Origin of the sequence: Bifidobacterium aemilianum, assembly GCF_003315635.1 — a bacterium.
Lineage (GTDB): Bacteria > Actinomycetota > Actinomycetes > Actinomycetales > Bifidobacteriaceae > Bifidobacterium > Bifidobacterium aemilianum.
Window position 1 is genome coordinate 400,875 of the sequence record NZ_PDCG01000001.1, and the last position, 89,269, is coordinate 490,143.

59 protein-coding genes, 1 tRNA gene and 4 pseudogenes (1 of these 64 running past the window's edge) are annotated in these 89,269 nt (G+C 60.7%); 30 read left to right on the plus strand and 34 right to left on the minus strand.

Translation table 11 applies throughout. The features are described 5' to 3' along the window. A protein-coding gene (locus CRD60_RS01730) for an ATP-dependent helicase (protein ID WP_113859566.1) crosses the window boundary here: on the minus strand, positions 1-1,179 show its 5' portion. The gene continues 327 nt to the left of window position 1, outside the view; the window shows 1,179 of its 1,506 coding nt (coding positions 1-1,179); the start codon lies at positions 1,177-1,179; its stop codon lies off the left edge, out of view. Positions 1,180-1,367: 188 nt separating this feature from the next. Between CRD60_RS01730 and CRD60_RS09485 the strand changes: the two are divergent. Continuing rightward, positions 1,368-2,367: pseudogene (locus CRD60_RS09485) on the plus strand (phosphotransferase); the annotation flags it as partial. 953 nt (positions 2,368-3,320) lie between these two features. Next, positions 3,321-3,545 (plus strand): DUF3107 domain-containing protein, encoded by a 225-nt coding sequence (locus CRD60_RS01740; protein ID WP_113859567.1) that lies wholly within the window; start codon positions 3,321-3,323, stop codon positions 3,543-3,545. Positions 3,546-3,712: 167 nt separating this feature from the next. Here the strand turns inward: CRD60_RS01740 and CRD60_RS01745 are convergent, their stop codons facing one another. Beyond that, on the minus strand, positions 3,713-4,705 hold the full coding sequence (locus CRD60_RS01745) for a PHP domain-containing protein (protein WP_113859568.1): 993 nt from the start codon (positions 4,703-4,705) through the stop codon (positions 3,713-3,715). Positions 4,706-4,805: 100 nt separating this feature from the next. On the opposite strand from CRD60_RS01745, the gene CRD60_RS01750 reads away from it, so the two are divergent. The 3 genes from CRD60_RS01750 to CRD60_RS01760 all read left to right on the plus strand — a co-directional run bounded on the left by CRD60_RS01750 (position 4,806) and on the right by CRD60_RS01760 (position 7,462). Then, positions 4,806-5,531, plus strand: coding sequence for a vitamin K epoxide reductase family protein (locus CRD60_RS01750; RefSeq protein ID WP_113859569.1), 726 nt, complete (start codon positions 4,806-4,808; stop codon positions 5,529-5,531). 112 nt (positions 5,532-5,643) lie between these two features. Then, positions 5,644-6,420, plus strand: coding sequence for a glutamate racemase (gene murI / locus CRD60_RS01755; RefSeq protein ID WP_113859570.1), 777 nt, complete (start codon positions 5,644-5,646; stop codon positions 6,418-6,420). 196 nt (positions 6,421-6,616) lie between these two features. Further along, positions 6,617-7,462 carry a patatin-like phospholipase family protein gene (locus CRD60_RS01760; protein WP_236630763.1) on the plus strand — a complete coding sequence of 282 codons (846 nt, stop codon included), beginning with the start codon at positions 6,617-6,619 and terminating at the stop codon, positions 7,460-7,462. Between the two features lie 148 nt (positions 7,463-7,610). Here CRD60_RS01760 and CRD60_RS01765 read toward each other — a convergent pair whose 3' ends face one another. The 5 genes from CRD60_RS01765 to CRD60_RS01785 form a co-directional block, all read right to left on the minus strand. Further along, positions 7,611-8,504: an SPFH domain-containing protein gene (locus CRD60_RS01765; protein WP_113859572.1), complete on the minus strand. Its 894-nt coding sequence runs from the start codon at positions 8,502-8,504 to the stop codon at positions 7,611-7,613. Positions 8,505-8,595: 91 nt separating this feature from the next. Further along, entirely contained in the window at positions 8,596-11,439 is a 2,844-nt protein-coding gene (locus CRD60_RS01770) for an ABC transporter ATP-binding protein/permease (RefSeq protein ID WP_113859573.1), read from the minus strand. 156 nt (positions 11,440-11,595) lie between these two features. Then, positions 11,596-12,126 carry a PadR family transcriptional regulator gene (locus tag CRD60_RS01775; RefSeq protein WP_113859574.1) on the minus strand — a complete coding sequence of 177 codons (531 nt, stop codon included), beginning with the start codon at positions 12,124-12,126 and terminating at the stop codon, positions 11,596-11,598. 378 nt (positions 12,127-12,504) lie between these two features. Next, positions 12,505-14,595 carry an elongation factor G gene (locus tag CRD60_RS01780; protein ID WP_113859575.1) on the minus strand — a complete coding sequence of 697 codons (2,091 nt, stop codon included), beginning with the start codon at positions 14,593-14,595 and terminating at the stop codon, positions 12,505-12,507. Between the two features lie 36 nt (positions 14,596-14,631). Then, positions 14,632-14,820 (minus strand): hypothetical protein, encoded by a 189-nt coding sequence (locus tag CRD60_RS01785; protein WP_113859576.1) that lies wholly within the window; start codon positions 14,818-14,820, stop codon positions 14,632-14,634. A 395-nt stretch (positions 14,821-15,215) separates the two neighbouring features. Here CRD60_RS01785 and CRD60_RS01790 point away from each other — a divergent pair, with 395 nt between their 5' ends. Beyond that, positions 15,216-15,461: a hypothetical protein gene (locus CRD60_RS01790; protein WP_127975612.1), complete on the plus strand. Its 246-nt coding sequence runs from the start codon at positions 15,216-15,218 to the stop codon at positions 15,459-15,461. A gap of 184 nt (positions 15,462-15,645) precedes the next feature. After that, positions 15,646-16,209 carry a hypothetical protein gene (locus tag CRD60_RS08940; protein WP_201737185.1) on the plus strand — a complete coding sequence of 188 codons (564 nt, stop codon included), beginning with the start codon at positions 15,646-15,648 and terminating at the stop codon, positions 16,207-16,209. Between the two features lie 293 nt (positions 16,210-16,502). Here CRD60_RS08940 and CRD60_RS01800 read toward each other — a convergent pair whose 3' ends face one another. The 8 genes and pseudogenes from CRD60_RS01800 to nrdD all read right to left on the minus strand — a co-directional run bounded on the left by CRD60_RS01800 (position 16,503) and on the right by nrdD (position 35,561). Continuing rightward, on the minus strand, positions 16,503-17,396 hold the full coding sequence (locus tag CRD60_RS01800; RefSeq protein WP_113859578.1) for a YihY/virulence factor BrkB family protein: 894 nt from the start codon (positions 17,394-17,396) through the stop codon (positions 16,503-16,505). A 127-nt stretch (positions 17,397-17,523) separates the two neighbouring features. After that, the gene (gene ileS, locus CRD60_RS01805) at positions 17,524-20,856 is read right to left on the minus strand and encodes a mupirocin-resistant isoleucine--tRNA ligase (protein WP_113859579.1); all 3,333 of its coding nucleotides are present in this window, start codon (positions 20,854-20,856) and stop codon (positions 17,524-17,526) included. Between the two features lie 458 nt (positions 20,857-21,314). After that, a complete protein-coding gene (locus CRD60_RS01810; RefSeq protein ID WP_113859580.1) occupies positions 21,315-23,327 on the minus strand; it encodes an ABC transporter ATP-binding protein in 2,013 nt (670 codons plus the stop codon). Then, the gene (locus CRD60_RS01815) at positions 23,324-25,123 is read right to left on the minus strand and encodes an ABC transporter ATP-binding protein (protein WP_236630781.1); all 1,800 of its coding nucleotides are present in this window, start codon (positions 25,121-25,123) and stop codon (positions 23,324-23,326) included. The genes CRD60_RS01810 and CRD60_RS01815 overlap by 4 nt, the downstream gene beginning before the upstream one ends. A 484-nt stretch (positions 25,124-25,607) precedes the next feature. Continuing rightward, positions 25,608-26,879 (minus strand): glutamate-cysteine ligase family protein, encoded by a 1,272-nt coding sequence (locus tag CRD60_RS01820; RefSeq protein WP_113859582.1) that lies wholly within the window; start codon positions 26,877-26,879, stop codon positions 25,608-25,610. A gap of 1,566 nt (positions 26,880-28,445) precedes the next feature. After that, positions 28,446-31,985, minus strand: a pseudogene (locus CRD60_RS01825) (acyl-CoA dehydratase activase-related protein); the annotation flags it as partial. A gap of 246 nt (positions 31,986-32,231) precedes the next feature. Further along, positions 32,232-32,939: an anaerobic ribonucleoside-triphosphate reductase activating protein gene (gene nrdG / locus CRD60_RS01830; protein ID WP_113859584.1), complete on the minus strand. Its 708-nt coding sequence runs from the start codon at positions 32,937-32,939 to the stop codon at positions 32,232-32,234. A 231-nt stretch (positions 32,940-33,170) separates the two neighbouring features. After that, positions 33,171-35,561: an anaerobic ribonucleoside-triphosphate reductase gene (gene nrdD, locus CRD60_RS01835; RefSeq protein ID WP_113859585.1), complete on the minus strand. Its 2,391-nt coding sequence runs from the start codon at positions 35,559-35,561 to the stop codon at positions 33,171-33,173. A gap of 452 nt (positions 35,562-36,013) precedes the next feature. On the opposite strand from nrdD, the gene xseA reads away from it, so the two are divergent. Both xseA and CRD60_RS01845 read left to right on the plus strand, forming a co-directional pair. Then, the gene (gene xseA / locus CRD60_RS01840) at positions 36,014-37,279 is read left to right on the plus strand and encodes an exodeoxyribonuclease VII large subunit (RefSeq protein WP_236630782.1); all 1,266 of its coding nucleotides are present in this window, start codon (positions 36,014-36,016) and stop codon (positions 37,277-37,279) included. A gap of 82 nt (positions 37,280-37,361) precedes the next feature. After that, a complete protein-coding gene (locus CRD60_RS01845) occupies positions 37,362-37,700 on the plus strand; it encodes an exodeoxyribonuclease VII small subunit (protein WP_113859665.1) in 339 nt (112 codons plus the stop codon). Positions 37,701-37,788: 88 nt separating this feature from the next. Here the strand turns inward: CRD60_RS01845 and CRD60_RS01850 are convergent, their stop codons facing one another. After that, positions 37,789-38,928, minus strand: a complete 1,140-nt coding sequence (locus CRD60_RS01850; protein WP_113859587.1) for an endonuclease/exonuclease/phosphatase family protein — start codon at positions 38,926-38,928, stop codon at positions 37,789-37,791. A 585-nt stretch (positions 38,929-39,513) separates the two neighbouring features. On the opposite strand from CRD60_RS01850, the pseudogene CRD60_RS09255 reads away from it, so the two are divergent. The 5 genes and pseudogenes from CRD60_RS09255 to CRD60_RS01870 form a co-directional block, all read left to right on the plus strand. Further along, positions 39,514-39,624 (plus strand): annotated as a pseudogene (locus tag CRD60_RS09255) (DNA-3-methyladenine glycosylase I); the annotation flags it as partial. 109 nt (positions 39,625-39,733) lie between these two features. Beyond that, positions 39,734-39,850, plus strand: coding sequence for a DNA-3-methyladenine glycosylase I (locus tag CRD60_RS09260; protein WP_269088587.1), 117 nt, complete (start codon positions 39,734-39,736; stop codon positions 39,848-39,850). A gap of 133 nt (positions 39,851-39,983) precedes the next feature. Next, the gene (locus CRD60_RS01860) at positions 39,984-40,451 is read left to right on the plus strand and encodes a MerR family transcriptional regulator (RefSeq protein WP_161522164.1); all 468 of its coding nucleotides are present in this window, start codon (positions 39,984-39,986) and stop codon (positions 40,449-40,451) included. A 72-nt stretch (positions 40,452-40,523) separates the two neighbouring features. Then, entirely contained in the window at positions 40,524-41,342 is an 819-nt protein-coding gene (locus CRD60_RS01865) for an aldo/keto reductase (RefSeq protein ID WP_113859589.1), read from the plus strand. Positions 41,343-41,366: 24 nt separating this feature from the next. Further along, the gene (locus CRD60_RS01870) at positions 41,367-42,059 is read left to right on the plus strand and encodes a dihydrofolate reductase family protein (protein WP_113859590.1); all 693 of its coding nucleotides are present in this window, start codon (positions 41,367-41,369) and stop codon (positions 42,057-42,059) included. A 128-nt stretch (positions 42,060-42,187) separates the two neighbouring features. Here CRD60_RS01870 and CRD60_RS01875 read toward each other — a convergent pair whose 3' ends face one another. The 3 genes from CRD60_RS01875 to CRD60_RS01880 form a co-directional block, all read right to left on the minus strand. Further along, a complete protein-coding gene (locus tag CRD60_RS01875) occupies positions 42,188-43,051 on the minus strand; it encodes an ABC transporter permease (protein ID WP_161522165.1) in 864 nt (287 codons plus the stop codon). Then, positions 43,048-43,230 carry a hypothetical protein gene (locus CRD60_RS08760; protein ID WP_161522166.1) on the minus strand — a complete coding sequence of 61 codons (183 nt, stop codon included), beginning with the start codon at positions 43,228-43,230 and terminating at the stop codon, positions 43,048-43,050. The genes CRD60_RS01875 and CRD60_RS08760 overlap by 4 nt, the downstream gene beginning before the upstream one ends. A 269-nt stretch (positions 43,231-43,499) precedes the next feature. Beyond that, a complete protein-coding gene (locus CRD60_RS01880; RefSeq protein WP_113859592.1) occupies positions 43,500-44,309 on the minus strand; it encodes a DNA cytosine methyltransferase in 810 nt (269 codons plus the stop codon). 484 nt (positions 44,310-44,793) lie between these two features. Between CRD60_RS01880 and CRD60_RS01885 the strand changes: the two genes are divergently transcribed. The 10 genes from CRD60_RS01885 (at position 44,794) to CRD60_RS01935 (ending at position 54,325) form a co-directional block, all read left to right on the plus strand. After that, complete coding sequence (locus CRD60_RS01885; RefSeq protein WP_269088588.1) at positions 44,794-45,924, plus strand: ATP-binding protein; 1,131 nt, start codon at positions 44,794-44,796, stop codon at positions 45,922-45,924. A 172-nt stretch (positions 45,925-46,096) separates the two neighbouring features. Next, positions 46,097-46,169 (plus strand) — tRNA-Arg (locus CRD60_RS01890). Between the two features lie 152 nt (positions 46,170-46,321). Continuing rightward, on the plus strand, positions 46,322-47,020 hold the full coding sequence (locus CRD60_RS01895) for a lantibiotic protection ABC transporter ATP-binding protein (RefSeq protein ID WP_113859594.1): 699 nt from the start codon (positions 46,322-46,324) through the stop codon (positions 47,018-47,020). Further along, positions 47,017-47,868, plus strand: a complete 852-nt coding sequence (locus tag CRD60_RS01900; protein ID WP_161522167.1) for an ABC transporter permease — start codon at positions 47,017-47,019, stop codon at positions 47,866-47,868. The genes CRD60_RS01895 and CRD60_RS01900 overlap by 4 nt, the downstream gene beginning before the upstream one ends. Positions 47,869-47,908: 40 nt before the next feature. After that, positions 47,909-48,721 carry an ABC-2 family transporter permease gene (locus tag CRD60_RS01905; protein WP_113859596.1) on the plus strand — a complete coding sequence of 271 codons (813 nt, stop codon included), beginning with the start codon at positions 47,909-47,911 and terminating at the stop codon, positions 48,719-48,721. Positions 48,722-48,870: 149 nt separating this feature from the next. Next, the gene (locus tag CRD60_RS01910; RefSeq protein ID WP_113859597.1) at positions 48,871-49,611 is read left to right on the plus strand and encodes a response regulator transcription factor; all 741 of its coding nucleotides are present in this window, start codon (positions 48,871-48,873) and stop codon (positions 49,609-49,611) included. A gap of 86 nt (positions 49,612-49,697) precedes the next feature. Continuing rightward, on the plus strand, positions 49,698-51,533 hold the full coding sequence (locus tag CRD60_RS01915) for a HAMP domain-containing sensor histidine kinase (protein ID WP_161522168.1): 1,836 nt from the start codon (positions 49,698-49,700) through the stop codon (positions 51,531-51,533). Positions 51,534-51,584: 51 nt separating this feature from the next. After that, the gene (locus CRD60_RS01920; protein ID WP_236630766.1) at positions 51,585-52,307 is read left to right on the plus strand and encodes an MgtC/SapB family protein; all 723 of its coding nucleotides are present in this window, start codon (positions 51,585-51,587) and stop codon (positions 52,305-52,307) included. Between the two features lie 510 nt (positions 52,308-52,817). Then, on the plus strand, positions 52,818-53,327 hold the full coding sequence (locus tag CRD60_RS01930) for an AraC family transcriptional regulator (RefSeq protein ID WP_113859600.1): 510 nt from the start codon (positions 52,818-52,820) through the stop codon (positions 53,325-53,327). 278 nt (positions 53,328-53,605) lie between these two features. After that, positions 53,606-54,325 carry a DUF4391 domain-containing protein gene (locus tag CRD60_RS01935; protein WP_113859601.1) on the plus strand — a complete coding sequence of 240 codons (720 nt, stop codon included), beginning with the start codon at positions 53,606-53,608 and terminating at the stop codon, positions 54,323-54,325. A gap of 68 nt (positions 54,326-54,393) precedes the next feature. Here CRD60_RS01935 and CRD60_RS01940 read toward each other — a convergent pair whose 3' ends face one another. Beyond that, positions 54,394-54,825 carry a very short patch repair endonuclease gene (locus tag CRD60_RS01940; protein WP_113859602.1) on the minus strand — a complete coding sequence of 144 codons (432 nt, stop codon included), beginning with the start codon at positions 54,823-54,825 and terminating at the stop codon, positions 54,394-54,396. A 284-nt stretch (positions 54,826-55,109) separates the two neighbouring features. Here CRD60_RS01940 and CRD60_RS01945 point away from each other — a divergent pair, with 284 nt between their 5' ends. Then, on the plus strand, positions 55,110-56,153 hold the full coding sequence (locus CRD60_RS01945) for a Gfo/Idh/MocA family protein (protein ID WP_113859603.1): 1,044 nt from the start codon (positions 55,110-55,112) through the stop codon (positions 56,151-56,153). Between the two features lie 216 nt (positions 56,154-56,369). Here CRD60_RS01945 and CRD60_RS01950 read toward each other — a convergent pair whose 3' ends face one another. After that, positions 56,370-57,485: a zinc-binding dehydrogenase gene (locus tag CRD60_RS01950; protein WP_113859604.1), complete on the minus strand. Its 1,116-nt coding sequence runs from the start codon at positions 57,483-57,485 to the stop codon at positions 56,370-56,372. Positions 57,486-57,761: 276 nt separating this feature from the next. Here CRD60_RS01950 and CRD60_RS01955 point away from each other — a divergent pair, with 276 nt between their 5' ends. From CRD60_RS01955 to CRD60_RS01970, 5 genes are all read left to right on the plus strand, one after another. Beyond that, positions 57,762-58,187 (plus strand): (deoxy)nucleoside triphosphate pyrophosphohydrolase, encoded by a 426-nt coding sequence (locus CRD60_RS01955; RefSeq protein ID WP_113859605.1) that lies wholly within the window; start codon positions 57,762-57,764, stop codon positions 58,185-58,187. A 12-nt stretch (positions 58,188-58,199) separates the two neighbouring features. Then, positions 58,200-61,463 (plus strand): DUF3427 domain-containing protein, encoded by a 3,264-nt coding sequence (locus CRD60_RS01960; RefSeq protein WP_113859606.1) that lies wholly within the window; start codon positions 58,200-58,202, stop codon positions 61,461-61,463. Positions 61,464-61,680: 217 nt separating this feature from the next. After that, entirely contained in the window at positions 61,681-61,809 is a 129-nt protein-coding gene (locus tag CRD60_RS09010) for a LacI family DNA-binding transcriptional regulator (protein ID WP_236630767.1), read from the plus strand. After that, positions 61,802-62,116, plus strand: a complete 315-nt coding sequence (locus CRD60_RS01965; RefSeq protein WP_236630768.1) for a glycerate kinase — start codon at positions 61,802-61,804, stop codon at positions 62,114-62,116. Before CRD60_RS09010 ends, CRD60_RS01965 begins: the two co-directional genes overlap by 8 nt. Before the next feature lie 339 nt (positions 62,117-62,455). Next, a complete protein-coding gene (locus tag CRD60_RS01970) occupies positions 62,456-64,474 on the plus strand; it encodes a hypothetical protein (protein ID WP_127975614.1) in 2,019 nt (672 codons plus the stop codon). 25 nt (positions 64,475-64,499) lie between these two features. Here CRD60_RS01970 and CRD60_RS01975 read toward each other — a convergent pair whose 3' ends face one another. From CRD60_RS01975 to CRD60_RS02030, 13 genes and pseudogenes are all read right to left on the minus strand, one after another. Beyond that, a complete protein-coding gene (locus tag CRD60_RS01975) occupies positions 64,500-65,153 on the minus strand; it encodes a peptide deformylase (RefSeq protein WP_113859668.1) in 654 nt (217 codons plus the stop codon). Further along, a complete protein-coding gene (gene glmM / locus CRD60_RS01980) occupies positions 65,153-66,538 on the minus strand; it encodes a phosphoglucosamine mutase (protein WP_113859608.1) in 1,386 nt (461 codons plus the stop codon). The genes CRD60_RS01975 and glmM overlap by 1 nt, the downstream gene beginning before the upstream one ends. Positions 66,539-66,867: 329 nt before the next feature. After that, complete coding sequence (gene pepN / locus CRD60_RS01985) at positions 66,868-69,483, minus strand: aminopeptidase N (protein WP_113859609.1); 2,616 nt, start codon at positions 69,481-69,483, stop codon at positions 66,868-66,870. Positions 69,484-69,934: 451 nt separating this feature from the next. Continuing rightward, positions 69,935-71,995 carry a ribonuclease J gene (locus CRD60_RS01990; protein ID WP_236630769.1) on the minus strand — a complete coding sequence of 687 codons (2,061 nt, stop codon included), beginning with the start codon at positions 71,993-71,995 and terminating at the stop codon, positions 69,935-69,937. 348 nt (positions 71,996-72,343) lie between these two features. Next, entirely contained in the window at positions 72,344-73,249 is a 906-nt protein-coding gene (gene dapA, locus CRD60_RS01995) for a 4-hydroxy-tetrahydrodipicolinate synthase (RefSeq protein WP_113859610.1), read from the minus strand. 141 nt (positions 73,250-73,390) lie between these two features. Further along, complete coding sequence (dapB, locus tag CRD60_RS02000) at positions 73,391-74,143, minus strand: 4-hydroxy-tetrahydrodipicolinate reductase (RefSeq protein ID WP_113859611.1); 753 nt, start codon at positions 74,141-74,143, stop codon at positions 73,391-73,393. 334 nt (positions 74,144-74,477) lie between these two features. Further along, positions 74,478-75,248 (minus strand): MBG domain-containing protein, encoded by a 771-nt coding sequence (locus CRD60_RS02005; RefSeq protein WP_113859612.1) that lies wholly within the window; start codon positions 75,246-75,248, stop codon positions 74,478-74,480. A gap of 372 nt (positions 75,249-75,620) precedes the next feature. Then, on the minus strand, positions 75,621-76,370 hold the full coding sequence (locus CRD60_RS02010) for a leucine-rich repeat domain-containing protein (RefSeq protein WP_127975615.1): 750 nt from the start codon (positions 76,368-76,370) through the stop codon (positions 75,621-75,623). A 60-nt stretch (positions 76,371-76,430) separates the two neighbouring features. Continuing rightward, a pseudogene (locus CRD60_RS09385) lies at positions 76,431-76,664 on the minus strand (leucine-rich repeat domain-containing protein); the annotation flags it as partial. An 869-nt stretch (positions 76,665-77,533) separates the two neighbouring features. Next, complete coding sequence (locus tag CRD60_RS02015; RefSeq protein WP_113859614.1) at positions 77,534-78,883, minus strand: MFS transporter; 1,350 nt, start codon at positions 78,881-78,883, stop codon at positions 77,534-77,536. Next, entirely contained in the window at positions 78,864-79,655 is a 792-nt protein-coding gene (locus CRD60_RS02020; RefSeq protein ID WP_113859615.1) for a GNAT family N-acetyltransferase, read from the minus strand. Before CRD60_RS02020 ends, CRD60_RS02015 begins: the two co-directional genes overlap by 20 nt. Positions 79,656-79,786: 131 nt before the next feature. Then, complete coding sequence (locus CRD60_RS02025) at positions 79,787-84,301, minus strand: ATP-dependent helicase (RefSeq protein WP_113859616.1); 4,515 nt, start codon at positions 84,299-84,301, stop codon at positions 79,787-79,789. Next, positions 84,298-88,656, minus strand: a complete 4,359-nt coding sequence (locus tag CRD60_RS02030) for a PD-(D/E)XK nuclease family protein (protein WP_113859617.1) — start codon at positions 88,654-88,656, stop codon at positions 84,298-84,300. The genes CRD60_RS02025 and CRD60_RS02030 overlap by 4 nt, the downstream gene beginning before the upstream one ends. Between the last annotated feature and the right edge of the window lie 613 nt (positions 88,657-89,269).

Genomic DNA, 89,269 nt, shown 5'->3' on the forward strand with positions numbered 1-89,269 from the left:
CCAGATGGCGTCCTTGCGCATCCTGCAGCTCAGGCCGGCAGCCTTCAAGGCCTGGCGGATGGGCTGGAGCTGGGCGTTGATACGGACCAGAACCGCGCAGTCGGCCGGGCTCTGCCCCCGGGCCTTCCAGTAAAGGATCCTGCTGGCCACCCCCCTGGCCTCCTCCATGTCGTCGGCGTAGACGGTACGACTGACCCGGGGACCCTGCTCCCTGGCCGACAGCAGCTTAAGATAGTCCTGGCGCACTGGGGAGGCCGCCAGCACCCGGTTGGCGTAGTGGACCACCTGCTGGCTGGACCTGTAGTCGGTCTTCAGACTGATGTCGGCGGTTAGGGGCCTGAACTCCTTGTCGAAGTTGAGCAGGTCATAGGCGCTGGCTCCCGCGAATGAGTAGATGGTCTGGGCCGGGTCCCCCACCACGCAGATGTTGGGGTTGTCCTTCATCCACAAGGTCATGAGCCGGTGTTGCAGGGGGGAGACATCCTGGTACTCGTCCACGGTCAGGGCCGATATGGATGAGCGGATGAGCCTGGCCGCGTCCTCGAAGTCATCCAGGACATGGCAGGTCATGAGCAGTATGTCGTTAAAGTCAATCCGCCCCCGGTAGGACTTCTCCTGTTCATAGACCTTGTAGCAGGCGGTGAACTGGTCCACGTCCAGGCCTGCTGGTGGCTGCCGGCCCGAAGCGGCGCAGACACGCCCGTAGTCATCGGGTGCCAGCAGGGAGACCTTGGCCCAGTTGATCTCCTCCTCCAAGTCTCTGACCTGCACGTCACTGTATTGGTCGCTGTTGGTGACCATCTGCAGGGAGCGGGCTACCAGTTCGCGCGTGTTCTCTGACACACGGGGAAAGCGGCCACCGCTGATGTCTGGCCAGACCCGACGCAGCTGGTGGAGGGCAGCGGAATGGAAGGTCGATGCCCTGACCCCCTCCTTGACTCCCAGGCTCTGCAGGCGCAAGCGCATCTCGGTGGCCGCCTTTACCGAGAAGGTGACCGCCAACACCTGCGAGGGTTCCCACAGGCCAGTGGCACAGCCGTAAGCGATCCGTCGGGTGACCGTCCTGGTCTTGCCGGCTCCGGCTCCGGCGATGATGCGCACCGGCCCCTCCAAAGCGGTTGCGGCCGCCAACTGGTCGGGGTCCAAGCCCTCGAGTATCGCTTCTGGGGATGTGTCCATGCCTCCATTGTGGCAGTGGCTCTGCCCAGGTGGGCCGGGCCAAGGCTCACCGTCGATGTGGGCCCTATGGCCACCGAAAGGCTCCAGAAGGTCGGGCAGCCTGTAGGAACTGTCGGTCTTGCGCTGGGAATGCCCCTTTTGCGGCGGGTCTGTATTACTGTAGAAGGGTGACTCAACGAAGCAAACTTATGATGGCGGCACTGGCTTCGGCGGCCTTGCCCTCCCTGGCCGTCTCCGGCGTGCGCGCAAGCGACCAGGAGAACACGACGAATCAGGCCCTGGGCATAGACCAGGCCATGCTTCAGGATGCGGCCGGTCGCCTCTACGATGTCTACGCCTCATCCACGGCGGCAGGTCGGCTACGCCTGGATGGGCGGACCAGGGCGGCGCGGGCCCTCAGCCAGGCCAGGGAGCCGGCGGCCCTGGGCTTTGCCCTGGATACGGTTCTGGCCTACCAAGATGGTCTTAATGACCGCGCATACCCCCTGCACGCCGGCCAGGGTGACCAGGATAGGGCCCAGCTTGAGGCCACCCGCCGCAAGGCCGCCCTGGCTTTGGGCCAGGATGCGGAACCGGCGGTCATGCTGGCCTCCCATGTCAACGGCCAATCACGCCCGCTTGACCTCTTGACCCTGGACGATTGCGCCAGTGTGGGCACAGCCATCGGCGCCATCCACCGGATGAACCCACGTTTCCTGCAAGCGGCCGGATACCCCGGCTTTTCCGCCGGGCAGATTCGCAGCCAGCTAACCGGCTGGATCAAGCGCCTACGCCAGGCCGGCCATGTGCCTCAGTCGATCATCAACTCCTGGGCATCCATCATTGACACGGAGGGCCTCTGGTCCTTCTCCACCTCTCTGGTCCATGGGGGCTTCGCCGACGGTGACATGCTCTTCTCCGAGGCAACTGTCACAGCCGTGACCAACTGGCAGGACATGCAGGTCAACGATCCGGCCCGTGACCTGGCCTGGCTCTTCGCCAAGCTCGACACCGACCACCGGAACGCTGTCCTGTCCGCCTACGGGCGAATGCTGGGGTCCCGCCTGGACGACCTCATCATGCTCCGGGCCAACCTCTGGCTGCAGATGGAGCAGGTGGGCGAGTTCATCCAGGCCCTCAACCATGCCGACAACTCCAAGATCATGCAGTTCAAGGCCCAGGTCGAGCGCCTGGCCCACCAGCTGGAACTGGCCACCAGGCGCAGCTCCGGTAGAGGACAGCAGGGCGAGGGATCGGTCCACCAGTCCATCGGCAAGCCACCCTCCACCATTACCGTGGGAACCCTGCTCAATCAGGAAGACAACTTGGCCCAGCAGAGCGGCGAACCCTCCGCCCAGGCCACCAAGCAACAGAACGGCGGGAGCCAAGCCAGCATCCAGGACCATGCCGAGGCCCTGGATGCCACCGGTGAAAGCGACAGGACCGGTTCCGCCCAGATCAAATCCCTGGGCACCCTGGACTCGGATTCCACCGCCGACCGGCCCATCCAATCAGGAGCAGGCAGCCCGGCAGCCTCCATTCCTGTCACCGCCATCCCGATTCTGAAGCGAACCCCCGAACAGCATGAGGGCTCCAAGACCCAGAAGGCCGAGGACTCGGTGGAACCCTTGATTCAGCCCCAGGAGCAGGAAACCATCATCCTCTCCGAGCTCAAGGATCGCTCATCCTCCACCGACATCCTCACTGATGAACCCGCCGGCGGCACCGGTTCATTCTTCAGCGACAGCATGGTCAGTGGCATCACCGAGTCCGGTCCCATCGCCATGCCCAAGGAATCCAGGTCCACCCCGGCTCGAGGAGATGACGGGCGGCCAGCCGTCGACCCACAGGCCTCCACGATTCTCATCCCCAGGCTCGAGCAGGAGGAACAGGCCCTGCGAGACGCCCAGGCTGGTCTCGAGGAATATGAGGGATACCAGCGACAGAAGGCTGAAGGCAACCCAGACGACCAGGACCAGCAGCCGGATTCCGACGACACCGCCGAGCGCGGACTACGACAGCGGTCCAGCCACAGGCAGCAGGAAACGCCAGAAGCGTAACTTCCCCAATGCGGGCACAATAATCAAAGACGGCCGGGTGGTCGGCAGGATTCCCCAGGAACCCACGGCCGCCGGCACACCTCTAGGACACAAGGAGTTGGAATGGAAATCGAACTGGGCATTCAGAACGTGGCCCGACCGGTCAATGTCAGCAGCGACCAGAGCAGGGAGGACGTCAGCAAGGTCATCACCGAAGCCCTGGAGGCCGACAAGACCATCGACCTAACCGATGACAAGGGTCGCAGAATCCTCATTCCAGCCAAAGCCCTCGGCTATGCCATTGTCGGCTCCGAGACCCGTCATGCCGTGGGATTCGGTGCCCTCTAGGGGCAACTGTTCAGCATAGGCCATATGCGGCGCGTGGTTGCTTGCCAATCCCTGCGCGGCATAGGGCCTAGTGCTTGTGTAGCCCTGCACTGGCCCCTTCTCCCGTTCGCCTATGCCTTGACGCTGCCGCCTGTGTTTGCCTTGCGGCCACCAGTCTGACCGGGTGCTCAAGCCAGAGGAATGGTTCCCCTACCCACCATCTCGGTGACGGTGCCGTCATCGGTCAAATGTTCGCCAATTCGATTGGGTTTGCCGGCCCCATGCCAATCCGAGCCGCCGGTCACCAGAAGACCCAGGCTGTCAGCAAGGACCAGCAGCCGGCGACGCTGGTCAGGAAGGTTGCCCCTGTGCCAGACCTCCAGGCCATCAAGCCCGTCCTCCCCGGCTAAGGCCATGATGCGCTGGTCGCTCAGGAGCCGGCGGTTGCGGCTGCGGTCCCCTGGATGGGCGATGACGGCGACCCCTCCCGCCTCCTTGACTGCCCTGATGGCCTGGCTGGCGCTGGGGGACTTGGTGGGGACATAGTACTTGCTCCGACTACTGATGGCCCCGGAGAAGGCCGCCGACCGGTTGGGATAGGCTCCGGCGGCGACCAGGGCATCCGCCATGTGGGGACGGCCTATGGTGGTCCGCTCCCCCTCCCTGACCTGATCAAGCACAGCCTGCCAGTCAATGGGGAAATCCTCGGCCAGGCGCCCGACCATGGCCTTGGCCCGGTCCAAACGCCAACGGCGGGTCCGGAAGAACAGCTCATTGATGGCCGAATTGCGCGGATCATACTGGTAGGCCAGCAGGTGGACGGATACACCCTGGTCATCAGCGGTGATCTCGGTGCCTCGTAAGAGGGGAAGCCCCAGTTCCCTGGCCCTGACCGTGGCCAGGTCCCAGCCGCTGTTGGTGTCATGGTCGGTGATTGCCACTCCATGCAGGCCCAGAGCCTTGGCCTCCTCAACCAGATCGGAGGGACTCCTGGTGCCATCCGAAAAGGCGGTATGACAGTGCAGGTCCCAACCTGAAGCCGGGGTGCGCTCGTCAGCAAGCTGGCGGGAGGCCACTTGACCCTGGGACCCGGGAGCTTCGGGCAAGACCTGGTCCTTGCCGCAAGCGCCTGGCTTTTCTTCGTCACCCTGCCCGCCGATGCCATAGTCAGGCTTCGACATTGCTAAGTACCTATCTGCAGGAGTCATGGAACTATCGTAAGCTGGTCACATTGATTTTCATACCAGCAGCTGGGGGATTGCGAGAGGGCAGGATTGCATCATGAGCCATAATGAGAAGATTACGAGGTTCACGGACCCGTCGGTGCCGGCAGCATCGCCTAAGTTGGAGGCGGGGCCGGGAACCGCGAGCGCCAGCGCCGAACAAGACCGCCCAGCCGGCCTCGGCGCACTGCTCCACAACGCGTCCTGGACCTATGGGGTCATGCTGGTCTTCTCCGCCATCGCCCTGATGGTCTCCTTCATCCTCTCCGCCGAAACCCTCCAACTGGCCCGGCACCCCAAGCAGCTCCTGGGCTGCGATGTCAACGCCGTCTTGTCCTGCTCAACGGTCTCCCAATCCTGGCAGGCTGAGTTCATCAAGTTCAACGGGCTCAGCTTCCCCAACGCCTTCTTCGGCATCGCCGCCGAAAGCGTCTTCGTGACCATAGCCGTCATCGGCCTGCTCAAGGTCCACTTCCCCCACTGGTTCGCCGGCCTGACCTGGTTGGGCGGCCTGGCTGCCTTGCTTTACGCCTACTGGCTCTTCACCCAGTCCTTGTTCGTCATCAAGGCCTTATGCCCCTGGTGCCTGCTGCTCATGTTCTCGACCACCATCCAGTTCATGGCACTGTCCCATGCCAGCGTGACCGTCCAGGGCATTCCTGCCAAGGCCAGGGGGCTGAGGACCTACTACCGGCTCCACTATGACCTGATGGTGGACCTGGCCTGGATCCTGGCCTTGCTTGCCGTGATCATGGTCAAGTACGGAGCGACCATCTTCGCCTGAGGGCACCGACCCGGCAGGGGCCTTCACCCCAGGCGTGAAAGGCCCGCAGGAGCCGGCAGCCGCGTATGCTGGTGGACCGGAAGCACGAGACATGAATGCGGGGAGGAATGCTATGTCGTCACAGGCACCCATTGGTGTGTTCGATTCAGGCTTGGGGGGCTTGTCGGTGGTGGCCCAGATCAGGAGGGACCTTCCGGCTGAGAGCATCCTCTACTGTGGTGATTCCCTCAACGCCCCCTATGGGGTCAAACACCCGGAGGAGGTAAGGGAACTGTCCTTCGCCATCGTCGACCGCCTGGTCAAGGAGGGGGCCAAGGCGGTGGTCATCGCATGCAACACCGCCACCTCGGCTGCCGCGGACCAGCTGCGTGAGAGCTATGACATACCCATCATCGGTATGGAACCAGCCCTCAAGGTTGCCTGCGATCGAGGCCAGGGCAAGCCCCAACGGGTCATCGTGGCAGCCACCCCCCTTACCCTGCGCGAGCGCAAATTCGCCTCCCTCATGGACCGGTTCAAGGCCAGCAATCAGATTTTCCCCCAACCCTGCCCCGAGCTGGTGCGCATCCTTGAGGATGGACACTTGGAGGACCGGGACCTGGTCCTGCGGACCCTGTCCGGCTACCTGGAAGCCTACGACCTGGACAGCATTGATTCACTGGTCCTGGGCTGCACCCATTTCGTCTTCTACCGGGACTTCTTCCGCCAACTCCTTCCAAACCGGGTGGCCCTGATCGACGGCAACGAAGGCACGGTTCACCACCTGCAGGTGGTTATGGAATCCTTGGGGCAGCTTGCACCCGAAGGTGACCGGGGGTCCCTGGTCCTCTCCAACTCAGACCAGAGCCAGCGGGTGACCGACCTCTCCTGGCATCTTCTTGACCTCTGAGGCAGGCCCCACCCCCATTCCTGTTAGCATATTGAACGGGATTCCGCCCCGCAGACGCACGCTTATGTCTTGAGGGGCAGTCGACTATCATGGGCCAGTATTAATATCCCTCCGACCCCCGTACCCACACCGGAGGGGAATGGCCGACGGTTGAGCCGTAGGGAGAAGGGCACAGACACACATAGGAGGCAATGACATGGCGAGAACGGCGATGATTGATGTCGGTGGTGGCTATCGGGCCATCTTCGGCGCCGGGGTCATGGACCGCTGCATGGAAGAGGGAATCCGGGTCGACCACTGCTATGGGGTCTCCGCCGGATCAGCCAACATGGTCTCCTACATCTCGGGCCAGCAGGGCCGGACCCATACTTTTTATACGGAGTACGCATTCCGCAAGGAGTACGCCTCGGCCGGGAATTTCGTCAGGGACCGCAACTACGCCAATCTCGACTACATCTACGGAACCCTGTCAAACCATGATGGCGAGTACCCGGTTGACTACCATGCCTTCTCCCAAGACCCGACCGCCTTCACGGTCGTGGCAGCCAATGCGCAGGACGGTTCCACCAAGTATTTCGACAAGACCGATGTGGCCTATGACAACTACGACATCATGAAGGCATCCTCTGCGGTTCCTGTGGCCTGTGAGCCCTACATCATCGACGGGGTCCCATACTTCGATGGGGGCATTGCCGACCCCGTTCCCGTGCAGAAGGCCATCGACGACGGCTGCGAGCGCATAGTCCTTATTCTGACCCGTTTGAAGGATGTCCTGCGCCAGCAGAAGAAGGATGTCATACCGGCCAGGATACTGGAGCGTTCCTACCCGGCCGCTGCCGAACGCCTGCTGAACCGCTACCAGACTTACAACGACGAGGTCGCCCTGGCCAAGCGCTACGAGCAGGAGGGCAAGGTCCTGATTCTGGCCCCGGAGAGCCTATACGGCCTGGACACCCTGACCAAGAACTTCGAGGGACTTGAACGTATGTACCGTGCCGGATACGCCCAGGCTGACCGCATAGGCGACTTCCTCAATTCCTGACACGGTTCAGGTACCACACATCTGCACATTGCCGCAGATAACAGTGGACCGCACTGTTCACGGACGCTTTGCTCAAGCTATCCGGGAAGAGTGCGGTCAACTATTACCAGCTAGAGCAGATGGGCTGGCGAAGGCCGGATTCTAGGGCTTATTCGCCTTTGGCCTCGTCGGCGGTCAGCATGGCCTGGGTCAGCTGGCTGAAGAGGTCCTTGTAACCGGCGGGCGTGGAGGCGGGCAGGACCACGGTCTTGGCGTTGCCGGACTGACTGAGGTCTCTCATGACATCCAGGTACTGGTTGAAGAGGACCACATTGTTGACCTCGGAGACGTTCATGCCGACAGCCTGCAGACTCTTGATCTGGTCGACGATGCCGTTGGCGATCTCCCGACGGTAGTTGGCCTGGCCCTCGCCCTGGAGGCGGGTCTTCTCCGCGTCGGCCGAGGCCTGGGTCTCAATCTGGATCTTCTGAGCCTCGGCCCGCTGGCGGGTGGCCTCCTTCTCCCGCTGGGCGGCGTTGATGGAGTCCATGGCGGCCTTGACCTGGTTGCTGGGGTCGATGGCGGTGATCAGGGTCTTGACCACGGTGAAGCCAAAGCGGGCCATCTCATTGCCCACGGTCTTCTGCACATCGGCCGCGATGTCGTCCTTGCGGGCGAAGGCGTCGTCCAGGCTCAGGGCGGGGATGGCGGAACGCAGGGCGTCCTCCATGTAGGAACGGAGCTGGCCGGCGGGGTCACGGAGCTCATAGTAGGCGGTGGCCACGTTCTCGGGGTTGACACGGAACTGGGTGGAGGCCACGGTGGTCACAAAGACGTTGTCCAGGGTCTTGGTCTCCAGTTTGACGTTGAGCTGGTTGACCCGCATGTTGGTCTTGGTGGCGATGCGGTCGATGACCGGAATCTTGATGTGGAATCCTGCGTAGGAGACCGACTTGAACTTGCCCAGACGTTCGATGATATAAGCCTGCTGCTGGGGCACGATATACATGCCTGAAAACAGCAGCACAAGCACTACCACCAGAATTACAATCAACACCACCATGAGATTCCTTCCTTGTATTGGTTTCCTTCAGTATCTCATGGATTGGCATGAAATTGGGTACTGCCAAGGCAAAAGCGGCCGCCCAACCCGGCTATTCGGTGCGTAGGGCCGTGGCCGGATCCTGCTTGGCCGCCTTCTTGGAGGGAATCAGACCACCAATGAGGGTCAGGATCATACTGAGGATGATCAGGACGACCGCCCCGCCAACCGGTAGCACAGCGGTGACCTGGTCGGTACCCATCAGATGGTGGATCAGGGTGTTGCCCGGTATCAGCAGCAGCAAGGTGATGCCCACACCCAGGAAGCCCGACAGGAGACCGATGATGCCGGTCTCCGCGTCGAAGACCTGGGAAATGTTGTGTTTGGAGGCACCCATGGCCCGCAGGATGCCGATCTCCTTGGTCCTCTCCAGGACCGATATGTAGGTGATGATGCCGATCATGATGGATGATACGACCAGGGAGACTGAGACGAAGGCGATCAGCACCCCGGAGATGACGTTGATGATGGTGGTCACCGAGTTCATGATCAGGCCCGCATAGTCCGTATAGACAATCTTGTCGGCCTTCTTGGCCTTCTGGTTGTAATGGTCGATGGCCTCGGAGATCGAGTTCTTGTTCTCGAAGCTGTCGGCATAGATCTTGATGGTGCTGGGGGTGTCACGGTTGATCAGGCCGAAGGCGGTCATGTTGTCCTTGTAGGACCCGACCTGGGGGCGGACATACTGCTCATAGATGGAGACCAGCTGGTCCTGGCTGGCTGTGGCCATATAGGAGTCCATGCTGGCGGCAGCCTGCTGGTCGCCCATGGCCAGGATGCCTCCCTGGCCTCTGTACTGGGCCTGCCCTGGCAACTGGGAGGCATTGGCGCCGGCCCCTGCCGCCCCGTCCTGCTGGTCAGCCTGCTGCGCCGCGGCCAGGGCCTTGGACATGGCAGCCTTCTGGGGAACCGGCAGGCTGGCCACATAGTCCTTGGCCTGGGCTGCCTTGGCCCCATCGTCATCGGCGGTGAAGGCCAGGCCATTGAGGACGTTCCTCTGCCGGTCGGCCTGCTGGTCCTTGACCACCTGGCTGGACTGTGCCTGGTCGATCAGATGGTTGGTCAGCTGGCGGGTGTAACCCACGCCCGCTGGCAGCGGTGTCGCCGAGGCCTTCTCGGTCGGTCTGACGATGCCCACGATGTTCAGGTGTATGGCGTCCTGGGCCAGCTTGGCGACCTGCCCGGCATCCCCACCCACGTAGTTGTAGTGGCCGTCAGCCCCCTTGACGTACTGGTCGGAGGCCGGAACCAGGTCCAGGGTCTGCTTGAGGGCCTTGTCGTAGTCCATCTTGGAGGTGTCCGGCTTGACCCGCTGCCCATTGTTGATCTTGGACATCATGTCGTTGTAGTCGCTAGCCGGCAGGAGTCCCAGTTCATAGAGAGTGGTCAGGGGTATCTGGTTGTTGGAGTCCAGGACCAGCACAACCTGGTCCTTGTCCTTGGGCCAGTGCCCGTCGACGACTTGGTAGTTATCGGTGATGACCTTGGAGATGGGTGTCGCGTCCTCATCCTTGCCCGGCATGATCTCCGAGAAGGATTTGGGGCTGGTGTTGGTCTCAGTCTTGCCGGTCAGGCGGGACATCTGCATGGACTGCATGGCAGAGGGGTCGCCGGAGGGGTTCATGGAGGCCATCTGGCTGGCCACGGATCCCTGCTGGCCACCGATGGTCACCCCGTCGGCTGAGACCAGGGTCCCCTTGGGGTCGTGGTCGTAGATGGAGAACTTGGCATCGTAGGAATACTGGACCCCCACCCGGCCGACATACTGGTTGAGTTCGCTTTTGGGATTGTCCAGGTAGCGTTTGAAGGCCGTGAGGTTGTTGGAGCTGATGGAGGAGGTCAGGGTTGAGGCGTTGGTGATGGAGGAGTCATCGGGGTAGATGGCCTTGCGCCCGGTCTTGCCCTCCTTGCTCTGGTTGCTCTCCTGGGCCGAGCCCATGATCTTGTTCAGGTCGAAGGACTGCTCCTGGATGGATATGGGGTAGGAGGTCATGGTGTCCCGCTGGACATCGGCGATATAGGTGTTGACCCCGGTGGATACGGACAGGATCAAGGCTATGCCGATGATGCCGATGGACCCGGCGAAGGCGGTCAGGAAGGTCCGCCCCTTCTTGGTCCTCAGGTTGTTGAAGCTCAGGGAGATTGAGGTGAGCATGGACATGGAGGCCTTGCCCAGACGGCGGTGCCTGGCCCGGCGCAGACCTTCGCCCTCAGCCAGAATCAAGGGATCGGAGTCGGAGACGATCCTGCCATCGTGGAGCTCCACGATGCGGGTGGCATACTCGTGGGCCAGTTCGGGATTATGGGTCACCATGACCACCAGACGGTCCTTGGCCACTTCCTTAAGTAGGTTCATGATCTGGACCGAGGTCTCTGAATCCAGAGCGCCGGTCGGCTCATCGGCCAGGACTATGGAGGGGTTGTTGACCAAGGCGCGGGCGATGGCGACCCGCTGCATCTGGCCACCGGAAAGCTGGTTGGGCCGCTTGTTGATATGGTCACCCAGCCCGACCTCTTCCAAGGCCTTGCGGGCCCGGTCCTTCCTCTCGGCCTTGGAGGCACCTGAGATGGTCAGGGCCAGTTCCACATTGGAGAGGATGGTCTGGTGGGGAATGAGGTTATAGCTTTGAAAGACGAAACCGATCGTATGGTTGCGGTAGGCGTCCCAGTCCCTGTCCTTGTAAAGCTTGGTTGATGTGCCATTGATGTCGATATCGCCCTGGTCGTAACGGTCCAGCCCCCCGATGATGTTCAGGAGTGTGGTCTTGCCCGATCCGGAGGGGCCCAGAATGGCCACGAACTCACTGTCGCGCAGATTGACGCTGACATCATCCAGGACCTTCTGCACAAAATCGCCGGTCTGGTACTGCTTGGAGATGTGGTTGATCTGCAACATGGGCTCCGCCTTCCAGAGAACAACTGACCACTAGGAGTGACCGCTTAGGACTCCCCTTGGCCAGGGCAACCTAGCCCCATCTTGCACTAATCCTCAGACTGACAAATTCACAGACAGCGTAAACATCTTACAGTGTGAGAGGAATCCTAGCACACCCTACCGTTCAATATGCAATTGTTCCCGCAGCCAGGCCAGTTCAGCCTCCACCTGGCTCTCATGAACCTGCATCAGCCCCCGACGGTAGGGGTCGTCCAGTTCGTCCCCATCAAGCCCGTGACCGGCATCGCAGAAGAAAAGATGGAGATCGGCCCGGCTCAGGTAGTCGTAACGCCTACGCAGAACCGTTTCCTGGTCAGCCTGGTCCGGCACCAGCGACAGGAAGCTCAGCACCACCATCCAACGGTTCATGTCCGAAATGAGGAAGCCATCGGCATCGGTCAACGTCGCGATAAGGTGCTGGCGCCCAGCCGGCATGAGGGTGAAGAGTCGGCGCTGACGGCCATCATGAACATCCTTGTTCTCCTCCACCAATCCGGCGCTCACCAGACGTTGGGCAGCCGGGTAGATGGCGCCGTCGCTGAAGGTGCGGGTGTAGCCCTGCAGCTGCTCCATCTTCTTGCGCAGCTCGTAGCCGCACAGGCTCTTCTCCGACAGGAAGCCCAGCATCATCATTTCAATCAGACTCATACAGTCAATCTACCGTCTTTGTCTATAGCGCGTTCAGCTCAGCTCACAGAATATCGCTTTTCGAGATATACCAACCCTCCCACCAAAACAAGGCGCATGAGGCCCACAGGACCATGTGCAGCCACTGTCGACTTGATCCCCATAACCCCCGAACCAGGCACCAACCACAGGAGGCCAAGGCCTCCACCGCACCATCAGGCAATAGCAAGAGCAAGCACAGGCAATCCCAAGGGAACCGCAACCGTACTCCCATCTTGGGGGAGTTATATGAGTGGTGTCGGTAGAACCGATGAGGCCCCCAACAGGCCCCATAACTGAAACTCCCTTTTTCCTTCTCTCTTGACACAAGCCCGGCCAAACCGCTGGGCTTCTGTCATATCAGGCCTCTGGACGGTGAGACTCCGGCCGTATGTATGGCCCGCCTTCCATGTGCATGAAGTCCTCGACCTTGGTCCATGCGACCGGGTAGCCGGCACCGTGGGCGCAGAAGACCGAGTCGGGGGTGTTCTCCAGGTCGGCTTCAGGGTCGTAGGCGGCCTCCTCAATGACCTGGGCCGCGTTGTGGCAGGGGGCGTAGCCGTCGAAGAGACAGACCAGGTTACCTTGGCCGTGGGTGTATTGGCTGACCTCCATGGCATAGTCCCGCATCTGTTCGACCGGCGCGCGGCCCTGCAGGATGGCATAGCCGTCATCAGGCCCCCCCGGATCGGGGAGACCGCATGCCCCGGACGCTGCGCCGGCAGAGCCTCCTCCGATGGCTTGCGGGGACTCGAAAGTCCCGCTCATACGTTGGACATCGGCCATGGCATGGCCCAACATCTCATGGGGCAGATCCATTCGGAAGCGGTACCAGGGTTCCAGGAGCAGGCTGTTGCCGGAGACCCGGGCCTTCATGAGACCCTGCCGGATGGCCCGGTAGGTGGCCTGGCGAAAGTCCCCGCCCTCGGTGTGTTTGACGTGGCCTCGACCGGCCAGCAGGGTGATCCGCATATCGGTGATGGGCGAACCGGTCTCCACACCGACATGCTCCTTCTCCCCCAGGTGGGTCAGGATCAGCCGCTGCCAGTTGCGGTCCAGCTGGTCCAGACTGCAGTTGCTGGCGAAGGTCAGGCCACTGCCCCGCTGCGTGGGTTCCAGCAGCAGGTGGACCTCGGCATAATGGCGGAGAGGCTCGAAATGGCCCACGCCCTCGACCGGCGCGGTGATGGTCTCCCTATACATGATGGAACCGGGACCGAAGGTAACACCCAGGCCGAACCGGTCTTGCAGGAGCTGCTGTATGACCTCCAGCTGGACCGCCCCCATCAGCTGCAGGTGAATCTCATGGAGCCGCTCCTGCCAGCGGACCTGCAGGAGCGGGTCCTCGTCCTCCAGGGTTCGCAGGGCTTGAAGAAGCTTATGGATATCCGCCCCAGTAGGCAGGACACGGTAGGTCAGCACCGGCTCCAGCAGCGGCTTGGGACCCTGGCGCTCAACACCCAGCCCCTGGCCGGGGAAGGTGTGGCTCAGTCCGGTCAGGGCACAGACCGTCCCGGCCGTCACCTGATCGGCCAACTGGTATTTGGCACCGGAATAGAGGCGTATCTGGTCCACCTTTTCAGACCAGCCTTCACCTGCGGCGGACTGCTGGTCGCCAGGATCGGTCACGGCGGTCTTGACCGGTAGATTGCCGCCGGTCACCTTGACCCATGTCAGCCGATCCCCTCGCTCATCATGGGAGACCTTGTAGACGCGAGCGCCGAAATCCTTGGAATAGCTGGGTTCCCGGGCAAAGGTCTCCAGTCCGGTCAGGAGCCGGTCAATGCCTTCGAGCTTGAGGGCGGAACCGAACAGGCAGGGCATGAGCTTGCGGCTGGCAATCAGCGAGGCCAGGGTGTCGTCAGCCAAGCGCCCGGTTTCCAGGTACTCATTCATGGCGGCCTCATCAAGGAGGGCTATGTCTTCCATGGAGTCGGCCAGGCCGCCGCAAGCGGTGGGGTCAGCGGAACCAGCGCAAGCGTCAGTGAAGTCCATGCAGGCGGACGAAAAGCCGCTGCGTAGGGCATCCAGCATCTCTGCCTGGCTTACCGCCCCCATGTCCATCTTGTTGACGAAGACGAAACTGGGCACCCGGTAACGTTCCAGCAGGCGCCAAAGGGTCTGGGTGTAGCCGCGCAGACCATCGGTGGCCGAGACCAGAAGGATCGCGTAATCCAGGATACTCAGGGTCCGTTCCGTCTCGGCGGAGAAGTCAATATGGCCAGGTGTATCCAGCAGGGTGAGTTCAAGATGGCCGTGCCGCAGCCTGGCCTCCTTGGAGAAGATGGTGATGCCCCGTTGCTTTTCCATGGGGTCGGTGTCGAGAAAGGCGTCGCCATGGTCCACCCGGCCCATGGAGCGAATCTGCCCCGACTGATACAGCAAGGCCTCGGACAGGGTGGTCTTGCCGGCATCCACATGGGCCAGAATGCCCGTGACAATACGCTTCACGCCAGTTGCTCCCTGCCTGAGGCCTCGGAATAGCGACTACTCGATGTCGTCAGTGACAGCGCGCTTGTCAACGGTCTTCATGCCAATGAAACCATTACCGAAACCCAGCAGACCGGCGATCAGACCACATACTCCTGCTGGGATGACCGCCGAGGCCAGGGCCAGGGCGATGCTGACGGCTCCGAAAGCCAGGCTGATGGCGCCAACGATGATCTTCATGTTCATACTCGCACTTCCTTCTCAAACCCTTTAGCGGAGCCGGCCAGCGGCAAGTTGCGACCGCAAATCCAACCGGCTTCCCCAGGCTGTATATCACCATCAATGATAACAGCAGCGGCATATAGAATATTGGGGTCAGTCGAGGCCCCTTCAAACCCTACCCGACTACTCGGCAGAGTCCAGGTTTCATTGCCGCACCGGGCACTCAGGCATCCCATATGCCAGCATTGACGAATATTGGATAATATGTAAAAACGGCTGCCGATGGGAGGTCATGCTACAGCAAGGCAGCATCCGTTTTCCTGCATTCCATGATCAACCAGTCATATCTGAACAGTATTTTTCGAATTGGAATACAAGCATCTCGACCAAAGCGCCTACCGGACCTGCTTTTGGCAGCCATGACCCTGACTCCATCGGTCCTGCTGGCTGCGACACTGGCACCCACCAAGGCGCAGGCCGCCCAGGAGCCTGCCGACACCAACTCAAACCTCCATGGATTCACGGTTGCCGAGCGCACCATCATCTCCTCTGCGACATTCAAGGTGAAGACCCTGAACCATTTCAACGACAAGCAAACAGCACCCTGGTTCAATCCCACCCACCATGTCTACACGGCCTGGACCGCTCCGGTCGCTGCGAGTTGAGCCTCGTGAAGCAGAACCCCGCAGACCCCAAAGATGACGCGGTCATGACTGTCCACTACTTCGACAACAACGGGGCCCAAGTCAGCCTGCCAACTTCCCGGCCTCAGTCGTACCTGGCACGGTCAGCTACGCCAAGATCAGGGCCTTCGCCCTTCATGGTGAAGCCTGCCGGTACATCTACTTTGTGCCGGTTGGCAGCATCAGAACCACTCCAGCAGCCACTGACACCACCACACCGATCAAGACCACCTACAGCACCGCCGATCTTGCCTCAGTGACCGCCACCGCTGGCGACAAGTCCGTCGTTGGTTTCAACCCCACCAAGAGCGCCGGATTCACCGCTTCCAACAGGGTATTCGTCAAAGTCGACAGCAGCAACATGCCTGAGCCCGAATGGACCTTCACGGACTCCAAGGAAGCAGCGGATATCGCACGCATGGACGTCAGCAGCCCAGACGGCTCGGTCAAACTGACCTGGCGCTTCATTGTGATACGAAACCTGGAAACCTCCGACAATTCCATGCCGAACCCGGATCAGAACGCAACACCCGTTGCCAGTGCCAAGGCTCCGGCACCGGCCCCTGCGCCTGCAGGAGACCCTGCGCCAGCCCCAGCTCCAGTACCTGCGGTTGACCCCGCCAAGCAGAAGGCACCCAAGCGGCCGCCGACAATCCGGCACTGGCCACAACCGATGAGGACGTCGCCTCCGTCAGCACCATCTCCCTGGTACTCGCTTTGGGAGCGGTGATCACCCTCGTTCTGCGCAAGCAGTTGATGGTCTGAACCTAACAGCTGGTCCGCTACCACAACCAAAGTCATGGCCGTGAGTTCAAGAAGGCTCACGGCCATGGCTATTTCATTCTGCATGCACCCCTCATCACAAACACTGCTCCTATCCCACATCTCATATCGCCTGCCAAGAGGACCCATATCCTCTATAGCTGAGTCCGCAATCAGCAGCCCTCCGGCACGAGGCGCCGCAGCCCCGGCCCCTTTCCACCCATATCAATCTGCCAGAACAGCTACTTCGAAGCATCAAGGCTATGCGGTGGCCCTGTTCTGGGGTTCTTCACCGCCCTGTTCGCATTCGGCGATGAAGGAGGAGCAGATCACCATGACCTGGCTGACCAGGTTGAACCAGATCAGCACGCCGATGATGGCAGCGAAGGGTGCCAACAGGGGGTTGCGGGAGGCTCCGGTGAGCAGTCTGGTAGCCAGGAGCTGCATGAGGGAGACCGAAAGGGCACCCAGACCGGCACCCATCAGGGTGTATCTGCCGACCTTGACGTGGGCCACAATGCACAGAATCACCAAGAAGAGCAGGAAGTTCAGCAGCAATCCACTGCCCAGACCGGCCAGATCCACCAGGAAGGAGCCCGCCAAGGAACTGCTGGAGATGTGGATCAACCCCAGGAACCAGCGGACCAAACCACCCGAAACCGCACCGGCGGCCGTGGACAGGACCAGGAGGATGGCGACAAGCAGAATCGCCAGGGTGTCATGGGCCTTGGCCTTGATGAGGGCGAGGTCATCACCGTCGCTGTCGAACATGGCGCCGACGGCCTTGCGGAGGGCATCCATCCAGCTGGTGATCGTCCACCAGAAGATGACCAGGGTGACCAAACCGGTCCAGGTCAAGGTTCCCGAAATCCTGTCCACCAGGGATGGTTTGAGAAAATCCTGGGCCAATCCCGGAAGGAAATCACCAACCGCTGAGATCAGGTAATCACGAAAGGCCTTGTTCCCGGAGACGAAAACACCGAAGATGCTGAAGATGGTCCACAGCAGGGCGAAGAAGGCAAACAGGAGACCATAGGCCAGCCCACTGGCCAGGAGCGGGCCCCGCCGGTTCTGGTAGCGTGCCAGGACTCGACCGGGCAGGGAATCAGTCCACAGCACCAGCAGCTGACCCAGCTTTTCCCGCAATCTACCCATACCAGCACTATAGGGCACGGGAGCGAGGAAGTCCGGCGGGTAGGAGCGTGCGATGCAACCAAGAAGCACACAGTGGCCGGACCGGTTTATCGGAACCGGTCCGGCCACTGAGATGTGCAGCTATGCGCTAGGCCTTGGCGACCATGGCCGTCAACTCCTGGGCTGCGTCATCAGCCTTGACCTCCAGGCTGGTGGCCAGGGTCTCGGAGGAGATCAGGTCGCGGAAGAGCTCGACCTTGGAAGCCTCCGCTGCGGGCACGGTCAGGACCAGGCTGATCCGGTCGGAGATGTCCAGGTCGGCCTCCTTACGGGCGTCCTGGACGGCGCGGATGGCATCGCGGGCGTAACCCTCGGCCAGGAGCTGGTCGTCCAGCCTGGTGTCGAGGATCACGAAGCCGCCAGTGACCAGGGCGGCGGAGACCGCATTGGAGGAATCAGCCTCGTCGGCCTCCTCAACCCGGTTGTCCAGCTCGTACTCCCCCGGCTCCAAGGCCAGGTCGCCGTTGGGGGTCTGCACGACCGGCTGGCCACTGTCCGCATCCATGTGCCAGGCCCCAGTCTTGGAGGCCTTGATGGCGAACTGGACCTGCTTGCCCAGGCGAGGACCTGCGGCGCGGGCGTTGACCTTGAGCTCGTTGATGATCTTGAGCCCGTGCTTGGCGGCCTCGGACAGGGTGGAGAACTCGATGGCCTTGACATTGAGCTCGGTCTTCAGGATACCCTCATAATCACAGACGGCCTGGGGGTCATCGACCAGGACGGTGAGCTTGGAGAGGGGCTGACGAACGCGAACCTGCTCGGACTTACGCAGAGACAGGGTGGCGGAGACGACCTCACGCACCTTCTCCATGGCCGCCACCAGGGCCGGATCGTCGGCCAGGGCCTCCCCCAGCTCGGTGGCCTTGCCGCTCTTGGGGTCAGTCAGGAAGGGCCAGTACTCCAGGTGGACCGATTCGCCGCCGGTCAGCCCCCGCCAGACAGCCTCGGCCTCCATGGGGGCCAGGGGTGCCAGCACCCGCGTGAAGACCTCCAGGACCGTATATAGCGTGTTGAAGGCCTGCTCGTCCTCCTTCCAGAAACGGTCTCGGGTGTTGCGGATGTACCAGTTGGTCAAGAGGTCGATGAAGTCCTGGGCCTGGGCGCAGGCGTCCGCAATGGCGAAGTCATCCAGGGACTGCTCCATCCCTGCAACCAGCCGCCGGGTACGGGCCAGCAGGTAGCGGTCCATGGCTGGCAGTCCCACGACTTCCTCAGACCTGACGCAGCGGGCCTGATAACCCTGCCCGCCTTTGGCCGCATTGGCGTAGAGGGTGAAGAAGTAGTAGGAGGACCAGACCGGCAGCAAGACCTGGCGCACCGTGTCGCGGATGCCATTGGCGGTGACGATCAGGTTGCCGCCACGCAGGATGGGCGAGCTCATGAGGAACCAGCGCATGGCGTCCGAACCGTAGTCGTTGAAGACCCCGTTGACATCCGGATAGTTGCGTAGGTGCTTGCTCATCTTCTGGCCGTCGTCGCCGAGCACGATGCCGTGGCAGATGACATTCTTGAAGGCGGGCTTGTCAAACAGGGCCGTGGCCATGACGTGCAAGACATAGAACCAACCGCGGGTCTGGCCGATGTACTCGACCACATAGTCGGCCGGGAAGTGCTGTTCGAAGTACTCCTTGTTCTCGAAGGGGTAGTGGAACTGGGCAAAGGGCATGGAGCCAGACTCGAACCAGCAGTCCATCACATCGGAGATCCGGCGCATGGTCGACTTGCCCGTGGGGTCGTCCGGGTTGGGGCGGGTCAGCCGGTCGATGTAGGGCCGGTGCATGTTGACCTCGCCCTTGTCGTCACGCGGGTAGTCGCCGAAGTCCTCCTTGAGCTGTTCCAGGGACCCGTAGACGTCCACGCGGGGGTGGGAAGGGTCATCCGAGACCCATACGGGAATGGGTGAGCCCCAGAAGCGGTTGCGGGAGATGGACCAGTCGCGGGCATTGGCAAGCCACTTGCCGAACTGGCCGTCCTTGACGTTGTCGGGAATCCAGTTGATCTCCTGATTGTGTGCCAGGAGCCGGTCCTTGATCTTGGTGACGGAGACGAACCAGGAGGAGACGGGCTTGTAGATCAGCGGGGTGCCGCAGCGCCAGCAGTGGGGGTAGGAGTGAACGTAGGACTTCTCCTGGAAGAGGAGGGCCCGGCGCTCCTCGGGGACCTGGGCCAGGGGGCCGTCGCCGGCGCGAAGGTTACGAAGGATGGGCAGGTTGGCATCGAAGACGTAGGAGCCCTCATAGTCGGGGCAGGCGGCGGTGAAGCGGCAGCCCTCGTCGAGGACGTCAGTGGACTTGATGCCCCTGGCGTTGAGGGTGTTCATATCGTCCTCGCCGTAGGGGGCCTGGTGGACCAGGCCGGTACCCTCGGCGGTGTCGACATAGTCTGCGGTGAAGATCTGGTAGGCCTCAGGCCCGGGCACGCCGCCATCGGCCATGGCCTGGTCACCAGTGAAGTAGGGGAAGACCGGCCAGTAGCGCCAGCCGACCATGTCGGAGCCCTTGAGTTCACGGACCATCTCGTAGTCCTCACCCAGCTCCTTCTCGTAGTGGCCCAGCAGGGCCTTGCCCAGGTAGAACTTCTTGCCGGCGAACTTGCCCTGGCTGGGGCGGACCTCCACATAGTCAATGTCCGCGCCGACCACGATGGCGAAGTTGGTGGGAACGGTCCAGGGAGTAGTGGTCCAGAAGACGGCATAGGCATCGTCCTCGTCGCGTAGCTTGACGGCCACGGAGACTGTGGTGTCCTGGCGGTCCTGGTAGACGTCGGCGTCCATACGCAGCTCGTGGGCGGACAGGGGGGTGCGATCCTTGGGGCAGTATGGCAGGACCCGGTAGCCCTGGTAGGCCAGGTCCTTGTCGTAGAGCTGCTTGAAGGCCCACATGACCGACTCCATGTAGGGGATGTCAAGGGTCTTGTAGCCATGGTCGAAGTCGACCCAGCGGCCCTGGCGGTGGACGTAGTCATTCCATTCCTGGGTGTACTTGAGGACCGAGGCCCGGCAGGCATCGTTGAACTTGGCGATACCCATCTCCTCGATCTGGTCAACCGATTCGATGCCCAGCTCCTTCTGGGCCTCCAGCTCGGCGGGCAGGCCGTGGGTGTCCCAGCCGAAGACCCGCTTGACCTTGCGGCCCTTCATTGTCTGGTAGCGGGGGATCACGTCCTTGGCATAGCCGGTCAGGAGGTGGCCATAGTGGGGCAGGCCGTTGGCGAAGGGCGGGCCGTCGAAGAAGACGAACTCGTTGCTGCTGTTGTCGCCGGAGGGCCGCTGGTCCACGGACTTGTTGAAGGTGTCATCAGCATCCCAATAGCCCAGAACCGCTTCCTCCTGCTGGGGGAAGCTGGGATTGGGGGCTACCAGCCCCTTGCCTTCGCCGGTGCTGGCCTTCGGGTAGACGTGTGCTTGGGTGGATTCACTCACCGTTGCTCTCCTCGCTCTGAGTCCGTCAGTATCAGACGGTCATCTGACACTACTACTGGCGAGGACGATGGCCGGGCCTGTGAGCCTGCCGCCACCGCGGTACCACCTCTTTTGCCGCATGTTCCCTGACCGCACAGCAACTGGCTAGCCAACCGCTGCACTCAGGCCACGCGACCTCTCAAGTCGGGCTGTCTCGGGCCCACCCGTCGGTTCTAGTAAGCCACCGCGGCATCTGCCGCCGTAACCGTTCTTCCGAAAGCTCCCCGCTGATAACGGATCATCGCCCAACTGCCCCACATACTAACACGCCAACAAGCCAAGCCCCTGCCCTGGTCCATCAACACAACCCCACATACGCACACTGCGGAATATCGGACAGTTTCAAGCGACTTGTGTCCGATATTCCGCAGTTGGCGATCAGGCCCGGCATGGGTGGGTCGTGGACTGACCGTCGGCGGCTACTCCAGTTCCAGCTTGCCGGTGTAGAGCTGGTAGTACTCGCCGCCTTGGGCGATGAGCTCCTCATGGTTGCCGCGTTCGATGATGCGGCCATGGTCCAGGACCATGATGACGTCCGAGTTGCGTACGGTGGAGAGGCGGTGGGCTATAACGAAGGTGGTGCGGCCCTTCATCAAGGCGTCCATACCCTTTTGGACGACCTCCTCGGTGCGGGTGTCGATCGACGACGTGGCCTCGTCCAGAATCATGGCGGGCGGGTCGGCAACAGCGGCACGGGCGATGGAGATCAGCTGGCGTTGACCCTGTGACAGACCGGAGCCGTCACCCTCCAGCACGGTCTGGTAGCCCTTGGGAAGCATGCGGATGAAGGAGTCGGCGTTGGTCAGCTTGGCTGCCTCGATGCACTCCTCGTCGCTGGCGTCCAGGCGGCCGTATCGGATGTTGTCGATTACAGTGCCAGTAAAGAGATTCACGTCCTGTAGGACGATGCCCAGGGAGCGGCGAAGGTCGGGCTTCCTGATGTTCTTCACGTCAATGCCGTCGTAGAGAATCTGGCCTTCCTGAATGTCGTAGAAGCGGTTGATCAGGTTGGTGATGGTCGTCTTGCCTGCGCCTGTGGCGCCGACCAGGGCCATCTTCTGACCGGGCTTGGCGAACCAGGTGATGTCGTGGAGGACGGGCTTATCCGGGTTATAGCCGAAGGTCACGTCGGTGAAACGCACATCGCCCTTGAGTAGGGTGTAGCGCCCATCCGGCGAGGTCACCGCCACTTCCTTGGCCTTGCGGGCCACCTCGCGGGCATCGCCCTGAAGTTTCTCGGCTGCCAGGAGGGAACGGGTGCCATCATCGTCGGCGGCCCGCTTCCAGGCCCAGTGGCCGGTCTCCCGGTCGCACTCGGTCATGGTGCGGCCGTCGGGGCCGATTTCAACGGAAACCAGCTCGACGGAACCACCGTCGGTCTCCACGGGTTCGTCCATGAGGGCGAAGATCCGGGAGGCGCCGGCCAGGGCCATCATCACCATGTTGAACTGCATGGAGACCTGGCCGATGGGGTTGATGAAGGAGCGCGAGAGGGTCAGCAGGGAGATGAGGGTGCCCAGGGTCAGGGTGCCCGCACCGCCCAGGCCGAAGTTGCCCCAGCCTGCGATGCCGGCCAGACCACCGAAGATGGCCAGGAGCACATAGAGCAGGTAGCCCATGTTGCCCACGACCGGCATGGTGATGTTGCCGTAGGTGTTGGCCTCGGCCGAAGCCTCGAAGAGAGCCTCGTTCTTGTGAGCGAAGGTCGCTGCGGCAGCATCCTCATGGTTGAAGACCTTGATAACCTTCTGGCCGCCCACAGCCTCCTCCACAAAGGCGTTGACCCCGCCGAGCTCCTGCTGCTGCTTGACGAAGAAGCGGCCGGACCGGCTGACGATCTTACGCACCACGAAGAGCAGGAGGGCGGTGAAGGCCAGGGTGAAGAGGGAGAAGGGCACCGAGAGCCAGAGCATGGAGATCAGGGCGGCCAAGGCGGCGATGATTGAGGAGAACATCTGCGGGAAGGACTGGGAGATGGCCTGGCGCAAGGTGTCGGTGTCGTTGGTGTAGCGGCTCATGGTGTCGCCATGCTCGTGGGTGTCGAAGTACTTGATGGGCAGGAGCTGCTGGTGGGCGAACATCTGGTCTCGGATGTCCTTGAGGGTCCCCTGCTCCACACCGACAACCAGCCAGGACCAGAGCCAGGCCGCCAGGGTACCGACCAAGTAGAGGCAACCCATCAGGACCAGCATCTGGACCAGCGGACCCCACTTGGGGTTTGCCTCCCCGACCAGGGGCAGGATGTAATGGTCAATCAGGGTCTGCAGGAAGAGGGCCGAGGAGGCCTGGGCCGCGGCCGAAAGGACGATGCATAGCACGATGATGGCAACACGCCACTTGTAGTGGAGAATGTAGCCGAACAGTCGCTTGGTGGTGCCCGGCGTTGCCTTGCTCATGGCTGGCCGCTCCTGCTTGGATGTCTGAGCACTCATTGAAGATCATCTCCTTGGGCCTGCTTGTTGGTTTGGGATTCGTATATGGACCGGTATTCGTCGGAGCTCTTGAGCAACAGCTCGTGGGTGCCGGTGTCGAGTATTCGCCCCTCGTCCATGACGATGATCATGTCGGAGTCCTGGACCGAAGCCACCCGCTGGGCGATGATGATCTTGGTCGTATCGGGAATCTCACTGGAGAAGGCCTGGCGGATCAGCTGGTCGGTCTTGGTGTCTACGGCCGAAGTGGAATCGTCCAGGATCAGGATCCGTGGTTTCTTCAGGAGGGCACGGGCTATGCAGAGCCGCTGACGCTGGCCACCGGAGACGTTGGAGCCTCCCTGCTCGATGTAGGTGTCGTACTTCTTGGGGAACTCCTGGATGAAGCTATCGGCCTGGGCCAATATGCAGGCATGGCGCAGCTCATCGTCCGTGGCATTGGGATTGCCCCAACGTAGGTTCTCGGCGATGGTGCCGGAGAAGAGGATGTTCTTCTGCAGGACCATGGCCACCTGGTCGCGCAGAACCTCCAGGTCATACTCGCGAACATCCTTACCACCGACCTTCAGGGAGCCGGAGGTGACGTCGTAAAGGCGGGGAATGAGCTGGACCAGGCTGGACTTGGCCGAACCGGTGCCGCCCACGATGCCGATGGTCTGACCGGAGGCGATCTTCAGGTCGATGTCGTCCAGGACCGGTTTCTCCGACTGGTCGGAATAGCGGAAGTAGACATGGTCGAAGTCGATGGACCCGTCAGTGACCTGCATGACCGGGTTGGCCGGATCCTGGACGGTGCTCTCCTCCTGGAGCACCTGGCAGATACGTTCAGCCGAGGCCTGGGAGATGATGACCATGACCACGATCATGGCCACCATGTTCATGGCCATGAGGATCTGCAGGGCGTAGGTCACCAGGGCCGTCAGGTCACCGGTGGTCAGGCCCAGGGCGGCGTTGTTGCCGGAAGCCACGATCTGCTTGGCGCCCAGCCAGGCAATAAGGATCAGTGAGGCATAGATGCAGAAGTTCAAGAGGGGAACGGTGAAGCTCATGATCTTCTCGGCCCTGCAGAAGTAGTTGTAGATGGCCGTGGAGATGCGGCCAAACTTCTGGTTCTCATGGTCCTCACGGTTGTAGGACTTGACCACGCGAATGCCCTGCAGGTTCTCCTCCACCACGCTGTTGAGCCGGTCGTAGGTATGGAAGACCCGCTCGAATATCGGGTGGACGTAAACGAAAAGGCCGATCAGACCGACACCCAGGATGGGGATGGCGGCCAGGAAGACCAGGGAGATGGAGTGGCTGATGCGGAAGGAGAAGAGCCATGCCACAATCACCATGATGGGGGCACGCACGCCCACGCGAATGATCATCTGGTAGGCGTTCTGCAGGTTGGTCACATCAGTGGTGAGCCTGGTGATGATGGAACCCGTCGAGAAGCGGTCGATGTTGGTGAAGGAGAAGCGCTGGACCTGGTCGAAGAGGTCATGGCGGAGGTTCTTGGCGAAACCTGAGGAGGCAATGGCCGCATACTTACCGGACATCAGACCGCAAAAGAGCGACACCGTCGAGCAGCAGAGCAGAATCAGACCGAACTTGACGATGGCTGGCATGGATTGCCCGGAGACTCCCTGATCAATAAGTAGGGCCATGATGGTCGGAATAACTATCTCCAGGACACTCTCAACGAAAACGAACCCGGGCGCGAGCCAACTGGCCTTGGTGTATTCGCGCAAGCTCTTCAACAACGTGCGCACCACATGTGTGGGCTTGACCTCGGCTTCCTCCCGCTCACGTATGGCGACTTCAGTCGCGTTGGATTCGCTCACTGCGTCCCTCCTCTTTGCTCATGGTGTGCTACACCCTATGCTGATGGTTCGATGATGGATCACCCGGCTGCCTCAATCCCGTCCAGCCAAGGCCCGCAAGGGTTCACCGGTCTAAAATATAACCCGACTGGCTGTACCCATATGTTCGGGAAAAGCTTCCCTATCCATCCTCTGACATTCTTCACCTGGTCCTTGACCAGCATGGCTGGAGCAAGGAAACCTGTGGTCGTGCGGATGGGCCGACGAATTCGGCTGATGGGCCAAAGAGCCTGGCAGACCGCCAAAGGTCCTTTGACATGATACTCTCGACACACCTCTGCCATAGTGATTCCTCTAAGCGCAAGACCCCGACAGACACAGCCCACTGATGGCATAGGGTTCCGCCGTAGCCCTTGTCTCCCAGCTTCAGGCCGAATAGTCGAGGAGGTTCAGCCCATGTCGGCCTGGTCTCAACTCAATGCTGGGCCACCCCTGGGTGGTCGGGATCCGAGGACCCTGGCTCCTGAATCTGGGGCACCGCAAGAAGGTCACGCCACTGGTCCATATCCCTGCCATAGGGGTGGCTGCGGGGACCGTGCGCCTGGATGTCTGCCTTGGCCGCAAAGACATCAGCCTCACTCAGGCCTTGACTCCAATCAGCCAGCGGCCTGAATCGGTCCGGGTCATAGAACAATGAACCGACCAGACTGGTCAAGGCCTGGGCTCTGTCTATGGGCAAGGAGTCCCAGTGGCGCAATTCCACCAGGTTCTTCAGCCGAACATCGTTGAAATGGGTGGACAAGAGGTGCCGGACCTCATAGTCGTTGAGCCGTCGGTCGGGGTAGACATCTGCGGCGTTCTCCCTGAAGGCGGACCGCTGGAGCTGGGATGCTGACTGTCCAACGGCCTCCGGCGTATGGGTCAGGTCCAGGGCCATGAGCGGGGTGGCGAGCACGTCGATGGCGTAATCCTCCCAGGAGAACCGCGGATCGAAGAGGCCGGGGATGATGTTGGTCCGTTGAAAATCGGTGAAGTCCCATATTCGCTGGCGTAGGAGGGGGTAGGGATTGGTCTGGCCCTCAAAATAGGGAGAGTTCCTGAAGAACAAGGCCAGTATCGGCCCCAGGGCGCTGCCGAGCCTGAGTTTGGCTATGGCATCGGCCTCATCCCGATAGTCGATTGACACCTGGGTGGAGGCGGAGCAGCGCATCATGCAGAGTCCAAACTGCCCCTGGGCACCCAGGTATTGGGTCATGGACTGGTAACGGCTCTTGGGGATGACCTTGATATCGGTAAAACTGCTCCTGGGCTGGTAGCCATAGGTGACCAGACGGAAGCCCAGCCCATCAGCCAGGGGGTCCAGCTCCCTGCGAAAGTCCTCATAGATGCCGGTCAGTTGGTCGGCCTGGTCCAGGGGCCCTATGGAGGCTTCGACCTGGGCGCCCGGTTCCAGGGATATACTGATGCCCGGCCGCCCCAACCCCAGCAGCTGCCCCCGCTCCCAATACTCGAGATCGGCTTGGTAGTATGGACGAAGGGCCATCAACAGGGCTTTGACACCAGCCTCGCCCTGGTAGGGAACAGACAGGTCGCTGCCATGGAGAACCGGCAGATGCTCAATCTCCACACCATAGCGGTCCTTCGACGCTGGCTTGACGCCCTCCTGAAAGAAGGTCAGGAGGCTGTCAACATGCTTGCTGTTGACCTTGGCTCCCAGATGGGCGTAGGAGACTCGTGGGGTATGCAATGTTCCTTCTTCCCTGGCTGCTGGCAGCCGGTACGGCACTGATGGCTCCTCTAGCGATCCCAGGCCCGAGACCTGCCCAGGCCCATCTGGCCGGTACCGCTGGAGCCAGCTCCCACAGTAGGGATGCTATGGCAGAGGGTTCCCGCCAGAGGATGGTCGTCACTTGGCGGGAACCCTGGGCATTCACGAACAGGTGGATCAGTCGGCCGAGGTCAGCTGCTGATGGGCCTTCTTGGCCGCCGCGATCATGAGTTTGATGCGGTTGAGCTGGTTGGCTTGGGAGGCCCCGGGATCATAGTCAATCGAGACGATGTTGGCCTCCGGGTGGAGCCTGCGGATCTTGCCGAACATGCCTCGGCCGGTCACATGGTTGGGCAGGCAGGCGAAAGGCTGGGCGCAGACCACATTGGGGCAGCCGGACTCGATGAGCTCCAGAATCTCGGCCGTCAGCAACCAGCCCTCACCGGCCTGGACACCCACGGACGTGACCTCTGCGGCCTTCTTGACCAATTCGGGCATGGGCAGGTCCTGGCTGAACTTGCCGTCGGCCAGATCAATGGCCCGGCGTACGGGGTTCAGGTAGCGGTCCAGGCCCCAACGCATGAGAGCGTAGGCGGACTTGTTGCCGCCCATGCCCAGGTGCTTCTCGTTCCAGTCGGTGATGTAGGGCCTGGTGGTCATGAACTCCATGATGCCGGGGACCACAGCCTCGCAATCCTGGGACTCGATCACATCCACCAGATGGTTGTTGGCGTCAGGATGGTATTTGACCAGGATTTCCCCTACCACACCAACCCTGGGCTTGCGCTCAATATGCTGGAGGGGCAGAGCGTCGAAGCTCTTGACAATCTCCTTGAGGATGGTCTGGTAGGGCAGGTAGCCCTTGCCGATCACAGCCTTGGCCGTCTTGGAATAGCCGTGGTGCTCCAGGGTCTCGCGCACGATGGTGTCCCAGGTGCGGTAGAGCTCGTTGGCCGAGCCCTCCTTGGCCTCGTAGGGCCGCACACGCATGAGGCACTTGAGCAGGAGATCCCCGATGATCAGGGCCTTCATGGCCCGGTGCAGGAGGGTTGGGGTGGCGGTGAAGCCGGGGTTGTCCTCGATGCCTTGGGTGGACAGGGCGATGACCGGAACCTGGGGGTAGCCGGCATCAATGAGGGCCTTGCGGATGAGGCCGAAGTAGTTGGTGGCCCGACACATACCGCCGGTCTGGGTGATGGCCAAGGCCACCTTGTCGGGGTCGTACTTGCCCTGGACTATGGAGTCGACCAGCTGGCCGACCACCATGATGGCCGGGTAGCAGGCGTCATTGTTGACATACTTGAGGCCCAGCTCCACATCCTCATGACTGGCCACCTTGAGGACGTCGAACTTGTAGCCACCTGAGCGGATGACGGATTCAACCAGGGACATGTGGATGGGGCTCATCTGGGGAGCCACGATCGTGTAGTCCTTGCGCATGGACTTGCCGAAGGGAATCTTGTTGGCGTACTTGGACATGGTGGCCGCGTTGTGACCACCCTGCTCCTGCCCCTTGCCGGCCTGACCGGACTTGCCCTTGGCCTTGCGCGAGGCGTCCTTGACCGATTCGGTGAGCTTGGGGTTGGCGGACATGACCGAATCCAGCAGGACCTGACGGCCCGGAGTGGGAGCCTCGGAACCAGTCTTGCGGAACTCGCCCTGAACCGGCTGGGGGTTGTCAAGATCAACGGCTTCAGCGGCGGTTTCCTTGCGCTGCTGGGCCTCCTCGACGGCCTTCTGGGCGGCAGCCAACTGGGCCTTGGCCTCGGCAAGCTTGGCCTCGGCCTGTGCTATCTCCTCCTGGCGCCTCACACGGGCCGCCTCCTCCTTAGCTTGCGCATCGGAGTCCACGGGCTGATCGAGCTTGTTGGGCACAGCGCTGGACTGGCCCTCCTTGAGCATCCGGGCCTTGCTGGCCTCACGCTCCTCGATGGCGGCCTTGAGGGAGCGCAGACGAATCTTGGCCGCACCCAGGTTGGAGACCTCATCAATCTTCAGGAGGGTGTAGACGTCGGCCTTGTCGGCCAGGATCTCGGACACCTGGTCGGTGGTGATGGCGTCGATGCCGCAGCCGAAGGAATTGAGCTGGACCAATTCCAGACCGGGGTAGGAGGCCACGAAATTGGCGGCCGAGTACAGCCGGGAATGGTAGGCCCACTGGTTGGTGACACGCAGGGGCATCCGGGTGACCTTGCGGTCTCCGGACTTGATGAAGCCACCCTTGTTCTTCTTGCGGGGGTCCTCCTCGCCCTCTTTCAGGAATTCACTCAGGTTGAGCTTGTCACCCGGCTTGAGCTCGCAGATGGAGTCCTCGGAGAGCACCACCATGCCCAGGGAGCAGATGGTCTCGGGGATGCCGTGGTTGACCTCAGGGTCCACATGGTAGGGCCGGCCAGCCAGGACGATGCCCTTGCAGTCATGCTCCTTCATATAGGCCAGGGCGCGCAGGCCCTCCTGCTGGACATCGTTCTTGAAGATCTTGTCCTCGCCGTAGGCGGCCTTGACGGCGACCTCCGCCTCCTCGCGGGAGACGTTGGCCCAGGCGAATTCCTCGACGATGCGGTCGACCATAAGCTCATGGTTGGCCAGGTTGAAGTAGGGGCGCATGTACCGCACGCCCTCATTGCGCAGCTCAGGCATGTTGGCTTCGATAACGACCGGGTAGTTGGCCACGACCGGGCAGTTGTAGTGGTTGTCGGTGTCCTCGTCCACCAGGTTCTCCTCATAGGAGACACAGGGGTAGAAGATGGTATTGACACCCTTGTTCAGGAGCCACTTGATATGGCCGTGGACCAGCTTGGCCGGATAGCAGATGTTCTCGGAGGCGATGGACTCAATCCCGGACTGGAAGAGATCATGGCTTGAACGGCCCGAGATCATGACCTTGAATCCCAGGGAGGTCAGGAGGGTGAACCAGAAGGGGTAGTTCTCGTACATGTTGAGCACCCGGGGAATGCCGATGGCCCCACGGGTGGCCTTCTTGTCCGTCAGTCGCCGGTATGCGAAGCAGCGCTTGTACTTGTAGTCATAGAGGTTGGGCCGGTCTGAACGCTGCTTAGTGGCATCGCCGCCGCGCTCGCACCGGTTGCCGGTCACGTAGCGGGAACCGTCCTGGAAGGTGGTGATGGTCAGCTTGCAGCGGTTCTGGCAGAGCTTGCAGACATCACGCTCCGAAGTCATGGAAAGCCCGTCCAACTCCTCACCCGACAGAATGGAGGAGACGGTATGGTGGGCCTGGGGGTCGTCCTCGGCGGCGTCGACATAGTGCATACGGGCGGTCAGGGCCGCGCCGAAGGCACCCATGAGACCGGCGATGTTGGGGCGGGTGACCTGGCGCTCGGTCAGGAGCTCGAAGGCGCGCAGGACGGCATCATTGAGGAAGGTGCCACCCTGGACCACGACGGTGTCGCCCAAATCTCCAGAATCCCTCAGCTTGATGACCTTGTAGAGGGCGTTACGAACCACCGAATAGCACAGGCCGGCAGCGATGTTCTCCATGGAGGAGCCCTCTTTTTGGGCCTGCTTGACCGAGGAGTTCATAAAGACCGTGCAGCGCGAGCCCAGGTCGACCGGATGGTCGGAATTGAGGGCCGCCTTGGTGAATTCCTGGATGGTCAGGCCCATGGACTGGGCGAAGGTCTGCAGGAAGGAGCCGCAGCCCGAAGAGCAGGCCTCGTTGACTGATATGGAATCAATGACCCCGTTGTTGATGGCCAGGTACTTCATGTCCTGCCCACCAATGTCGATGACCGAGGTGACGCCAGGGCTGACCATCTCGGCCCCCCGGTAATGGGCCATGGTCTCGACCACGCCCTCGTCCAGGTGCAGACCGGTGGTGATCAGGCCCTCCCCGTAGCCGGTGGCGCAGGACCGGGCTATGTAGGCGCCTTCCGGCAGCTCGCCCTGAATCTCCTTGGTGATCTCGATGGCCGCATCCAGGGGGCTGCCCTCATTGGTGGCATAGGAGGACCAGACAATCTCCCGATCATCGTTGACCAGGACCGCCTTGATGGTGGTGGACCCGGCGTCGATGCCCAGGAAGTGGGGCCCCTTGGCCCCCTCCAGGGTGCCGATGTGGATGTGCTCACGGTGGTGGCGTTCCTCGAAGTCCCTGCGGTCCTCCTCGCTCTCGAAGAGCGGAGGCATGGTGGGCGTATCGGCTGGCTTGTTCTTGAGGCCCTCCAGGCTCTCCAGGATCTCGTCAATCGTCTGGGTCTCGAAGTGCTGGTTGGATTCAAGCTCCTTGTCGTCACCGGTCAGGAGGGCCGAGCCATAGGCCACGTACAGGTGGGCATCGGTGGGGATGATGAACTCATCCACCTTGCCCTTGAGGGCCCGGGCGAAGGCCTCGCGCAGTTCGGAGAGGAAAAAGAGGGGCCCACCCAGGAAGATGACGGTGCCCTTGATGGGCCGGCCTGCCGACAGTCCGGCGATGGTCTGCGTTGCCACTGCGGTGAAGATGGAGGCGGCCAGGTCATGCTTGTCGGCGCCGTCGTTGATCAGGGGCTGGATGTCGGTCTTGGCGAAGACGCCGCAGCGTGAGGCGATGGGGTACAAGGTCTTGTAGGTCTTGGCCAGATCGTTGAGCCCGGAGGCGTCCGTATCCAGCAAGGTGGCCATCTGGTCGATGAAGGCACCGGTACCTCCGGCGCACGATCCGTTCATACGCTGTTCAGGAGTGGGCTTGAGGTAGGTGACCTTGGCGTCCTCGCCGCCCAGCTCGATGATCACATCGGCTTGGGGGTAGACCTGGTCGATGGCCTGGGTCTCCGCAATGACCTCCTGGACGAAGGGAACCCTGAGGTCGTCGGCCAGGCCCAGGCCACCCGAGCCCGTAATGGCCAGTCTGACCGACTGGTCGGTCCTCCCCTGCTCTTCCAGTGAGGACTTGATGTCTTTGAGGAGCCCAGCCACGGTTGCGCGGACATTGGCGTTGTGGCGCCGGTAATCCGAGAATAGGGCCTTGTCGAGGTCATCGCTCTGGTCAAGCACCACGGCCTTGACTGTTGTCGAGCCGATGTCCAGACCAACCCGCAGAGCCTTGGCCTTACCACCGAATCCGGCGGTATTCGTCGCATCTACCATGCATTTACCTCTTCACTGTATGGGGCAGCGTCGCAGGGATCTCGTCGCAGACGCACATACTCAGAACACCAATCTAGTCTGCGGACCAGTCAGAAAAGCCTGACTGAGCAGTGATTCAGCTCACAGAAGCAACGCTGTATACCCCTGGGCTCTGGCGCGCTGCGAAAGTTGCGGTTAGACTTAGTAAGTTTTGACTCTAGCCGCCTGCAGCAAACAGGGATCCAGTAGTTCAGGCAGGTCGGCTCCTCAGCTGGCGTCGCCCTCGCCAGCGGCCCGGTCCTTGCCGTAGACCTCGGGTATGAACCGCTCCTGGTCATGGAGCTTGGCCCAGATGACCGGCTTGCCCGATTCGAGGGACCTGGGAACATCGAGAATCCGCTGGTTGCTGGAACCGCGAAATTGCAGGAGATTGTCATGGAGGGTCTTGATATAGCGGCCGTCCACCAGAATGTCGATATAGCCCAACAACTCCATCTTGTCTGGGCTCTCCCCCGGCCGCCTCAGCTCCTCCCAGGTGTAGCCGGTCCAGCACCAGATATCCTTCGTGTGGCCGAATTCCTGACGGATGCGTTTGGATAGTTTGAGCAGGATGCCGGTGTTCAGCAGGGGTTCGCCGCCCAGGTAGGTGATGCCCTGAATGAAGGACTGGCCCAGGTCCGCAATGATGCGGTCCTCAAGGTCCCGGGTATAGGGATGGCCTGCCTGGAAGTCCCAGATCGACGAGTTGTAGCATTCCACGCAGTGGAAGGGGCAGCCGGAGACATATATGGAACAGCGGATGCCCTCACCATCAGTCATGATGTTGCGTTTATAGTCGGCCACAATGCCATGGCTCATCTTCTCACTGGTCCACTGGCCAGCGCGGGGGTTGTTGCTGAGGTCGGTGGGAATCCAAGGGCCACGGTCCTGCCCCCCCGCAGCAAAGTCGTGGAGCTTACCCTGTGCTGTTGGCATGGCTGCCAGCCTCCTTCTTCACTGCCGCACGTGCCTGTCATCGACTGATGGATCTGCTGGTCTCACGGTACCTGCCCAGGCAAACCTCATGCAGGCGGTCCGGCAGACTGCCACCGCACGTTTGCACAAGGGCGGCCGCCCGTAAGCAGACCGCCCTATGCCGCCATTCAATGTTCCTCGTCGAGTCCTGAGCCTGGTGGCCTCAACCAACCAGCTCAAGCTGCCGGAGACCTACCTGGTCTCCTCGTACCACTCACGATCTGAACCGTCTGACAGGGTCACATGACCGGTCTCGCCGGACATGTGCTTGACCCGGTGCGCGATCTCCTCATGGCGCCCGTGGACCATGGGCCGCTGGACAGGGTTGCCCAGGTAGCCGCAGGTGCGCTTGGTCACATTGCACTTGTTGGGGTCGGAGTTGCCGCACTCAGGGCACTTGAAGCCGTCCTCAGTGGGCTCAAAGTCGCCCTCGAAACCACAAACGAAGCAGTGATCGATCGGTGTGTTGGTGCCCAGGTAGCCGATGCCGATGTTGTAGGCGTAATCCCAGACGGCCTCCAGAGCCTTGGGGTTGGGCTGCAGGCAGGGGAACTCGCAGTAGTTGATGAAACCGCCCGAAGCCAGGTAGGGGAAATCCTTCTCGTAGTCCAGCTTCTCCATGGGGGTTGGCTGAAGCCATACCGGGTAGTGGAAGGAGTTGGTGTAGAAGTCATGGTCGGTGACACCCTCGACCTTGCCGAACTTGGCCCGATCCATACGGTTGAAGCGGTCGGTCAGGGACTCGGCGGGAGTGGAGTAGACCGAATAGTGGTAGCCCTCGGCGGCGGACCACTGCTTGCAGAGCTCGTTCATGCGGCGGACGATGGACAGGGCGAATTTCTTGCCTTCAGGATCCCAGGCGTGATCGCGTATCCAGTCCTTGCCGTAGAAGACCGAAGTGGTCTCGTACAGGCCGATGTAGCCCAGGGAGACGGTGGCGCGCCCGTTCTTGAAGAGGTCGTCCACATTGCCGTCGGCATCCAGCCGCCCGAAGGCACCAAAGCGGAAGAGGGTGGGGGCGTTGACCGGGGTGGCCTCCTTGCAGCGCTTGATGCGGAAGGCCAGGGCCTCGTGGGCAATATCCATCCGCTCATTGAAGATCTTCCAGAAGCGGTCCTTGTCACCGTGGGATTCCAAGGCGATGCGGGGAATGTTGACCGACACCACGCCCAGGTTCATGCGGCCGTCTTCCTCATCCTCGCCGGTCTCGGGGTTGATCCAGCCCTGCAGGAAGGAGCGGCAGCCCATGGGGGCCTTGAAGGAACCGGTGATCTTGACGATGTTCTCATAGAAGACCACATCGGGGTACATGCGCTTGGTGGAGCACTCCAGGGCCAGCTGCTTCATGTCGTAGTTGGGGTCACCCTCGTCGGCGTTGATGCCGTGCTTGATGGTGAAGACCAGCTTGGGGAAGATGGCCGTGTGGCGGTCCTTTCCCAGGCCGCGGATGCGGTTGAGGAGGATGGCCCGCTGAATCTCCCGGGCGAACCAGGAGGTGCCCAGGCCGAAGCCCACGGTGACAAAGGGGGTCTGGCCGTTGGAGACACGGTTGGAGTTGATCTGGTACTCCATGGTCTGCATGGCGTCGTAGATGGCCTTGCGGGTCATGATCTTGGCGTAGATCTCGCGCAGCTGCTCCAGTTCGGAGGCGGAGGTGTCGAAGGCCTCGTCGGCCGGCAGGGGCTCGCGGTCATCGAAGTGGAGGTTGTCGGGCTCCTGGGACTTGAGGCCGTTGACCATGTTTCTGGCTGCCTCCACGGGGGTGGAGTCGGGAATCATGGCCCGGGCCATTTTCAGATTCTTGTCGTAGTCGCGCTTGGCGTAGGTCTCGAGCATCTCGTCGGCGCGGTTGACGGTCTGGCCGCCGTACTGGGCCCCGGCGATATCCTTGATGATCTGGGTGATCTGGGTCGAGGCGGTGCCGATGGACTTGGGTGAGTCCATCATGGCGTTGCCCAGCTCGAAGCCGTGCTTGAGCATGTCGCCGAAGTTGGGCAGGGAGCAATTGCTCTCGGCCGTGAAGGGTGAGTAATCGGCATCGTGGAAGTGGATGTCGCCCTTCATGTGGGCGTTGGCGACGGCATCCGGCAGCATAGAGAAGGCCGAGGCCTTGGAGACGGCACCGGCCAGGAGGTCACGCTGGGTGGCGTAGACGTTGGAGTCCTTGTTGGCGTTCTCGCGCACCAGGGACTCGTCATGGTTGACCAGACGGGAGACGGCCTCGTTGACGTCCGTTGCCTTGGCCCGCTGGATGTCCTTGTTCAGGCGGTAGGAGGTGTAGTTGCGAGCCACATCGTAGAAGTGCTCGTCTATCAGCCCGTGCTCGACCAGATTCTGGATGTCCTCAATCTTGGCGGGGCCGTTGTATCGGTTGCGAATCTCGGTCTCGATCTGGGCAGCCAACTGGCTAATCATGCGCTCCTCATCGGGGCCCACGGGGGTGTTCACATCCTCGAAGGCGGACTTGACCGCGCTGATGATGTTGATCGGATCGAACTCGACCACACGACCGTCACGCTTCTCTACGAGCACCACGTCCTGAGCGATCTTGGTCACGGGCGCATCCTGAAGCTGAGTCTCCATCGCAATCCTTCCCTGCGGCCGGTCTAAGCCGGTCGAAACCACAGGTAATCCGCCGGTCCATACCGGCCAAACTACAATCCTGTACTTTGTGTAAGCAAGATAACTCTATCGCAAGGTCACCACAATATCTAGTCAACTAGCGATGCGTTTTACCCAGATATAGTACTTTTGGCAAAATACTGCCAAAACGACAGCGGCGCGATTTATGACACTCCGAGGAGGGGTGTGTCGGTCCTCCCCTACTCGATAATGCGAAGGGCCGCACCACCCTGACCATGCCCCCATCAAGCCTCCTTGGAAGATGATCCAGGCCGCCATAGCGGGGCGCACTCACCGGCGATGCTCATGTCCCCCTTGCAGAGGAATCTAGAGCTATGCGTTTTTATCAGGAATCAGCCGCAATGGGCGGACCAGCAGCGGGCGGGCAACAACCGTCCGGGGAATCAAACGCCATGGACAGCATCTCGAATGGTCCCAAGCCACTGGACCAGCTGCCAAGGCTCGCCCGGGACACCACTGCCGAGAACCCCTGGCCGGTCAGCGTCGTCAGCCAGAAGTACCACGATGCCGTGGAACGGTGGCCAGGCGCCTGGATCGAAGGGCAGATCGTCGAGATCAACATGCGCCGGGCATCCTCCGGCTACATCACCTTGCGTGACTCCTTCGAAGAGATTTCCATATCGGTCATGGGCTTTCGCAACTTCGTGGCCCTGGCCAAGGACTTCCGCCAGGGCGACCGGGTGGTGGTCCACGGCAGACCCAACATATGGGTCAAGGCCACACGGCTGAGCTTCCAGGCCGACGACATTCGCCGCATCGGGGCCGGTGACCTCAAGGCCCAGATCGACGAACTGCGCAAGAAGCTCAAGGGCGAAGGCCTCTTCGACGCGGACAACAAGGTGGAACTGCCGGAATTCCCCTCCTGCATCGGACTCATCTGCGCCCCCCAGGCCCGGGCCGAAGGCGACGTGATCACCAATGTCAACCTGCGTTGGCCGGCCGTGAGCTTCAAGGTGATTCATGCCCACGTCCAGGGGCCCCAATGCCCTCCCGATGTGATCGCCGCCATCCAGAAGCTGGATGCCGACCCGGATGTCGACGTCATCATCGTGGCCCGTGGCGGCGGCAGCTTCGAGGACCTGATCGGCTTCTCCGACGAGGGCGTGGTGCGGGCCACCGCAGCCTGCCAGACCCCCATCGTCTCAGCCGTGGGCCACGAGGACGACTGGACCCTGATTGACCTGGCCTCCGACCTGCGCGCCTCCACCCCCACCGACGCCGCCAAGAAGGTGGTGCCGGACGTCCACGAGCAATGGCAGCTGATAGGGGGCGCCATCCAGGAGATGCGCATGAGGGTCAGCGCCGGTGTCGACAATGAGATTCGCTTGATTGAAGGCTATGCCAGCAGGCCCAGCCTGACCCAGCCCCAGACCATGCTGGAACCCCACCAACGCTTCATAGACCAGTCACGTCAGCAGATGCACATGGGGCTGACCCGGATCGTCGACGACGCCGGACTGACCATCGAGAAGCTCCAGGCCAGCCTGACGGCCCTCAGCCCCCAGTCCACCCTGGACAGGGGTTACGCGGTGGTCCAGACCGCCGACGGGCATGTGCTGGACGAGGCCGGCAGGGTCAAGGCCGGCGACAGGCTCACCCTGACCCTCAGAAAGGGCGCCGTGGTGGCCAAGGCCGAAAGCGCCCTGCCAGAAGGCTAGGAAGGCCAACCCAGGGCGCTTCATGCCCACCCCAATCATTCACGACCATTACAATGTTCAGCAGCACAGAGAGGCAACAATCATGGCAGAGCAGGCACAGGACACCGAAGCCAAGGAAGCGAAGAAGGCCACAGGTAAGCAGGGCGGCGAGCAGCCGGCCTCGAGCCTGAGCGACAAGGAGCGGCAGGAAATCGCCCAGATGCCCTACGAGGAGGCCCGCGACAAGCTCATTCAGGCCGTGCGCGCCTTGGAGGCCGGCGGGCTCAACCTGGACCAGTCCATGCGCCAGTGGGAGGTCGGTGAGGCCCTGGCCAAGCGGGCCCAGTCCCTCCTCAATGATGTGCGGGCCAAGCTCGACGCCGCCCAGGAGGAGCAGGCGGCCACCGCATCCACGGCCGGCACCCAGTCCAACTTGGACTAGGACCCCAGACCGACTTCGCAAGGGCGGTCCCGGATGATACCCACCCGGGACCGCCCTGATGTCTTATCCAAGAAGGATTGGCATCACCTCAGTCCACTGCGATGGTACCCAAGAGCGCCTTATGGTCGGACCCTGCGATGCGGACCATCTCCAGTTGACCGGCGGTGATACCCCGGTCCAGAATCAGGTGATCGATAGCTGCGAAGGCCGGAACCCCTACCCGGTCGGCGGGCCAGGAGAGGGTGAGCCCGTGACCTGACTGAAGGGCGGCATCCTGAAACCGGTCCGCCAGCACAGACCGGAAGGGGGCATGGTCGTTACTGGCGTTGAAATCGCCCATGAGGATATAGCGTCGGTCTGTGCGCGATGTGAGCCTGGCCAGATCATCCAGCGATTGCCTCCACGCCTCCCACTGCCCCGGCGAAGGCGAGGTGGTATGAACCGAGACGAAGCGGATGGAGACCTGTCCCTCCTTGAACCTGATCGTGCCACCAGGCATAAGGGAGGCGCGGGAATCGACATCGTCATCGGCCGGCTTTGTCATCTCGGTGGCCGACCAGAGCCCGTTGCCGTATCTGCCATCGGCCGACGACACCTGGGAGTATGGCAGGTAGTCCTCAATCCCCGCCGCCTCCAGACGGTCGATGAAGGGCCTGGTCGTCTCCTGGAGGGCCAAGACCTCGACCCGCTGCTCCCGGACCAGCGCCACAATGGCCTTGGCATCAGCCCGCCCCTTGTATACATTGAAGGTCATGACCCGGGCATATGCATCGCTGTGGTTGGCCTTGGCCTGCGATACGGCCTCCATGGCCTCCTGGGGCAGGCACTGGCCGGCCGAGAAGAAGGGATACTGCCAGTAAACCTGCACGGACAGGCACAGGATGGCCACCAGGGCAACGAACCAGCGTTTGGCACGCAGGGCCAGAATCAGAGCCAGGACCGAGGGGATGAGGAACCAGGGGGTCAGTGCCACAAGATCCGGCAGCCAGGGTAGGGCCTGAAGGTCAGCTGGCAGGAGACGGACCAGAACGGAGACCAGGCCGACTAGGGTAAGGAGGGCTGCCAGCACGCCCAGAAGGCGGTTTCGCTGGTTCCGCCTGGGTCTCTTATCGGCGAAAGCGGCAACAGAGGACTTGGCCCCATTAGTCTTGCGCCACTTACCGGTACGGGCCCGAGGCTGAGGCCCTTTGCCTCTAACGACTCCAGCCCTGCTCACGCTCTTTGTCATCAACACCCTTTCGATTCCAACCGACCTGTCTAGGCCCATTAGCTTAATGCAGACAATCCCAGAAACGCCTCGTATACCTGAGCCGTGTCATACCATACTCGCCTTCTTACCACCTCCTTGGATTGATTAAGCCACTGAACACACCAGAGTTGGCCTGTCCTTTGCAGGAGTGCGAAACATAATGAACGGCTTCTTGTTTAGGTTCGCCCGAATCCAGACCTTGCGCGATATCAGGACCTCTCAAGGTCATATGCCCATAGGCAAAATTCTCTTCCCGGCCTTAGGCTATAGGACATCTATGGGCATTGGGAAACCGGCATTGGCGGTGGGAAGAATCTGGGAAAGCGAGGATGATATGACAGTCGCGCGGTGTGATTGGGCTCAAGACAATGTGTTGGTGATGGGCTATCATGACCATGAGTGGGGCGTCCCCGAGCTTGATGACCGCAACTCCTTGAACTGCTGATTCTGGATGGGAAGCAGGCCGGGCTGAGCTGGCCGCTGATCCCGCTTAAGCGCTAGGCCTTCGATGTCGCTTTTGACCACTTCGATTACCGGACCATCGCCTCCTACTCCAAGGAGAAGATCGCCGCTCTCCTAGTCGGCCCTGGCATCATCCGCAACAGGCTCAAGATCCGCCCCACCGTCAGCAACGCCCAGGCCTTCATGACCGTTCAGGACGAATTCGATTCCTTCAATAGCTACCTCTGGTCCTTCGTGGAGGGCAAGCCGACCATAGACCACTGGGAGTCCGTCCGGGGAGGTCCCCTGCTACTCTCCCCTCTCCGACCGGGTCAGCAAGGACCTGCGCAAGCGAGGCTTCAAGTTCGTAGGCTCCACCATCGTCTACTCCTACCTCCAAGCCACCGGTGTCCTCAACGACCACTTGACCTCCTGCTTCAAGTACTCTGGTTCGGAGTGAAGGCGGTCCATAGTCCGGCCCGATGACCATGCAGACACAGCGGGGTTTTCGGCCTCCAAGAGCGGATTGTCCCGACCTCCTAGGCACCTCCCACGGAGGTATCCAAGACAAGCGTCGCGATAGTATGACCTACATGAAACAAAAGGCACGGCTCAGCATCTCAGAGGTCAGCACCATCACTGGCATCAGCACCCATACCTTGCGCTACTACAGCAAAATGGGCCTCCTCTCCTTCGTTGAGCGCGATTCCAAAGGCAGCAGGGCCTTCAAACCCATGGATCTCCTGACCTTGCAGATAATCCAGTGCCTCAAGGACACGGGTATGTCCCTCAATGAGATCAAACGGTATCTGGTTCTGGTCGATGAAGGTATGGATTCGGTCCAGGAACGCAGGAACATATTCCTGAACCGCAAAGAGGCGGTCGAAAGCGAAATCAAGAAACTGAAGAGGTCTTGGGACATCATTGACGAGAAAATTCGCTACTACGATGCCGTAATAGAAGAAGGAAGCCTGGACACATGGCAGGAGGAGTGGGCAGGAAAAATCGATAAACTCATGGAAAGTCACCAAGCAGGACTCACCGACGAGGATTTGCCCTAGAGCCGACTCCAGCTCTTAGTCTTCACATCATCCGCCCGGATTGAAAACATCAGCCTGGAAGAAAGGAATATCATGAAGACACTACCCCTCACTGAGCACGTCACCATACCAATAATCGGGTTCGGCACCTACCAAATCCCACCAGAGGCAACAGGCAGGGCCGTCAGCCAAGCCATTTCCCTGGGATACAGGAGCATCGACACAGCCCAGGCATACCACAACGAGAGGGAAGTCGGCCAGGCAGTCAAAGCAAGCGGCATTGACCGTGCGGACCTGTTCATCACCTCGAAGACCAAGACCGAAGGCTATGAGCAGACCCTGGCAAGCATAGACGACTCCCTTGGCAGGTCTGACCTTGACTACTTCGACCTCATGTTGGTCCACTGGCCGAACGGAGACAATCTCGGAACCTATCGAGCCCTTGAGGATGCCTATAAGGCCGGCAAGCTGCGGGCCATAGGTGTCAGCAATTTCAACAGTGAACAGATCGAGGACCTTTGCCAGCAGACATCCATAGCCCCCATGATCGATCAAATCGAGACAAGCATCCACTGGCAGCAGAAGAAGATGCACCCCTTCTTGGAGAGGAAGGGCATCGTCCATGAATCATGGTCACCATTGGCGCACAGGGTTGACTCCTTGAAGGAGGAGCCGACACTGCGAGAAATCAGCGCCAATCACGGGAAATCAATCACCCAAGTGGTGCTGCGCTTCCTCACCCAGGAGGATATCGTTGTCATACCACGCTCCACCAATCCGAAGCACATCGAGGAGAACCTGGACATCTTTGATTTCGAACTGACCGCGGACGAGATCGACCGGGTTCGCGGACTCGACCGGTCACAGCCGGTAAGCGGCTGGCCGGAATCAATGATGCAGGAACGCTACTAAAGAGGGCATGGATAAGGAGAAATCATGGACCGCGCACAAGTAACCATTCATATGTTGGTCTCCATCGACGGGAAAATCGACGGACCCTACGAACGACAGCCGGACATCAAGCAGACCGACGCCTTCTACAACGACGAGCTCTTCAAGCTGGGCAGTGCGAACGCCAATGGGGCCACCACGGTTGCCACTTATAATGCAAAGGGCACCCTCGACCTATCTGGCTTCAGCGAGAACGGCATCGAATACGAGGACTGGCTGCCAGACATACATGCCGATACCTGGCAGGTCAGCCTGGACCGTAAGGGACGCATGGGCTGGGAGGTCAACTACAACGAGTATGGAGGCAGGCATAACCGGGTGATCGAAGTCGTCAGCAAGAAGGCGCCCAAAGCGTATCTGGCCTTCCTGCGGTCCATGGAGATCCCCTATCTCATCGGCGGCGAGGAGGATCTTGACCTCGAACTGGTGCTCACCAAGCTGAAGGCGTCCTTCAATATCGACAGGCTCGTCATCAGCGGAGGTTCGATCATCAACGGCGCCTTCCTAAAGGCAAGGCTGGTCGATCAGATCTCCCTGGTCGTCCTTCCCTACGTCAGCGGGGACTCCTCCACCAAAAGCAGCTTCGACACCATGGGCGAATTCATCGACGACCACTTCTCGATCTCCTCGGTCAAGCAACTCGCCGATGGCGGACTAACAATGATCTTCAGCAAGTAGAGCCCCATACTCCTCACTCAGCCGCTTATGTCGTCCATTACGATGGGGAGCCGCATGCGCTTATTCATCGAACACCAGGCCTGCAAATCCTATGCACTGCGATCGTCAGCAGCAACATCATAAGGACGTCATTCCGAACTCTTCAGCGATTCGACCATGTCAATCCGGTCGAGGCTGCGGTTGGTGATGAGCATGACTGCTAGCGCAAAGACCAAGGCCAGGAACCCCACAATCAGCCAGCCGAGTGGGGAAGTTTGCACCTCAAAGTGGATGCCAGGCATTTTTATCATGCCGACCATGGGGTAGGTCAGGCCCCAGCCTACCGGCAGTCCCAGGGCTATGCCGGGCATGGTGAGCATGAAGGTCTCCTTGTTGACGTATGAGTGGACTTCACCACGGCGGAATCCCAGGACCTTGACGATGGCGTAGTTGCTGGTGAAGTCCTCCTTGAGTTGCTGATTGCTGACCACGGAGGGGACGGTCTCGTCCTGTTCAAGGTCTTTGGCGGTGGCGATCTTCATCTGGTCGTCGCCTTTAAGTTTGATGAGGCAGGCGTTGGTCTTGAATGATTGTTCGTCGGAACCATGCCTGTTGCTGGCGCCATCTGCGTTAAAGGCTGATTCGTAGGCCGACTGGGTCATGTAGAGACTGTTGCCTGTGTAGTTGTTGGTGATGTCGGCGATGGTAACGCTGTGGCCCTGATGGAGGTCGTCCTCCGCCAAACCCTTGGAGCCTGGTTCTAGATTCAGGAGCTTGGCTGCGTTGACGGTCAGCAGGGCCCCCAAATCAGGGAGCGTCAACGGACTCTTGGCCTTCTGCGCTTGTTCCAGGTAGATATATCCATCCAGGCTCTGACCATCGGGGACCACAATCAATTGTAGGCTCACTTGAGTCAGGCCGGCCCCACCATCGTTCATGGACGAGCCCGACTTGGAGCTATCCTGTGCGCTCAGGGTCATGGCTTTGACAATGATGGGCTTGGTTTCACTCACACCATCATTGTCAGCAAGCTTTTGGGTTGCCTTCTGGTCGAGACTGGACTGGTGATGGCCATGGCGTCGTATGTGTAGGTACTTCCGTATTGCTGGTCGGGCAGGCTCAGCATGGTATCTTTCAAGGTAAAGGAGACCATCACCAGGGCCGTGCAGCCCAGCACGCCGAAGATGCTCATGAAGGCGCGTTTTGTAGCGGAAGAGGTTGCGGGCGGTCACCTTGTTGAGAAAGGACAGATGCTTCCAAATGAACCAGACCCGTTGCAGGAGGATTCTGCCTACGGTCCTGGGAGACTGGGGGCGCATGAAGACAGCCGGGCCTTCTTTGAGTTCTCATGAGCATGTGCGCCAGGCCGCTCCCACGATGGTAACCAGGACAATGGCTATGCCCACCACCGCCAGGAGCCAATTGGCCGACAAGGAATATGAGGGGATGACGTACATCTGTTCAAGCAGAGGGAAGGCCGTGCTGGAGATGCCAACAAGCCCGAGCATCAGGCCCAGGAGCGAGCCAGCCAGGGCGGAGAGCCCAGCATGTAGCTTTGCCGTATATTCCGGATTCGAATCCTCTTGTATCGGGACTATTTATGTGCCCGGACGAGTAGAGTAAATCGTTAATCGCTTCTTTAACAGTTGTGCTACGTTTTATACCTTTTTGAGCGCAGAACGAACTCGCGTTACTTTCCAAACTGGTAAAGACGCTGTCTGGTGAAACTATGCCATCCTTGATCGCAACAAGAATAAAACGTTTGCGCTTTTGAGGAATTCCGAACTCAGACATATCAATAATTCTATATGCAACCGCATATCCCATTTGTCTCAATGAACGTTCAATATACTGAGAGTAGATTAGTGTCTTACCCTTCCTCCTCTCGGCAGCTAAACGAACCATAATACCGTGAACGTTTTCGAATAAGATCACCCTAGGCTGTACGATTCTGATAAATCGTATATACGACCTAACTAATTTATTTCTCAAGTCCTCAGAATCCCGCTTGCCTGCCATCGAGAAACCTTGACATGGTGGACCGCCTGCTACGAGATCCACGGTACCTCGTAGCTTTTCTAAATCTTCTTTGTTCTCCCGGAGAACTATATTAATATCGTTAGAGTCCTTTTGAAGCCAGCTCGGCCACACCCAATCATCAGCACATTTTATGAGATTGTGCTTGTAAGTCATAAATGCGTCAGAACTCTTCTCAATAGCAAAAAAGGATTCCAGCCCGCACGTACCAGACCAGTCGCCAATCCGCCACATCCCGCGAAAATATCAATGAAGGTTGGTGTCATATTCGGGGACATAGCACTCCTTCTCATCTATTATGATGTAATAGCATACATCGAATACCTTACTAGCACTTTTCATAAACACTCATTTGTAATTGTCATTCAAATATGCTCGACCTCAGAATTTCATCATTAATGGAAATTAGTGCCTCCTGAAGCATCTACAGCTTTTCGGTTCACTCTATTGGGCAGGATTTTCCTGACCACTATCCAAGTTCGGCCTTCATAGAAAGAAACTACTTATCCCCGCGGTTTTATGACTGTAGGCGAATCATTTCATTTCCCATACAAGGAATGCAGACAGCAATAGGATTTATACTAAGATCCAAATAGACTATATGATAAATTGTAAATAGCCTTAGGTTGAATTATTAGTAGTACTCATGTTAATTCGAAAGTAGGATAGCGAGATGGCTATGGTTCCACGGGATATTGAGACGGTGCTGTCTCGCTATATGCAGTGGTTCCCAGTGGTGAGTCTCACTGGTCCCAGACAGAGCGGGAAAACGACTCTGGCCCGCCATATGTTTAGTGATTTCGAGTATGTATCGCTGGAAAATCCGGACATCCGCCAGTTGGCACTTGATGATCCGCGCGCTTTCCTGACCCGCTATCACAAGCATGTCATTTTCGATGAAGCTCAGCGCGCGCCATCGCTCTTCTCCTACCTGCAAGGGGTTGTGGACGAGACCGATGAGCCGGGCCAGTTCATCCTGACAGGGTCCCAGAATTTCCTTCTGCTCAAGACGGTCTCCCAGTCCTTGGCTGGGCGTATGGGGCTGGCCCACCTGTTGCCCTTCTCGTACGCTGAAGCGAATCGGTCTAAGCAAGCCCCCAGTTCGATTGACCGCTACATGCTCCGGGGCAGCTATCCGCGCCTATACCACTCGGATATGCCGGCCAGCGCCTTTTTCCACACCTATCTGCACACCTACTTGGAACGCGATGTCAGAGACGAGCTGGGAGTTCGGAAAATCGCTGATTTCGAGCGGTATCTGCACTTGTGTGCCACACGGATCGGCGAGCATTTCGCGGATTCGACACTGGCGGCCGCGGCTCAAATCAGTCCTGCCACAGCATCAGACTGGCTCTCCCTCCTGGAAGCGGCGTTCGTCTGTTTCCGTTTGCGGCCCTACTATCGCAATTTCGGCAAGCGCCTGGTCAAAACACCCAAACTTTACTTCTATGACACAGGTCTGGCCTGCCATCTACTTGGCCTGACCTCCAGCGACGACATACTGCTCAACCAGCCTTTGCGCGGCCATCTCTTTGAAAACCTGGTGGTTTCCGAACTGCTTAAGCATTACTACAATCAAGGCAAAGAGCCCCAGCTTTACTACTGGCGAGATTCCAACCGCAGGGAAATAGACCTAGTAATAGAGCAAGGCAGCCAAATCCGATTCCTGGTGGAGGTCAAGGCCTCAACCACCTACAATCCCCACGCCTTTGCCAACATCGATTCCCTAGGTGACCTCATGAATATACCGATCGAGCAACGAGTTCTGCTATATGGCGGCTCCGAGTCTTTCACCACCCGCCACGGCCAGGTCCTGACCATAGCCGATTTGGAACAAATAGTGGTGTGAGAGGGGAACTGGAAGAGGCTGGTCATTGCGCCGTCGTTGCCATTGTTGACACCTTGAACAGGTAGCTGCCGAAGGTATTCGCCTCATGCTTCCCAAAGCCGAGGGAGGCCACCTTCGGCTTCAACGACCCGCACGGCCAAAAGCCTATGGGTCGTGTACAATATCAGTCGTTGCCCGGGTAGCTCAGGGGATAGAGCACCGCTCTCCTAAAGCGGGTGTCGTCGGTTCGAATCCGATCTCGGGCACAAAGCTTCCGCCACGGCAAGTGGCCCAATTCCCCGGCATCGCGAAATTCCAAGAACCACAAGTCAAGATCATTACGATCATTGGCCAACTTTATCTTTCTTTATGTTCTCCCCCTAGCCTGTTCCTTGTCAGCACAACAAAGGAGAACAAGATGGCCTATGCGTTGGAAACGCAAGGATTGACCAAGGTCTTTGGCCAGGGACAGAAGGCAGTGGACCAGGTGAGCCTGCACATACCCGAAGGCGGGGTCTACGGGCTGCTGGGGCCGAACGGAGCCGGCAAGTCCACCACGCTCAAGATGGTGACTGGCATGCTCAGGCCCAACGGTGGCTCGATCTTGGTGGATGGCCACCCGTGGAGCCGCACGGACCTCTACCAGATCGGCTCCCTGATCGAGCAGCCTCCCATCTACCCGAATCTGACTGCCCGGCAGAACCTGCGTGTGCGCACCACCCTCTTCGGGCTACCTGAGGAGCGCATCGACCAGGTCCTGCAGCTTGCCGGACTGACCGCCACCGGCAGGAAGAAGGCCGGTCAGTTCTCCCTGGGCATGAAGCAGAGGCTGGGCATCGCCAACGCTCTGCTGACCAGTCCCAAGCTGCTGATCCTGGACGAACCCACCAACGGCCTGGACCCCATCGGCATTGAGGAACTTCGAGGCATGGTCCGCTCCTTCCCCAGCCAAGGCATCAGCGTCATCGTCTCCAGCCATATCCTTTCCGAGGTATCGCTCATGGCCGACCATATCGGCATCATCGCCGGGGGCCGTCTGGCCTACGAGCAGGAGCTGCGGCAGGACCAGGATCTGGAAGGCATCTTCATGGAGGTATGCAGGGAGGCGCAGCAATGAGACAGGCAGCACTCAAGTCATTACGAACCGAGACGTCAGGCGGTCCATATAGTGGGCAGCCTTCCAAGACCTCAGCCTCCAGCATTCCCTTCTCCCGGGTCTTCAAGGCCGAGATCCTCAAGGGCAAGGCGGCGGCACCCCGCATGATGACCCTCATCTTCCCCCTGCCCCTGGTCGCTATGGTCGTCTACATGGGCCTAGGCCGGCATCGCTGGAATCCCAGTTTTACAAACTACTGGTACGCGCTCCTCCTGCCCACCACCATCATCCTCATATCGGCCTCTGTGGCCGCCATCGACTCCAAGCAGCATTGGCGGACCACCCTGGCCCTGCCCGCCTCACCCGCATCCGTCTGGTGGGCCAAGATCCTCTACTGCCTGCTATTGACCTTGGGCTCGGTGGTCCTGGCCTTGGGTGTCTCCATCCTGGCCACCGTCAGCCTTGGCCTGCAGGGACCAAGCGTCGGCAGTCTGCTGGCGGCAATCGCCGTCTTGGTCATAGCCGGCGCTTGGATGATTCCCCTCAGCCTGGCCCTGACCACTCGCTTCGGCACTCTGTCAGGCATCGCCCTTCCCCTGGGCCTCGACCTGATCGTGTCCATCAGCTGCTGGAGTCAGGTCGGCATCTGGCCCTACCTGCCCCCTTGCGACCTGCTCAATCTGCCCGCTCCCCTCCTCCAGGTCATGCCCGACGGGGTGCCCATGGCCATCGAGGACCCCAGCCCCATCAAGACCGAGCTGTCCAGCTTCAGCGGTCACAGCCTTATCGGACTGGCAGTCTGCCTGCTGGTCTTTGTACTGCTATCAATGCTGACTGCCCGCTGGTTCTCCGGCAAGGAGGCTGACTGACACGCGAGGGCAAGACAGGCACCGCTCCACCACAGCACACATGACTCTCCTCCGTGCCCTGGGTTCGGAACTCCAACGAATGACCGGCTCCTTTCTGATACCCCTCCACCTGGTCTGCGGACTCGCGGCCGGCCTGGGTTGTGGAGCCTTCGTCGCCTACGCCCCCTACGACCCGCGCTTTGGCGCCGATGCGGTCTTCCAGATACTGGGTGCCTGTATACCACTCATGGTCGCCATTGTCTGCGCCTTGAACCTGGACACCGAGCGGGAGGCAGGAGACATGGCCAACCTGCTGGGGACTCCCAACCGACAGGTCTCCCTGGTCGGCAAGATACTGGCGCTCTGGCTCCTGGGTCTTCTGGCTCTTGCCCTGGCGGCGGTCTCCTTCGCTGCAATCTTGGGCATCGCGGGGCGGGGCGGCCTACCTTGGTCCTCCTACCTGCTGGCTACGGTCGGGACCTGGGCAAGTTCCCTCTGCCTGTACATGCTGGCGGTGCTCCTGGCCATGCTCCTGGGCAGAAATGCGACCATTGGCATCGGGGTCGCCGGAACCGGCATCGCCATCGCCTCCCTGGGCGGCATGCTCAATGGACTCTTCAGCCATAGCCTGACCGGCCTGGCGGCACCCGGCCCGAGCTCGTGGATCCCCTTCACCTGGCCCACGCGCTTTGGCTCCCTGGGCATTGAGCAGGCCATCATCCATGGGCTTCCCAGCGCCAGCAGGGACCAGGTTTTACTGCAAGCCGCCCTTCTGGGCAATCTGCTTCCCTGCCTGGTCTTCACGCTGGCCCTGGCTGTGGCACTACTGCTGTGGATTGGCCACTTCGAGGACCGTCGCAGGGCTCGTGAGTAGGCGAGGCATGGCCACTGATTACAGCATGCTTAGACTGGGATTACAGCAGGTAGGCGGGCCGAGCAGCCAGGACTTCGCCAGTTCCACCACCACTTTCGGTCCGGCCTACCCATGCTGCCGTCAAGACAAGCATCGTAAGGACAACTGATATGGCAACAGGCCCAAACCCAGACGAAGAGGTGCGGTCACCCAAGCATGCCCGGATCCTGGTCATTGACGACGACAGCCGCATCACCACCCTGCTCATGGCCGCCCTGTCCAAGGACGGCCACCGGGTCACCGTCATCAACGACCCACGTCAGGTGCTGGGCATGGACCTCAAGCCCCTAGACCTCATCCTCTGCGATGTCATGATGCCACACCTGGACGGCTTCGCCCTCATCGGCAGGATTCGTGAGCATGTGACCTGCCCCATTCTCTTTCTGACCGCCAAGACCGACGAGGACAGCGCCATCCTGGCCTATGGGCTCGGTGCGGACGACTACCTGCGCAAGCCTTTCGGCCTGGCCGAACTCCGAGCCAAGGTCAGGGCCAGTCTGGGGCAGCAGCACCGCAAGCAGGGGCACCAGGCTCTGACCTTCGGCAACTTGACGGTGGACCTGCAGGCTAGGGAACTCCTGGTTGATGGAACTGCCGCCCAACTGACCGATGCCGAATACCGCATCTGCGCCTTTCTGGCCCAGCACCCCAGGCGGGCCTACTCACGGGCCCAGATCTGGGAGGCCTGCTTGCAGCGGGAGGACGACCTTGACCTTGGGGGCGGCCAGGACCCGCAGGGAGCATCCGCGGCCGTCCGGGTGCATATCAGCAAGGCCCGGCAGAAGCTCAAGGCCCTGGGTATGGACCCCATACGAACCATCTGGTCCGTAGGCTACCAGTGGGTGGCTTGATGAAGGAACCAAAGCGGGCCAACAGCAGGGGCAAGGCAAGAGCAGCCCAAGAACGGGTAGGTCGGGAAAGCATGGGAGGGATGGCAATGGCAACACCGAGTCACGAGGCGGCAGACGGGGAAAGCGGCACGGATTCCTCGCTGTCACGCCAAACCCTGGCGGGCAAGCGTCGGGCCCCAGGTCGCACCAGCCGCTGGGAGGAACCCATAGCCCTCCTGATCATCCGCTACTTTTTCTATGTCCTCCTTGCCATGGCGATCCTCCTGGTGGGCACCTATGTCTTCTGGTTCCATGCCCAGGGAGGCAGCATCCTCTACGCCAACTATGGCGAGCGCCACATCGCCAAGCTTGGCCAGCAGATCAGCAGGGCCGAAACCATCAGCGACGACATGATTCCGTCCGCCTACTGGTACAGGCTCTATGACCAGTCCGGCAAACCCGTCGGGGGCGACATGAAGGCCACGATGGTTCCCGGCGCCGATGCCACTATGGCCGCATACCTTCACGATCACTCACAGGATGCCAGCGCATCCAGCGCCGCCGGCGAACAGGCAGATGAAAGCGACGGTCACACCAAGGCACCGAAGGACTCCAGAGCCATCGACGGATCCCAGCCACAGCCATCCCAGGAAGACCCGAACCGGTCCTACCAAGTCTTCCACACCGCTGGAGGCCAGTTCTGCCTACTGGCCTATGAGCCTGTGCCACAATGGTCCTCCAAGCAGATACGCGACCGCTACCCCAACCCCCAGACCCTGACCATCAGCCTCCTCCTGCTTGCAGCCCTGGTCATACTGCTTGTGATTGGCCTGCGGGCCGCCCGGCTCATCACCCGCAAGCTGTCTGCATTCGAGCAGGTGGCGGCCAGCATCGGCCGGCAGGATCTGGACGCGCAACTCCCCCGCACCAACGTCCGCGAGATCAACCATGTTCTGGACTCCTTCGCCCAGATGAGGGACGCCCTCAAGCATTCCTTGGAGTCTCAATGGTCGGCCCAGGAGGCTCAAAGCCGGCAGGTGGCGGCCCTGGTCCATGACCTGAAGACCCCGCTCACCATCATTCAGGGCAACGCCGAGCTCCTTGGCGAGAGCAAGCTGGACGACGGGCAGAAAGCCTACCTGGCCTTTATAGAGGATGGCGCCGGGGAGCTTGCGCAGTACGCCCAGGCCATCAGCCATAGTTCCACAAGAGAGACCAAAAAGCCTGTATTGGTCAGCGTGGCCAGACTCAGCCAGACAGTGGAGGCTCAAGCCCGCGGCTATCTGTCCACACGGAGCTTGGCTTTGGACATACAGCGTCTGCCGGAGGAATTGCAAGGCCATGTTTGCGGTCAGGAGCAAGACTTGGCACGAGCCCTGATGAACATCGTGGCCAATGCCTCCGACCATTCGCCAGCCCAGGGTCAGGTCAGCATCTCATGGTCCATTACACCTTGTGAATTGGAAGCGCAAAGCGACACCCCCTTCCAGACGCAGCAAGCAGGCGAGGGCGGACCTGCATATGCCAGGAGACTGCGGGCGGACCAGGAGGATCCATTTGACGGCCACGATGCCTCTTGCGCAGAAGACCACAGTCAGTACGTTATGCTGACCATCACCATCAGCGACCAGGGGCCGGGTTTTTCGCAAGAGGCTTTGACCTACGGCAAGGAATGGCTCTACCAGGACGATGCCAGCAGACAGCATCATGACAAACACTCCGGCAACCACCACGGCATTGGCCTGTCAGCGGCCAGCTCCATAGCGGAGGAGTCAGGCGGATCGCTGCACATCAGCAACCAGGCTCCAGGACGTGGTGCCCAAGTCACCATGAAGCTTCCCCTCACCGGTGGCCACAGGAGTGAGTCAGACCATTCCCACCGGCGCATACCAACAACAGCGCCCCATACCCGTATGTCCTCTTGCAGGCAAATCTGCCCCTAGCCGTAAACTTTTACTCTTAATTAGATATTGACAAACGACCATAGGAGGTGCGTGATTTTGGACCTCAATGTAGCATCGTGGGGATGGCAGGCCATCGACCTGCTTTCGGCGCTCATTCTCTCCACCGCCATCGGCGTGGAACGCCAGGCCCGGCACAAGGATGCCGGCACTCGCACCCATGCCCTGGTCGGCCTCGGATCAGCCCTCTTCATGCTGATCAGCAAGTATGGCTTCAATGATGTGTTGGCTGCGGACCTGGTCAGGCTGGACCCCTCACGAATCGCCGCGCAGATTGTCTCCGGCATCGGTTTCATCGGCGCAGGCGTGGTCTTCATGCAACGTTCCCGCATCAGGGGGCTGACCACAGCCGCCTCCATCTGGCTGACAGCGGCCCTGGGCTCGGCCTGCGGTGCCGGCATGATCATACAGTCCGTCATCTGCACCGTCTGCTATTTTGTGGTGGTTCTGCTCTTCCCGGTCATCTCCCGATTTTTCTCCGTAAGCCTGTCCAGCGATAGCACCCTACATATCGAATATGTGGACGGACATGGGGTCCTGAGGAAGATATTGACAGTCTGCGCAGCCCATGGGGTCATGGTCGAGGGCTTCTCCACACAGAACTCCACAGACAAGGTGGGCAGCCGCTATTCGGGCGACAAGTCGGGCGTCTCCGCCGACCTGGAGATTCGTGGCAGCAACCTTGAATCACTGATTGCGGAGATCAACGCCTTGGATGGTATCACCTCCATCACCGGCATCAAAGACAACGAGTAAGTATTCCCTCCCTATCTACTGTGGATAGAATGCTCGGCCCTGACCGCCGACACCGACACCCTCTGCGATATCTGAAAACCCGGCAGAGCCTCATACTCTCCCCCGTCGCCCGGTTTGGCGGCAAGAGTCGCCACTTCGTCCGCATGAACGTGGCCTGCCCCCAATTCCAAGTGGCCCAAGGCTGTGAGCGCCTGATCGCAGGTCTCGCAGCCTACCGGGACTAATTCATGAGCCACAAACACACCAGCTGTGGGGAATGGATAAATTCACGACAAGCGTCGACAACAAGGCGATCAGCCCAGATAACCTGAGGGAGAATGTCTATCCCGACGGGTATCCGGCCCTGGTCATCCTTTACCAAGACAACCATGAGCTGGTCGGCACCCACTGGCATCGGGGGCTGGAACTGGTCCATGCCTTCAGCGGCGGGGGAGATTCATCGTCAACGGCGAGAGCCACCGCCTCCAAGCCGGCGACAGCCTCATCATCAGTCCATACGACCTCCACCAGGTGGAGACCTACAACAATGCCAAGAAAGCGGCGACGATCATCTCCATCACGGTCAACCATGAAGCCATCAGCATGATCTACCCCTTCGCGGACCGATGCCTCTTCTCCTTGGACACCCCACAGGCCCATACAGAGGACCCGAAAACCCTTAACGACCTGATGGACGCCCTCCTACACGCCAAAGAGCTGGCAGGCCGAGCCGCCACGTTCCAAGTCAACTCGACGCTCTATGCCATCCTCCACCTGCTCTACAGCAGATTCACCACCGGTGTACGCAAGCCGGAATCCCTACACAAGGACCGCAACCTGGTCATGCAGATACTGGGATACCTTGACACCCACTACGCCGAACCGCTCAGCGAGCAGGGTGCGGCGCACGATTTCGGCTACAGCTGTATGCATTTCAGCAGGCTCTTCAAGATGGCGACAGGCAAAGGGTTCAGAGCCTACATAACCAGCAGACGGCTGGATGATGCCCACCATCGCCTGATAGATCCATCGAAAGCCTGACCGGCATCGCCGAAGCCTCGGGTTCTCCCAACACATCAAGCCTGGTGAAGCCCTTCGTGGGGGAATACGGCCTGAAACCCAAGGAATACCGGACCCTCTGGAGCCAACAGCACCCACCAGCCGTCAGCGAATAAGCAAGAAGCAGTGGCGCTGGGGCTTCCTTCCATGACAGGGCCGAAGCGATGCGCTAGCATTGCAAGGGATTGATGATGGTAGAACTGGCTCCACTGGCGTGTTGCGGGCAACACGACTCAGGGCCCTCGAACGAAAGGTCGACGATGACTCCTTCATCCTGTGGCCCCATAAGTGCACTGACCCTGGGGCTACCGGCCTCCACCGTCCTGCCGGCCGACAAGGGCACCCTGCCCAAGCAGGTCTTCATGGCCAAGGGACCCTTATCAGCCAAGCTCAAGCAGCGGTTCAGCAAGGACATCGAGTCCATCAGCATGCTGGCCTTGCTGCGGCCGGCCAATACGGGCCTGGCTGAGGGCAAGCGGGTCAAGGAGATCCTGGTCATCGGCCTGGAGCTCAACTGCCAGGAATTCCCCTCTGAGATCGTTGACCATATCGCCGGCATGAGGCCCTCTGGCATACTCTTCCTGTGCCTGCGCAAGGGAACAGCCCCAGACCAGGCCAGCACCCCGAACTATGAGGCGGCTCTGGCGGTACGGCGCGCCTTGCCGGGTAGGGCCGGGCACGAGCAGCGCCTGAAGGTCTTTGCCGGGGATTGGCAGCCCGCCCAGGCAATCAGTGTGCAAGTGTTCGGCTCCGACATGGACGAGGCCTGGGAAAGCCTGAGTTCGCAAGCCATTCTCGGCCAACCCGACAGCAAGGACCTGGACCAGCGCATCGCCGCCAGGGACCAGATCAAGGCCCTGCATCTGGAGGAGGAGAAACTCACCAAGGACCATGCCCGGGCCAAGAACCCGACCCAGCGCAATGAGATCTTCGCCAAGCTCCACAAGCTACGGGCCCAACTGGCGCAATTGGAGGGCTGACCACCATTGCCCCCCGACCGGCCAGCGCCTCCATCAGCCGAGGATTGGTGGCCTGGCCGAACGCCCCCCTATTCTAGGGGCGCAACGATGTGCCTGTAGAGCTTTTCCAGGGTCTCCTCCCGCCGGTCTTTGGCCAGCTCACATTCCCAGACCCGGATAACCCGCCAGCCGGCCGCCTGCAAATCCTGGCGCTGTTGGCTGTCCCGATCGCGGTTGCGCAGGAGCTTGGTGGTCCAGAATTCGACATTGGACTTGGGGATTCTGAACTTCCTGCAACCCTCGTGCATATGCCAGAAGCAGCCATCCACAAAGACCATGGTCCGCCATTTGGGCAGGACTAGATCAGGATGACCAGGGTAGCGTTTGTCGTTCTTGCGAAAGCGTAGGCCGCGCGAAAAGAGGTAGGAGCGGACCAGAACCTCAATGGAGGTGTCCTTGCCACGGATGCGGGACATGGTGTAGCTGCGGGTACCCCGGGCGTACTTTTCGGCCTTTCCCATCGCTTGCGCAACAGCTCTGTCTTGCCCAACAGCCTTGTCTGCTGGCTGGACCTTGGCAGCGACGGCGGAACCGGCCTTGTCAGCGGAGCCATGGCGGCCGGCTGTACGATCTTTCCGAACCTGCTTCCGCCCACTCGGATCGGTAGGCCCGGCGGGGTCATGCTGCGTTCTGTGGTCCACCCTGCCATTATGGCCCCTGGATGGAACAGTCCAGCGGAAGCCCCCCGGACTAGGATGTATCACAGAAAGCCGTGCAGACGACGCAGCACATTCAAGGAGCAATCATGAGCACAATGAACGGCAAGGGGATGAAGGCCCTGGAAGAGGGGAAGCTGGTCAAGCTGGCCATTCTTGGAGCCGGACGTATAGCCCGGACCATGGCCGAGACCCTAATTAAGATGCAGGCCGACGACCGCTACTCCAAGCTGGTCTCCCTCTATGCCGTCGCAGCCAGGGACAAGGGCAGGGCCGACCAGTTCGCGGCCCGCTACGGAATTCCGGTCGCCTATGGATCATACGAGGAACTGGTGGCCGACCCCCAGGTGGACCTGGTCTACATCGCCACCCCCCACAACCTCCACGCCGAGCAAGGAAGGCTCTGCTTGGAGGCCGGCAAGAACATTCTGGTGGAGAAGTCCTTCACCGCCAATAGGCCGCAGGCCGAACAGCTGCTGGCCGTGGCCAAGAAGTCCGGCCTCCTATGCACCGAGGCCATCTGGACCCGCTATATGCCCTCCCGTACCCTGATCAACGACCTGTTGAATTCAGGAGTCATCGGCCAAGTCAAAGCCATCGACGCCAACCTCTGCTACCCGGTCACCGGGAAGGCACGGATGACAGACCCGGCCCTGGCAGGAGGCGCCCTGCTCGACGTGGGTGTTTACCCCCTGAACTTCATTGACATGATCATGGGCGGCAGCACACCAGAACGCATCGAAACATCCATGCAAGCCTATGAGACCGGCGTCGACGCGCAAAGCTCCATCACCCTCTACTATGAGGGCGGCATCATGGCCGTATCCTCCTGCTCCATGCTCACCGCCTCCGACCGGCGCGGCTCCATCTGGGGCACCGAAGGTTACATGGTCTGCAAAAACGTGAACAATGTGGAATCCATCAACATCTACGACCAGAACCACCAGCTCAAACGTCGGGTCCCAGTACCAGACCAACTGACCGGCTACGAGTATGAGGTGGCTGCGGCCGCTCAGGCGATTCTGGATGGCCGGAGCGAATGCCCGGAGATGCCCCACGACGACACCTTGCGCATCATGGGGCTCATGGACCGCATCCGTGCCGATTGGAAGCTCACCTACCCCTTCGAGTAAGGTCGCCGATCCACCGCAGGCTGGAATTTCATGGCCGGTGAGACCTCAGCCGTGAGGGGGACGCCAACAAAGCGGCTAGATAGGTCCCGTTTGGGAACAACCCTCAACCGACATATGCAAAGCTGCCGGGCAATGATCACTCATTGACCCGGCAGCTTCTCTGTGAGGTACTTGCCACGGCGGGCAAACGCCCTATGGCAACCTCTTACGCGACGATCAGAACTCAGTGATGACGGAGCGGATGACCTCGCCGGCCACCAGCTGCTTGTAGGCCTCATCAATCTGGTTCAGCTTGATGTGCTGGGTGACGATATCCTTCATGTTCAGGCGGCCATCGACAGCCATGTCGGCATACATGGGGATGTCGTGCTTGATGTTGGTGGACCCCATCCAGACACCCTTGAAGCCGCGCTGGTGGACCAGCAGGTCGGCGGGGTTGATCTCCAGCTCGATGGTGGCATCAGGCTTGGCCAGGCCAATCGGGTAGGCGGTACCGCCCACGCCCAGCATGTCCCAGGCCTGCTTCATGGCCGAGGTGACGCCTATGGCCTCGAAGGCCTGGTCAACGCCGCCGTTGGTCAGCTCGCGCACCTTGGCGACCGGGTCCTCGTTCTTGGAGTTGATGACATCGGTGGCGCCGAACTTCTTGGCGAACTCCAGCTTGTTGTCCAGCAGGTCGATGGCGATGATCTTCTTGGCACCACAGATTCTGGCGCCGGAGATGATGTTCAGACCGATGCCGCCGGTACCGATGACAGCCACGGTGTCACCAGGGCGAACGTGGGCCGTGTTGATGGCGGCACCAGCGCCCGTGATGGTGGCGCAACCGATGCATGCGGCCTGGTCCCAGGCCACATCATTGTTGACGACAGCCAACTGGTTCTCGTGAATCAGGGCCTTCTCGGCGAAGCCGCCGGTGCCGAAGGCCTGGGTGATGGGCCGTCCATCGGGGAAGGACAGACGGGGGGTGTCGCCGGCAGGACGCACGCACTCCTGCTGCTGCAGGCAGGACTGGGGCTGGCCCTTCAGGCAGTTTGCGCAATGGCCGCAGACCTGCTCCAGGGATGCTACAACATGGTCGCCGACCTTGATGCCCTCGACCTCGGGGCCAACGGCCTCAACGATGCCTGCAACCTCATGGCCGATGACGGCCGGGAAGGGGAAGAATTGATCGTCGTCCTCGACCAGGTGCAGGTCAGAATGGCACAGACCAGAAGCCTGAACATCAACGAGAACCTCGGCACCCTTGGGGTCGTCAATGATAATCTCCTCTGGCTGAGCAAAGCCCTTACCAATACCGTATGCGATCGAAGCCTTAATCTTCTGAGGCATAACACGCTCCTTCATAGCTCATATAATGTGATTTCCATCACTTCAGAAATCCAAGCCCATTCTAACGCCAAACCACAACAGCGAACCATGTACGCCGGCAGCGTGTCAGCGGCTTCACCCCGTTATCGATTCAACTAAAGCGAGTGGACCGTCTAGAGAATTATGTATTCCTGCCGGCAGTTTCCTGGCTTTGACGCTGTATCCTGGTCTCGGACCAGGATTCCCTTGTTTCACATATGTCTTCCAATAGCAGGACAAGATACGGAAAGATCGAATATGGCAGATTCCAGTGAAGCCACTCCACGACTATTGCATGTGGTTGGCGCCGCCATCGTGAAGAACGAGAAAATCCTGTGTGCTGAACGGGGTGAAGGCAAAACTCTGTCAGGCTATTGGGAATTCCCGGGGGGAAAGATCGAAGCTGACGAGACACCTCAAGCGGCATTGGTAAGAGAAATACAGGAGGAACTCAACTGCCGGATTGCGGTTTTGGATAGAATCTGTTCGAGCCACTATGACTATAAATTCGGACGAGTCATACTCACCGTCTTTGAATGTCGACTTGTCGAAGGTGAACCGCAATTGACCGAGCATAGCCAGTTGAAATGGCTTAGTCCGCAAGAGCTCAGTGAGCTGAAGTGGGCACCGGCTGATCGACCAGCAGCGCGAATGCTTATCCAAGGAATGAACAATAAGCGATGAGGGCATAGATTAATGAGTACCGGATCAACAACGAATGCAACCGAGCACGATGAGCTGGAACAGACCACCCAACAGCTCATTACACAGGCAGCACTGTCAGGATTCGTGAGAGAGAACTCCCAGGTTCAGAACGATTTTGAGCCAATCCTGATTGCAAACCATGATGGCCTGACCATGGAACGAGCACTCAGGAACGAGCTCGACCTATGCCAGGAATTCGACATGTCTGTAGCCTTTATCAGCCAATTCGAATTGCAATCGCTAAAGCAGAACTTTCTTAATTTCGCCCATTCTGTTTGTCCCGACGACCGGCAAGGGTGCAATGCCAACAGGGGCACCGCCAGCAAAGGCAGGCCAGCGGGCAGAATCATTACGTCAACATATAACTATTTCAACTCACCACGTGTTTTTTCGGAATTATTGAAATTACAAATGACGACAGGAATCGAAGTCCGGGTCTGGCAAGCCGGGATAGCACCTAAGGCCCCATCACCTTCGGCAAGCTATGGCTATCATCCCAAAGGCTATATATTCCGCAGAACCAGCAAAGATGGCGAGGTGTTTTCGGCATACATTGGCAGCTCCAACCTCACCGACCGGGCATTGCGACTGAACCGTGAATGGAATCTAAAAGTCTCAGCGACAGGATTCGGCAGCCTGCCGAATCAAATCGCCTCAGAAATAGAGACGCAAATTGAGGAATCTGTCCCATTGGATGCCGACTGGCTGAACTCCTATGAGGAGGAATTCAAGCAGCATGCCCCTCTCCGCCCAGTTCAGGCCCAAAGCGGCCAACCTTCCGAACATATGCCGATCATACCTAATGCCATGCAGAACGAAGCACTGGAAAGCCTGAAACGTCTCAGGTCAGAAGGCGAAAACCGAGCCGTCATCATCTCCGCCACCGGAACCGGCAAGACATATCTGTCTGCTTTTGACGTAAAAGCTTGCAAGCCCAGGCGAATGCTGTACATCGCACATCGACAGCAAATACTGAAAACAGCCATGGAATCATACAAGATGGTCCTTGGAGTTGACGATAGCCAGGTAGGGCTTCTGTCAGGCAGCAGTAAAGAAAGGGATAAAACGTATCTTTTTGCAACCATACAATCACTTTCGCAGCAAGAGTCCCTATCCGGATTCAAACCTGATGACTTCGATTACATTTTGGTTGATGAGGCACACCACGCAGCAGCCGGCTCTTACGGAAAAGTCATTAACTACTTCCGACCGAAATTCATGCTAGGTATGACAGCCACCCCTGAACGTTCTGACGGAGAAAACATTTTCGCCTTGTTCGGTAGCAACATCGCCTATGAGATAAGACTTCAGCGGGCGCTAGAGGAAAACATGCTATGCCCCTTCCATTATTACGGGGTCAGCGAATACGGCATCGAAAAGGACGGATCACAGGGAACCACAGCATCATTAGCTGCACAGTCAGCGTCCAATAAGGATCGCACCAACATTCAGGGTTGGTTCGAGCGACTGACCGATCCAAAACGTGTCCGCTATATTATAGACAAAATCCAGCAGTACAGTCAGGCAGGGGTCCCCATAAAAGGTCTGATCTTCTGCAGCCGCGTAGAAGAAGCTCGCAAACTGTCAAGCATGTTCAACCAGCAATTCAACGAACAGGCTGAACGCCCCTTCCGAACCTGCGCCGCAACAAGTCAGGATTCATCGGAGTACCGACAACAAGCCATCGAACTGTTGACAAACGGTGAACTCGACTACATCTTTACTGTGGACTTGTACAACGAAGGCATAGACATACCAGCGATCAACCAAATCGTCATGCTGCGCCAAACTCAGTCGAGCATCATCTTCACCCAACAGCTAGGCCGAGGACTACGTAAGGCTGAAGGCAAGGATTCGGTGGTCGTCATCGACTTCATAGGCAATTACGCCAACAACTATCTCATACCGCTTGCCCTATATGGCAATACTGGAGATAGAGATAGAGCCCGCAAGAACATGCAAAAGGAATCCATAGGAATTTCCTCAATTAGCTTTGACCCCATAGCTAAAGAGCTCGTGCTACAGTCTTTGGCCATAGCCGACCTCTCTGAGATGAAGCGTCTAAGTCGCATATATCGAGAGTTGCGATTCGAATTAGGACGACTTCCCCTTCTGGCAGACATCGTTGAGAGAGATAGCTCCCTGGTATATACACTGGCCAGCAAAAATGGCAACTATCTGAACTTTGCCCAGTCTCGAGAGCTCAGCTTATCCAATTCTGATACGGACTCTTTCCGTGTTGCAAGAGCATGTCAGTCTGTCAACATTACAGAAAAGAGAATGCTGACCATGCTTACCAGCACACAATTGCGGGGATTGAGACCACATGTACTCCTGGCCTTGAGAATACTGTGTGGGTTCGATGAATCGGATTTAAACCTTGCTCGTAAAAATACAGATGATTTCCTTATTTCAGCCATTGTGGATGAGTCAGCTGGGCATCATTCCATAAGCATTAAGCAACTGCAGGCATTGGTCCGTCGGGAATTCCCACTCGCCGACAACAGCGACGACCAATGCCAATCGGCACTTAGCTTCCTTGACTACTCATACTTCTATCAGAAGAACCGGGAACGCTTCGGTGGAACACCAATGGTACGGGAAATAAACCGGCATACCTACGCCTTGTCGGCAGAGCTAATGAGTTCACTGCGGGAGAATCCTACTTTTGCATGGTTCTTCAGGGATACGGTCCTAACTGGTCTGACTCTGTGCACACAACTATACAGCCGTGCGGAAGAAGATAGAATCCTTCCAGATCATGGTTTTATCTACGGCGAGAAATACAGCATCTTTGATGTCATGCAACTATGCGGCTGGCGGCAGGAACAGATTCCACAAAACGTAGGCGGGTACAAGTTGGACAAGGACACCGGCACCATGCCAATATTCATCAAATACGAAGCAAGCCAATATGGGGACCGCTTCCTCACCACCGAGAATATCGAATGGTTCAGCAAAAATGGCCGTACTCTATCTTCACCAGAATATCGGTGGCTATGTGCAGACAACCATAATACCTCAGTATGGGAGCTAAGGGAACAATTCGTGCCAGTTTTCATCAAACGAAAGGCAGAGGAAAAAGAAAACACTTACTACTTCGTCGGCAATGTGACTCAAGTAATCCGCCCGCATGAGAGCATCAATAAGGAGGAGAGCGGAAATAGTCATAAGGTAGTCATCTCAACCCTTCATCTCAACAAACCTGTGGATCCAGAACTGTTCCAACATCTAACCGGTCAGCCAGCGTTCTAGTCTGGTCGAATATTGCTATTCTCTGATGTTTATGACGAATGAGCGTAGAGCAGTCTTATCTGGCACCCGGACAATTCCTGTGCTGGCTTTCACAGACACTGGTGGATAGATTACATAGTCAGTACGGGTTGAAGGTTATAAGCAATAGCTAGCGGACCAGTCCAATGGTGCATAGGTCCATTGGCTGCACAATCCAGCGCCCTAAGGAAATTGGATTATGACCAACATTCACATCACCATCAAAGATGTCGTCAGGAAAGCGAACGTGTCCATCAAGACCGTCTCTAACGTCATCAACCACAGGGACGACCAGATGGAGGCCTTCAGCGAAAGGACGAGTGTATAAGGGCAATCGCAGAGCTGGTATACCAGGTCATCCATTTGGCCGGACCGGCGAGGGTGGCATCGACTTCCAGACCAAGTTCGGCAAAACCCCGATGGGTACAGCTCAGGCCGTCAAGGCCGCCTCGCCCTCCTGCAAGGTCATTGCCCTGGCCGGTTCCGTCGGGGATGGCATCGACCAACTCTATGAGGTGGGCATCGACGCCGTCTTCGGTATCAGTCCGGGAGCCATCAGCCTGCCCCAGGCCATTGCAGGCACTGCGGAGAATCTGGCCAGGGTATCCGAGAAGCTGGCCAGATTGATCGTCTGAACAGAACAGACCGATGGCCGCCCAGGAGGGACGCTCACCCAGAGGGGAAGGACATGTTACCTTTCCGTGTGGGTGAGCGTCCCTCTTGAAAACCCACTGACCCCATAGGTAAACAAACCTACAAACCCTCCCCCACAGCCATCATCGCGCCACAATGTCTTGCAGGACTTCCCCTTCAGCTCAGTCCGCCTTGGGTAACAGCGCAATCAGGTAGGCTGGTCCTACGCACTAGGGTGCCGGATGGTCTGCGGCAGTACGCTGTTCGGCAACCAGATACAGGCCAACAACAAGAGCAACGCAAGACTGCATACCTGTGGTCAGGAATCGAGAGAGGACCTTATGGCAAGCGAGAATCCTTCGTCAGAGGAAGACCGTCAAGCCTGCCAGGACAACCCGCATGACCATAATGGCGACGTTCCCGACAGCGAACAGGTAGGGTCCGCCGCCGCCTCCAAGCAAGACCGCGGTCAGAACCAATCCGGACAAACCAGGATAAGGGGCAGCCGCCCGCCACAGCCACAATGGCATGATTTTGAGATCCTGATCGAGACCGTGAATCAGGACATTGAGCCGGAGAGCGGACTGGATGGCCCGGCCTTTTTCTGGAATCGCTTCATCAGCGACTCATCCGAGGACCTCGCCCAACGGCTCACGAACTCCCCCGTGGCCCCAACTGATCAGGCCAGGACTGTCATGACACTCCCCATGGACTGGTACCTATACGAGCAGACCCACCTGGCCGACATGGAGGACAAGAACCAGGAAAGCCTTGCGGGAATTGGCAGTCAGCTGGGCATATTGCGCATGGACATGCCGACCTTTGACTTGGAGTCCCAGGCCCTGGCCGGCGTCCAGGCGGTCGTGGCCAATGCCATGGCCAGCAATCGTTGGAAGGATGCGCTTGGCAATCTGGTAGCCGCCATCGAGCTGACCTCGTCTTTTATGGGCCGGGTGGCCGACAGGGACGGCCAGGGCTTTGAATTCCTCAAGGATCTGATCGAACAGCTGCGCATCTACATGGATGCCCTGGCCAGTCAGGCCGACACCCAGCTTGCCCAGGAGTCCCTGCAACTACTGCTGACCGTGGTGTGCAAGGATGATTTTCTGCTCAACCCCGTGCAGATGATGCACCTGCTCTCAGCCTGCCTCTCTTTCGCCCAGTGGGATGACACCAGGGTTTTGGCATACGACGCCCTACAGCAGGCAATCAGCACCATGGACAGGGTCCGACGGGAACGCACCACCGGCCACGGGGATGGCCGGCAGGCCGGCGGCAGCGCCGAGGAGACCAGCAAGAAGGACCCTGATGGCCATGGCGGTCCAACACGGTTCACCGATCCCGACGACCCAACAGACCCCGACAATCCGGTCAACCACCTCTTCGAGGACTCAGACGGCAATCTTGTCGACATTCCCTTCGACCTGATAGGTCAACAATTCGACCAGGTCTGCCTCTTCCTTCAGCATGACCTTTTGCGGGTCGGCGGCGAGGAGGATAGGGCCGACCAATTTCTGGCTGAACATCTGCATCTGGAACCCATGGCCGACGCTTGGGCCATCAGGCTGATCGGCAGGCGTGACTGGTCTGGTCTCCTGTCGCTTTCGGAACAGGTGACTGCCGCCAATCCCAACCAGGAGATACTCAGCCTGCCAGAGGAACCACTCCCCTACGGATGGGAATCCCTCAAGGAACTGGCCTTGGTCAAACTGGGACGCACTGAGGAATTAATCGACCTGTATCGTGAACGGATCATCGAATTCTACGAGCCGAACACCGGCAAACCAGCAGTCAATACGTCAGATTCAAACCGGACCAGGCAGATGGAACAGGGCACCGACCCTGTCGCCATATATTCCACATCCACCCCCTTGGGCACCATACAGGCAAGCGGACCGACCAACAGCGCCCGGGAGCTTCTCAGCAGGTTCTACTGGGCCTGCGACGACCATCTGCTTGTGCAGATAGAGACCCTGATGACCTCCTATGCCGACGGCCAAGGGCGCTTCACCCCAAATCGCGCCTATGAGGAACTGCTGATCGACCAGGGCTTGAGCCGTGCCGCCTGGCGCTACTGCCGCCGCTTCCCTGAGTCCCGCTTGCGCCTGGCACCCACCATCGCCCGCGGCCTGCCGGACAAGGCCCGAACCATCATCCTCGGCCCCATTGGTATGGACGGAAGCTACCATGGCAGGCTACCTGACCGTAGAATCGCCTACCAGCACCTATCGCAGACCCTCAGCCTCTACGCCAAAGTGTTCTCCTTCCATGAGGCGGCGACCATAGCCAGAAAGCTGACAGATCACTTCCCCGACCGGCCGGCCCTGGCACAGGCCCTAAGGGGTTTCCTGGAAGCCTGAGCACGACCGGTGGGGCCTTGACTTATTACAAGTCGAAGCCAAGCTCGGCGGCCGCCGCCACCGGAACCGGATCCTGGGCCCAGTAGTCATCCAGGTTCTCATCCGAACTCAGGGAACGGATAAAGGCCCTGTCGATATAGACCTCACCGCTCAGATGGTCGGTCTCATGCTGGAAGATACGGGCCGGCCAGCCATGCAGCTCCTCCTCATGGCGGATCCCATCCTCGTCCTCCCAGCTGGCCGCGATGTTCAACCAGCGCTGGCGAACCGCCTGGTAGCCCTCGAAGCTCAGGCAGCCTTCGTAGAAGCTGCGGGTCTGGGCATCCAGGGGCTTGTAGGAGGGGTTGATGATGGCGTGGAAGGGCACCTCGGCGAACTCCCGTGGGTCGTCGTCATCATTGCCCACATGGTCCTCTATCACGGCGAAGGCCAGACCCAGGCCGATCTGCGGGGCAGCCAGACCGACGCCGGGTGCATCCAGCATGGTGGTTCTCATGACCTCGATCAGTTCGGTCAGGGTCTTCTTGGTCAACTGCCCCTTGTAGGCAACAGCCCGCTGGCGCAGCACAGGTTCGCCCAGCTGCACGATGGGCAGTATCCGCTCCTTGCCGCCGGTCTTGATGAGCCGCTCGACCGCCTTGTTCAGGCCTGAATCGACCTGGGTGCTATGGGTGAAAATCACAGGGCCAACTCCTCTGCTACAACCTTGGCCAGGCGCTCACACACCCGGTCCGCCTCCTCCTGGGTTCCCGCCTCGCACATGACCCTGACCAGGGGTTCGGTGCCGGATGGGCGCAGGAGCACACGGCCACTGTCTCCCAGCAGCTCGGTCTCACGGGCCACAGCCTCCTGGACCTTGACGTTGCTGGGGGCGGCATGCTTGTCCACGTTGGGAACGTTGATGAGCTGTTGGGGCAGCTGGGGGAAGTCGGCGGCCAGGGACTTGAGGGAACGGCCGGAATCGACGATCTCCTTGCAGAGGGTCAGGGCCGTCAGGGTGCCGTCGCCGGTGGCGGCGAAGGCACGGTTGATGACGTGGCCCGACTGCTCGCCACCCAAGGAATAATCGCCCTTGAGCATTTCCTCCAGCACATAGCGGTCTCCCACGCCGGTCTGCACGGTCTTGATGCCCATACTGTTGAGGGCGAGCTTGAGTCCGAGGTTGCTCATGACCGTGACCACCAGGGTGTCATGGTTGAGCTTGCCGGCCCTCTGCTTGGCCCGCGCCAGGATGCCCATGATCTGATCGCCGTTGACCATGCTGCCGTCCTCGTCCACGGCCAGGCAACGGTCGGCGTCGCCGTCGAAGGCCACGCCCAGGTTGGCGTCGGAGGCCTTGACCATGGCCTGGAGCTGCTCGGGGTGGGTGGAGCCGGCCTTCTTGTTGATGTTGTAGCCGTCAGGTGAGGCGTTGATGACCACGACCTCCGCGCCGGCCCGACGCAAGGCCTCGGGAGCCACGACCGAGGTGGCGCCGTTCGCGCAATCGGCCACGATCTTCAGACCACTCAGGGGCTTGGACTGGGTTTTGTCAGCGGCGATGGGGGCGATGGTGGAGACCAGGTGGTCAATGTAGAGGTTGGTGGCGGTGTCGGTGTCATGGCTGATACGACCCACGCCGGCGCCGGTTGGGCGCTCCCACTCCTGGCCCAGGACGGATTCGATCTCGTCCTCCTTGTTGTCGGCCAGTTTGAAGCCGCCACGGGCGAAGAATTTGATGCCGTTGTCTGGCATCGGGTTGTGGGAGGCGGATATGACCGCACCCATCTCCACATTGAGGACCGAAGTCAGGTAGGCCACTCCAGGAGTCGGAATGATGCCGGCATCTATGACATCAAAACCGCCCGCAGACATGCCGGCCGCCAGGGCCGAAGCCAGAAAATCTCCGGACACACGGGTATCGCGGCCTATAAGGGCTCGGTGGCGGCCCTCCGGCTTGTCGCCGCCACCTGTGGACTGCCCCAAGACACGTACGGCGGCATCGCCCAAATCCAGGGCCAACTGTGCGGTCAGATCACGGTTGGCCAGACCACGGACACCATCGGTTCCAAACATTCTGGGCATGCTTCGTCCTCGCTTTATCCATCAGACGGTGCAGGCACCGGCCCAGCTGGACCAGGGCACCGTCGAACCATTACCGACCACCATGCTACCCAGCCACCCTCCTCGGCCCCGACAGGTCCGGCAATGCTGCTCGGTTTCCTCGCAATTCAATCAGAGGCAAAGGTTGCTGGCGGTCTTCCCCCGTAAGGACATCGGCCACCCTGACCCCATTGCCGGCTGAACCGGAGCACCTCCTGCAGGTACGACGAAGCCGCCGTTGCCAAGCAAAGGCGGCTTCACTCCACAGGCAGACAGGCAGGGACGACCCCCAGCCCACCGACAGCTGCTGTCTAGGCCTTGAGCCCCTGGTTGTAGGCGGAGACACGTAGGTGCCGGCGGCTGGCGTCGACATTCCCCATGACCAGGAGCCTCAGGGCCCGGGCCGCGTCCTGGTGGGAGTCCAGCCAGGCCTGGCCACGGTCTACCAACTCCTGGGGGTCGGCATAGACCGGGTAGAGGCCCTCCAGCAGGGTCTCCGCCATATGGAAGGTCTTGTGCTCCCAGATCCAATCGACGGCCTCGAAGTAGCGTTCGGCGTAGGGCTGGGCCAGAGACGAATCTGTGGTGAAGTCAAAGCCCTGGCAGATGGCGTCCATCTGCGCGTTGGTCAGGTCGGCATTGTGCAAGGCCTGATTCCAGGCCCAGTCCTTGGCTTCCGGCTTGGCCTGGGCGGCCAGGGCCGCATAGGCGAACTGGCGGTTCTCCGTGGTCTCCTTCTTGGCCAGCTGGGCCTTGATGCCGTCCTGGTCGATCTGGTTGACCGCAGCCAGGGCCTGGATCAGGTTCCAGGTCAGGTTGTTGTCGATCTCTAGACCGGACAACTGAACCGAACCATCCAGAAGTCCATTGATGTCAGCGGCGAAGGCCTGGTCGCCCTCCTGACCGTAGCCCAGGTAGGCGGTAACCAGCTGGAACTGCTCATCAGAGCCCGCCTGCGCGGCCTGGGCCAGCTTCCACAGCTCCGTAGCCACGTGGCTGGCGACCGCCTGGCGGCGGGCCGGGGCCGTGTAGTGCCAGACCGTGGTCTTCAGACACTGCAGGGCATAGCGGAAGCTGGTGGATTCATGTTCGGTTGACAGCATCTTCAGGCTCAGGTCCACGAAACGCTCAGCCGGGAACTCGGCGTCGCGGGTCATGTCCCAGAAGGAGAGCCAGATGACGGCCCGGGTCAGGGCATCGTCGAAGCGGTAGAGGTTCTGCGCCGCGAACTGCATCGACTTGTCGTCAAAGCGCAACTTTGAGTAGGTCAGGTCCTCATCGTTGATGAGGATGAAGTCTGGGCGCTGCTTGCCGGCAGCCTCGGCCACCTCAGTGCTCTCCCCATCCACATCCAGCTCGATTCGGTCGGTCCGCTTGACGGCACCGGTGGCCGGATCGGCATTGTAGAAGCCAATGGCCAGGCGGTGGGAACGCTGGACCGGGTGGTCAGCTGGGGCGCTCTGGGTCAGTGTCAGGGATTCGATGGTCCCGTCCGCCGCCTGACAGACCTGGGCACGCAGCGTGTTGATGCCTGGCTCCTCCAGCCATTGGGCGCTCCAGGACTTCAGGTCACGGCCGGAGGCGGCCTCCAGCTCGGTGAGCAGGTCGGCGAGGGTGGCGTTGGAGTAGGCGTGCTTGGTCAGGTAGGAGTGGATGCCCTGGAAGAACTTGTCGCGGCCCACGTAGGCCACCAGCTGCTTGAGGACGGAAGCGCCCTTGGCGTATGTGATGCCATCGAAGTTGACCTCGGTGTCTTTGAGATCCTTGATGGGGGCCACGATCGGGTGGGTGGTGGGCAGCTCGTCCTGGTTCTGGCCCCAGGACTTCTCACCGGAGCAGAAGGTGGCCCAGGCTTCGTGCCAGTCGGTGGCCTCGGCCGTGCAGAGGGTGGACATGAACTCGGCGAAGGACTCGTTGAGCCACAGGTCGTTCCACCACTTCATGGTCACCAGGTCACCGAACCACATGTGGGCCAGCTCGTGCAGGACGGTCACCACGCGGCGCTCGGCCAGGGCATCGGTCACCTTGGATTCGAAGACGTAGGAGTCACGGATGGTGACCATGCCGATGTTCTCCATGGCACCCGCGTTGTATTCGGGCACATAGATCTGGTCGTACTTGGCGTAGGGGTAGGGCACGCCCCAGGTCTTGGCGTAGAAGGCGAAGCCCTTCTTGGTGATGTCGAAGAGGTAGTCGACGTCCTTGGCAAAGGCCTCCTTGAGGGCCTGGCGGCAGTACATGGCCATGGTGACGGTGCGGCCGTCCTCATTGGCGTAATCGGTGTGCCACTCGGCATAGGGACCGGCGCAGATGGCAGTCAGGTAGGAGCTCATGACCGGGGTCGTCTCGAAGGACCAGAGCCTGACCGACTCGGCCGGGTGGTCGCCCATGGTGCCTTCAGCCGTGCTTCCCTCTACCGGCTGCTGGGTGGCGACAGGCATGTTGGAGGTGACCAGCCAGCTTTCCGGGGCCTTGACCGAAAAGTCGAAGCTGGCCTTGAGGTCAGGCTGGTCGAAGACGGCGTAGACACGGCGGGCATCGGGCACCTCGAACTGGCTGTAGAGGTAGATGTTCCCATCGGAGGGGTCCACACTCCGGTGGAGTCCCTCGCCGGTGGTTGAATACTGGCAGCTGGACACCACGGTGACGGTGTTGTGGACCTGGAGGTTCGGCAGTTCGATCCGGTCATCCTTGAACACCTGGGCCGGGTCCAGGGCATGGCCGTTAAGCTCCACGGACTCCACCCGGTCAGCGATAAGGTCAAGGAAGCTGGAAGCTCCCGGCTGCGCATCAAAGCTGATGGTGGACCTGGAACCGAAGTCCTTGGCACCCTGGGTCAGGTCAAGCTCGACCGCATACGTGATTGGCGCCTTGATAAGACTTGCTCGTTCTTCTGCTTCCACCCGGGTGAGATTTGCTCCTGGCATGGTGTCCTTTCCTTGTGGGTATGTACACATGACAGGGCTGACTGGCGGCTCACAGCCACCGGCAGACCTGCCTTTTGAATCCAGTCTATCCATTCCCATAGGCATCCAGCCACATGCACTTGCGGTAAGGCTAGTGTGCATGCTCAGGCAATGCGAGGCATGCAGCTCGGCACCATATGCTATATCTGGCAAGCTTGGAACTGCCATGCGTTGGGGACAGCTTGCTATAGTTAGCCACGAACATCTACGCGAATGAAGGCACTGATGCACGCTTTGACGGCCTGACTACTGTTTTGACTGCCCTAAAGCCTTCACATGGCAGGCAGTCAGGGCAGGAGATCCCACCTCTTACTACACACAAGCTTCTGGCAAGTCGCCAGACAAGAGCTAGGGGCCGCATCCGATTTATCGGATGCGGCCCCTAGCTCTTGTGACGGTCTCAGGCAATCTCTCAGCGTTTGCCGAGTGTGTCCTCGACCACGTCGGTGGCGATGTCGGCGACCACCGGCACGACCATGGGCTTGCGGTGTAGCTGGCGTGCCACCCAGGAGCCGATGGTCCGGCGCATGAGCTGCTGGAGCTTGTGGGTGTCCTTGGTGCCGTCCATCATGGCGTCCTCCAGCTGGCGGACGATTTGTTTGCGGACCTGGTCGAACTGGCTCTCGTCCTCGGGCATGGCGTTCAGGTAGATCTTGGGATCGGCCACGACCTCGGAATGGTCGGTATCGACCACAGCGAAGGCGGAGACGAAGCCCTCGGAACCCAGAATCAGACGCTTCTCCAGCTCCTCATCGGTCAACTTGCCGACCGTGTCGCCATCCACGTAGACATAGGCGCAGGGAACTGAACCCACCACGGCAGCCTGGCCATGGTAGAGGTCCACCACGTCGCCGTCCTCGGCCAAAACCACATTGGAGGGCTCGATGCCGGTCTTGACGGCGATCAGGCCATTGGCGACCAGGTGCCGGTTCTCACCGTGGATGGGCATGGCGCACTTGGGCTTGATGATGTTGTAGAGGTAGAGAAGCTCACCCTCGTCGCTGTGTCCGGAGACGTGGATGGCCGCGTTGTTCTTGTTGACGACCTTGGCGCCCTTCTGGACCAGCTTGTTGATGACCTTGTAGACCCCGTACTCATTGCCGGGAATAAGGGAGGATGCCAGCACCACCGTGTCGAACTCGTTGACGGTGATGTCGCGATGGCTGCCATCGGCTATCCTGCCCAAGGCCGCCATGGGCTCACCCTGGGATCCGGTACACATGTAGACGATCTTGTTGTCTTGAATGTCCTTGGCCTTCTTCAGGTCCACAACCGTGTCTTCGGGCAGGTGGAGGTAGCCCAGATCAGCGGCGATGGACATGTTGCGGACCATGGACCGGCCCACGAAGACCACCTTGCGGCCGTTCTTCTTGGCGGCGTCGACCACCTGCTGGACGCGGTGGACATGGGAGGAGAAGGAGGCCACGATGATCTTGCGGGTGGCATCGGCGAAGACCCTATCCAGCTCGGGGCCGATGGAGGTCTCGGGCTTGACGAAGCCGGGGACCTCGGCATTGGTGGAGTCGATCATAAGCAGATCAACACCCTGTTCGCCCAATTTGCCGAACTCGACCAGGTCGGTGATCCGGTGGTCCAGAGGCAGCTGGTCCAGCTTGATGTCGCCGGTGTCGATGATGGTGCCGGCCGGAGTCTTGACGCAGACGGCCAGGGCGTCGGGGATGGAGTGTGTGACGGCCACGAACTCCAGGCTGAAGGGGCCGGCCTTGAGCTTGTCACGGCCATTGACCTCGACGGTCTTGGGATTCAGATGGTGTTCCTCGCACTTGGCCTTGACGAAGGCCAGGGTCAGCTTGGACCCGATCAGGGGAATATCCGGGCGCATCTTGAGCAGGTAGGGCACGCCGCCGATATGGTCCTCATGGCCGTGGGTCAGGACCAGGCCTTCGATGTCGTCAAGGCGATCCTCGATGTAGTGGAAGTCAGGCAGGATCAGGTCCACGCCAGGCTGCTCATCCTTGGGGAAGAGCACACCACAGTCGATGAGCAGCAGGTGACCGTTGTATTCGATCACGTTCATGTTGCGGCCGATCTCGCCCAAGCCACCCAAGGGCACGATTCGCATGGACCCCTTGCGGTACTTGGGAGGAGCCACCAGAATCTCCTCCTGCTGGGGGACTACGACCCGCTGGCCACGACCACGGCCGCCACGACCGGCCGAGCGGCCTGCGTTGGTGCCGGAACGGCCAGAGCCGGACCGACGGCTGTCGGTGCCCACCTTGCCTCGCCTGGAGGAGGAACGGGACTGCCCCTCCGAGGAGCTGGATTCGGAGCGTGATGAACGCTCTGCGCGCACGCCCTCGCTTCGCTTCCCGGCGCTGGAGGATGCGCGCCTGGACTGACGGCCCTCACTCACGGGAGGAAGGGTCTCTACGGCATCTACCGCCTTGTTGGCCTTGGATCCCCGCCGACGCTGAGTTGTTGTTCTGTTCTCGTGTTCTTGTTCTACTACCATTTCCTCTTCGGATTTCTATTACTTAGTGTCTGTATCTACATACAGACGAGGTCTTCATGTCAGCCCTACCGGCCGGTTCGCGGTCCTCCCGCACGCATGTGCGGGGCCTGTGGGCAGCCGGGGCGAAAATGCCTTCGCCTGTCCAGGCCCGGTCCGCTTCCTGGCTGCCTGCCCTATCGGTCCGCAAACCATGGGGAGCCGGTCAGGGTCGTAAGTCTCATGTCAAAGGCTTGTAGAGCTGTTTGCGCTCGGCAGTACCCATTGTTCCCAAGTCTTGCGACCGGTTCACTCTTTTCATTCTAGACTCACCCTGCCCCCGGAAGGTCAATGAGGGTTTCAAAGGCCGGCTCACAGCAGTTGCGCTGCCTCCAGACCCCGCCTGGCTCGTTCGAGCTCCTGGGGGCCAGGGCCTACATTGGGCAAGCGCATGGTGGTGTCCTCCAGCAAGCCACGAACCTGCAGCAGGGCCTTGGCCATGACCCCCTGGAAACCGGCGCCATTGATGGCCTCGACCAGGGGGGCCAAACGAACAGCCAGCTCCTGCGCCTGGCGGATGTCTCCCCGGTCGAAGGCCTGGGCCAGTTGCTGCATGGGCGAGGCCGCCCCATGGGCGATCACCGAAATGATGCCGACCGCCCCCACGGAGAGGAAGGGCAGGAAGAGCCCGTCATCGCCCGAATACCAGGTCAGGCCGGTCTCCATACGCTTGCGCACGGCTCCGGCTATGTCTCCCGTGGCATCCTTGACTGCGGTGACATGGTCGAGCTCGGCCAGGCGTCGGTAGGTCTCCAACTGGATGTGAACTCCGGTACGGCCGGGAACGTCGTAGATGATGATGGGCTTGTCCACAGACTCGTTGACGGCCTCAAAGTGACGGAAGATGCCCTCCTGGCTTGGCCGGGAATAGTAGGGGGCGACCACCAGCACGGCATCGGCGCCAGCCTCCTGGGTCTGCTCGGCCATACGCACCGAGTGAATGGTGTCGTTGGACCCCGCTCCGGAGACAACCGGCACGGCAACGGCCTCCTTGACGGCCCGGACCAGGTCCACCTTCTCCTCCATGTGGGTGACCGGTGATTCACCCGTGGTGCCGTTGACCAACAAACCGTCGGCACCGTCGGCCACCAACTGCTTGGCCAGGCGCTGGGAGGCCTCGAAATCCACGGACCCATCCGACGTCATGGGGGTGACCATGGCAGGCATGATACGGCCGAAGGGAGCCGGTTCCAAGAGGTGCAATCTTCCACTAGTCATAGTCCTAACCTACTGCCTCAAGCAGACGCTGAGGGCCTGACTCCTGCCATATGACCACCAAGTGGACACTGCTCACCCGGCAGCCGGCAGCCAAGCGGCACGCCGCCCTGGCTGTCGGTAGCCTGACGGCCTGGCCGGCCCCTAGAGGTCCAGGAACTGATCAAGCCCGACGGTCAGGCCTTCGTGGCCTCCGGCGGCAATGGTGCGGACGGCCAGGAGCACGCCGGGCATGAAGGACGAACGGTCGAAGCTATCGGCACGGATGGTCAGCTGCTCACCGGTGTTGCCCAGCAGGATTTCCTCATGGGCATTGAGCCCCTGCAGCCGCACAGCGTGAACGGGAACGCCATCAATGAGTTGCCCCCTGGAGGCGGCCTCACCCTGGGTTCCATCAGGCATGGATGCCAGGCGCGCCCGCCGACGGGCCTGGCCGATGGCTTGGGCGGTGTGGATGGCCGTGCCTGATGGCGCGTCCACCTTGTCGGGGTGATGGAGTTCGATGACCTCAGCGGAAGTGAAATATTCCGCAGCCTTGCTGGCGAAGTAATCAGCCAGCACCGCGGATATGGCAAAGTTGGGTGCGATGCAGACGGCCTGGTCCTTGCGGGGGGCCGTTGCCAAGGCCTGCCGAACCTGGTCCAGCTTCTCCTGGGTCCAACCGGTGGTGCCGACCACCAGGTCCACGCCCTGCCCAATCAGCGTCAGCACATTGCCTAAGGATGCCGATGGGACCGTGAACTCGACGGCCACATCGGTGGAGTCGGTCCTAATATCTGATAGTTCCCCCGTTGAACCGACAGAGGCAGACAAAACCATGTCGTCAGCGGCCTTGACGGCCTCCACCACGCTCGATCCCATTCGCCCCTGGGCTCCCACAACCGCGACTCTGATCATTCTCTAACCTCCACATACGGCATTCCAATGGTTGCGGCGATAACCGTCGCACCAGCACAGCCCCCCATGACCACCTCTGGCCGGCATCCCCCTGCAAGAAGGTCTCCCAGGGGGCAGTAGCCGTCATCAAAATAGAGCGGGTCCAGCTCATGGTCACTGGCTTGGCCATCAAGGCGGCAGCGGCAAGCATGATTCCATTGTAGGAGAAAAACCGGAGCCAGTCCCCCCTCATTCCCATACTTACCCGTCACCGAGCTTCCAAGCGCGGTCGGATATGGTCTTCCGCCAGAACCTCCGGACCGCCGGCACCTATGGCAGCCCGGTCCTGAGTCGCTCAGCGGGGCTGTAGCCGTGAAGATCGACAGGTCATGAAGGTCACGATGGCTCCGATAACCGGCAGAGCCAGCATGAGCCCCTGCCCGGAACCGGTGAGGGGCAAGGCGGTGACGTGCATGGACTGCGACACCATGGTCAAGCGGGCATTGCTCAGGTATCCGCCAGTGTCTGCAGGAACGTAGTTGGGAGCCAGCGCCTGCCTGACATGGGCCTTGCCGCTGTCGGAGAGCCGCACCTGGTAATGGCCCAGTGCCCTTGCCAAAGCCGAATCCGTAAGCAGGTCATTGACCCCCAGACAGATCGGATGCCCTTGGCGCTTGGCTGGCCCGCCGTGACCTGATAGGAGGAGGGGAGCTGGGGACCGGTCAGTCCCGTCGGCGGTGAGCTCCTCGCTGCCACTGATGATCACCTGGACGCTGACCGGCTTGATGATGAAGTCGTCCTCAGAGCTGTCCTCGGCGAACATCTCAAAATCGTCCTCACGGTGCAGCAGATGCAGAATCCGCGTCTTGCCCGGCTCATTGAGCCTGACGATGTACGTATGCTCGTCACAGACCCTATCCTCATGGGCTTTTGATTCGTCATCGGCATCCACCAGCATCAAGTCTGACTCCTCGATGACCGTGATCTCTGCCGACTGGTCGGTGGTGGCGTCAGTAGCCGTCAGCGTATAGCCGCTGGGGTCGGGCTTATGGACCTGGGCACCATAGATGCGGCTTTGCTTGTTCTTATGGAGGTGAAACTTGTAGGTGACCTTCTGCTTGCTCACATGAATGGCGGCTTTGGCATCTGCCCCTTATAGCCGCATTCGACCGTCCAATCGCCTTGTTGACTCACGGGGTTCAGGTCACGCTTGTGGTTGGTCAAATCGTAGGGGTTTCCGGCAGGGTCGGTCAAGTCAAGTGGGCTGCCATCACTCTTCCTACACTGAAGTTGTTGGATGGTATCCGGTTCTTGTTGAAGGTCCAGTTGGAATCGTGGGCCCAGATATCTGTCAACCGGCTGGACTCAGCCACACTCACCGTATAGACACCCTCGTAGGGCCAACCCTTGGTAGCACCTTCCAGGATCCATGTGAATTTGAACTGTTTGATATCGTCTGGAACAGTGAAGTACCAACGAGTCCCATCCCTCTGGAGCCCTACATGGTTGGGGGGTCCGCCGGGTCCGCCCCTTCCCTGTCGTAATCGTAGAGGTCAAGTTGAGCCTTGGTTTTGCCACCAAGAGAAACTGACTCGAAGAGGTCATCGAGGTAGACATGGCGATATGGACGGACGGATAGATCCACCTGACGGGCGGCCTGCTGGTAGAGGGCCGTATGGGTGGTCAGACCCGCCGGCCCCAGATCCAGACTGGTGATGGTGTTGGTGTCGAAGGCATCGTCATCGATGGCCATGGCACCCCACCCTGCGACCGCTGTGGGCTGGTTGAACATGAAGGACTGTTTGCCAAGGCTCAGGAGACTGGCGGGCAGGTTCAACCTGCCGCCGATGTTGTTGGCCGCAAAGTCCTGGTCTCCTATGGTCTTTAGTCCAGACCCCAGGGTCAGGTCGTCATCCACGGAGAAGGCCTTATCCTCAATCGCGGTAACACTGTCAGGGATGACCAGGGATGCGATGGCCGTCTTGGCGAAGGCCAAGGCACCGGTCAAGGTCAAGGCCGAGGTCGGAGCGAAAACCAAACTGGAGAGTATGCCCTTGCCAGAAAAGGCATCGTGGGGAATGGCTGTCAGGGCGGGTGAAAGGTGGAGCTCCTGCAGAGTGGGGAAGCAACCTGCGAAGGGCGGTAGGTTGGCCACCTTGTCTGGCAGCTTGATGACGGTCACGGCATCGTCGTGAAGGAAGGGGCTGCCAGCTACGGCGTTGGTGGCCAGGAGGTCATATTGGTCCATGCCAGGTCGATGGCCGTCATGGCCTTGTCGCCCTGGAGGCGGAGGCCCCCCAAAGGAGGTGAGCCCTGCGGGGAACCGCACGCTGGTCAAAGCCTCGTTCTCCTGAAATGCCGAGCTGCCGATTGAGATGACCCTGTCGGGTATATCCACTGCGGTCAGGGCCTTGTTCTGGTAAAAAGCCTGGTCCCCTATGGAGGTCAGGGCCGAGGGCAGGTGGGGGGCAGCGATTCGGCTGCCGAAGAAGGCGGCCTTACCGATGCTGGTGACCGTATCGGGGAAGGTCAGGCTGGCCAGGCCGGCAGGGAGGCATTGCCGGCTGGTGTTGCTTGGCGCTGGGTCCTATGGCCCTTACCGTATAGCTGCCTGTGGGACAGCCAGCTGAGGTAGGTCCGGTAACGGTTGGGGGTATGACTACATCCCCCCCCCCGGTTAAAACAGTGGGCGGGTTCTAGTGGTGGTTGCGCTGCAGAATGAGGCATCGTAGGACCACCTCCACTTATCCTGGGCATCCGCAGCGCCATGTAAGAAGGTGTTCCCCGACCCCTTTGACTCTTGCGCGTCGCCTCGGTCATCATGGGTCGGCAAGGAGGACTGAGGCTGTCTACTCTGTGTAACGACATTGGATGATTCGTCAGGACTGGAACCAGTCTCCTCCGCTGTGCCCATATGCGGTTGTAGGCAGGTCGCGAGCATAGCAAAAGACAAGAAAGCCGTGCCTGACACAGTTTTCCTCAACCCATTGGAAACCACAGCACATACTACGTTACGCACTCTATCAACAACCCGTTTCCTATTAGAAAGAAAGTATCTACATCCTCCATGTTCAGTTGCATACTGATGCCTGACCTGCAGACACTGCAGGTCACCAGCTCCGGCAAGGAACTCAATAGAAAGGGTTACGTACCAATATAACCACCTTCACTGAAGGAAAGTGACAGCAGAGCGAGGGGGGGGGGGGGAGGCATACCGACCCTGGAGGGAAGCCATCGGACGGACTCTGACCAAGGGCTTGTGGGGGTCGTATCTTGCGAACGGGACTGAGGGCAATGGCGGCTTCAGGACCATTATGCTCACAGCGAATCGCCCCTGCCGCCTTGGCAGGGGCATGAGCCCATATAGGCCACCGGCAGCTTAGCCGGGAGCCCTAGAGCTAAGGCAAGCGGCTACTCTTCGGTGACCTGTGTCTTCTTGCCCCTGGCCAGCAGCCAGCCGAACAGAGCCAGGGGAACCGCGCATATGGTGCAGATCCAGGGAATCATCAGTCCAGCCTGGGGGGTGGAGACATCAAGAACCATACCGGCGATGGTCGAACCGAATGAGGTGCCAACAGACCCGGCGGTGGTGAGCCACGACAGCCCCTCGGTCAGGGAACGCTCGGGGACTATGTCCTTGACGATGAGATTGCCGGTGGCGAAGAGGGGGGAGACACACAGACCCGTCAGCACCTCGCAGACCCCCAGGAACAGCAGGTTGTGCATGGTAAGCCTCAGGAGTATGTCGCCCAGAGTCAGCAGAACCAGGAATCGCACCATGGTGGACCAACTGGAATGCTTGGGCTGGCGGCTACCGAAGGCGAAGGCTCCAAGGCAGGACCCGAAGGCCACCAAGGCCAGCTGGAGGCCAAGGAACTGCTCTCGGCCGATCTCCTTCATCAGCGCAGTGACCGAGACATCGAAGGCATTGAAGCTCATGTTGAAGACCACGAAGACAATCAACAGGGGCAGTATTCCCTGGTAGAGCAGGACACTCTTGGACTTGCTCCTATGGGTATGGAGCTGCTTGACACCCAGTGAATCCGTAGGGACTTGACCCGCCGTTCCCTGGCTGCCGCTGTTCAAAGCCGCCCGCACATCGGCGTCGCTGGCTGGGGCCGCCGCAACCAGCACCGGCTCCACCACGGGCGGTTGTGTGTTCCTCAATGAGAAGAAGACCAGGCCGCCGAAGCCGCAGGCCAGGGTGGGCACAAAAAGCTGGGAGACGGGATGAACCGATGTGGCCAGGAAGGCCGACAGGATGGGACCCAGAATGAAGACGATCTCGTCGATGCCGGACTCCAGGGCGTAGGCGGCGTTGAGCAACTCATCATTCTCCTGGCCACGCAGGGCATAGGCCCAGCGGGTGCGGACCAGGGCACCAAAGGAAAACTGGGTCAAACCCATGCAGACCGCCAGGACGAAGAGTATGGCGATGGGCACCCTAAAGAGGGCGGCCACAGCGAATGCCAGCATGGAGACGAGCTGTACGACCAGGGCGGGAACCCCGACCTTCCGCTGCCCGAACCGGTCGAAGAGCCGGGCATAGAAGGGGGTGACCAGGGCCATGGCCAGAATGTAGACGGCGGACATGCTGCCTGCGATGGTCCACTGGTTGTAAAGGTGGTTGAGTGCCAGCACAATACCCAAACTCATCATGGATATGGGCAGTCGCGCCACCGCACCGGACAGGCAGAAGGCCTTGGTGCCGGGTATGGCGAACAGCCTCACGTATGGAGACCTATGCTTGCCTGTCGTCATGGCCGGGTGTCCCTTCTGCCGAACTCGCGCTCTGTCCCTGCCCTGGGCTGATGGTGTCCTCATAGATGTAGAGGTCGTCAAGGTCCTCGCCTATGGCCGCACGGTCCTCGCCATGGTCCGCCGCCATCCTGCTGATGGATTGCTCCAGGCCCTTGTGCCTGTAGAAGCTCACGTCGCAGGTCGAATCGGTATGCAGGTAGAAGCGTTCGACGCCCTGGCCCTCCAGCCGTGCATGCAGGCGCCCCCACAGGCCACCGCCGACCCCTCGACCCCTGGCGGCGGCAGCCACCATGAAGAGCTCGACCTCGGCCTGGTCGCGCTCGTTGGCGCTAATCTGGTCCTCCATCTCCGACTCGATGCGGTGCCAGTAATCAGTGACCTGTATGAGCTGGCGGCCCTTGTCGTTGGCTTCAAGGAATTGCCTGGTCTGGGCCAGTTCCCCCTTGGCCTGCGGGAAGGCGGGCGGCTGACCGACCACCCGGGTCAGGATCACACCCAGGAACTTGTCGCCCTGATAGGCGACTTCTCCCTGGCTGGCCCGTTCAAGATAATGAAGTACAAAGTAGCGGGCGACCAGTAGGCCCTGGTCCCGGTCATCTGCCAGGGCATACTGCCCCCAGGTCTGGTCGTATCCCACCACCAGGTCCTGAAGGTCCTCCCAGGCCATGGGTCGGTAGATTACCGGTAGTTCGCTGTGACCACCGGCCTGTTCCTGTGTGATCTGACCTGTCTGCTTGACGGTCTGCTGGCTTGGTCTGGCGATGCCGGCCATGCTGATGCCCTCCTGTTATCGTGCTGTGCGCCCGCCCACACAAAGCCGCACCCTGCGGCAACACCGGGTCCGGAACCCGGGATGATGCGAGGCGTTTCATCGCAGGAGGGTCTGGTAGTGGCCATCAACCCTCATTCATCGTCGGATTCCTGGGGAATTCCCATGGACAGTCCGGAAAGAATCGTCTGTTTGTCCTTGTCTTGAGCCCGAAGCTCACGCAAGTCCTCACGGGACTCGCTTACGTAATACAGACTAGCGTCAATGCTGGCCAAGGGCACGCCGGTCATCGCCGACAGCAAAAGACGGTAGAGGTCCAACTGCAGGAGTTTGCCATTGATGTCCTCCTCTTTGCGGGGGCGCCGGCCGGTCTTCCAGTCGATGATGGTGTAGGTCTTGCTCCCATCACCCTCATCCAAACCACCGTAGAATACCGCATCCAGCTTGCCGTTGACTATGGTCCCGTCCAATTCGGGAATGGAGGCCACAATCTGCCGCTCCACGGCTGCCGGGCGGCGGCGGGCCCAGCGTGAATCAGCCAGGCGGCGCTCCCACTGCAGCAGCCGGGCTGCTTGCCTGCCGTCGGGGTGCTGGGGCGAGTGAGCCTGCCCGGCCCTGGTCTGTGCAGGTGTGCTCACCGGCCCATCCGCCGCCAGGTCGCCGGTTTGGTCTGGTCCCACAGAGGGGGCATGCCCGGCAGGGTTCGCTTCGGCCTCACGGCGGGCCAGATCGGCCAGCAGACTCTCCCTGGTCTGCGCCACCGGTTGTTCCCCCTGGGCCAAGGCTCCCGCATCGGCCGGCAAGGCCGCGACGGCAAGGCCAAGCAGCTCCTCGTCAGGGCTGATCAGGACGGCCTTGAGGAAGGCCTCTGCCCAAGCATGGAAGATGGTGCCGGCCTGTGCTGCCGGTGAGGCCACCTGGGGTATGGGACGGATGAGGCCACGCCAGTAGTTCCGGGCCTGCTGAGGCCCCAGGAGTCCGGCCCTGGCCTGCAGGGAGGTGACATTCTGGCGGCTGCGGGCCAGCAGCCGCTGACCCTTCTGCCGCAACTGCCGATCCAAGGTCTCTTTGTCGTCGGCTCCTGTGGCTGACCATGGCATGAGGTCATGGTCGGCCACCAGCATCTTGGCCCGTTCCAGCAGGGATTCACGTTCAGGGATCCGGCTGTCGACCGGCCATGAGGCCAAGGGATCCGACCCGGCATCGGCCTGCTGGTGGTCGGCGAGCGCCCGGCGAACAGCCTGGGCTCCCTGGGTTAGGATGCGGCTCACCCTGGGGCTTGAGGAGGCCGGCCAGGGCAGTGTCTCCTCCTGGTCCGATGCCTCCAGGGGCTCCTCCCAGGCCTGGTCGACCACCAGCTGCCAGTAGTGCTGGGCCTGTTCCCCAGCAAAGAAGCCTGCCGGTCTGCCGGCTCCCAGGTCAGTCAGACTCATACCGGTCCTGGCCGTACCGGTTGAAGGGTCCCCGCCATGCTCGGTGGTGCCTTCTGCCTCTTGCGCTGCCTGGTGGGGAGCGGGGAAGATCCCGTCCCTGCCCTTGAGGGATTCGAACACCTCTGTCCAGAAGTTGGAGGGCTGGGAGGATTGGCCTGTGGACTGGCCGGGATTGCGGCTAAGGGCCGAGAGATGGCTGTAGGTCAGGAGGGCCGCCCGGCGGGCCCGGGTCAGGGCCACGTATGCCAGGCGACGTTCATCAGCGTGGATCCGGCGACCGTATTCCTCCTGCTGGCTCAAATACCAGCCGTCACGGTCTAACTGTCTGCCTTGGCCCTCCTCGTCCAGGCCCATCACCTGCCGCATCTGGCCGAAGACCTCATCCTCCACACGCTCCACCCCGTCCAATTCCTGCAGGGCCGTCAGGGCATCCCCGTAGTCATTGGCATTGTGGGGGAAGCTGGGCAGAATCGCGGTGTCTACACGCACAGGTACCGGCACGGCGGCCGGGTTGGTCAGCCATGTGCTGGCGGTGGACTGGTACTGCGGGGGGGTCCATAGGCCACTGGCGGGATCCAGTCTGCCAGGATGTCCATCCTCCTCCTTGACCGAGAGCGAATCGCCCTGGCGCGAGGGGAAGCTGCCGTCGGCCATACCGACCACGGCCACGGCGTCCCATTCCAGGCCCTTGGACTGATGGATGGTCATGAGCATGACATCCGCCGGAGTGTCGGGCTGGGCAGAGGACTTGTCGTCCACCTGACTGAGGGCATCGACCCAGGCGACGAAGCCCCGTAGGGTTGGCGGCACCCCTTCAGGCAGCTCGCGGCTGTAGTCGTCCACCAAGCTACAGACCGCTTCCAGCGCCGATAGGGCCTGGCTGGAGCACACCGGCTGGCCAGGGCGGTTGATGGCCTGGGCCAGGACCAGATCCACATCAAGCCCCAGGGCTTCCACAGCCCGTTGGACCATAACACTCAAGGGCTCGTTGAAGCTTGCCTGGGCCTCATTGAGCACCCGACCCATCCGAGCAATGCCGGCCTTGCCCTGGGGGCTGATGGCCTGGGACTGCTCCAACAGCTCGTCCAGGTCCTGGCGGCTGAGCAGGTCGACCAGAAAGAGGGCGTTGGCCACCTGGTCCTGATGGTCCTTGATCAAAGCCGACCACTGGCTTTGCGGTGCATCGGCCGGTACCAGACCCGCCTCCGCCAGGGCCCTGAAGCGGTAGCGGGTGTTCTGCCGATCCGCCAGACGGGCCAGGGCGGCCAGGTCCTCGGCCCCCAAGCCGAAGCGGGGGGTGGCCAGCAGACGCATGAGATGGGCCGAGTCGGTATGGTCCGCCAGCAGGTGGAGCAGGGCCAGGAGGTCACGCACCTCGGGGCGTTCCAGCAGGGCGGAATAGCCCACCATGGAGCAGGTCAGGCCTGCGGCCTGCAGCCCCTGGGCGAATGCGGGCATGTCAGACTTGGTACGAAAGAGGACGGCGACCTTGGGACCGGCTCCTGACGGGCTTTGCCTTCCGCCGGCAGACCCATCGGCTCCCTCTGACTGCGAGGAAGTTCCGGCCTCCTGGGCCGCCTGGGATAGGCGGATGGATTCCTTGGCGAAGCGGGCCACGGCATCAATCTCCTGACCCAGGGTCTCCAACCCCAAGACACCCACACTACCCAGGGGTGCGGTGTCCATGGCCCTCAAGGCCTGCACACTGACCTCGCCCTCCCTGGCCGAACTGGGCCTGCGCTCGGGCAGCCTCAGGGGGGCCGTCAGGTTGTTGGCGGCCTCCAGGACCAGCTGGGAGTTGCGCCTGGTAACGCTCAGGGGGTAGGGCTTGCCGCCCTCAGCCATGCCGAAGTTGCTTTGGAAGAGCCGGAAGGCACCAGGGCTGGCGCCACGCCAGGCGTAGATGGACTGGAAGGGGTCGCCCACAGCGCTGACGGCCACCTGATTGGCGCGGCCGGTCAGGGGATGGGAGGACGCTCCGGCACCGGCGCCCGTATGGACCACTGGCCCCAGATCCTCCAGCAGCTGGCCCAGCGAACCGGTCAGGCCTATCTGCCCAAGGGGGTCCGCCGAACCGGTCTGATCGGGGCCGGCCTGGGCTGAGTCTGTATGCGCGGCCGCCCCGGTCTGGCCGCCATGGAAGAGGGCGGCCAGCAGGTTGGCCTGGGTGGTGGAGGTGTCCTGGTACTCGTCCAGCAGCACATGGCTGAACCGGTGGCGGTAGGTCTGGCCGATGGAGGGGAAACGGCTGACCAGCTGGTAGGCAGCGATGGTGAAATCGCTGAACTCAGCCATGTTCTGCCGACGCTTCTCCTGCTGGTACTCCTCCACCAGGGTCAGCAGCACCTCCCGCTGGTGGACCACGGTCTTGAGCTGCCCGCACCGGTAGAGGCAGCGCTGGTGCCAGGCTGCCTGGTACTCCTCCAACCGCCGCTGGTGGTCCTGGTCGCTGTCCTTCTTGCGGCGCTTGGGTGGCTTGGAGGATACGACGGGCTCCTCCTGGGGGGCTTGCTCGTCGCCCAGGGCCTGGTCGAGTTGGTCGCTGAAGGCCTGGTCCCAGGCACGGATACGGGCCATGGCCTGGTCCATGTCGCTGCAGCCAGGTCCAATCATGGCCGAGGCTATGGCGTCGCTCAGGGCATGGACCTTGTCCACCACGGTGCTGAAGGCTCCCAGCTGCTCCTCCACCAGCAGGTCCAGATGCCGCTCCAGCACGTTGGCGATCAACTGCTGGGGGCCAGCCTCGCTCAGGGGCTGTGTCTGCTGGTCGAAGCCCACCAGGAGCCCGTACTGGCGCACCAGGGTCTGGAAGAAGGCGTCGTAGGTGGAGATCTGTGGTTTGAGGAAGGTCTGGCTGATGGCCATGTCGCGAATCCCACCGGACCGGGAGGTGGCTTCCCTTCTCCCCCCCTCCCCTGACTGCTTTGATGGTTGGCCTATGTCAGGCCCCCCAGCCTGGGCCTGCCGGTCCGCGGCCACGGCGGCCGAAACCCTGGAGAGCAGCTCGGAGGCGGCCTTGTTGGTGAAGGTCAGGCCCAGGATGCGCTCAGGGGCCACCCCCCGGCCAATCAGCTCGATGATGCGTCGGGTCATGGTGTAGGTCTTGCCCGAGCCTGCCCCGGCCACCACCAGCAGGTCAGCACCGACGGGCGCCTGGATGACGGCGGCCTGTTCGGGGCTGTCGACGAAGCTTGGTCTGGCCTTGTCTTGACTCATGACTTCCTCACCTCAAAGACGGTATTGACCTGGCCGGCGCAGGCCGGGCAGACCGATAGCATACGGCAGTGCTTGACGTGGCTGTCCTGGGGGTGGGCCAGCAGCTCCTGCGACCGACTGGCAGCCCCGGCATAGAAGACCCTGGCAATCATGGTCAGGGCCCATACCGCCTGCCCGCCCCGCAGGTCCAGGAAGCCCTGCCAGGTCTGAGAACCCACACCCTCCGGTGGCTCCTGGCCCAGAGGGTCCAAGCCGTGGACCTTGACCGGGTTGGACAGGTAGGAACGTTTGACGAAGGCGCTGTCGTTGAGGTGCCCCTGGAGGAAGAGCGGTGGCTGGTATCTGCCTTCGGCCGCCCCATGGTAGGCGCCTGGGGGCTGGGCCGTGGCCAGGTGGAAGAGGTTGCTCTGGCCTATGGTGGGCAGGCCAGCCAGGACACCCTCCCCTTGCCGGTCCTCTGGGAAGGCCAGGCCCAGCTGATAGCAGACCAGCTGCAGGTCATTGAACACGTCCCTGGTGGAGGGCAGCCGGCCGGTCTTGTAGTCAATAAGTCTGATCCGCTGGCTCCCATCAGCCATACGGCGCCGTTCCAACCGGTCGATGCGGCCGGTCAGTCTGATGGTCAACTGGGGGTCCATGCCTTGGGGCCAACCACCGACCAGGGCACCCATGATCGCGTAGAGGTCCTCCTGGCTCATGGCCTGGGCGCCGGGGATGGACCGGTAGGCCGCCAGGATGTCAGCCAGCGTGAAGCTGGCGTTGAAGGAGCGCTCACACTGTGCCTCTTCGAAGCTGCCGATCGAGAAATTCTGCGCGTTCCTGCCCAGATAGTCCTCCTGGTTGGATTCCAGGAAATAGTGGGCGACGGTCTCGATCATGGATTGGGCGTCCTGGTCCTTGCGCATGGCCTGGTAGCGCTCCTGGGCGTCGCTGATGGTCTGCGGGTCGATACGCAAGGACCGGTAGATGTCCATCATCCTTGCCAGGGCGGCATCGAAGCGTTCCTGGGCGCTGGCCTGGGGCATGAAGTCCGGCCGGTCCAATCCCGCCTCGCTGCCCTCCTGGGCCACCTGGTGGATGACGGAGCCGAACCCGGCGGCTGCGGACCCCGGCCGAGGTCCGGCGAACTGCTTCTCCAGGAGCCAGCAGACCGGGCAACCCCAGAGGTCATCCACGGCCGAAGGCGAGAGGGTGACCTGGGGAGCCTGCGCGGCAACCGTGTCAGAGTGCCCGGAATCCTCCGGGGCAGCTGGGGCCGAGACAGCCGCAAGCTCAGGCTGCTGGCAGTCCTGGCTCTGCCACTCCAGGAAGGACCAGGCATCCGGATCCGCCAATGCCACGCCCTGCGAGACCAGCAGGGCCAAGGCCTGGGCGGCGTCACGAGCGTATCGGTCATCCAGCTGGGCGGCCAGGTCGCCGGCCTCGGCCCTGGCCTCAAGCCCCATGCTCTCCTCAGCCAAGCGCACCCGGGCCGCAGCCACCAGCCCCCGCAGGTCGGTATCGAGCCCGGCAAAGGCATCGCCTTGGCCAACCTGGGCGTAGGGCCTGCTGGCGGGTTCGGCCCAGACCTCCCGGTCGAACCGTTCGGGCAGGTATCCGTACAGGAAGTCGGAGGGCACCAGGTCATCGTTGCAGACGCAGGAGATGGTCAGCTGGTCGTCGGCCCGGGTCAAGGCCAGCAGGAAGCTCTTCTGCTCGCTGGCCAAGAGGGCGGCCATGAGGGGGTCCGAGCCCCCGAAGGCCAGGGATTCAGCCTCATCAAGATGCCCATTGAGCACAATGCGGGCCAACTGCTCACCGCCGAACATGGTGTTGCGGGGGGCCAGATTGGGCCAGACGTCCTCCTGCACCTGCACGATCCAGACCAAGGGCCAGTGGCCTCCCGCCGCACCGGCTGGTGTGGTCAGGGTCAGGGCCTGGTCGACCGGCGCGAGTTTGGCCAGGGAGTCGGCCTCGATCTCCATGGACCGAACCTGGGCCAGAAAACCCATGGTGTCGGAACTGAAGGAGTCTGAGGCCGCATAGGTGAAGAGCCGCATGGCCACGTCCAGACGGTCGTTGGCCGCCCGGCCCTGATCGGTGTTATCCAAGGCCTGACGCTGCCAGGTCTTGGCCACCTTACAGGCGTCCCAGGCCAGGTACAGGACATACTGGGGCTCAGGTGAGGGCAGGTCGGCCAGCCCTGCGGCCACGGTATCCACCAGGTCCCAGAGATGGGCGAAGGCCTTGGCCTGGGGGTCCTTGCCACAGACCGCCATGATGGCCTTGAGTACCTGGCCGCTGCTTGCCACCCCCTGCGACCGTCCTGCTCCACTCGCCTGGACCGGACCAGCCGATTCCCCGGCAGCCTGTGCGGCAGCGGAGGTCTTCCCGTCCAGGGCCAGCAGGAGCATCAGAGACTCCTGGCTGAAGGGTAGATCAGCCTCCTTCTCTCCCGCACCCAGCAGGGCGTCATCAACCTGGACCTGGATGGCGGCCTGGGCGGCTGCCCGGTCCGCCAGCAGCCGCCTCCAGGAGGCCAGCAGATCAGCAACAGCGGAAGCGTCCACCTGGGCGCTCTGGGGCAGGTCGGCGTCTGCGGCCTCCCCACTGCGTTCCAGCAGTTGCGCCAGTGAGGCCAGGGACTTCATGGCCCCTTCGACCGGCTCGATCCTGGCCGGCATCCCCGAACTGGTAACGATCAGGGGGGAGGCCATGAGGCTGCGGACCCTGGAATGAACAAAACCCGCCGCCTGGGCCAATCCCATGCCGGAGGCCTCCAGGCCCCTGTGCCGCAAGCGCCCCAGTTCGACCAGGGCGAACAGCCCCTGCACCACAGGCTCCTCCTTCAAGGGCTTGGTCACGGAGGAGTAGCGCACAGGCACGCCATCGCGGCGCAGGCGCTCACCGAAGGCGCGAACCGTGGCGTTGTCGTGGGCGATGAGGGCCATGTCGTTCCACTGACGCCCCTGGTCCAGGTGGGCGCGTTTGATCCGCCAGATCACATCTTCCAGCTCCTCGGCGGCCGACCGGTAGCAGGCGGTCAGCAGGCTGGCATCGTCAGCGGTCTTTTCACTATATATAGGACTGATGGGCAGGGCATGCTGGTAGCGGGGCAGTTTGCCGGGCCGTTGGGGAAGGGGCAGGGTCTCCTCCTGTGGCGAGGCGATGGATAGGGAGACGCGCGAGGCAATCAAGGACCTATAATCCGGGGCCTGGGGCTCTTCGGCCCCCACCCCGCCACTGGCCGCCGCCGCCGAAGTCGGGACCGCCTCAACCGGCGAGTCCGGTCCAGACAATCTCAGGGCCGCCGTAGTAAAAGGCGCCTCCTGCAGACGTGTCAAGACATACTCAGGGTAGGAACCACGGAAGGCCTGGACCGATTCGTCCGGGTTGCCCAGGAGCAAGAGCTTGCTGCCCGCCTGAGACAGGGCCTGGAGGAAGCTCAGACCGGCCAGGGTCAGGTCCTGTACGTCATCAACGACCAGGAGACCAGGCAGGAACAGGGGCTGGGCCTCCCGGGCACGCGCCACCGCCTTGGTCCCCTCGACCAGTAAACGCGAGGCGTCCAAACGAAACTCCGTGGCGTATGCCTGGGCCACAGCCTGGTCATACTCCTGCCGCAAGGCGAAGGCCAGCCGCCACTGGAGGGCCAGGCGCTCGCTGCGCGGGTCGCCCATATCCAGTGCTCCCAGGATGGCCGACTCCTCTTGGGGCGAGGCGCCCAGCTCGTCCATGCGGGCCAGCATATCACGCAGCTGCATGATGAAGGCACTGTTCAGGCCGCGGGTCAGCAGGGCCTCAGTGGTTGCCTGCGCCCCCTGGACAGGCGGATTGGCGCCAGTGCCTTGAGTCTGCATATCCGAGAGGAGGGAGACCCAGGAGTCCGCGGCAAAGTAGTCACGAAGCAGGCCGCAGGAGTCGCAGGAGTCACCGGCCTGCGCATGGCGGATATGGGCCAGCATGACCTGGCGGAGGAGGGCATCTTCCTCGGCTCCGTTGAGCAGTTTGGGAGGGGTGAGTCCCTCAGCGGCCCGAACATCCTGGACTAGGCCAAAGGCTACAGCCGACAGGGTGGTGACCGGCCTGGCCTGGGCGGAAACCGTGGCCCGCCTGATGACCTGATTGGCCAGGTCGGCGGCCTCAAGCCTATTGGAGACCGCCATGGTGGCCCGGGTGTCTCCCAGCTCCCGCAGGCCCAGTAGGAGGCTGTCAAGGGCGAAGGAGGTCTTGCCGGAGCGGGGCGGCCCCTGAACCAGCAGGGTCGAGGCGGCCGGCGCGATGCTATCGGCACGGTCCGCCAGGGCAGCATGCAAGGTCCCGTCCAGCAACTGCCTGACAGGGTTCAATCGGCCATCCGCACGTTCAAGAATCATAAGCCCCAGTCTAGGTTTTAGCCTGCCTCAATAACAATCTATGGAACCACCCCAGACAATTCCTCTGCGAGTTTAAAGACCCTGGCGCCTGCCGGGTGGTGGCTAACAGAAGGAACCTGCGGCAGCCCAGCGAAAGCATAGGAAGCTACCAGCTGCCACCCAGCATTCACAGTTTTCTTCAAAGTACCGGGTGTTACCATGTCAATCATGGATGTTCTGGGACTGATAGTCTTGGACCGTTCAATGATATATCAGCGATATATCAGGTTTGTCTCAGCAGTAGCGTGCATGAAGCTACACGGCCATGACGGCTGTAACCTCTTGCTCTTGCCGCGTCACAAACCCGCACGTAGGACGATGATTGTCATTGAGAACCGGAAGTGATGAAGACTATGTGGCACAAGACTAGCGTGCCTATGCCCCATCCGATTATGGCTTGGGATATAGAGCCATTATCCCCCCCCCCCCCCACTCGCCCAGCCCACATCGCGCACCCTACCCCCACCACCCCCCCCACCACCTCCCCCCCCGCCCACCCACTTCCCCCACCACCCCCACCACCCCCACACCCCCCCCCCCCCCCACAACTCCCCACACCTCCCCCTCGCCCCCA

Coding starts and splice junctions, on each gene's coding strand:
- CRD60_RS02025 (WP_113859616.1), bottom strand. CDS start 84,301: ATGAGTCAAGACAAGGCCAGACCAAGCTTCGTCGACAGCCCCGAACAG.
- CRD60_RS01870 (WP_113859590.1), top strand. CDS start 41,367: ATGGACCGCGCACAAGTAACCATTCATATGTTGGTCTCCATCGACGGG.
- CRD60_RS01960 (WP_113859606.1), top strand. CDS start 58,200: ATGAGTACCGGATCAACAACGAATGCAACCGAGCACGATGAGCTGGAA.
- CRD60_RS01785 (WP_113859576.1), bottom strand. CDS start 14,820: ATGAACATGAAGATCATCGTTGGCGCCATCAGCCTGGCTTTCGGAGCC.
- CRD60_RS01895 (WP_113859594.1), top strand. CDS start 46,322: ATGGCCTATGCGTTGGAAACGCAAGGATTGACCAAGGTCTTTGGCCAG.
- pepN (WP_113859609.1), bottom strand. CDS start 69,483: ATGCCAGGAGCAAATCTCACCCGGGTGGAAGCAGAAGAACGAGCAAGT.
- CRD60_RS01880 (WP_113859592.1), bottom strand. CDS start 44,309: ATGTGGCGGATTGGCGACTGGTCTGGTACGTGCGGGCTGGAATCCTTT.
- CRD60_RS01845 (WP_113859665.1), top strand. CDS start 37,362: ATGGCAGAGCAGGCACAGGACACCGAAGCCAAGGAAGCGAAGAAGGCC.
- CRD60_RS01865 (WP_113859589.1), top strand. CDS start 40,524: ATGAAGACACTACCCCTCACTGAGCACGTCACCATACCAATAATCGGG.
- CRD60_RS01850 (WP_113859587.1), bottom strand. CDS start 38,928: ATGACAAAGAGCGTGAGCAGGGCTGGAGTCGTTAGAGGCAAAGGGCCT.
- CRD60_RS01740 (WP_113859567.1), top strand. CDS start 3,321: ATGGAAATCGAACTGGGCATTCAGAACGTGGCCCGACCGGTCAATGTC.
- CRD60_RS02015 (WP_113859614.1), bottom strand. CDS start 78,883: ATGACGACAGGCAAGCATAGGTCTCCATACGTGAGGCTGTTCGCCATA.
- CRD60_RS01990 (WP_236630769.1), bottom strand. CDS start 71,995: ATGGTAGTAGAACAAGAACACGAGAACAGAACAACAACTCAGCGTCGG.
- CRD60_RS01935 (WP_113859601.1), top strand. CDS start 53,606: ATGACTCCTTCATCCTGTGGCCCCATAAGTGCACTGACCCTGGGGCTA.
- CRD60_RS01810 (WP_113859580.1), bottom strand. CDS start 23,327: ATGAGTGCTCAGACATCCAAGCAGGAGCGGCCAGCCATGAGCAAGGCA.
- CRD60_RS02020 (WP_113859615.1), bottom strand. CDS start 79,655: ATGGCCGGCATCGCCAGACCAAGCCAGCAGACCGTCAAGCAGACAGGT.
- CRD60_RS01945 (WP_113859603.1), top strand. CDS start 55,110: ATGAGCACAATGAACGGCAAGGGGATGAAGGCCCTGGAAGAGGGGAAG.
- CRD60_RS01940 (WP_113859602.1), bottom strand. CDS start 54,825: ATGGGAAAGGCCGAAAAGTACGCCCGGGGTACCCGCAGCTACACCATG.
- CRD60_RS02030 (WP_113859617.1), bottom strand. CDS start 88,656: ATGATTCTTGAACGTGCGGATGGCCGATTGAACCCTGTCAGGCAGTTG.
- CRD60_RS01775 (WP_113859574.1), bottom strand. CDS start 12,126: ATGAGTCTGATTGAAATGATGATGCTGGGCTTCCTGTCGGAGAAGAGC.
- CRD60_RS01900 (WP_161522167.1), top strand. CDS start 47,017: ATGAGACAGGCAGCACTCAAGTCATTACGAACCGAGACGTCAGGCGGT.
- CRD60_RS01910 (WP_113859597.1), top strand. CDS start 48,871: ATGGCAACAGGCCCAAACCCAGACGAAGAGGTGCGGTCACCCAAGCAT.
- CRD60_RS09010 (WP_236630767.1), top strand. CDS start 61,681: ATGACCAACATTCACATCACCATCAAAGATGTCGTCAGGAAAGCGAAC.
- xseA (WP_236630782.1), top strand. CDS start 36,014: ATGGACAGCATCTCGAATGGTCCCAAGCCACTGGACCAGCTGCCAAGG.
- CRD60_RS08760 (WP_161522166.1), bottom strand. CDS start 43,230: ATGAGCATCTTCGGCGTGCTGGGCTGCACGGCCCTGGTGATGGTCTCC.
- CRD60_RS01770 (WP_113859573.1), bottom strand. CDS start 11,439: ATGTTGCAGATCAACCACATCTCCAAGCAGTACCAGACCGGCGATTTT.
- CRD60_RS01885 (WP_269088588.1), top strand. CDS start 44,794: ATGCAGTGGTTCCCAGTGGTGAGTCTCACTGGTCCCAGACAGAGCGGG.
- CRD60_RS01915 (WP_161522168.1), top strand. CDS start 49,698: ATGGCAACACCGAGTCACGAGGCGGCAGACGGGGAAAGCGGCACGGAT.
- CRD60_RS01760 (WP_236630763.1), top strand. CDS start 6,617: ATGGCGAGAACGGCGATGATTGATGTCGGTGGTGGCTATCGGGCCATC.
- CRD60_RS01750 (WP_113859569.1), top strand. CDS start 4,806: ATGAGCCATAATGAGAAGATTACGAGGTTCACGGACCCGTCGGTGCCG.
- dapA (WP_113859610.1), bottom strand. CDS start 73,249: ATGACTAGTGGAAGATTGCACCTCTTGGAACCGGCTCCCTTCGGCCGT.
- nrdG (WP_113859584.1), bottom strand. CDS start 32,939: ATGCCAACAGCACAGGGTAAGCTCCACGACTTTGCTGCGGGGGGGCAG.
- glmM (WP_113859608.1), bottom strand. CDS start 66,538: ATGCCCAGAATGTTTGGAACCGATGGTGTCCGTGGTCTGGCCAACCGT.
- dapB (WP_113859611.1), bottom strand. CDS start 74,143: ATGATCAGAGTCGCGGTTGTGGGAGCCCAGGGGCGAATGGGATCGAGC.
- CRD60_RS02010 (WP_127975615.1), bottom strand. CDS start 76,370: ATGGACCAATATGACCTCCTGGCCACCAACGCCGTAGCTGGCAGCCCC.
- CRD60_RS01745 (WP_113859568.1), bottom strand. CDS start 4,705: ATGTCGAAGCCTGACTATGGCATCGGCGGGCAGGGTGACGAAGAAAAG.
- CRD60_RS01955 (WP_113859605.1), top strand. CDS start 57,762: ATGGCAGATTCCAGTGAAGCCACTCCACGACTATTGCATGTGGTTGGC.
- CRD60_RS01800 (WP_113859578.1), bottom strand. CDS start 17,396: ATGGGTAGATTGCGGGAAAAGCTGGGTCAGCTGCTGGTGCTGTGGACT.
- CRD60_RS01860 (WP_161522164.1), top strand. CDS start 39,984: ATGAAACAAAAGGCACGGCTCAGCATCTCAGAGGTCAGCACCATCACT.
- CRD60_RS01905 (WP_113859596.1), top strand. CDS start 47,909: ATGACTCTCCTCCGTGCCCTGGGTTCGGAACTCCAACGAATGACCGGC.
- nrdD (WP_113859585.1), bottom strand. CDS start 35,561: ATGGAGACTCAGCTTCAGGATGCGCCCGTGACCAAGATCGCTCAGGAC.
- CRD60_RS01950 (WP_113859604.1), bottom strand. CDS start 57,485: ATGCCTCAGAAGATTAAGGCTTCGATCGCATACGGTATTGGTAAGGGC.
- murI (WP_113859570.1), top strand. CDS start 5,644: ATGTCGTCACAGGCACCCATTGGTGTGTTCGATTCAGGCTTGGGGGGC.
- CRD60_RS01970 (WP_127975614.1), top strand. CDS start 62,456: ATGGCAAGCGAGAATCCTTCGTCAGAGGAAGACCGTCAAGCCTGCCAG.
- CRD60_RS01790 (WP_127975612.1), top strand. CDS start 15,216: ATGACCCTGACTCCATCGGTCCTGCTGGCTGCGACACTGGCACCCACC.
- CRD60_RS01765 (WP_113859572.1), bottom strand. CDS start 8,504: ATGGTGGTGTTGATTGTAATTCTGGTGGTAGTGCTTGTGCTGCTGTTT.